A 115,343-nucleotide genomic window follows, 5' to 3' on the forward strand; every position below is an offset into this window, starting at 1 on the left:
TGGAATCCAATACTTCCCGATCGTAAACTTATGATAGCGCAACATATCAATTACCGGTACTCGACAAAGAACCGCTCCAAATAAGTCTGGGCGTTGCACCATACAAGCAGCAACTAGTAGACCACCATTAGAACCACCCATGATTGAGAGCTTCGGTGTAGACGTATACTTATTTGCAATTAACCATTCACCTGCTGCAATAAAGTCATCAAACACATTTTGTTTATTTTCTAACATACCGGCACGATGCCACTCTTCCCCGTATTCATTTCCACCACGAAGATTAGCAACTGCATAAACTCCGCCTTTTTCCAACCAACGAAGAACCGCTGGATTAAAGCTTGGTGTTAAACTCACATTAAACCCACCATAGCCGTATAACATGACTGGGTTCTCTCCATTTAACTCTAACCCTTTTTTATGTGTTAAAAACATCGGTATTTTCGTACCATCTTTAGAAGGGTAAAATACTTGAGTCGTTTCATAACCTTCTACGTCAAAAGCGATGTCTGATTGCGCCTCTAAACGTAATTCACCACTTACTACGTGATAATTGTATACAACAGTAGGGTGTAAAAATGAAGTGAACCCAAAATATAATTCCCTATCGTCCTTATTCACCGTTATGTCTGTTAATGAACCGATCACTGGGAGTTCTATTTCTTTATCAAAAGAACCGTCCCTGTTAAACAAATGGATAACGTGATGCGCATCTTTTAGGAATACAACAATGAATTGGTTGTTTAAAAATTTGATTCGTTCCACTACGAGCTCTTGCTCCGGTAAAACTTCTACCCAATTTTCCTTAGCTGGATTTTCTACATCGATAGAAATAATTCTTCCTTTCGGTGCGTCCAAATCGGTTTGAAAATAAAAGTGCGTTCCATCATTTGTAATATACGTGTACTCTGCATTTTGTTCATCTAGGAGGCGTACAAATGGTCCCTCACTATTCAGTTCTTTTAAATAAAATCTATTTTCGGACGCTGTTCCAAAATAAACGTGAAGCATTATATACTTTTTATCTTGAGATAAGGAAGCAGAGAACATTAAATCTTTGTCTTCTGGTTGCTCATGTACTAACGTATCTTCTGCTTGATTCGTGCCAAGCTTATGGAAGTACACTTTGTTATGCGTACCCTCTTCCACAACCGCACTTGGCTCTGGGAATCGGCTATAGAAAAACCCACTATCATCTGGTGACCAAGCGATATTCGTGAACTTTACATGCTGAATAAGATCCACTAAATCCTCGCCAGTTTCCGTGTTTCGCACCTTAATTTCTTGCCAATCACTACCATTTCGCGACGTCGCATACGCAACAAGAGTCCCATCACTATTGAACACATAATTCGTCATCGCAACTGTTCCGTCATCTGTTAACGTATTCGGGTCAATAACGATACGCTCTTCATTATTTTGTTTTACATAAAGAATCGCCTGATTTTGCAGCCCATCATTTTTTAAGTAAAAGAGTTTGTTATTAACCTTTTTCGGAACAAAAAATTTCGGGAAATTCCAAAGCTCGGTTAATCGCTCTCTATCTTTCTTACTACTGTCTGTTTCCATAAAATAAGCTGTAGATTCGGCTGCCATCTCTTCTTCCCACTGTTTTGTCTCTACTAAACTTGTATCCTCTAACCAACGGTACGGATCAGCGACCTTTGTACCATGAAAATCCTCTATTACACCACTTAATTTTTCAGTCGTCATCGTGAGTCAGTCCCCCTTCGTCTATGTACCCCTACTATTTCGGTACACGAAAAAGGATTCCTGCTTGAAATGATAAAAAGAAGGAAACTAACATTAATTTGATCTATCGATCGGAGGTTCCGTACTTGAAAGCCGTTGTCAAACAACTTGTCTAACCAAGCTTAAAATACCACTTATAAAACCGCCATAGCAACATTAACGTTGCACCAACGGTTGACCACGTAACATACCAATCCCAATAGATATAATGGACAAGATTTGTATTCTTTTCAAAAATGACTTCAAGGATAGTTAAAATGGTACAAAAGGAGACTAAATATAAAACCCTTATCCTCATCTGTTTTTTAAACGGATAATATATACAAAAAAAGCTCCCGATAATTGGATACATGACAAACTCGAACAAGAAGCTTGTCCCATTAACGCTAGCAAGCTCCCGAACAGGGTATTGTAACAACCCTAGTTGTACAGCAAGTAACCCAAGAAACCAAGCTACACATTGTTGAAAAGAAAAGGCTATGCTCGCTTCTCTCCATTTATCCCTTGGGATATATGCTAACGAAATAATAGTAATCGCATACAAACAATACAGAAGCATTAGATCAATATTCATATGTATCATATCCTTTTGGTGGTTGATTCATCACCCACAACACATAACGACGACATATCCATAATTCAATAAGAAAATTAAAAAAGCTGCGAACAAGATTATCCCATTTAATATCCATAATATTTGTAAACGTTCCTATTAGCGCCATAAAAGAAAGGATAATTCCTACCCACAATAAATAATGAACAAGTCGTCTAAAGTACCGAGCTTTATGCGGAAAAGATAATTGAAATAATACTGCCGCTGTTGGAAACACTAAATATTCCATCGTAAAATTTATTTTCGTCGCCTCTTTAAAAAATCGAACTGGTGCCTCTAGTAACCCCGCATAGGTCAAACCGATACTAAAAACCCATGTTAACATTTGAAAAAACAAAAGTGCTGCCAATGCTTCTCGTAAACGATGGCGAGGTATTACCTTCCATAATATAATCGGTAAAATAATCCACAACATAATTAGCACTAAATAATCAAAGTTCACAGGGCTTCACCACCATATTAAAGTGTAAACTGTGATGCTTTTTTTCACAAAACGACAACTTTCGACATAAGAGATAGCATGCGCGAAATAATTCAATACTATGCAAATATTTATTCGTTCACCTAATAAACAAAAAGAGAGTTTAGCTAGTGAAAATAGCTAAACTCTCTTTTTCCCTTTAATTTTCTTTATATACGTCTGCATACGAATGAAATCCATCAGCAATTATTGTTTCATCTATATTTTTTTGATCAACTGGGATTGGGCGAAGAAAGACGGACGGTACCTCTTCTTTCTCATTATTCATCACTTGGTCTGTTTCCATTTTTTCTCCTTTTGCCATCATAATTGCTATTTTCGCCGCTTCTTCTGTCAAAGCTTTAATCGGTTTGTACACTGTCATCGCTTGCTTTCCATCCACTATGTATTGAACGGCTGATAAATCAGCATCTTGGCCAGCAACTGGTATAGTCCCTGCAAGTCCATGTGCTGTTAGTGCCTCAATAATTCCTCCTGCCGTTGCATCATTTGCAGCGATAACCGCATCTATCTCATTTTGGTTAGCTTTTAAAGCTTCTTCCATATAGGCGCGTGCATTTTCTGGATCCCAATTTTCCGTCCACTGGTCGTAGACAACCTGGATATCTCCTCTTTCGATAAATGGCTGCAGTACTTTAAACACACCTTTTTTAAGTAAATGCGCGTTATTATCTGTACTCGCACCGCCGATATATACATATTTTCCCTTTGGAACTAGTTTTGTTATTTCTTCTGCTTGTAATTGTCCTACTAATTCATTGTCAAAAGATATATACAAATCAACCGACGAATTTTTAACTAGCCGATCGTATGAAATTACTTTAATACCGGCTAAATGAGCCTTTTTCACAATAGTTGCTACTGCTTCGGCATTATGAGGGACAATAACGAGAATATTGATTCCTTCACTAATTAAGGACTCTGCTTGTACGATTTGTAAAGCATCATCTCCCTTTGCTTCTCTCACAAGCACTTCTGCTCCTAAGGCTTCCGCTGCCTCTTTAAAAAGCTCTCGATCCTTTGGCCAACGCTCTTCTTCTAACGTATCCATCGAAAAACCTATTTTAATCTTTTCTTCCGTATCCAGCGCAATGGACTCTTCTTTTTCAACAGGTAGTACTATGTTATTTTCGCCTTCACAAGCAGCCATAAATAATAGAAGTATGAATACAATAAGTTTCTTGAGCCTACTTCCCATCTCCTCACCCCTATTAACCTTTCATACCGAGCAACGTTTTCCGGTATTCTCTAGGCGTTACGTGACACATTTTTTTAAACACTTTGCTAAAATAGTTTGGTTCATGATATCCAACTTCAATAGTAATTTCTTTTATACTTTTTTCAGGGTCTCCTAACATTTTCTTCGCCTTTTCAATTCGGCATTCTGTTAAAAATTCAATATAGTTAACCCCAAGCTTTTCCTTAAACATTTTACTAATATAAATCGGACTTAACCCTACTTTTCTACTTAACGTATCTAACGAAATATCGTGTTGGGAGTTTTCCATAATATATTGCTTTATTTGATGGATTGTATCTGCTTCAATGTTGCGGTAATGTTTCTCATAATTTTGCTTCATTTCTTGTATTAGAGATGAAGTTTCCGTTCGTAACTGGCGGAAATTTTGTGTTTGATACGAATAAATAGGGGCTAGCGTTTCAATACCGATATCACTCATAACGGACCAAATGGACCATAGCGCTTCCAAGACCAGTTGCTGTGAATGCTGGAGATCTAAACCCTCTACTTCGTAAGCTCGAATAAGATTTATTACATTCGTTTTCACTTGATCCCATTCGCCAAGTCGAACTTGCTCGGAAAATTCCTTTTTAAGAAGTTTCGCCTCGTATCGAATGTCATTTCCGATTGGTACATCTTGAAAAAAACGATATTTTACTGGGAGATTCTTATTCGCAGAAGCAATAGAAGCTTCCTGATAAGATTGGCGAATTTGCTCTAACGACTGACAAACATTACCTATCCCTATAAACCAACCAGCTAACTGTTCCGAGTTGGCAATCGAAAGAATGTCTCGTGCGAGTAATATCGCTTGGGATCGGAATGAAACTTCAGGATTTCGAAAAATAATAATCGGAAGTTGTCCGTCATATAAAGCCCCCATCCAGCCACTCTTACATTCTCTTACTTTTTCTTTTATTCGTGAGTACGTATACTCCGTTCCAACTGGTACAACGACGTTCATGACAAACATCTCATTTGTTGAAGGGATTTCTACCATTTCGACAAGCATATCTACATGTACTTCATGCACATGATCAAATAGTAATTGTGTTACAATATCTGTTTCCACGAGTGCTAATGTTTTTTCAAGCATTTCACTCTGTATCTTACTTTCCGTAAAAAATTCGCGTTCTTCTTCAATTTCCTTTAACACTTTTCCAACTGTCGCTCTAATTTCACTAACTTTACTTGGCTTTAAAATATAATCTTTTGCTCCTAATTTTAAAGCGGACTGCACATAGTTGAACGTATCAAATGCCGTCACCATCACAAATTTAATAGTCGGATATTCTGCATGTATCTGCTCAATCGCCTCTAGTCCATTCATGCCTGGCATTTGAATATCCATTAATACTAAATCTGGTTGAAACATTCTAGTAATTTCAATAGCTTGATAACCATTGTTTGCTTGTTCGATTTTCAGCTCAGGGAAGGCTCTGTTCAAAATGGCCATCATCCCTTCTCGCTCAATTTGTTCGTCATCCACAATTAAGAGTTTCATTTGTTATCGCCTCTTTATTTTTTGGAATTTTTAATACGACGTTCGTTCCTATCCCGACAGTACTTTTTATTTCCATAACGTCTTCTTTATTAAAGAAGAGACGCAATCGTTTCACGACATTGCTAAACCCTATACCCGTTGAATGCCCTTCTGCCTGCACAGGATTTTCTGTTAATAGTTGCTCCATCTTCTCTATTGACATCCCTACCCCGTCGTCTTCTATCTCAATAGACACATACTCTCCACTATCGATTACCCGAACAGTAATAGTCCCTCCATCCACTCTAGGTTCTACTGCATGAATGACGGCATTTTCAATAATCGGCTGTAACGTAAGCGCAGGTATGTTTACATGTAAGCAAGTTTCATCTATTTCTAAATGAAGATGGAGGCGGTCCGTAAACCTAGCTTTTTGAATATCCATATATTGCTTTAACACGATTAATTCGTCATGAAGTGTAACAGACCGATCTATTTGCTTTAAATTGTATCGAAGGAGATCCGCAACACTTACTAGTAAATCACTAATTTCTTCTGATCCCTCTAAATAAGCCTTTTTCGAAAGAGTATTTAATGTATTAAACAAAAAATGCGGGTTAATTTGACTTTGCAAACTACGAAAATGGCTCTCCTGCAATAGGATTTTATTTTGTTGGAGCTCATGTTCTAATTTTGCTTTTTCTTTTATTTGCTTTATTAAGTTATTAATATTGTTTCGCATATGGTCGAATGTTCGGGCGAGAAAAGCAATCTCATCCTTCGTTTTCACATTAATCGGTTGATTAAAGTGTCCTTTCGCCAGCTCACTAGCAGCTTTCGTCAACTGCTGTATCGGTCTCGTAATAGTTAATGAAAACCAATACGTAATGAGCAGGAGCAAGAAAGAAGTTAGTAAAATTAGTAAAAACCCTAGTTTCACTAGTTCAATAGACTGTTCCATAATTCCACGATAAAACGGTTCATGAGTTTTCAATTCCATATCGATTAACGTGAGAGTCATTTCCGAAATGTAATTAGAAATTCTAGTAGCTTCCGCTAAATCCTTTACAGCCGCCTCTGTATCTTTTTCTACTTTTAACAGCCTGTCCGTCGTTTCTACTAAACTATCTATTAAATGGATATAATTTGTTAGCGTAAAACTATTTTCTATATTTCTAACGGATAAAACATCATACTTCGCCGTTTCTATTTCCTTTTTACTTCCCTCTAACCGCTTTAAATTATCAAGCGAAGAATCTAGCATATAATTATTCAAATCGGTGATGACTTGATGACTAGATCGCGTTACTTCATTCAAGACTAAATAACGATTCAAAATATCGTTATATTTAACTTGTGTTTGATGATTGTAATATGTAAGCGTTATCCAAATTGCCGACATGATTAAAATCACAATGGTCGTAAGCAGTAATATTTTTCTTTGAATACTTATCATTGCTGTTGTTCGCCCTTCAATATATGAATATCAGTAAAATAACCGTTAATATCAAGAGGTACAGTATCGCCATTTAGCCAGTTAATAAGCTTTTTTACACTTATTTCGCCAATCATTTCGGGACTTTGCTCAATAACACCATCAATTTTTCCGTCTGATAATAGCGGAAGTGATTCTTGTCCATCATCGAACGAATAAATAAAGTAAGGCTCCACTTGAGAGCGTCTACTAATTTCTTGAACCATTGGACCAACGATTTTCGCGTTGACAGCAATAAACGCATCAACATTAGGCATTTCATTTAATACCTCTCTCGTTCTCGAAATAACTTGATCTCGCGTTTCCGATGTTTCTGCTTCCAACGTTTGAATACTAGGATAGCGTTTCAACACACTTTTTATTCCTTCAAGCCGCTGTCTTTGATAATATTCATGTTGATTGTCGTAAAGAAGGACAACATTCCCGCTCATCCCCATGTCTTCCACTAACTGTTTTGCGATTAGCCTACCAGCTTCTAATTGGTCAGAACCAACATACGTTCTTCTCAAACTCTCTGCCATCGGGACGTCATTCGCAACCGTAATAATAGGTATCCCGTAAAACGCTGCTTTCACTTTCGTTAGCTCTTTAAACTCGTCCGTATCAAGCCCTTGTACAATAATTCCATCCATTTTGGAATGAATCGCTAACTCTAATTTTTCAAGAAATTCTTCAGGATTGTTACTGTAGCTTCCCCATATTTCTAAACTAGCTCCATCCGCCTCCGCCTGTTTTTCCGCTCCAAGCCCGACTTTATTCCAAAATGTCGTTTCTATGTCTCTCGTTATTAAAACTAACCGGTATTGAGATTTTTCTTGCTTTATAGCTTCGGGTAATTCAGCATTAATCCGCAAGACAATGTTTGCCGAAACAAAAATGAGGTAACAAAGGGAGACAAATACAACGCCAAGTATTACGTAAGCATATTTACGCAACATTCTATCTCCTTTCTCTTGTGCTCGTAATCGTTTTGAAATTTCGTATATTATTAGTTTGATTCTATCAGCCTAGGTAAAAAAGCGCATTCTTTTTTTACTTTCAATAAATTACTACCAGACATTGTTAAAAGGCCTCCCCATTTTCCAGGTGAAAGCCTCCTCGTTGCAAACCTTTATTTTCCTTTTCTTCTCGTCATAACATCAAAAATAACTGCTAATGCAAGTACGCCACCTTTAATCATGTATTGATAGGAAATACCAACACCTAGCAAGTTCATTCCACTCGTTAACGATGCCATAACGACAGCACCGACGATCGCACCTGTCACTTTACCAACTCCACCTGCTGCTGATACACCACCAACGTAAGCTGCTGCAATCGCATCAAGCTCAAATAACGTACCTGCAGTTGTTGTTGCAGCTTGTAATCGAGAGGTAAATAAAATACCTGATAACGCAGATAGCAATCCCATCGAACCGAAAACGATGTACGTTATTTTTTTAACATTAATACCGCTTAAATGTGCTGCTTCTGGGTTACTACCAACTGCATAAATATGTCTACCTAACACTGTTTTCGTAGTGAAGAAGTGATACACTAAAACAACTAATAAAATGATGATTACAGTCCATGAGAAACCGTTGTATCCAGCTAAAACCCATGTGATTCCAGCAATAATTGCTGATACAAATATTAATTGTAAAATAAAGATCTGTTTAGAAACTACTTCAAAACTGTACTTCAATTTGTTACGACGGTTCGAAATCGCACTATAAATATAGAAGACTATTCCTAGTGCACCAATTAATAAAGAGAGTAAGTGTAATCCGCCAATTTGCATCATGGACGGGATATAGCCATTCCCGATCGCATTAAATGCATCATTTTGAACGATAATCGTACCTGATTTTTCTGTTACTTGTAAAATAGCTCCACGATAAATTAACCAACCAGCTAGTGTTGCTACGAAAGCTGGAATACCGACTTTTGCAACTAAAAATCCTGTGAACAATCCTGCAATAATACCTAATCCTAAAATAACTGGGATAACTACATACACGGGTAATCCATATTGCATTAGTAAAATAGCTGCAATTGCACCGAGGAATCCTGCTAAAAATCCGATCGATAAATCGATATGTCTAATGACGATAACGAGCATAACACCTACTGCAAGAACCGCAATATATCCTGCAGAATCTAGTAAGTTACTAATGTTACGAGAAGATATAAATAATCCGTCTGTAAGAATAGTAAAGATAAGAAAAATAACAAACAAAGCGATATACATTCCGTAGTCACGGATATTTTTACTGATCAACGTTTTAACGTCACTTATTAAATTCATTGGTTTAGCCTCCTATTGTGTTGCAAGTTGCATTATTTTTTCTTGGTCGGCTTCTTCTATTGGTAATTCGCCTTTTATTTCTCCTTCAGCCATGACATATACTCTGTCACTCATTCCCAATACTTCTCCAAGCTCGGAAGATATCATAATAATACTCATTCCTTCTTCAATCAGCTTGTTCATGACCGTATAAATTTCAAATTTCGCCCCTACGTCAATTCCCCGAGTAGGTTCATCTAATATGAGGAGTTTAGGGCCGACAAATAGCCACTTTCCTAACGAAACTTTTTGCTGGTTACCACCGCTTAATTTTCCAACGAGTTGTTCTAACGAGGCAGCTTTTATGTGCAACGATGACTTGTAATTGTCTGCTACTTTAATTTCCTCGTTGTCATTAATAACTCCGTTGCTCGCAATTCCATGTAAATTGGCGGCAGAAATATTGCTTTTAATGTCTTGCGCTAAAAACAACCCATCTCCCTTTCGATCTTCCGTAACGTACGCGATACCAGATTTAATTGCGTCACTAGGATGCTTTAACACTTTCGGAACTCCATCTAGCATTAAATCCCCTTGCAATTTATACCCTTTCGCATTACCGAAAATACTTAAGGCAAGTTCCGTTCGACCAGAGCCCATTAAGCCTGCCAAACCAATAATTTCACCTTTTCTAACGTTAAGGTTTGCATTTTTCACTACATGTCTGCTTAGCTTTTGATCATATGCAGACCAATTTTTTAACTCTAGTACGTTCTCTCCAAATACTTTCTTTTCTCGCTTCGGATAAATATCTTTGATTTCACGACCTACCATGTTTTTAATAATCGTATTTTCTGTTACTTCTCCTTTAGATGCATCTAACGTTCCAATTGTTTGTCCGTCACGAATAACCGTTGCATTGTCCGCTATCGAAATAACTTCTTTCAATTTATGAGAAATCATAATACAAGTAATTCCTTGTTTCCGAAGGCCATCTAATAGTTTTAATAAGTTCTCACTATCATCTTCATTTAATGCCGCAGTTGGTTCATCGAGGATGAGAAGTTTTACGTCTTTACTTAACGCTTTCGCAATTTCAATTAGCTGACGTTTCCCTACACCTAAATCTTTGACAAGCGTTTCTGGATTCACATCGAGATTCACTTTTTCTAGTAGCTTTTTCGCTTCTACAATCGTCTCATTCCAGTCAATGAATCCTCTCTGCTTCATTTCATTGCCGGCGAATATATTTTCATAAACTGTGAGATCTGGAAACAGAGCTAACTCCTGGTAAATGATGACGATGCCCGCTTGAACACTATCGCTAATTTTATTAAATTGTTGTATATTACCTTCGTAAACAATATCTCCTCCGTAAGTTCCATAAGGATAAACACCACTAAGTACTTTCATTAGTGTTGACTTTCCAGCCCCATTTTCACCAACTAAACAGTGAATCTCACCCTTTTTTACCTTAAAATTGACATTGTCGAGCGCCTTCACTCCCGTAAATTCCTTTGAAATCTGTTTCATCTCCAGTATATATTCGCTCATTTAATTTTCCTCCAAACAAAACAGCTATATTAATGGGGCTGTCCGTTAGCGCCTCGCTCTCCCATTTAGTAAATGGGGGTGCATGGCGCTTATGTTTTCGGACAGCTCCGTTTTTCTTCTATTAATTACAGTCCAGTAAACTCGCTTGCTTCATAATAACCAGAGTCGATTAACTCTTTTTTCACGTTCTCTTGGTCTACAACAATGACGTTCGTTTGTTTCGCTTTTACATCCACTTTACCGTTGTTGTATGAACCTGTAGTAGAAGGTGTCTTACCATCTAAAATATCGATTGCCATACCGATTGCATCTGCAACAAGTGTACGTACATCTTTAAATACTGTCATAGATTGCTTACCGTCAATGATGTACTGAATAGACGCTTTTTCTGCATCTTGTCCTGAGATGACATAGCTAGAAATATCAGAATCGGAACCGTAAACATCAGCGATAGAACGAGCTGTACCATCGTTTGGTGCTAAAATGGCAATATCACCTTTTAAGTTTGCTCCAGCTGCCGTTAAGTGAGTTTGCGCTTTATTAATAGCTTCACTAGGATCCCAGTTCGTTGTTACTTGCCCTAAAATTTTCCCTAACTCGTCACGAGTAAGTTCATTTTTATCTTTTAACGCTACTGCTTCACTAGAGTTTGCGATAACAAAAGTACCATCCGCAATTTTCGGTTGAAGCACTTCCCAAGCTCCTTGGAAGAATAAAAATGCGTTGTTGTCAGAAGAAGCACCTGCATATAAGTAAAGAGGTACGTTAGAACCTTCCACATTATCGATTAAATATTGACCTTGTGCTGCACCTACAGCAACAGAGTCAAAAGTTACATAGTAATCCACTGCATCTGTTTCAGTAATTAAACGATCATATGCGATTACTGTTACGCCTTCTTTTTTCGCTGCTTCTACTGCAGAACCAGCTGCTGCCCCATCATGAGGAGCAATGATCAATACGTCAATTCCTTTATTAAGTAACGTTTCTACGTTTTCTTTTTCTTTTGCTGAAGAACCTTGGCTAAATAAAATTTCTGTTGTGTACTCTGAATCAGCTAATGCATCTTTAAAGCGCTGTTCATCTTGCACCCATCTAGGCTCATCTTTCGTCGGTAAAACGATACCCACGCTCACACTGCTACTTCCGCCAGTTGCACCACTACAAGCTGCTAACATACCAATTAACAACGTCGCAACCATTAAAACGGAAAATAATCTCCACATCTTTTTCAATTGAAGTTCCCCCTTCAAATTTTTAATTATTTGCTACATTTCCATCTTATATCGATTCGCCCCTCATGAAAGCGCTAACATATAGTAATCTTTTAACATTATCTATACTTTTTTAGCATTAGGTGAAATATAAAAAAAGCAGGGTACAGTTCTAACCAACTGTACCCTGCTCAATCACTATTTTTTCTCTATATACATAAGCCCCTTCGCTTAACTCCTTATTCTTTCTATAGTAGGAGATATGGGAACCGGCTCGGTGCCAACAGGCATTTAGTTCACAATAATGGCGTGCTGACCCATTTGTTCATAAACACGAAAGAAAGCTTCCGCATCATACGTAACTTGACCAATTAACGGGTTCATAACATGCACTTTATCGTCTGTAAATCCATTCAGTACAACAACATGCAAATTCGTTTGTGCTTCATAATACTGTCCACTATCTTGCAAATACCAATGAGAATTCATTCTTGGCGGACTTAAATCTAACGTTGTCCATATAACGATAGGAAAACCCTCGTTAACGTAATAAATAATATCTTCTTTGCTACTACCAGTAATATCAATCGTACGCATCGTACTACCCTGTTCTTCTAAATACATGTTTCCCGCTTCGACAATGGGAGGAGCGAAACTATACCATCCACCATGTTGCGACCTCGGTTCACCTGCGTAGTATTCGTGTGGGTTCGTTCCAAATCGTTTACCATCCTTATAAGTAAAAGGTTTTTTCGGTAAATAGTGATCAGACATTACTGTCTTTGAAACATCATAACCGTAGTAGTTAAGAATGGTCGTTAATGAAGTGATTTCACAACCGTTCGGCAACTCAGGTGTTTGAATAAGTGTTGGAATCGGAATAAACGTTTCTTGCATCGTTCTTTTATTTTGTAAACTAACTATATAATCATCTGCTAGGTTGCTAGACTCGGTTATCACTAGTTTCTTATATGTTGCATAATCGATTGATCCCGTTGCATCCAGTGATAAGTTTGTTTGGAAATCCTCTACCGCTTCTTTCATTTGCAATCCAAACACTCCATTCTCTTCTATGGAGTAGCCGAATTTGTTTAATAACGTTTGAATTTCTTCAACCTCTTCTCCTTCATCCCATAGCTTTAACTCGATTTCTTCACGAAGAACAAACTTTTCTAAAAGCTCATCAGGTCGTTCCTTCACTGCAATTTCTTCCTGCCTCAAATGTTGATTCCCTATTTGCAGGCTCTCTTCATCGTATTCATTTACTGTCTTCGCCTCATCTTTTGGAGCATTCAAAAACAATAAGACTAAAACTAAACCAACTGAAGTTGTAACTATAATCCTTTTCTTCATCGCTTCCCCTTTTGGGAGACAGTTTCTCGTCCCACTAAATAGTGGAAATAATTAAACCTGTGCCTCCAGCCCTTATTTTTTTATAGGTAAATTATAACACAAACGGAAATTTTACTAGATGAAAATAAAACTTCTATCCTTTTATACTTCCATTGATTTATTGTTTCGACAATCGAAAATTTTCTGTTACATGTATTTTTGTAAATTTTATGACCATACACCTATTCTGAAAATTGCACATTCCGTTCATATTGCTCAATTTCTATTTTCTTAAAAGGGATATTATCCTAATCTACCGACACTCTTGTCAAAATTAATAGAATATTTTTAATAGTATACCATAATTCTAGTTGCTATAATTTCCCTTGTACAAAAATCTATGAAATGTTGGGGGAATGTAATAGTGAAAAGAAGGAACCTATTAGTTACAACAACTCTAGCAGGAGCGCTTGCATTTTCATCGTTAATGCCATCAGCTTTTGCTCATGATGCACTTGAAGGAATCGGGAATAAAGTAGGAGAGGCATTCACTCCTGAAGAAATTGAGGAAATGCAATTAGGATATACATCAGAAGGTAGTAAAAATGTTCGTTTCTTAAGTGAAGTAGCTTCCAAACAAATTGAGCCGATTAACGGGTCACAAAAAAACATGGCAGATGTATATGCACATAAAGGGTTTGCCTATACAGGAACGCATACAGCTGGTGGAGGTAATGGAGGGGTTCGTGTATTTGACTTAAGTAATCCATCTGATCCGCAAGAGGTTGCAGTATTTGCTAACGAGATTCCTCATACTTGGCAAGAAAAAGTGATCGTAAAATCCGTTAACACACCTCACTTCCGAGGAGACTTAGCAGTAGTAAGTGTACAACAAACTTCTCGAAATAATGCCAACAGACCTGACAGTGTTGGGGGAGTTTTACTATATGATGTGAGTGACCCATACAATCCAGAACGCCTTGGATTTTATCCACTAGATCGAAGAGTAACAGGAACTCATGAACTATATTTAACAACTCAAGGAAACCGTCCACTTCTATTAACATCGAATCCTTATGCAGATTATTATACACACGGTACGGAGAGAGACTTCCAAATTATCGATGTTTCGGATCCAACTAATCCAGAAAAAATATGGGAGTGGGATGCTAGAGATTTAGAAGAAGTTCCAGAAAATTGGAACGGGTACAACTGGACAGATCCGAACGACCGCCCGCGTGCAGTATTTAACCATAGTGTCATTACAGACAACAATGGCCATTATGCATATGTATCAATGTGGGATTTAGGTACCGTAATTTTTGATATTAGAAATCCTGAAGAGCCTGTTTACCTAGGTAGAACAAGCTATGAGCCTCACGTAAAAGGAGCGGCCCACTCCGCTGCATTAGCGAAAGGTGGCAATATTTTAATCGAAACTCGTGAAGTAGCGAATCCAGTCGGAGAAGGCTTTGAATCAGCATACGGCTATACGCGAATTTACGACATTAAAGACAAAACGAACCCTGTATTATTAAGTCAATTCACAACAGACCTAACATATGACGTTCCAAACCCACCTGTATCGACTTTCGCAAAAACAGTACATGATCCGAAAGTGCAAGGAAACACATTATACTTATCCTACTACTCTGGAGGCGTCATTTCCGTAGACATTACGGACCCAACTAACCCAGTTCAAATCGGACAATACACACCAGAACGCGGTAACACTTGGGGCGTATTCGTAGACCGCAACTACGTACTAGGATCAGACATGAACAGTGGCTTAAAAGTACTACTCAAAAACAACGCAGGTGGCAACGGCAACACACCAACACCATAAAAAATGTGGACAGAGGGACAGATCCGAAATCACTGAAAAAGTCCCTTTTTTTGAAACGGAAAAAAAATAAGGACAACTTTTACCTCTCAATAAGGAAAATGTTGTCCTATTTTGATGCTAACCAGCGTTTTTTACCCTGTTTTGGAGGATAGGATCTTTCCTATCCTCTTTATATTAACTGCTAATGCAGTTAATTTTGCTTGTGTAGACATGCTTTTGAGACCGTACCCCCTGGCACGATCTAGCCCGTGAAAGCATTTCATTTCGCCGTTTTTCCATTCTTGGCATGCTCTCTTTTTATACTTTTTTTTAAACTCTGGTTGTTTTTGTTGTTGGCTATATTCATAGAATTCTGGTGTGTTGATTCCAACTTCTAAGATTTTTCCAACATTTTTTCCTTTAATACAATCTGTCCTGATTGGACAGGCTTTACATTTTTCTCTATCAAAGTAATATTTGTACGATTGTCTGTTTTTGGTGTTCTTATAATATTTTTTTATAGTCGTATTTCCCTGTTCGCAACTCCATTGATCAGCGTCTTTGTTATAACTAAATAACTCTTCATTAATTCTATAAGCCATTTCACTTACAGGTATGTAGGCAGCTGCTTTTATTTCTTTTAATTTGTCCAAAATTACTTTTTTGAAATATGCCTTATCTCCATATAGTTCTTCAACCGAAATACCAGACTTTATAGTGAGTTGTAATAGCTCGTCAAAAAAACTACCGTCCACGTATGCCCCATTGCCTACCCTTACGGAAGTAATAATTCTATCTTCTGTTGTAATCATAAATTCTGTTTTATATCCAAAGAAGTTGGAAGTTTTACTTTTGTGCCCAACTCTTGCTTCTTGGTCAACAATAGAACGTACACCTTTTTGGGCTAAAAACTTTGGGTCGGATAGTATTTCTTTCGCATTTTCAATCACTGCTTTTGTCTTAGGTGTAGTTTCTACGTCTACGTTTTCTGTTACTGTGGTGATAGTTTCTTCAACATAGGCTTTCATTGTTTCTTTCGCAACTTTAGGGTCTTCAATTTCTTTATAATCCGGGATTTCTTGATTGATATCACTTGGAATTTTTTCTACTTCCTCTTTTAATGTTTTAAACATCTTACTAACTAATCTTTTCATCACCCGTTCGGGTGTAGCTTTGAACGTGTTAGCTTCTGTATGAGTGGTATCAATACTTACAGAACTACCTTTGATAATTCCTTTATCGACGCATTGTTTAACAAATAGGGCTATAATATCATCTAACGAGACATCCTGTAGTCTGTGTTTTCTAAACTTGGCTAACAGGCTGGGGTGTGGTAGTGTGTCTTCAGGATTAATATCTAGAAAGTACATATAAGCTAGATTAAGGGAAGCATCTTCTATTACTCTTTCGTCAGAAAGATTATAAAGGTATCCAAGAACGAGTAATTTAACCATCATTTCTGGTTCTTTGGCAGGCCTACCATAGTATTTACAATACGATTTTTCCAGTACTTTGTTAATATAAGAAAAATCAACTGCTTCTCTGACAAGTTTGAGTGTATGATTTTTGGGGATTTTATAGTATAATTCGGAGTAGATGCTTAACTGCATATCTTTTTCTTTAAGCATAGAAGAAAACCTTCCTTTTCGATTGATAATTAGATTCTTGGTCGTTTCTAATTATACCAAATTTTGATAAAGGAAGGTTTTCTTTTTTTATTTTTTTACATTTATTAGGAGGGGTTTTTCAGTGGTCTCGGACAGATCCCGTGGACGGAGGGACAGTTCCCTCGTCCACACATTTTCTGGAAATAAAACCTTTATAAGAAGAACGCCAAAACATTAAACCCAATAATAACGAATACACTTTGCGCTAAAGATACGAGTAAATCTTTTTTCCAACTGTTTCTTTCTGGATATCGAAAAGTGACCCTACGAGATATTAGTAGGATAACCCACCAAAAAAGCAAAGCGATTAAAACTTCTCGAAAACTGTCATAAAGCATGTTTCTCCCCTACTTTCATTTTTCAATCTCCATTATTTCTCATAAAAAAAGACTAAATTTCTAAATATATATGTAATAACTAATTTCTAGTTACGTTAATTAAACAATGACTAAAACAATATATTATATTATACTTTTCATATAGTTTCCTAATTTATCCAACAACTGAAAGGAGGTTTATCCATGTCAGCATCTAGAATCCTTAAATGGGTTACTGGTGGTTTGGAGGCATTTCTAGGGATACCAATAATAGGCGGTACTTTCGTTCTAAGCTTTTTATGGACTCCACTAGCTGTTATGTTAGCTTTACACATCACCACTCTAGTAATCGCAAACAAAGAAGGAAAAAGTTCGTCTGGAAGCGTCCTCGGAATTGTTACTTCCTGTATCGCTTGGATTCCTATCGTCGGAATGATCATGCACATTATTACTGCTATTATTCTTATGCTCGATGCTTCAAAAAATGAAACAGCATAACTGCCGAAAAGTTCCCTAAATATTTTAGAGAACTTTTTTGTTTTCCATCTGTTTTGTATATTTGCATTTAGGAAAGCTGCTGCAGCCATAAAAGGTTCCATACTTTCCTTTTCTCATTACCAATTGGCTGCCACATTTCGGGCATGAATTTTGTTGCAAATTCGCCTTCTCTTGTTGGTTTTTCTTTTTTACATTATGTTGGATAGACTTTACGTGTAGTTGTTTCAATTGTTTTTTTGATTTTTTATCATTAACTGCAAGTCTATCAAGATAACGATCGATTCTCTTTAATTCAACCTCATTAATTTTATGAACAGGCATTTCTTTTACCACTTGTTTTAACTGGTGGAAGTGAATAACTCTTGCCGACTTAATATTCTCAAGTTTTAGGGTAGCATTCCGTGAAAAAGCGATGATGGAGTGAATAACTTCCCCATTCTCCATATGTAAATATTTCTTCAAAGCTTGCACATGCCCATAATTTTGCCAAATTGGGTTGTAAAATCGTTCTTTTCGCTTAAAAATTACTTGCATCCAATATTTATTATGTTCCTTCCCTATTATCCAACCTTCATAGTTTTTAGTTTCAATAACAAAAACTCCATAAGGCGACGTAACAACATGATCTAGCTGTGATGTTCCTCCCTTTTCATTTGGTACATAAAGGTCGTGATAAACTTTATATTCTGGTCCCAACTCATTTAATATTCGATTAACCCTACTCTCCCCAATTGCACCTTTAATTTCTGGAAATTTCACTTTAAAAATAATGATGGCCGCAATTAAAAGAAGCGGTGTTATGAGCGGAATTAAAAAGGCTACAAGTGGTGATAAAATTAATAAAACTAGTATTAGAAAAATCCATCTCTTCATTATTCTCACCTTTATTACTGGAAATTTTTTCACTAGATTAATAGTATCACAACTGGTAACGAATTGGATAATCAATAAAGTTTTCACTCTAGCTAATTGGTGAAAATCACTACTTTATTCTGCAAAAATATCTACATCCAACTCTTTTAAAACGTTCACCGCCTCTAATACTGGTAACTTCGGTAGATTAAACTCATCCGCAATTACTGATCGTATTTCTTCTGGTGTTAATAATGTCGTTACAGTAGTTTCGCCGTTAGAGTATCGTATTGTGAACTTGTTATTTACTAACGAAACACTTCTTTGTTGATCCGTTTGGTAAAGATGGCACCTCAGGATCGACATAAAAGTTGCTCCTGGCTTATTAGATGTTTCGATAACTTGGAGGAAATCGTCCATAGTAATTTCTCGCCTTGAATGAAAGTTCCACGTTTTTCCACTTTGTTTCCCATTCATAAAACGCATATATTTATAATTGTTTTCACTATCTACAGGGAGTAGATATACTTCATCGTTACCAAAAGAAGATCTATTTTCATGACCCGACTCAAATCGAGCAGGCTTAAAAAAAGGAGCAGTTGCACCACAGTCCACATAAAAACGTTCGTCGCCAAGTGTCACAATAATTCCCATATGCTCCTTTCCAAGCATAATGTGATAGCAAGTAAAACCTAGCTTCTTTAATAAAATCATGAGGTTAGAGTTTAATGTGTAGCATGTTCCTCCATAGTGGTGATTTTCAAAAGCTCTAATGAACTTTTCAAATGATGGTACTTCAAATTTTCCATAGTTATGGTCACGAAAATAGAGTAGTTTACTTATATTTTCAAAAGGAAAAGTGTTAAGGTGGGCCTGACAGATCCGCTCTAAATAAGCGTAAGACGGAGCTTCTACTTCTAAATTTAAAAAACTAATATACTTCGCTACATCATTACCTCTTGCCGACATCTTCCCCCTCCATTCATCGATGCCCATCCTTCCGTGCTTGAATGTATCCATAGTAAGCACAAGTACCATTTTTCGTTATGTCTTTCACTTCGAATCCGCACTTTTCATAGAAAGGAAAGTTATTAGCGGAAGTGTGAGCGAACCAGTCACCGTGTGGAAGCTTTTGAACGCATAACTCTACTAATTTCTGTCCGATTCCTTTTCCACGGTATTCGTTTAACACGACTAAATCCATAATGTTGGCGGCCATAATTTTATCCGAAATAACCCGCACCATACCTATCATTCTTTGACCGTCCCAAGCGGTAAATGCCCAAGTAGAATTCTGAAAAATTAACGAAAACTTTTCCTTTTGCCAGTCTGGAGTATTTCGCGCCCAACCCGCATCTTCAAAAAGTGCTTCTACATACACCGCTGGAACCCCTTCTGTACCTTCTCGAATCACCAAACCGTTAAAATATTGATACATACTTTTATCCCCCTTTTCTATACTTATACTATTCTCATAGATGATTTCCTTTTTTAACGGTAAAAAACACAACGATCAATAATACTGTTGTGTTAATAACTAGACCTATTTTACTTTAAAAAAAGGACTGAGCAATCATGCTCAGCCCTTCGTGAGTTCAGACCCTTTTTACTTTATTGTAATCTTCGCTGAATTAAAGTTATTCCCATTTCCACTAGGGTTGTAGTTTTTCTCTACGTTTCCGGCTGGGTCAACGGAGAACCAGTTAATTGTTGTTGTTTCATTGATTAGTAGTTTTTCCGCAGGCTCTCTTGTACCAGAAAGGCCTAGTTTCGGTGATTCAAATGTTGGGCGACTACCATCTATCGTGTAATAGATTGTTGCAGGTTCGCTCGTTTCAAATGATACTTCTACTGGCCCTTTGTATGTTCCTTTACCTGGGTTAATAGTAGATCTCGGCGGTTGTTTATCTTTTCCGTGCTGGTATGCCACTTCAAATAAACCGATTAACCCATTTGCAAACTCCAACGCCTCTTCATGACCTTCTTCAAATGGAGGCTGGAAACCAACAGATACCCATCTATTCGTAGCTGGGTTCCATAGTGGCGCTCCTACTTCAAAGTTCCACGTATAGATCCCTTTTTCATACCATAAATAGTCCGCAGAGTTTCCTGCCGCTGAGTATAATACATCAGGGATAGGGCCCGTTCTTGTTGGCTGGATAACAGTTCCACGATGTTCTTGAATTCTGTTTAAAATATGCTCAGAAGCTCCCCAATAAAACGCTTCTTCCCCAGCAGATGGACGAGGAAGTGTTTCGCGGTTTGCATCATACGCTCCTGGAGACCACATGAAATATCCACCATGACTGTGAATGTTCATTCCGAAATTAATATTTTCATATTGGTCTGCCAACCACACAATATTTCTTGATTCTGGTTCACTCGTTGGCTCCGGACCAGCGTACGTATCACTCGTACAGCTTAACGATGCCCCGATAAATCCGTCATGAATACTTCCAACTGAATGGTTTCGGTTTAAATCTACTCCCCAAGCAGAACGCGCTCCAAAATCGTTTGCCCCATCCGGTCCACAATGGTTCGTCATGTTTCTACGCTGCATGTTGTAATCGTAAAAACTGTAATTTGCTCCATCAGGGTTTACCATCGGAATTAAGAAAATATCTAAAGAGTTTACTAGTTTTTTCGTCTCTGCATCATGTGCATAGTTGCGTAATAAGCGCTCAGCTGTTTCCATCACAACTAAAGGTGTTACCCACTCACGAGCATGCTCTTGTGCATAACCAAGTACACCCGGTTTAGAACCGTCTTTCTTTTTACCTATACGAATAGCTTTTACAGTAGCAGGTTCACGGGACACATATTCTGGTCCATTTAACCCATCCGTTAAAGTGGAAGACCAAACTTGTGCAATACCTCCACCTGTATTTCCACGATAAGTATTTGCAGAAACTAAATCCCCTGCTTGATTGTTTAACGCATTCACAACATCCCTTGCCGTACTTGTTAAAGCTCCGGCTACGTTCGTCGCTAAGCTAACTGTTATTTTATTTTCATCTACCGAAACAGTTAAAGGAGAATTAGCTCCTCCAGGGTTCACAAACTCGACTTCCATACCATTTCCGCCTTCATGCCCCCAGACTATAGAAGACACAACAACCGCTGTATTCGTAAAACCGCCCATCGTTGCTTGAGCATGACGTCGGTATCCGTTTGTTTTATAAGGCATTTGAATTACTTCCATTAAATCCGGAAACTCCGCAGCTAATTGGTCAATACGCTCATTAATTTGTGTAGGAGTCATATACGAATCAATAAAATCAGAAACGTAATGTGGATTTGGTTTACCAGGTTTCGGAACCCCTCCTAACCATTCTTCCACTGGACTTGTTGCCGTTGCTCCTTGATTGCTCGTAATCGTTACAGAAGTAGGAATCTCTTCTACCGGAAGCTCAAACCAATGATATAAATATTCACCGTAATCCGAACGGCGAGCTAGTGTTGCCGATTTTTCCACACCATTTTCTGTCCAAGTCGCTGTAAGTGCTGTACTACTTGACGCACCAACACTAGACTTTGCTTCTACATAAAGAAACGATGCCGATTGATTTGTATAATGATTAGCACGTAAAATTTGCAGTCTTTCTTCTGACAGGATAGCGCTTTCATTTCTCTCCAACACAGCATTCATTTCTGCAATTCTTTCATTCCACTGCTTTTCTGTCATTAAAACTTCATGCACTTCAATGCCATAAGTTTCTAACTGACGTAGCTCTGATGGTGTTGCAGTAACTTCTACCTCATACACACCATCATGCTCATGAATGCCGTGGTCAAACTCAATACCCATTTCCATAATTTTCATCGCAGCATCGGCATTCGGTACTTCCAACTGTACATGCAATAACTCCTCTTCTACTATTCGTTCAGCCGGCTCTGGCTCTGCGGACGTTGGTGATCCTAGTGAACCGAATAACACGGAAACAAATAGAACCGCGATTACGGATAGAATCCCAAACTTCCCTCCCCAATGTTTCTTTCTCTTCATCTACACTCCACCCCCAAATAATAGTTGTAAAACAACCACATTATAGCAATGGAGTAGTTACTAGCTTTGTCACTTTATCGTTCGGAATCCGAAGAGATTTTTTACGTTATTTTACATTCGTGAACATACGACAGGAAGTAGAAATTATAGGAGTATTTTAATTTTGATGTGAGAGAGACAATATGATGGTGTATGAAGACATTCGTTTTATGTTAGAAAAATAATATAACTACCATTTTCATTATTATTTTCATAGAAAATCATGTCATATATTCGCACATTTTATCAAAAATTAAGCAATATTAGACATTTATTTTAGGGAAAAATGTAGAGGGTATATTTTCCTATTTCCAACTAAAAGAAACTAGGATAATTCTCCTCGTTATTCTTATATAATAAGAAACAGAGAGGACGATTATCCTAGTTTCAACTTTACTTAGTAGAACTCGGTCCCTTTTTCGTGATGAAGGGTCCTTAGTTACAATAATAAATACCCAATTATAATACTAATTCCGCTCAACATAGCCGAAAATGCGAGGTTAGCTTTCGTTATTCTGTAAGGATTCACCTTTAAGTGATGTGCAGTTAAGGTTGCGATCAGTCCGTACGGAGAAGAAGCTGATATAGACAAGGCGGATACGATTAGCACAAGTCCAATGCTCAAAGGATTCCAAACCGCAAATAAAGGATTTAACACTTCAATTAATATCGCAAGTGTCGCGATTGGATGCACACCAATCATTGCCATCACAAAATAAAATACTGTTATTAATACTAAAACAAGTAGCGGTAGGCCTGTAACATAGTTTAACGAATGCTGAAGCATAATAGGTAAGCTAGTACTATTAAACCCTTCTGAGAAAAAGGCGAGTGTAATAAATAAAACAAAAAAGTTATGAATGCCATTGTTATGATTCGCCCAGCTTCTCCAACCACTTTTTAAAAACAGACTAGGCTCGCGCATCGCCACTGACCATAGAAACGCAAAAGGAAAAATAACAAGTGCCACAGTGAGCATAAAATTAAAGTCTACTAAACTATTAACGACAACAATAGTTGCTAGAAATAACACTAGCACGACGAGCAACTTGCTTATCTCTTTAAAGATGAATTTTTTGGAGAAAGAAATAGGCTCCTGCTCAATTAGTACACGATCATATTTCCGTCTACTAATTAAAATATCAAGCGTTACGGCAATAAAAGAAATAAGTAACAGCCAAGGTAAATAGGCAAAATAACTTACACCAGTTGCATCAACTGCGATACCTACAATCACTTCCATTGGACTCCACAAAATCGCTAATGCAAATGCACGTACTGTCGTTTGAATGACGAACGACTCTGCAATTTTTTGAGGGACTCCCTTTAGCTTTTCTTTTAAAATATTTTGCGAAACGTACATCGCTGACATATTAATGAAAATGAGAAGCGCATACGTCGTCATTAAGCTTTTGCCATAAATAGAGGATAGCTTGTTAGAATCTGTGTGCATCATTTCACTTAATCGCTCATCATAGCCCCCGATTCGAAACGCCATCGCCATCCATGGCAAAACGGATAAAAACAAAAGCATCGGTACTGTATTTGTAACCTGTAGCGGAATCTCGTACCAAGCAATACCACTAGATATACTCATACTAGCACCAGTAAGGAAGAACAGAGCTCCAATTATTTTAAATAAACGACTCGCGCGGTACCATGCTAACGGTACAATCATTACCGCAAATACACCGACAATATAAGTTAACACTACGGACTCTACAAATACATTAATTAAAAATAAAACAAATAATAGCCCATAAATCATATAAAAGTAATGGAAAATACTATTTCTCTTCATTTGCAGGATCCTTTCTTGGGACAGCGGGACAGATACCGTGGACGGAGGGACAGGTCCCTCGTCCCACCAAAAAATGGATGAACAAGGGAACTTTTCCTTGTTCACATCTACCCAAATAATAAAATGATGAGGCTTAGCCAGTTCGGCTAAACCCCATACCTAAATACTTTAAAGCAAATGTATCTCAAAAGGTCGATACCTCAATCAAACGTTTGTTTGAAACTAGTCTATCACTTTTTACACATTCAAAAACTTCACACAAACCGGTTCTGGCACTTTTACATCCGTTTGGATTTTTTGTAACTTCCCTGTAGTTGTATCTCTACTAAACAATGTCATCGTGTTTGACTTTTGGTTCGTAGCAACTAGGAACTCTCCAGTAGGGTCAAGTACAAAGTCACGCGGCCAATCGCCTTCCGTTGAAGTCCATTCAACAAAGGTTAACTGTCCAGAATCTTGGTCTACCTTGTATACAGCTATACTATTATGTCCGCGGTTCCCTGCATACACATATTGCCCGTCTGCAGAAATATGAACCGCACTTCCATCATTTGTTTCAGAGAAGTCTGCTGGTATAGTAGGAATGTATTGTTGCGCTGCAAAACTTCCATCACTATCATTGTAATGAAGTACAACCACTTCAGAGCTTAATTCCGTCATTACATAAGCAAACTTCCCATTCGGATGGAACGTAATATGTCTTGGACCACTACCAGGCTTTGTTGTAAACACACTTGCCTCTTTTAACTCTCCGTTATGGACACTGTAAGTAATAACACGATCACTTCCTAAGTCAATTGCTACAACGTACTTTTCGTCTGGAGTAAAACCGGCATAATGCATATGCGGCTTTTCCTGTCTTTCATGTGGACCAGAGCCTTCATGCTCAATAACAGATATAGCTGGTTGAAGAGATCCATCTTCGTTTGTCACATACGATACGATTTTCGTTGTATGGTAATTCGCAGTCACTACATTGCTGTTATCGTGATTAACACTAACGTGGCAAGGTGGTGAACCTGCAGATGCCTGACTATTTAATTTTGTTAACGCACCTGTTTCACCATTAATAGAAAACGCTGTTACTCCACCATTTCCCCCTTCTTTTGCTACTGCATATAAATATTTATTGTCTTTACTTACCGTAACATATGTAGGATTATCAAGCTCTGCAGCTAGCTTTACGTCTAAAAGCTCTCTTTTTTCCGTATCCAGTACGAACTGATAAACACCTTTACTGTCTTCCTTCGTATAAGTTCCAACATAGCCAATTAATTTTGTCATTTAATAACTCCTCTAAAATTATTTTGGTCGAAGGGCTAGTTCTTTGTTCTACTAAAACATAAACAGGCAAAGTGCCTTCCCCTGTTTCCACTTTATTCTACTATAACAAATTTCGTAACATTATCATAAGAATTAGGCTATAAAATACTGGAAAAAGCAACTCTCCTAACTCATGAAAAAAGGTGGTCAAGGTACTTCCCCCTTGACCACCATTATTTATCACTATTTCGACTCGCGTTTTCGCTCTGATTCTGTAACATAAACAGCACATGCTGCATCACCAGTAATATTAACTGCAGTTCTAGTCATATCAAGAAGTCTGTCTACTCCAATAATTAAAGCAATCCCTTCAACTGGTAAGTTAACAGAGTTTAGAACCATCGCAAGCATAATTAAACCTACACCCGGAACGCCGGCAGTACCAAGGCTAGCAAGTATCGCAGTTAAAACAACCATTAATAATTGACTTAAACTTAAATCTACTCCATATACTTGTGCAATAAATACCGTTGCCACACCTTGCATAATCGCTGTTCCATCCATATTGATGGTAGCTCCTAATGGTTGAATAAAGCTACTTATATGCTTCGGAACACCTAAGTTTTTCTGAGCAGTTTCCATCGATACAGGTAATGTTGCGTTACTACTTGATGTACTAAAAGAAACAGCCATCGCTGGTGCAAAACCTTTGAAAAACTTTACTGGATTCATTTTTCCAAGTAAAGAGGCAGTTCCACCATAAACAATAACCGTATGAAGGAATAAAGCAATTAAGACCGCAATGAAGTACATTCCCATTACTTTGAAAGCTTCCCAACCTTGTTTTCCTACAGCTGAAGCAATTAAGGCGAAAGCCCCAGCAGGAGCAAGTTTCATAATGAGATTAATTAAGTACATCATGATTTCGTTTCCTTGTTCAAACAGCCTCAGGATACCTTTTGTTTTATCACCTAAAACTGCAAGGGCAAGCCCGATAAAGATGGAGAATGTAATGATTTGTAACATATTCCCACCACTCATCGCATCAATTGGGTTAGTAGGAATAATTGCTAATAATGTATCCACAACGGATGGTGCTTCCTGTGGTTCATATGTCACGTTTTCTGTATCAAATTCTGCAGTTAAACCAGGTTGCATCAATGTTCCGGTTCCTATTGCAAAAGTAAGTGCAAAAAGACTTGTTATCATAAAGTATCCAACCGTTTTTGCCCCAATCCTTCCTAACTTAGCAGGGTCACCTAGTCCGGCAACTCCTACAACAATTGAGATAAAAACTAGCGGAACAACTAACATTTTTATTAAATTAAGGAAAAGAGTCCCTAACGGATGTAATATATACGGATCAACAATCTCAAACACACTTGGTGCAAAGATATTTAAAACAAAACCTAAAATCAATCCTAAAATAAGTGCAATAATGATCCTTTTTGTTAGATTTTTACTTCCTTCCATTGCAAAACCTCCATTTAATTGAAAATAAAAAACCACGACAAGAGAAACCTTATCGTGGTTAATAAACATATAATAACGGTCTCTAAATTTGCCTACGAGGTTAGCTGTCGGATTCGGATGTAGAGAAATCACCCTACCTGACTAGTAAAACTAGTTCAGGATTCACCCCCGTGGTCGTTACCATAAATTGGTTCCCCCGTTCCTATATGGGATTAAGCTTAAATATGATGTTTTTACTACGTCAGTAGGACGTCTTCTTTTGCACACTATCATATAATAATAAATCTCAGCGAATACGTCAATAATTAGATGTTTGGAATGGACCACCAGTATACCTTTCATAAGATTATTCCCACCACTTCCAACCTACTTATTCAAACAACTCTAAGTGATAACTTGTTCCTTTAAACACACTAGAGCGTTTTAAATTTAATTTCGATAACTGTCTTGAGGCATCCACTCTGCACGCACTACCAACCAAATTCCTAAATGCGCTATTCATAATATATTTATCCACTAATAAATAATAATCGTTCAACGTATATTTGTATACTTCTTTACTTTTAGACGCTCAAGAAGGGAACAACCAAAACCCATTTCTTTGCCTTTTCATTCCCACCTCAAAGCAATTCGGAAAATGAACTCCTTTTTTTCAATTCATTATAATTTACAGCAAATTTCTCATGAACGTTTGGGTTGTAAGGGGTATTCTTTTTTCGTATTGTCTTTGCCTCTTTTGGCCTAAGTTAATAAAAAAAGGATTCGGACCTACTGCCCAAACCCACTTTTCACTTCATATCCTTTTTCTCTTAAAACATCTATAATACTATTTTCTCCAACAAGGTGAAGTGTTCCAACGACTACAAAATAAGTATCATGTTCATTAGATTGCAAGAATCCCTCTATTTTTTTGGCCATTTCTTTATCCCGGTCGTCGCTTAACGCTTTTTTGTAACGAAGGTAGTCTTCACTATCGTACTCTTCCGCAGCACGCATCGATTCAAATGTCTGTTCGTCCCCTGTCACCCAAGCATTAACTAAAGTATCTAATTCTTGGCTGTAATTGTCTTTGTTCGCTAATATGTCTTCTAGCATTTTTATTTGCGTCTCTTCTTCTAATATAGTCATAATTTCTAACTGGGATTGCAAGCTTTCTAGTGCCTCCACTACCTTCTCATCTTCAGCCGCTCGATCTAGAAAATATTGATCAATGCCATATTCAGCGGAATAACCATTTTGCTCTGCATAATAATTAGTGATTAAATCAGTAACGAAGGCAGGTTTGTACATTGCAATCATGAATTCTTCCAAACCAACAGATGATCCTATTGAGACAACTTCTTCATACACTTCTGTGGTTAGGTGATCCTTTAATGACGTACCATCTTGATAAATGGCAATAGACGTCATCGCTTGGGCAAGCTCCATTTGATTAATATTATTTATATCCACTTCAACACCTAGCACACTCGCCTTACTATATGCTTCCTCCACTTTTGGATGCATTGGATACATCTCTTCATTGCCAATATGTACAGATCCAAACAAATAAACAGTATTGTCTCCTTCACTTACTTCATAAAAAACACCTAACGACCCATCCTCAGCCAAGGCCTCCTGATCCACTTTCTCGTCATTCGAGGAACACGCTACTAAACCAACAATTAAAAATACTAGCAAAAACATCGAAAGTAATTTCTTCATTTAAACCCCCATCTTGAGACAGATTCCATGCCCCACTTTAAATTAATGTAAACCTCTTTTTTTCCTTCTACCTTATACTTATTACGTATTTCCCCTCCTAAAAGTTTCATAAAATTGGAAACGGTGTGTATCAAAAACTAGCAAAATGTTAACTAACTATGCCTGTTTGTTAAATAAATTCGACTACTTGTTAAGTAAGTTTGAGAACCTGTTAAGTAAATCGCAAAACCTGTTAAGTAAATTGATATATCAATACTAATATAACTATAACGTTAAGGAAATCGTTCAAAAAGTTAGATGTAACGACTACAAAGCATAGTAAATCGGCATTCTTCTCACTCTATCAACCTTGTATTTACTGCCTCAACGGTATATTGTTATTTATGATAATTTACGCCCATACGGAGGTGCTCATTTTGAACCTTAAAAAGTTTATAAAGAGATTTTTATTTTTCATTGTCTTATTAACATTATTCATATTCTTCAATAACAGTTCTATTTTCACAAAGGATCGCTCAGGTGACCCTATCCTTTTGGCACACCGTGGATTGGCACAAACTTTTCCATTGGAAGGGATTACCGGTGAAACATGTACTGCGGAGATCATTTACGAGCCAGAGCATGCTTATTTAGAAAATACGGTTCCGTCTATGGAAGCTGCATTTGCACATGGTGCAGACATTGTCGAGTTGGATGTTCACCCTACGAAAGATGGTGAGTTTGCCGTTTTCCACGATTGGAATTTGGAGTGTAGAACGGATGGTGAAGGGGTAACACGAGAGCACACGATGGCAGAACTAAAACAACTCGATGTTGGCTACGGTTATACTGCCGATAACGGTGAAACATACCCGTTTCGCGGAAAAGGAGTTGGCCTAATGCCGACACTCGGTGAGGTGTTAAAAACATTTCCTGACAAACAACTTTTAATCCACATTAAAAGTAACGACGCGAACGAAGGAGTACAACTAGCAAACTATCTTGCAAAATATCCAAAATTAGAAAACGTTGCAGTCTACGGTGGCGATTTACCGATTGAGAGGTTAAAAGAAGAAATGCCGCAAATGCGCGTTATGTCGAAAGAAACGTTAAAAAGCTGTCTTATTCCTTATTTAGCAGTCGGGTGGACAGGCTATATGCCAGATGCTTGTAAAAATACGCAACTTCACATACCGGAAACATACGCACGCATCTTATGGGGTTACCCACAGAAATTTTTAAATAGAATGGACGCTGTCGACACAAGGGTGATTCTCGTTGCTGGTAATGGTAATTGGTCCGAAGGTTTTGATCAAGTATCAGATTTAGAACGACTACCTAAAAATTATAACGGTGGCATTTGGACTAATCGGGTAGACGTGATTAGCCAAGTGCCCGGTATTTTTACTGAATAACCTACAACATTACAATAGGGACAGGATCTTCCAATAAAAAGACCTGTCCCTATGTTTATTTTATTCAAATACTGCCTCTAAGACTACATCCCCCGATAATTCCATCTCGAGTGTCTCGCTATTTCCATCAGCCGCTCCCTTCCAACCTACAAATGTATAGCCTTGTTTCGGTATAGCGGTAATCACAACTGGAACGCCTTGGAAGTATTGCCCTGTCCAAAGGTCTGAATTCATAACTCCAGGTGTTTCTTCATCTAGTTTAATAGAGTTGATTTGAACAGTACCTTTTGTGGAGTCCGATTTTATCTGTACGGAGACTGTCTCTCCTAAATTAAAGTGGTTCGCTAAATGTTCACGAACAAACATCGGTCTTTGTTCCGCAAAATTAATCATTTTTTCAACATTACTGTTCCATCCATCCATACTTACTGGGGCTCCCCAACGTTTAATATGGTTTTCCATTTCAGGTTCAATTCCTGTTTTCATCTTTTGAATCGTTTGAATAACCCGGTCAGGATGAAAAGTAGTATTTAAATGGTCCGCAAACTCATTTATGAATGTATGTTTAAACTGCTCATTGTTTAATAGAGAGCGAAAAAGAACGTTTGGCCACTCGTGATTATGTCTTTCATTTGTTAGACTCGTAGCCCATTCCACCGTGTTATGACTTGGTGGTACAAAGCCGAGAGTTCTATCCATATCAAACGCCATCCAGCGCCATCTGCCATCAAGACCTGGTAAACTATTAGCACCTTCACTTTTTTCGTAACGCCAGTAGCTAATATTGTTTTGTGGCCAATCCGTATTAGCATTATAAATTTGCGTAATATAATAGTTTCTGTAATTGTCGATATCCATAAGTGACTGAATGTGTTCAAAGTGATGCTGCTCAGCAAGGTTATTATTTTTTACGTATTCTATCATCAACGCATAATCTTCTTGACCTTTTTCTGACCCTTCCGAAAGTCTACCTTCACGCTCTAGTATCGTAAAGTCACCACGGTCCCCACCATAATGGGTTTCCAAATAATGCTGATCAAGGCGATCGCGAACATTATGGATGCCCCAATACTCTCCATTAATAAAAACAATCGTCGGCTTGTAATATTGAGTATCTAAATTTAAATGGTGTACAAGGCTTTGTAAGGCAGCGTCACGAAACATCGTCATACCCCAATCATTCCCTGAATTTCTTAACAAGATTCGATTGAAGTCATTTATCGGTTTTTCATCAAAAAATTGATAGGAAAAACGACTCGTGCCGTAATCACTTCTTGTATACAATCGAAGCGACTTTTGTGGAAAACGCCTCGTAAAGTTTCCATGAATTCGAACCCCCGCATCTTGAGCAAAAGCTAAATCCCCATTTGATTCGTAGTATTCAATATGAATTGGTCGTTCCCACTCATCTCCTCGTTGATAGTAATTTCCAGTAGCATCACGATTTTCACTACTAGATTCATAATGAACTCCAGGTACATATATACCTGTTTCCTCATCAAATAAATGGTCTGCATCTGTTACGAGAGAAATAACTGGAAGTGTGTATTGTGGTTGAATGAAGTAGGATCGAGTGATAATTCCACTCGTCATTTCTTCAGTTTCAAAGTATGCACGAATTACCATTCCACTTTTTGAAGGCTGTGGTTCCTTCCAATCTCGAGCTTCTACGATGAAGTTTGTTGGAATAGCTGATAAAGGATTATCCGTTCTTTCTTCAATAGTTATCGGTCCTTCGTATGTATATGTGCTCTCTACATTATTAATAGGATCCGGTTCTGAACCGTCCAACGTGTAGTATATGACTGCTTCTTCTATCGGACTTGTAATTTCTAAATGAAACGAAGACTCATAAAACCCTCCTGCATGGGAAAAAATCGGTTGCAGAAGGGATGCATCTGAATAATTATTTGGATTAACATCAGTCTGTAAGATTTCATCAAAGTAAGGCAAAACTGGAGAAAAGTCCGTAATCGGATTCCCTTCTAAATAAAGACGATCGCGCAAGTTTTCTAAGTTTGATAGTGGCTCGATATTAGTAATCAAGTTGTTCCTTGCATTTAAATCTCGGAGTTGCGCTAGATTTTTTAATACATCGATATCTTGAATATTATTGTCACGAATATTTAATTGTCGTAAGCTTGTTAGCTCGGCTAACGCATCAATGTTGCTTATTTTATTACCACGTAAGTTCAACTCATGCAAGTTCGTTAAGCTGCTAAGCTGTGAAATATCTTGAATATTATTATCACGCAAATCAAGGGAAACTAGAGAAGTAAGGTGCTCAATGCCATCTAAGCTTTCAATCTCGCTATCACGTAAAATAAGCTCTTGAATTCCTGCTAGTTGGTCCGCACGTATTTCTCCTTTTTCGTAGTTAATAGCAATTCGAATTGCTGCTTCCAAATTTTTATCCGCAATAATCGGTCCAGATGCAAGCGCATACGAAACAATCCACGCAATCAGGCAAATTGGAAATAAAAGTAGTAGTAAGTACTTTGATTTTTTCATTATCTATCCTCCGAAGGCTCTATTCCTTTTATCCAACATTTACAATCTCTTAAAAAAACTATATAATTAGTGGCAAAATGTAACATTATTAACAATAATAATACAATTTTTACGAAAAATTAACAATCTATTATGTTAGAAATTAAAAAATTCCGAGGGTGATGCAATTGGCAGGTGAAATTTTTAGCCGGTATGAACTGAAATATTTAATTCCGTTTCATCTATATGAAGAGCTCTCACAGATTTTACAAACACGGATGGTTTACGACAAGTACGGGGACTCGGAAGGAAAATACAATATTATTAGTCTCTATTTCGATTCCGCTGATAAAAAAATATACTATGAAACTCGCAACAAAAGGAAATATCGACAAAAACTACGACTTCGTATTTACAACAAGGCTACTTTGGAAGATAACGCTTTTTTTGAAGTTAAAAAGAAGTATAAAAATCGTGTGAACAAGCGCCGGACGAGTATTAAGCTTGAGCATGCTTATCAATATATCGACAATTTGTTAGGAAAACACGACGATATCTCCGTTTCCAATCAGCAAATTTTTAGTGAAATTGATTCGTTCCGCAATCTATATAACTTAGTGCCTGAAAATATCGTAAGCTACGACCGACAGGCTTTCGTTGGGGTTGATGATCCAGATTTACGCGTGACGTTTGATTATAATTTACGCTGCCGGAAAGATGATTTGCATATTGAACACGGCCCACATGGAACCCACTTCGTAGACCCAAATATGGTTGTACTAGAGGTTAAGGTTGATTATAGTGTACCGCTATGGCTCTCCCGCCTTCTAAGTGAACTCGGTTGTCGGAAAGGTAGCGTGTCTAAATTTTGCACGAGTGTTGATTTGTTAGAGGAAGAAGATGTTGAAATAATGATGCACACATTAGAGAGATAAGGGGTATAAAGGATGGATAGTTTACTAGAAATATTACGTCAGCACGACACGACGACAAGAATGACCATCATTGATGGATTCCTAGCTGTTTTCTTAAGTTTTATTTTAGCGTTAATCATTACGAAAGTTTATAAGCTTACGTACAAAGGGCCGCGATATTCACAGTCGTTTGTCCATACGGTCATCATTATGGGTGTTGTCGTTTCGCTAATTATGATTGTTATCGGTAATAACGTTGCAGTAGCATTCGGGTTAGTTGGAGCATTTTCAATAATTCGTTTCCGTAGTGCAATGAGTGATCCGAAAGATATCGCCTTCATCTTTTTCGCGATGGCTGCCGGAATTGCTTGTGGTCTCGGTTTTTATTTATTAGCAATCATTTTTACGATTACGCTTAGCTTATTAATTTATGCTTTATACATATTTAATTACGGGAACCGCGAAGGAGCACCTCGTACGATGAAAATTACCGTACCAGAAAACTTACAATACGACGGACTCTTTGATGATGTTTTTGCAAAATACACAACATACCAGTCATTAACGCGCGTCCAAACGACAAACCTCGGTACGATGATTCAATTAGAATATGAAGTACTAATGAAAGACGGCGTCAAAGACAAAGACATCATCGACGCAGTCCGCGAACGCAACTCCAACCTCAACGTCATGATCAACTACACCGACGTCAACTACTAAAGTGGACAGAGGGACAGGTCCGAAATCACTGAAAAAGTCCCTTTTTTTGAAACGGAAAAAAAATAAGGACAACTTTTACCTCTCAATAAGGAAAATGTTGTCCTATTTTGATGCTAACCAGCGTTTTTTACCCTGTTTTGGAGGATAGGATCTTTCCTATCCTCTTTATATTAACTGCTAATGCAGTTAATTTTGCTTGTGTAGACATGCTTTTGAGACCGTACCCCCTGGCACGATCTAGCCCGTGAAAGCATTTCATTTCGCCGTTTTTCCATTCTTGGCATGCTCTCTTTTTATACTTTTTTTTAAACTCTGGTTGTTTTTGTTGTTGGCTATATTCATAGAATTCTGGTGTGTTGATTCCAACTTCTAAGATTTTTCCAACATTTTTTCCTTTAATACAATCTGTCCTGATTGGACAGGCTTTACATTTTTCTCTATCAAAGTAATATTTGTACGATTGTCTGTTTTTGGTGTTCTTATAATATTTTTTTATAGTCGTATTTCCCTGTTCGCAACTCCATTGATCAGCGTCTTTGTTATAACTAAATAACTCTTCATTAATTCTATAAGCCATTTCACTTACAGGTATGTAGGCAGCTGCTTTTATTTCTTTTAATTTGTCCAAAATTACTTTTTTGAAATATGCCTTATCTCCATATAGTTCTTCAACCGAAATACCAGACTTTATAGTGAGTTGTAATAGCTCGTCAAAAAAACTACCGTCCACGTATGCCCCATTGCCTACCCTTACGGAAGTAATAATTCTATCTTCTGTTGTAATCATAAATTCTGTTTTATATCCAAAGAAGTTGGAAGTTTTACTTTTGTGCCCAACTCTTGCTTCTTGGTCAACAATAGAACGTACACCTTTTTGGGCTAAAAACTTTGGGTCGGATAGTATTTCTTTCGCATTTTCAATCACTGCTTTTGTCTTAGGTGTAGTTTCTACGTCTACGTTTTCTGTTACTGTGGTGATAGTTTCTTCAACATAGGCTTTCATTGTTTCTTTCGCAACTTTAGGGTCTTCAATTTCTTTATAATCCGGGATTTCTTGATTGATATCACTTGGAATTTTTTCTACTTCCTCTTTTAATGTTTTAAACATCTTACTAACTAATCTTTTCATCACCCGTTCGGGTGTAGCTTTGAACGTGTTAGCTTCTGTATGAGTGGTATCAATACTTACAGAACTACCTTTGATAATTCCTTTATCGACGCATTGTTTAACAAATAGGGCTATAATATCATCTAACGAGACATCCTGTAGTCTGTGTTTTCTAAACTTGGCTAACAGGCTGGGGTGTGGTAGTGTGTCTTCAGGATTAATATCTAGAAAGTACATATAAGCTAGATTAAGGGAAGCATCTTCTATTACTCTTTCGTCAGAAAGATTATAAAGGTATCCAAGAACGAGTAATTTAACCATCATTTCTGGTTCTTTGGCAGGCCTACCATAGTATTTACAATACGATTTTTCCAGTACTTTGTTAATATAAGAAAAATCAACTGCTTCTCTGACAAGTTTGAGTGTATGATTTTTGGGGATTTTATAGTATAATTCGGAGTAGATGCTTAACTGCATATCTTTTTCTTTAAGCATAGAAGAAAACCTTCCTTTTCGATTGATAATTAGATTCTTGGTCGTTTCTAATTATACCAAATTTTGATAAAGGAAGGTTTTCTTTTTTTATTTTTTTACATTTATTAGGAGGGGTTTTTCAGTGGTCTCGGACAGGTCCCTCGTCCACACATTTTTTGGAAAAAATCATAAGCCTTGAGAGGATGTAAACGAATGGATAAATATGTTGAGCTTTTTCAGTTAAACAACTATAAAGTGTCAAAGCAGTCGACGAAATCAACTGAATTTGAACATAACGAAACTGGAGAAGTAATTTACTTATTACCAAACAAAGAATTAACGATTATCTTGGACCCTAAAAAGATAGAAGGTAACAGTATGCTAGAAGAAAAGACTAGCGGGCTGATTCATAATACTTCATTTAATGCTTTTCCTAAGAGAAAGCATACCGGGAAAGAGTTAATTCAATATGGGTACGGTTTTAAGTTTCAGTCTGAAGAGGAATTGCAGTCGTTTCTTGTTATATTAAATTAAAGAACTGATTCTTTAAAAAGGGGTACTATTCAGTCCCCTTTTAATATTAAAAAATGTCTCCCCCCCTTCCTACCCATACTTTAAATACATTAACCCTTATCATTTTAAAAAACTGAAACCTTCTTAGGAATCTCAACATATTATAGATTTAAATTTTGATTTTTTTGTCAACTCATGGTAGTATTATGTCGAATTTCATAAAGGAGGTATCTATTTATGGCTAAAGAAAATGCTAAAAAACCATTTTATAAGAAGTGGTGGGTATGGTTAATTACCCTTGTCGTTATCTTTATGATCGCTTCTAATAACGATGAAGATAATACTTCTAACAACGCTGTCGATAATGCTTCCGATGTGACAGAGACTGACGATCAAGTAGAAAATATTGAAGTAGAACTAACAGAAAAAGAGAAAATTGAACGAACAGTTGAACAAATAGTTGATGAGGATTTTAATGGTACAACTATCAGTCAGTTACTAGTAAATGAAAACCTTGGTCTTGGGGATGGAAGCTACATAGTTTTACCTCATTTAGTTTGGGATGTTAAGAATAGAGCAGGTACAACAAGAGAAATGTTAGAAATGTATAGCGATCATCTTGCAGCTAAACTTGCCGATTATAATGTTAGTGAGGTTACTGTTTTTTGGGAAGTACCATACCATTTAGAAGGCAACAACTCTGCAAAATTTAATTACGAAAGACAGGGAGACGGCATGGCCATCGGCGAGCGTTGGTACGCCCCGGTTTTAAGGGATTAAGCGTCTCACTAATAAATAAAATAACCACTACCTTGCCCATAACAAGTAGTGGTTATTTTTTTGAGTTTATTATATTAACTTACATTTTTGCTTCCTGTTTTACACAACAAACGTCTGAATCAAACAAGGCTCATCATCGATGTGGTCTTCTTTTTCTTCATACTGAATGTCGAGTTCACTATAAAGCTTTTTCCAGAACGAAACAGCAGGTTGGTTGTCGATTAGCTCCATAACAAAATATTTTCCAGGCTTCTCTTTAAAAAGCTGCTTTACTGCTTCTCTTCCCAAACCTTTTCCTTTATATTTGTTTAAAATAAAGATGTCATTAATGCCAAAGTCATTCAGTGCTTTTAAAAAAGGGCGCTCTAGTAGCAGAATAAAGCCTATAATTCTTTCTTCTAGTTTGATAAAATACGGAACGATTCCTTCCACTTCCCAAAATTTTTCAAAACCATCGAACTCAAAGTAGCCTTCTTCGCTGATTTCAAGTGTCGAAGTGAATTTTGATAGGTCATGAAGGTATAACGAATAAAAATTTCTTAAAACATCCTTTTCTGATTGTAAAACTTCGTGTAAAGTTATAGACATTTTTGCATATACCCCTTTCTTATTAGCAAAGTAAACGAATCCCTTGTATGTTCATTTAGAATCCTTTTCATTCCCATCCCTATTTTTCAAAAATTCTGTATCCTTATTTTCTATTATAATACAATTTTGCATTCGTTTTCTTAAAAATTCAGAAGAAAGTCTTTACCAAAAAAATAAAACCAGGCATCTGCCTGGTTCTTGTTTTTAATTATGTCGTTTATGCTCCAAAAATATATTTTTCTATTGCATAGGCAACTCCATCATCATCATTTGATGTTGAAACAAAATCTGCTGCCTCTTTCACTTCCTGTGGCGAATTACCCATAGCTACTGACAAATTTGCTACGTGAAACATCGCAATATCATTATAACTATTTCCCATCACAACAACCTCGCTTTGGGATATCTTTAACATACTCATTAACTGTTCTATAGCTAACCCTTTCGATACATTGCTATGCATAATATCTAAATAAATATCATCCGATCTAGTAATATACATAACTTTATTATATTTACCATGCAGTATCTCGAAGGCATCTTCAATTTTTTCAGCTGTATGAGAGTATATTATTTTATAAATATCCTTTTCTTCATCAATCGTATCTATTAATTTTGCATGAAGTTTCTCTAGGTCATAATGAACTTTTACCATCCTTTCATGAAAAGTATGAACCTCTTCATTAAGGTATAAGCTTATACAATATTCATTTTCCATTCCATATTCAATTATTTCTTTTGCAAAATTCGTAGGTAATACCGTTGAAGAATATACTTTTTTAGTAACTGGACATTTTACTAAAGATCCGTTAGTCGCAATGATAGGAGTATTGATCTCTAATTCTTTTGCATACGGATAGATGGATTCAAAAGGCCTTCCACTCGCTAACGCGACATTAATTCCTCTACTCTTTAATTTGTTAATTGCTTCCTTATTTTTATCAGAAACTTGATGGTTATCATCTAGTAAGGTGCCGTCCATGTCAAGTACTACTAATTTATACTGCATTTTATCACCCTTACTTTTTTAATTATTTACCTTTTGGCTTTTCTGACCGTAATAAGCATTTTTACCATGTTTTCTTAAAAAATGTTTATCTAGAAGATGATGATCCATCTGTTCAGCGTGAGGAGATAGGCTTTGCGTGTAAAATGCCAACTTAGCAATTTCCTCCATAATGACAGCATTTTCAACAGCCTTCATTGGATCTTTTCCCCAATTAAAAGGACCATGACTATGTACAACAACGCCCGGAATATCATTTGGATTTAAGTTTTTAAATGTTTCTACAATTACATCCCCAGTATTCTTTTCATATTCAGTTGCAATTTCCAATGGCGTTAATGGTCGAGTACAAGGTATATCTCCATAAAAATAGTCAGCATGGGTAGTACCAAAAGTAGGTATTGCTCTACAAGCTTGTGCCCACTTCGTACACCACGGTGAATGAGTATGGACGACTCCACCTATTTCTGGAAATGCCTTGTATAAAACTAAGTGTGTTGCCGTATCGGATGAAGGGTTCAGATCTCCCTCCACCTTATTACCGTTTAAATCAATGACTGGTAAATCACTAGGTTTTAATTTTTCATACGGGACTCCGCTCGGCTTTATTACAACAAGCCCTTGTTCACGATCAATAGCACTCACATTTCCCCATGTATAAATAACTAGGTTTCTTTTAGGTAGTTCTAAATTTGCTTGTAAGACTTTTTCTTTTAATTCCTCTAACATTTTAATCACTCCGTTTCTAAAACAAAGTAAATTACTTTCATTTCTCATTAACAATTTAATAGGCTTCCAAAAGAAAAGTAGGTTGGATTGTGTGAATCTTCCCCTACTTTTTTGATAGTTTACTAGTATTTATAAAGTTATTTATTTTCAATTGCTGTTACTGTTTTCATTATTTGTTGCGTGTTTTCATAAAGATTTATATATTGCTCATAATACTGGTCGTATTTCAGTTTATTTTCAACATTAGGTTGAATAACTTCATCAAATTCTAGCCAATCTTTTAAAACATTCGGGTCAGAAATAACTCCTGTTGCAATGCCAGCTAGCACAGCGTCCCCTAATGGAGCTTCTACGTCATTTTTAATAATTCGAACTGGGTACCCTGTAACATCTGCATATATTTGTGGCCAGTTCATCGATTTAGAGCCGCCACCAACAATAATTAGTTCTTTATCAAGCTTCGCCTCAGTCCCTAATACCATTTCCATGTTATGACGTAATGAATAAGCTACACCTTCCATAAAGGCTTTATATAAATGTCCCTTCGTATGGACTAAACTTAGCCCTAGAATTAATCCGCGGGCATTACTATCCCAAATCGGACTTCTTTCACCCATGAAGTATGGAAGAACTAACAATCCGTTTGAACCAGCAGGAATGTCTTTTGCTTTTAAATCTAGCAAAGTATAAGCATTAATATCTAATTTCTCTTCCACTTCTAATTCTTCTGTTCCAATTACATCTCTAAACCATCGTAATATAGCACCTGCTGTTGCAGCTCCTCCGAATGTATAGATAATATCGCTAGAATCTACACAGTGAGGCATGCTAACTAAATTTGGAGATAAATTTGGTTTTTCCGTAATAAAGCCCCAACACATAGAAGTTCCTAGCATCGCTACATGGTTACCTTCAGCAAGAGCACCAGCCCCCATTGTTGCTACTGGGGCGTCGACACCACCACAAATAACTGGTGTTCCTACTTTTAGGCCTGTTTTTTCAGATGCTTCTTCTGTAATTCCTCCAACAATATCCGTACACTCTACAAGCCTTTCCGGCATAAACTTAAAAGGAATACCTAAGTTTTCACACATTTCCTCAGACCATTTTCTTTCCTTAAGGTCAAACACACCGCCTACATTTCCTGCCGATGAATAATCTACCGCTACCTCACCAGTTAATGTATAGACGATATATGGAGCCGGTGGTAAGAAGTACTCTATTTGCTCCCATACTTTCGGTAAATTATTTTTAATCCATAACATTTTTGTAAAACCAAAATATGAGTTAACAGAATTACCCGTTACATGAAACAACTTATCAAGATCAATATTTTCTTTTACCCACTTTACTTCCTCTTCTGCACGTCTATCCATCCATATTAAGCAAGGAGCTAACGGCTTCATATTTTTATCTACAGGGATACCGGACCCTCCGTATAAACTACTAATCGCCACACCTTTAATCTGTTCAGGATCTACATTTGATTTTTCCACTACTGACCTTATCGTAAAATTAGTTGCCTCTTCCCAAGGTCCAGGCCATTGTTGAGCCCAAGAAGGTTTCGGTGTTTCTACATCATAACCTTTATAGCTATGTGCTAACACTTTTCCCTTCGGATCAATAAGGACCGCTTTCGTCCCTTGGGTACCGATATCAACACCAATTAAGTATTCCATTTAATCACCCTTCATTCGCAAGTTTGCTCTAGTTAAAATCCAATAAATTAGTATGATTTTTTGTGTTAGGGCTTAAGTAATACTTTAATAGCTTCTGGGTGATGAGCCATTTCCATCGCTTCAGCAAATTCTTCTACTTTAAAGCTGTGTGTTACAATACCTTCCGCTGTAAGTAATTTACGTTCGAATAAGTCAATTGCTACCGGATACGTATATGGCCCTAAGTGAGATCCTCTAATATCTAATTCTTTTCTATCCCCGATAACACTCCAATCAGTTGTTACCTCTGAACCGAATACACTAAACTCGATAAATCTACCTAGTCTTCTAATCATTTCTAACCCTTGTGTTACTCCACTTGGATGCCCTGATGCTTCAATGTAAACATCACAACCATAACCGTCTGTTAAATCTTTTACTATTTTGATTGCATCTTCTTTTGCTGGGTTAATAACAATATCCGCACCAAGCTTTTTCGCAACAGCTAATCTTTTCTCATTTAAATCTAAAACAACTAATTTTTTAGGCGTTTTTAGAGCAATTAATTGCACCATACATAAACCTAAAGTTCCCGCACCTGCTAACACGACAACGTCTTCGAATTCAATGGAAGCTCTTTGAACTGTATGCACAGCACATGCCATTGGCTCTACTAAAGCAGCTTCTTCTGCTGTTACACCGTCCGTAATTTTATATATTCTAGCTGTACTGCTAAATTTCATATACTCTGCCATTGCACCTTCTGCAACATCTTTTTGGAAACCGTAAATATTGTGAATATCACACATCCAATATTTACCCGTTGTACAAAACTTACATTTACCACAAGGGTTAATTTGGTCCGTTGTCACTCGATCTCCCACTTTTAATCCATGCTTTTCAGCAGCACCTTCCCCTAACTCTGCCACTACTCCATAAAATTCATGTCCTGGTACTACTGGTGCTTTCATCCAAGGATCTTCTCCGCCCCAATACATCGCTGAGCCATGATATGCTTTTAAATCACTTCCACAAATACCACAAGCTTCTACTTTAATTACGACCTCGTCTCTTCCAGCTCTTGGTGTAGGTACTTCCTCTACACGGTAATCTTCCGGACCATGTGCTACGACTGCTTTCATTGTTTCTGGTAATATTGACATAATGTACAGCTCCTCTTATGTTAGAATTTTCAATATTTTCAAGGCGTTATTTTATTGTCTTAAAATTCATTTCTATTTAATTAATCCTTTTGACGGAAACTAGTATAGTAGATTGCAGCTACGATGATGACACCCTTTAGAACCCTTTGAACGTATGGAGAAACACCCATCAAGTTCAGTCCATTACTTAAAACTCCTAATAATAAGGCACCTAGTAACGTTCCAAAAATATGCCCACGTCCACCTGCAATAGCAGTACCACCTAAAACTACTGCAGCAATCGCGTCTAGTTCGTAACCTTCACCAGCCATTGGTTGACCAGATGAAAGTCGTGATGTCATAATCAAGCCACTAATCGCAGCAGTCACTCCACTAACTAAATATACGAATGCTTTTACTCTTTTCACCTTTACACCAGATAAGCGAACTGCTTCTTCATTACCACCAATAGCGTAAATATATCTACCAATTGGTAAATGATTTAAAATAATATAAGCAGCTACAAACACTAAAACCATGATAACTGCTGGCATTGGAATAACACCGAATAAGTAACCTCTTCCAATGAATGCATATGATTCTGGAAGACCTGATAAAGGATAACCTCCCGTATATAAAAGGGCCGCTCCCCTAGCAACTTCCATCATCGCTAACGTGACGATAATTGCTGGAATTCGTGCACGAGATACGAATAATCCATTCACATAACCGATTACTGCCCCTAACAAAATACCAATTAATACAGCTACGATTGGCGGCATACCGTAATTGATCATCATACCTGCCATAATCGTTCCAGTTAAGGCCATTACAGCACCAACTGATAAATCGATTCCACCTGTTAAAATAACAAACGTCATCCCAACTGCTAGAATTCCATTAATGGAGACTTGCCTAACTATGTTGGTAATATTGTTTGTCGTTAAAAACTGTTCACTAGCAAAACTAAAAAATATACAAAGTACAAAAAATCCAATTAAAGTTAACATTTCAGGGTATTTAAATATTTCTTTTGCATTTAACCCTTTTCGCAAATCACTCATCCATCTACACCACCTGTTGCATAATACATTACATTTTCAGAGGTAGCCTCTTTGCCGTCTATTTCTGCTTTCATTTTTCCTTTATGCATGACGAGAACTCGGTCACTCATTCCTAAAATCTCTGGTAATTCAGAAGATATCATAATGATAGAAATTCCCTTATCAGCCAAGTTTCTCATTAGCTTATAGATTTCTTCCTTAGCACCAATGTCAATCCCACGTGTCGGTTCATCAAAAATTAATATTTTACAGTCTGTATTTAGCCACTTAGCTAGAACCACTTTCTGTTGATTTCCACCACTTAAATTCTTCACCAGTTGGTTACCACTTGGTGTTTTTATTAATAAATCTTTAATAGATTGATTGATAACCATGTTTTCTTTTTTCTTGTTAATAATCCCCAAAAAATTTCCTAAGTCTTTTAAAATCGGGATACTAATATTGTTTTTTATAGACATATTTAATACGAGACCTTGAGTCTTTCTACTCTCTGGGATTAAGGCAATCCCTAAATCTAGAGCATCAGTAGGACTCTTGATAGATACTTTTTTTCCATCTATGAAAACTTCTTTCTCTTTCGCTGGGTCAGCTCCTATTAACGCTCGCACAGTTTCCGTTCTACCAGATCCTACGAGCCCGGCAATTCCAACGATTTCACCTTTCCCTAAAGAAAATTGAATATCGTTCACACTTTTATTACTTAATTGTTTAACTTCTAAACGTAACTCTTCCTTACCAGTACGTTTCGTTTTTTCTGGAAAGGCATTTACAATTTCACGACCGACCATCATTTTTACAATATCTTGTTTTGTTAAGTCTTTTACGTCTTTCGTTGCTACGAACTCTCCATCACGCAAGCATGTCATACGGTCGCACATTTTCAAAATTTCTTCCAAATGATGTGATATATATATAATGGTTACCCCATCTGCTTTCAATCTCTCAATTAACTCAAATAGCTTTTCAATTTCTTTACCAGTTAAACTTGCTGTTGGCTCATCGAAGATTAATACTTTTGTATCTATAGCAATTGCTTTTGCTATTTCAATAAACTGTTGGTTTGCAACACTTAAATGTGCTACTGGCTTGTTTAAGTCAATATTCGCATCTAGTCTTTTTAAAACTTCTTCTGCTTCTTTCCTCATTACTCTTCTGTCTAGTATTCCATTTGCTTTCTTTTCACGACCTAGAAAAATATTATCTACACCACTTAAATATGGGATTAAACTAAATTCTTGATGAATAATACTTACACCTAATTGTTGTGCTTGTTTAGGGTCTGTAAAAGTAACTTCTTTACCATCTAAGCGAATTTTCCCTGTTGTAGGCTCATATACACCCGAAAGAATTTTCATTAACGTTGATTTCCCTGCACCATTTTCTCCAACTAAGGCATGCACTTCTCCTCGTCGAATATCAAAACTAACACCTTTTAGCGCCTTTACTCCTGGGAACTCTTTCGTGATATTCTGAATCTCTAATACATTATCCATCGGAATCACCTTCCTTTTTTTACACCTCTTCATTCAGTGGGCGCTTTCAATAATGCAAAGCGCCCTTCTGAAAAAAAGATTACCGATTACCAGCTGAAATCACTTGCATTATCAATTGTTTGAAGCTCAACATCAATAGGAACTTCTTCAGGTACAACTTCTGCCCCCCAAAGCTTCGCTAATGCCATTCCTAAACCAATTCGTACTTGGTCTCTTGGGAATTGTGCTGTTGTCGCTTTAAATGCTCCACCCTTTAAGATCGCTTCAATTGCTTCCGGATGTCCATCAACACTATATAACGCAACATCTTTTCCAGACGCTTCAATTGCTCCTAAAGAACCTAAAGCTCCTTCATCATTTACACTGAATAAAGCATCTAAATCCGGATTAGATTGAAGCATATTTTCTGTAACCTTCATTGCTTCTGCTCTATCTTGTTTACCATTTTGGATATCTACAATTTCAATTCCGGCATACTCAGATACAGCATCTCTAAAACCTTCCACACGTTGAAGGATAGGTACTACTGGAATTCCATCTAAAATAGCAACTTTACCGTTACCACCTAAATCTTCCGCCATTTGCTTACCAGCTAAATAACCTGCATCATAGTTTCTTGAACCAACAAATGAATCAAGAGGGCCTTTTGCTTGCGCATCAACCGCAACAACAATTACACCAGCATCTTTTGCAGCAATTACCGCTGCTTCTGCTCCTTCACTATCTGTAGGATTGATTAATAAAATATCAATTCCTTTTTGAATCATATCGTCAATGTCATTAATTTGCTTTGCTACATCATGCTGCGCATCTGCAATAATAACCTCTGCTCCAATTTGCTTTGCTGCCTCTTCAAGAGCTTCCTTCATGGAGATAAAATAAGGGTTATTCATTTCTTGGAACGACATACCAATCTTTATACTTTTTCCTTCAGCTGCAGCATCTCCTGATCCGCCACTTTGACTTGAACAGCCAGCAGCGATGAGTAGAATGGATGCTAATAAAACAACTAAAAATTTCTTTGATAGCTTTTTCATTTTTCTTCCCCCTGTTTTTTTAATATTTTGCTATATAAAGAAGAGCACATATAAAGCGTTTACATTTTATAGAAATGTATTTACACTCTTCTATTACAACTTAAGTAATGAAGTCTTTTTCAAGATCACCTCTTTCAAAAATATATTTGAATACGCTTGCAATCTTCAAAAACAAACAGAAAGGTGCCTTATATACGCACACCATTACGTCCATAAAAGGAACGCAATAATTTTACGTAAATAAGGCACCCATAGCCATTAAATTTTATACCAGCCGTAAGCATAAAATTTATTTTATTTAATTGATATTATTGAAGATTTAATTAGCTTTATTATATTTACCTAATAATTATTAGTCAAGTAGTTTTCTAAATATTTTTTATCATCCACTATTTAGAGTGAAATAGAGCATCCGCTTCTATCATTTCTTTCGCAACTACGACTAGTTTCTTATTTTTATCTCTACTTACCTTCTGCAAGTATTTCATTGCCTCTGGCTCTTTTAAATTCATTCTTTCCATGAGTATTCCTTTTGCTTTTTCAATATGTTTTCTAGCTTCTAACGCGTTTTTTGTTGTATTTAACTCTTCTTTTAAACTCTTAATTTCTTCATACTTTGCCAGACTGATATTAATGGCTATTTTTAATTCTTCAATATCGATTGGCTTTAACAAATAGTAAAGAACTCCCTCATCAGTAGCTCTCTTTATTAGCTTTTCATCATGATAACCACTAACAATGATACTTGGAATATAGTATGTATCATTTATTTGCCTAATAGCATCAATCCCGTCAAGTTTTGGCATATTAATATCCATAATTACAAGATCAGGCTTTTCTTTTAATGCTAATTCTACCGCCTTTTCTCCATCAGTAGCAGTCGCAATAACTTGATGCCCCAGTTTCTCCACATACGATTTAGTTCCCATTAACACTAAAAACTCATCTTCTGCAATTAGAATTCGCAATGACTTTGACATAGAACATTATCACCCCTTTGATTTCCTTTTCGGTGTAAGCGCTATCTTTTTATTGTGTAGAAAATTAATTCATGTCATTATACTCAGTATAGTACCTTCCCTCATGACAGTACTAATTAGTAAAGAGTATATAGCATTTTTTATCGTTTTGGAAGTCCACTAATTCATTTCCAATTAATGCAAAATAGCAAAAATAATAGTTTGTTATATTTTACTTGATTTAATATATTTATATAACAAGTAATCTATTCTTATGATAACTATTTGTATAGTAGTGGAGGTTTTACTTTGTCAAAATTCCTATTTGAATGTCGAAATGTAACAAATGATAGCCCTAACGGTTTTATAAATAATATTAGTTTACAGGTCGGTTATTCTGAAATTCATGCCTTGATTGTCAAAAATAGTTCAGAACAAAAAGTATTTATTGAATCTATTAAAAATTTACTAGAAGAGCAAACGATACCCGGAGAGATTTTAGTAGGAAACAAGCCGTTTCATCCTTCTCGGAAAAGTTACAGAATAGGTCTGTTACATCAAAAACCACTTTTAATAAGCAATTTTTCCGTTGCAGAAAATCTTAATTTAGTAAACATTCCAACAATTGGATTTCTACCTTTTATCAATTGGAGAAAAATAAAAAGAAGCTCAAAGGACATTTTAAATAAATTAGATTTTGAAATAGATCATAAAAAGAAAGTGTACAATTTGTCTGATGAAGAAAAGCGTATTGTCTATTTAGCAAGCGAATTTTTACAAAATCCAAAAATGATGATTATGCATGAGCCGATGGAAGGTTTGTCAGCAAAAAACTCCTCGAAATTATATACTATTATGAAACAATTTAAAGAAGACGGTGGCAGCATCCTTTATGTCACAAAGCAATGGGAAGAGGCGTTAAAGCTTGCAGACAGGATATCTATACTAACGAACGGTTCCATTACAGATGAGATGTTAGCAGACGAAGCTAAAAATGACCCACGGAGATTGATAGTAGACTCCGAGGAATATAATTTTAAAGACACCGAATTTTATAACGAAAACGACACAAAAAATGTACTGGATGCTGTCTTGAAAGCTGCTGAATTTTTAACATCTGAATACGAACTAAAAGATGTATTATTGCTGTTGGCAAAAGAAGTAACCCGTATTATGAACGCGGATGGATGCTCCATTAAATTAATTGACGAAAATACGTCAAGTATTATAGATGACTTTGAATACAATGAAAACAAAAGAATAAAAGCACAATTAACGAAAGAGTCCATTTTAAAAATTGCCAAAGAGAACGATATCTTTTATGTCAATAAAAAGAATAAAGAATTCGAGTCTATGTTTGAAAACATTGAAAATGTAAAAACAATAATATGTGTACCTGTTTTAATAAGATCCGAAGTTACCGGCATCATCCAGATTTCATATGAACGATATTATGTGTATTCAAAAGAAGAATCTAAATATTTAGCTGCATTGGCCCGTCATGCCGCAATCGCAATCGAAGATACTAGGTTACTCGGTAGGTCTACTTTATTGCAAGAAAGCCACCACCGAATTAAAAACAATCTCCAATCGATTGTCGGTCTAATTACATTACAAAAGATGTTCGTACAAAAGACCCCCGATTTAACGATTGATGACCTATTAGATAGTATTATTAGTCGGATCAAAAGTATCGCATCCGTTCATAACCTCTTATCTAAAGATAAACTTGGAAGAAGTATTATTAATGTAAAACTAATCATTAAGGAAATAATGGAGCTAATGAACAGTAATCCAGATATTCAAATTCATCTCGATTTAGATGATATTCTCATCCCTTATAACAAAGCAACTTCTATTGCTCTTATTATTAACGAACTCGTAATGAACTGTTATAAACATGCTTTTACTGATAAAGATTCTGGAATTATTGAAATTAGCTGTAAAAGAATGGATGACTATATTTTCCTATCTGTACAAGATAACGGACGAGGATTCCCCGAGAATTTTGATATTTCTAAAGCGGATAGTTTAGGTTTATCTATCTTAACCGGCATCGTGACAAGTGACTTTCAAGGGGAAATAAACTTCGGTGGAGAAGATGGAAGCAGAGTGGAAATTAAATTATCAACAGATCGGATATTTTTGCATAGTTAACAACTGTGCAAATAGGAAAGCTCGCAACATTTTGGTGCGAGCTTTTTTTATGTTAAACGAAAATATATTTACGTGTGTTCCCTGCTTCATTTTCACGATACTATTCTTTCTAGCGTTTTCCTCCTAATATCTCTTGAAAACAATCAACCTACCATTATGGAGGTAGGCAAAGAAATCTACATCTACGAGAAACATATTTCAAACTGGAAAAAACTGTGTGTACACGGGACCTGTCCACTAGCCTTGCGTGTTTGTTGGTAAATTGAATTTATGTAATTTTTTTCAAGTTGCTTTTATCCTGATAGAGAAAAAAGGGAAACGAGGTTGCATTCGACCTTGTTCCCTTTTTTTTACAATTGTGAATTAGTTATCTTCGTTTTCTTTTTTTAATTCCCTTTTTATCCATAGCTACATTACCAAGTTCCGGTGTCAACTTATTTTTTGATATCGGGACCTTTTGTCTTCCTTTGGACGTTCTTTTCTTTTTGATATTTAGAGCTTTTTCAAATGAGCTAACTGTTTTAAACAGATAGGTTTGTAGTAGTCTAAAGAATTCCCAAGGTGACTTTTTAGAATGTGTTTGGAGTTTAATGATTAACGATAATACGTACGCAATCAAGGCTAAGAACATTTGGTTCCAAATTCCTTGTGGCTTAGTGCTCCATATTTTTGTTAATCTTAAATGTTGTTTAATCCATTTAAAGAATAATTCTATCATCCACCGCGCTCGATATAATTCCATTATTTGTTGGTCTGTAAGGTCAAATCTATCCGTCAGAATCCTATATGTTCTCTTTTTTTCGTCGATGAATTCTACATAACGTACTGGTGGTTGAGAAACCGTATAGGATACTTTAGCGTCCCGAACTACAGATGGATGTGTAGGAGTAAATTCTTCTAACATCCCCAATCGAAGGGATTTGGATATCCGCACGACAAACGATACGCCTTTTTCTTGCCAGGATTGAAGATTCTCTCTGGAAGGATAGCCGCGGTCCATTATATAGATAGAATCTGATTTTTCTATCATTACATCTGAACTTTCAAAGTCACTTAACCTTCCGGAGGATGGTACAATTTTGTCTGGAAAAACAACGTCTGAAGAAGCAACCGTTAGTCGCGTATGCATTTTAACTCCCGTTTGTTTCTTCGAAATATTTGCCCAGTCACATAAATTTTGGGGTAACCTTATTTCGGTAGAATCAACGATTCGTAACCTCCCTAACCCATTCGGAAGACCCTGTAATCCTTTAGTAAGTTCAGAAAGGTTTTCAACAACTTTTATAAATAATTTTTGGACCAGCTCAGTTGGTAAATCATTAATCCTCCGGCTTAACTGTGAGCCACTGATTTCCTCTATCCCGATTTCTTCGCGTAGTTTTGGATAGGCTTGTAACTTTTCCTCCATGTGACTATAGGAACTCCACTGATCTAATTGAGCTGACACAAAAGTCCTTATCAGTGACTTTGTTGAAAGTTTATAATTCCTATAATCCATTAACCGACAATCAAAATCCTCTGTAGGAAGAAGCGATAAACATTGACAAATGAGCATCTCCCGACCTATACTTTTCTTATTCATTGTTAAAACTCCTTTGTAGATGACTTGTTTGTTTAGGGAACAAAACAAGGCCAACACATCTACAATAGGAGTTTTTTTATTGAATGTAAATACATATTATTGAATTTATGGAATTTTTTAAAAGTCACGCAACGCTAGTGGGACCTGTCCCTCCGTCCACAATTTTTTAGAGGAATTTTCAGAGTTTTGTAGTAGTATATATATTAACGGAATAAATAAGGAATTTTTCCTTTAATGAGGATGGGATGCTACTATGACAAAAACAACATTAAATAATGAAGCTTTAATAAAGGAAATTTTAGCGTTTAGAAGAGATTTACATTTAAACCCTGAGTTAAGTGGGGAGGAATTTGAGACTTCGAAGAAAATTCAACAAAAGTTAACGGAGCATGGAATTCCATTTAAAACTGGGTTTGCGAAAACTGGTGTACTTGGAATTATTAAAGGGGCAAAACCTGGTAAGACAGTTGCGTTACGTGCCGATATTGATGCGTTGCCGATTCAGGAGCAATCTGGTGTAGAATACTCTTCAACAGTTGATGGAAAAATGCATGCTTGCGGACATGATGCGCATACTGCCATGTTGTTAGGGGCTGGCATTTTACTTCATGAGCAAAAAGAAAATTTAGCTGGAACCGTGCTACTCGTATTCCAACCGGCGGAAGAAAATTCACCAGTTGGCGGTGCGCAACGAATGATGGATGATGGAGTGTTTGATGAATTCCCACCAGATGTTATTTTAGGACAGCACGTATGGCCAGATTTACCGGTAGGACAATTTGGTGTACGCCCTGGCCCTATTATGGGGAACTCCGATCGTTTTACTATTGTCGTGAAAGGTTCTGGCGGACACGCGTCAATGCCACATCAAACGAACGATGCTATTATTATCGCCAATCAAGTTATTACGACATTACAAACAATTGTTAGTAGAAACGTAGACCCGATAAACCCTGCTGTGCTTACGATTGGTAAAATTTCTGGGGGGTATCGATATAACGTTATTGCTGATCGTGTAACGTTAGAAGGATCGATTCGTACAACTTCCAATGAAACGAAAAACGTTGTGAGAGAGCGATTCTTCAAAATTTTGAACGGGCTTGCCGAAGCAATGAATGCAGAGATCGACATTGAATATTTAGACGGCTATCCAGCTACCGTTAATACACCAGAATGGAGTAATCGTATTAAGCAAACAGCGACGAGATTATACGGAAAAGAAAGTGCACCAGATGTACCACCAAGTATGGGTGGAGAAGATTTCTCTCGCTTTCTACAAAAATATCCTGGAGCGTATTATTGGTTAGGTGCTTCTATTGGAGAAGGACAAAAACCGTTACATGACCCCGAGTTCAAGCTAGACGAACGAGCAATACCGCTTGGAATCGAATTTATGACTGAAGTAACAATCGATACGTTAAACCAACTTCTAAAAAAGGAGACTGAATAGATGGATATTCATAATTTTATAGAGGAAATAACTCCGTATGTCATCGAAAAACGACGAGAGTTTCACGAACATCCAGAAGTCGCATGGACGGAGTATGTGACGTCGTACAAGATTATTAAAGAGTTAGAAAAATTAAACTGTACGATTCATTTCGGGAATGAAATTTTTGTTACAGAGGAACGAATCGGCTTACCTTCTCAAACAGACATTTCCGAAAATGAAGCACGTGCAATGGAGATGGGTGTTCCCTCCTCCTTTATTGAAAAAATGAAAAATGGTCATACAGGTGTTATTGCACAATTTGATACTGAAAAGCCTGGCAAACATACTGCCTTCCGCTTTGACATTGATGCACTACCGATTTTAGAAGCAGAGGAAGAAAACCATATTCCTTTTCAACAAAAATTTCATTCTAAACGCGCTGGAGTGATGCATTCTTGTGCCCATGATGGACACGCCGCAATCGGTCTTGGTATCGCTCAATTTTTATATCAATTTACAGACGAGCTTACAGGTAGATTTACCGTTATTTTTCAACCAGCTGAAGAAGGCGGACGAGGAGCAAAGCCAATTGTCGCAAAAGGCTGGCTCGATGATGCAGATTATTTTATAAGTGGGCATATCGGAATCCAATCTTATCCAGTCGGGACAATTGCAGCAACTGCCAACAACTTTTTAGCAAGTTCCAAAATAGACGTGACTTATCTCGGAAAATCTGCCCATGCCGGACTAGAGCCGAACAAAGGTAGAAACGCCCTACTCGCAGCAGCATCGGCAGCTCTCCATTTAAATGGAATTACTCGCCACGCGGACGGAGCAACGAGAATTAACATCGGAACACTCGAAGCTGGTAGTGGAAGAAATATTGTGGCCGACTTGGCGAAAATGCAACTAGAAACACGAGGCGCTACAACGGAATTGAACGAGGAGTATATGGTAAAGGAAGCGATTCGAATTATTAAAGCTTCCGCAAACCTTTTCGATGTCGAAGAAGAGATTACATTTGTTGGCTCTGCACCGAATGCAACGTGTGACGAAGAATGGATCCCACTTGTGAAGGAAAGCAGTGCCGATAGTTCACTCGTTACGAACGTAATTGATGAAATGTCGATGGGTGCTTCTGAAGACGCAACGTATATGATGAACCGCGTGAGAGAAAAAGGTGGTCTTGCAACATACATGGTATTTTGCTCTCCCCTACCTGCTGGTCATCATCATCCAAAATTCGATTTTGAGGAAAAAGTGCTACCAACTGCAATTGACGCCATTTCACGATTAGTGCTTCACATTAATAAATAAGGGGATTTAATTAAGGGAAAAGAAAGGGGTATTTTTGATGAAACAATGGCTTGACGCTACATTAAAACAGTTAAATTTAGTAGAAACGATGGAACAGCCAACTGGATTTACTAGATTAGGGTATACAGAGGAAGAAAACGAGTCTCTACAAGCTTTTATCACCATTGCGAAGGAGCTAGGTTTGTACATTATAGAAGATGCCGCTGGTAATGTGATTGCTCGTTGGGAAACGAATAACGGTGTCGAGGAAAAGGTGGCAATTGGATCCCATGTTGATACTGTTACTAACGGTGGTGGGTATGACGGAACAGCTGGTGTGCTAGTCTCGCTAGGGGCTATTAAGCTCTTAAAAGAGGAAGGGTTTACCCCTACTCACCCAATCGATGTTATCGTTTTTCGTTCGGAAGAATCTTCAAGATTTGGCATTTCTACAGTTGGGAGTAAAGCGATCTCCGGGATCCTTGATCCGTCTATCGGCAGTGTAACCGACGCAGATGGAATTTCGATAAAAGAAGCAGTGGAAGCACTCGGCTATCAATGGGAAGATTTTTCCCAAGCAAAAAGAACCGACATTAAAAGTTTCGTAGAGTTACACATCGAACAAGGGACCGTTATTGAGGATGCAGGAAAACAGTACGGGGTTGTTAGAGGGGTAGCTTGTCCAATCCGTTTAAAAGTAAAAGTGCAAGGAAAAGCAGGTCATACTGGAACAACTCCGATGAATAAACGACAAGATGCATTACTTGCAGCTTCTCACCTTATCCCGTTCGTATCAGAAACTGCGATCAAGCTTAATGCTACAAGCGAATTACCAGTCGTTGCTACAGTTAGTACGATTGAATGTAAACCGAATGCAATGAATGTAATACCTGGCGTAGTTGAATTAGGAATTGATATTCGAAGTGTGGACGATTCGCTAAAAAGTAAAGTGGCTGACGAAATTCGCAACAAATGTCTTACTATCGAGAAAGAATTGAATTGCTCGATCGAAATCGACGTTCTCGTTCACAACCCTTCTATTCTTTTAGACGAATCTATACAAAAGAAACTACTACAAGCCGGGGACCATTTAGGATATACTAATTTATTAATGGACAGTGGTGCTGGACACGATGTAATGAACATGCAGCAACTATGTCCATCAGGCTTAATTTTTATTCCTTGTCGAGACGGGTTAAGTCATCACCCAAAAGAGTATGCATCGATAGAAGACTTGTACATAGGGGTAGAAATAGTAGCCCAATTTTTAAGAATAGAAACGGGTGAACGAGATGAACATTCGCGTAGGAGTAGTAGGTCCTGAAGACTCCTTAATAGAAATGATGAAGGTGGGCCAGCATTTTCCTGATCTACACTTGATCCCTTTTGTTTATGAAAAAACGGAAGAAACAGAAGATATTATTGCAAAAAATAGTACCTCCGTTGATCAGTGGTTTTTCTCTGGTCAATCACCGTATTATTACGCTTTAAATAAAGGAATTATTACGGAAGAAAATGCTAGTTATATACCGTTACACGGATCTAGCTTTTTAACAACACTTTTAGAAGCATTTTTACAAGAAGGAAAAATACATTCCAACATTAGCTTAGACACGATTCAAGTAAATGAAATTGATCAATCAATGCCTTCGCTGTTAAATAACGGACTCACCATTCAATGTCATTCGTATGATGGGTACATCCCTTCTGACGATATTATTGAGTTCCATCAACGACTATATGAGCAAGGAAAAAGCGAAATTGCTTTTACATGCATCCGCTCCGTCTATAATGAGCTGAAAGCCTTACAAATACCAGTGTACCGTGTTATTCAGAGAGAGTACGCTACACATCAAGCGTTAGAACAAGTAAGAGAAAAAGGACAAGTGAGCCTTTATAAAAAGTCACAGCTCGTTATATTAGGTATCGAAGTAATGCACACAACTAGATTACAAGATAATTACTACTCTTTTAAATTAAAGCATCAAGAATTAGAGTTAAAAAGAGTGCTGCTTGATTTTACGGAAAATATTAACGGCTCTATCGTAAAAATTGGTGACGACCTTCACTTCATTTACACAACAAGAGGTGAATTAGAATACTTCCAAGCGAACCGTTCGTTGCATGAAGTAATGAAAGAGATTAACGTGAACAGCAATCTCCAAACGCGAATCGGAGTCGGGTACGGCATAACGGTACTTGAAGCTGAACAAAATGTTCGAATGGCGTTTGACCATGCAAGAACGTACGATGAAGCGGTTGTAATTGAAGTTACTGAAGAGAAAGAAGTACTTGTAAGTTTAAACCCAACAGATCAATTAAGTTTTCAAACTCAATCAGTTGGGGATATGTGGGAAAATCATATAAAAGACGCACATATTAGTTCCTCTGTCGTTTCCAAGATTATGTCATTAGCCAACCATTACAATAAAGAAACGTTAACCTCTCAAGATTTATCTCGTTGGTTAAAAAGCACCGAACGAAACGCACGGAGAATTTTATCCGAACTGGAAAAAGCTAATCTAGCGGTCGTCACAGGTGAAGAATCCGGACAACGCGGTCGCCCTAGAAAAATATATAAACTGATGTTTAACCTTTAGTAGATTGAGGAAATTTTCTCAATCTACTATGCAACTTTTAAACAATGTGAGATAATCTAACATAACTTTTTGAAAATTAAAAAGGTTTTTGACTAATTATGTAGAATACTTATAGCTAATAACGGAATATTAACGGAATAATTCCGTTAACATATATAAATTTTTAAGGGGAGCGTGATTAAATTGGCGCAGTTACAAACAAACGATACACCGAAAAAAAATGGTGCCATGACGAAGTTTTTAAATGGGATTGAGAAAATTGGGAACAAACTGCCTGATCCATTTTTCTTGTTTATTTATTTAGCATTATTTGTAATCGCTTTATCATGGCTAGTTAACAGCATGGGAGTAACAGTTGTACATCCTGGTTCAGGAGAAGAACTACCTATTAAAAGTTTAGTATCTGGAGAAGGATTGCAGTACATTTTAACGTCGATGCTAACAAACTTCACTGGCTTTGCTCCACTCGGATTAGTGTTAGCAATGATGCTAGGGATTGGACTAGCTGAGAAGGTTGGATTATTAGAAAGTGCAATCAAAAAATCGATTTTAAATGCACCAAAACCGTTAGTAACGTATGCAGTTATTTTCATCGGAATTTTAGGTAACATCGCGTCTGACGCAGCCTTCGTTCTAATTCCACCTCTAGCTGCAATGGTTTTCTTAACGGTTGGACGTCATCCATTAGCAGGATTAGCTGCAGGATTTGCAGGAGTAGGAGCAGGTTTTACGGCAAACTTCATTATCGCTGGTACTGATGCTTTATTAGCAGGTATCTCGACAGAAGCAGCAAAAGCAATTGATGAAAACTTCCTAGTGACACCGGTTGACAACTGGTATTTCATGTCAACTTCAGTAGTGGTACTTGCAATTATTGGCGGAATAATAACAGAAAGACTAATTGAACCGAGACTTGGTAAATATACAGGAGATAAGGCTAATCGTAAGCTAGAGGAAGTAAATGAAATAGAAAATAAAGGTTTACGTAATAGTTTATTGGCAGGTTTAGCGTATATCGGACTTATTAGTTTAGTATTATTTTGGCCAGAATCTCCGTTACGTAACGAAGAAGGCGGAATTATTCCTTCCCCATTCTTATCTGGAATCATTCCAATTGTGTTATTCTTCTTCCTAACAGTAGGTACTGCTTACGGTGTGACAGTAAAAAAGATTACGAGCACAAAGGACATTCCAAGATTCATGAGCGAAGCAATGAAAGATATGTCCGCTTACATCGTACTAATCTTTGCCGCTTCCCAATTTATCGCGTATTTTAACTGGAGTAACTTAGGTACGTGGATTGCCGTGAACGGAGCAGAGGTTTTAACATCTATGGAATTAACAGGTTTACCAGTCGTTATCGGATTCACCCTATTAACAGCTTTATTGAACTTAGTAATTTTTAGTGGATCTGCACAATGGGCTTTAGAAGCACCAATCTTCATCCCAATGTTTATGCTTCTTGACTATCACCCAGCATTCATCCAAGCAGCATACCGTATCGCAGATTCATCAACAAACATTATTACACCGTTAAATCCATATATTTTAATCGTCCTTGCATTCATGAAAGATTATGATAAAAAAGCTGGACTCGGTACATTAATCGCCTTAATGCTACCATACAGCATCATCTTCTTAACCGTATGGATCATCATGCTAATCGCATTCGCCCTACTAGGCATCCCATTCGGCCCAGGCGTGCATATGTACCTATAAAATCGTGGACAGAGGGACAGGTCCCTCGTCCACACATTTTTTGGAAAAACAGGACTCTTTGCATACATATAGAAGAGCAATGAACTTGTTATCTAAACTGTCTTGCAAAACCAATTTTCAATAAAACAAAAAACTACCTCACACTTTTTAGAGGTAGTTTTCTTTATGTTTCATTTATTCATTCGCACTTTATCTTCCCAAACAATCTCAACCGCCCTTTTATTAGCGTGCTTTTCTAACTCTTCTTCGTATTGAACATATAAAGAATCCGCTTCTTCATATAACGCTTCTATTTCAACTAAATCCCCATCTAATTAAATTTCGTCACTTTGTTCCCCTATTTTTCAATATAACAGAGGTCGAACAACAATCACTCCATCTTTCCTATTAACAACCTTCCCGAATTGGTCGTGATGTGAATGGTTGGACCTGAAGTTGGTGGATTATTAATTTCACCATTATTTTTCGTATCATCTCTCCACCTTGTTGCAATTCCTCCTTCAACTTCGGTTCTATTTTTGCGAATATTAGTGTTTAAGAAAAATGCAGCATCGCTCGCCACATTCAAAAGTATATCACCAGAAGTGTTAGAAATTGAAATTGGTTCCGTTATTTCTTGCATGTTCAAAAATACATCACCCGAAGTCATCTCAATATTACCTTTACCAGTAAAATCAAGTATTTCTATATCTCCAGAAGTAGCCTCAATTTGGAAGCTCTCAGCGTTAATTCCGCTCATAAAATGGTCCCCAGAGGTGGAATTTAATTGAAATAGCTTAGCATTTAACTTGCCAAGCTCCATCGGCTTGCTCGTTACCTCTACTTTTATTTGCTCATAGTATTTATCTGGAATTGTTATATGTAACTCTAGATCTTCCTCCACCCATTTTTTGCTTACAGGTGGATTTATTTTAGTTTGGAATACTTCGCCTATCAATTCTGTCTTCAATAGGTTTTCCTTTTCCTTATCTGTTCCACTAAATACTCCCTTTAACTCAACAGTTATTTTTTCAGCTTCGCTTGTTTCAACGAATAATTTTGTACTAGGAGCTGCAATAAAAATCGTATCTACTCGTTCTACACCTTCATCAAATTCATATAAAACGTTCATCTCTTCTCCCTCTGACGGTTGACAACTTGCTAGTAAGAACAAACAGATCAATAATGTAAAAAAGGTATATCGCTTCATAACTAACTTCTCCCTATCTCTTTATTGAATCGTCCATCCTCCATCTACAACTAAATTATGTCCAGTGATCATCTTTGATGCCGGTGACGTTAAAAATTCAACCGCGTCTGCCACATCATCCGGTATTGCATAGCGATTTAATGGAATTTTGACTAATTCTTCATCTATATACCTGTTACTGTTTAAAATATGACTATTTTTATCTGTTTTAACATACGTTGGCGAAACACAGTTTACTCGAATGTTATACGGCGCTAGCTCTAATCCTAGTACTTTCGTTAAATGAATAAGGCTCGCTTTGCTAATACAATATGGAACTCTTTCTTTATTCACGACAATACCATGTTGAGATGAGATGGTCGTAATGGTGCCTGCAATCGATTTTGCTACCATGCTTTCTGCAACAGCTTTTGTTAATAAAAAGGTTCCAATCCAATTTATGTCCACTACTTTGCGTAATTCTTCCACATTCCAGTCAAAAAAGTTTTTCAAAATATTTATTCCTGCAATGTTAACAAGCGCTGAGATTGTATACGTATCCTTCAAATACTCCGAGAACTGCAACACTTCTTCATCTTTCTCTAAGTCTAGCGAATAAAATTTTATCATTTGTTGGTCGTCTATCGACATACTTCGAATACAATCCTCTAATGTTTTTCGTTGAAACTCTACTTCGGTCGCTATTACTTGATAGCCATTCACCAAAAATCTCCTTAATATTGCTTGACCAATTTCGCTCGCTGCCCCAGTTATTAGTACTGTTTTTTCCATTCTCACAAACTCCCAACATATCGGTTGTTCACGTATTCAATTATAGAATTTCTTAATATAGATGAAACCTTACTTAAGTTTTCGTACTCCATTACATATGCAGGCATTAGCATTACACCCGACGAATATTTATTAGCATAAGGATAAACAAGAAGGCCACGTTCTTTTAAAAGGTTAGAGAATTGTAGCACTTTATTGAAATCGTTATCGATATCAACTTCCACACCTATCATTAAACCGTGGGCGCGAATACTCTTCACAAATGGAAGCTCCTCTTTTAATAATAAAAGCTGACGATAAAAAAAATCCCCTTTTGTCTCGATAATCTTGCAATAATCATCTCGTCCAAGAAGCTCTAATGTTTTCAAAGCAGCTGCACAACAAAGCGGATTTGCGTTTTGTGTAGAAAAATGATTGATAAAATCATGATCCTTAATCATTTTCGTTACGCTTTCTCCAATAAGTACTGCTCCTAATGGTAGTACACCATTATTTATCCCTTTCGATAAACATAAAATATCTGGAATGATTGGAGTTTCCTCGTAAGCAAACTTCGGTCCGGTTCGGTAAAAACCAGTACTAATTTCGTCGAATACGAGTAGCACATCGTACTGTTTGCTTAACTCTTTCATTCTTCTTAAATACGTATCCGGTAACTTTACTACTCCTGAAACGCCAAGAATTGGTTCCATTATAAAGCCACCAATTTTATCACCGTAAGCTTCGAAAAATTTTTCTAATGATTGAATAGCTTCATCCAATGTTCCTTTCTCTTCAAATGGGATAGGCAAGTACGCAAACCCTTGTAGCATCGGACCATACGGTTTATAAAACTCCCTATCTACTCCCGTCGCGGTCATCGAACCATAATGTGTACCATGATAGGATGTTTCAAAAACTCCGATATATTTTTTCTCATAGTGTCCTTTTGCTGACTGATGTCTTCTCACTAATTTAATCGCAAGTTCTACTGCTTCTGAACCAGTACAAGTGAACATCACTTTATCAAAATTATCATCTGTAAAAGAAATTAGCTTATCTGCTAATTCATATACAATATTAGTAGAGCTTGTCCACGGATTGACATAACTTACTTCGTTCATTTGCTGTAAAATCGCTTGATTTATTTCTTCATTTGAATGACCTAAAATACCATTCCATAAGCCACTAATACCATCTAAATAGCTTTTATTTTCATCGTAAATCGTAACACCTTTAGCTTTTCTAACATTAATCATGTTGTCGTATTCACTTCTCGGTAAAATAGGGTGTATTACTTTATGATTTCTCACTTTTAAAACTCCTCCTCTCATTTCACGACAATCCTACCTTTTGAGTAAATAAAGTTGCCTTCTCGTTAAATTGCTCGTATATTTCCAAGCTCCAATTGTGCTTGTCCTGTATGTACGCTTGTATCTCCTTCTCTGTTTCTCCTAACATTTTCCCTTCTAGATAAGTTGCTAGTAGGTTGTTAATTTTATAAAACTTCATAGTCCGTTTAATGTATAAATAAACATCCTCCTTCCAACTAAATAAAAAATATAGTTGGGAAGAGAGAGCTTTTTCTCGTGTCGATTCTTTATCGTAAAATAATTTCTTCACTTTCGTTGAAAAAGCAACAGTCTCTGATGGTGAAACGAAACGTTGTTGCCCATAAAAAAAGCTCTTTAAAATGTTTCGTATCGTAATAAATTCAGTTACGAACGGGAGCGTTTGCCGAATGGAACAATAGTGTTTCTTTTCCTCCGTTTGTGGGGCCATTTTAATACAACTCGGACAGTCAGGCAATGCACGACATGTATGACAGCCAGATAAAATAAATGCTTTTGAAAATTCCCTATCAAAAACAGAAGCAATCGGTTTATTCGTAAGCTCTTCTTTACCAATTGAGTAGCAGACGGGAGATTGTAACACATTAGGTTGCCCGACTGCTAATCGGGTCCCACTTCTTAATGAACAAACCGATTTATGGGACCACATACATTCATCTTTTATGTGAGGGAGTATGTGCATAATGCGAAGGGTACCAGTTAGCTCTGTATGCCTAACAGTAGCTGAAAAAGAAAGATAATCATCCACCGTATCTATCGTTAAGAATATTTCATTGTCCCCTTCCTTTACAGATGGGTTTTCCGTAAATGTATGAAAGGATAAGACAACAACTTCCTTCGTATGAATATTGGCCTTCTCTTTTATAACGACGTTGTAATGCTGATTCTCTTTTTCTTGGAGGCTTATTTGAGCTAGTCCAAACCAACTTTCTAACTCTTCAAGCGCTGTCGGAGCTTCCGGTAAAAGGAGTGAAGAATTAATATTACTTGAGTATAATAATCGGGTTTTTAAATCGTGGGATATTTCCGATTGATCCTTTACTAATAAATGTTTCATTTTTGTATGATGAAAATGTTGCGGATACATACCAGTAATAAACGTTTTTACTCCATTGAAAAACGTAACGTACGCTTCCTTGTTAGTATCTGCATCTTCCATACCTTCTAGAACAGTTATGTTACTAGTCACTTCATACTCGTTTAATAACTCGATAATCCGTTTGACTATTAATTCATTCGATTTCCTTTTCACAAATAGAATGGAATGAAATGGATGCTTTTTAATAAATGAAAGTAATTGTTTATATGTTTGTATAACAGGAATATCGTTTAATATACTTTCTGGGGCATTTCCTTGCACTTCCACTATTACATCTAATAAATTATTATTATTTTCGATAATGTCGACTACATAAGAATAAGTACTCATGAACTATTTTCTCCAATCTTCTTAGTTAAACTAAACCTTATGGAATATTTACATATGACAACTCGCAGTGATAAGATTAAGAGAATGAGAGTAACAATCTATTTTGTGTACAGATACGAATAAATGGTCTTCATTTTGCGTATACTGTAACAAGTTAGAATGCAACTGTTTCTGGAAGGGCAGTTATGTAATTCTCATTACGGGACTGACCAATGAACATGTGGGTGTTCATTGGCCAGTCTTTTTTTAATAACTGATCAAGTACAGCAAGAAGAGCAACAAGAGCTTGAGCCACAAGTAGAATATACGTTGTCGCCTGAGCTTCCACTAGATGCAGCTGTTTCTGGAAGGGCAGTTACATCATCAAGTTCGATTACTTCGAAATCTAATTCTAAGTTTAAGTTTTTTTCCATTTTAATTTCCTCCTTTTTTTGTTCATCCATTTACATTCTTCATTACGTACAGCAAGAAGAACAGCAAGAGCTTGAGCCACAAGTAGAATATACATTGTCGCCTGAGCTTCCACTAGATGCAGCTGTTTCTGGAAGAGCAGTTACATCATCAAGCTCGATCACTTCGAAATCTAATTCTAAGTTCAGATTCTTTTCCATTTATTTCACCTCCTTTCAAGTAATGGTTAACAAATTTCACAGTTCGGATTTCTTCTAATTTGTTTAAACAGTACCGTATTCTCTTGAAAATCAAATATATACTGCTTACTAGTGATTGATGAGAAATGCCTTGTATGTTGAAAATAATCATCTATTAGAAGATGAAAAATCTCCTCATCTACCATTTCGTAAAAGTCTCGCGGGTCTTTTTCTAACTGTAAATCGTGTTCAATTAATCTTTCCTCTGCTAGAGTTTCGCACTGTAAACAGCCATGACCAGGGAATTGGAGTCGAGGACCGAGTTTCATCACGCCGTTTTTTATATCTTGTAAGAAAAATAGAACGTAACAGTCACTCCCGACCGCTCTATACAGCTTTTCTTTTTCCGCAAAGCTTAACTCGTGATCACTTAAAACGATGATCCATTTTTCCGTACTTTCTTGAAAATTGTCTAGAAAAATAGTTCTACTAAATGGCTTCAGAATACTATCAACCTTTAAAGTTGAATCTGTTACAACAAATAAAAACGTATTCTGCGCCACCTTTGAAACGAGGTAGTGATATAAGTGATAGTGATCTCTTGGACTAATTCCATCCACATTAGCAAGATTATTAAACATCCATTCTCTTAAAGTGAACATTTCCTCTGTTATAAAAATGTTTTCTCTTAGCTTATAGATGATATGAACGAAGTAAGAACCTTCTTCTGACTCAACGAGCATTCTAATATCGTTTTCTACAATAAGCTTTTCGTTATACTTACTAATATAGCTTTCTATATTGTTCTCCCTTATATGTATTTGGTATTTAGGAGCGTTCGACATTTTATTCATTACAAGTAAATGGTTGTCTTTTACTTGTAAGTAGTAGTAAGGGTCTATTCTGGTGTAACGATATACATCTAATTGTTGAAGAATACCCATTCTGATCCTCCTGTTTAGCGAATCTTAGCCCAATGCCACCATATAAATACACCTTGTCATTTCATTCTCAAGTGATAAAAATGCTTCCACTTTATCATCGTAAAAGGCACACATTGGTAATGATTTCTTCCCAAGCATCGTACAGCTTAATTGTATATTTTGTCCGATATGGCCAGCCTCTAAAGCGGCAAGCCTTTCTGTTAACAGCCCATACTTTTCAAATGCACGATCATAATTAGCAACTAAAAAGGTTAAAATGTTCGTATTATTAAACGATTCGCCATATACGTTTTGGGGAATTGTTAGTGGAGATAAGGAATGTAAACAATCCAATTCCACTTTCTCTCTTTTTCGTTCCAGCACATGATGTTCACCTTTAAACTTGTATAGCCCGTCTGTTACTTCTTCGATATTGGTAATATATAAATAAATATCGACTGAAAACATGGAGCCCCCTGAAGGATACGTCCTTACTTTTAATTTTTTTTGTTGAATAGCACCTTTTTTGTCTACGTAAGGAATGTCTTTTTTACTTGAAACACCAAAAGATAAACTAATCCAAGTAAATAATTCCTCTTTAGACCAAGTACTATCGAATTCAGGTAAAGGATAAGACCGCCGGTTTAAAAAAAGCTGGGCACTTTCAGACATACTTTGCCCACTGAGCCTCGGAATTTCCATCGACTCACTGTTCTCAGAAAGAGACTCTGATGGAAAGTCAAAAAGGTTGGACGGTCGTTGCTCCTCCCATAAATCTCCTATTATTCTCGTTTCTTCCTTCATTTTTAGTAATGTTTTCGGATCAAAAAACGAATAGTTTATTTTTTCTTTATACTCGCGAAGCTTCTTCAATCGTAACTACCCCATTTTTGTGAATTTCTTCAAAAAAGGTACATAAATAATCTGAAATGTAATATTCAACGAACGGCGAAACTCCTAACCGATTGTTTGTCATATGAATATGAGATGCTACAATTCGATGAATGTATAACTCATCTTGAACGGTATCTCTCACTACATGTAGTTCATTTTTCATACGCAGCAATTGATCGGTAACGAAAGGATTATCCTTTAACATCGAATAAAACTTCCTAATACTTTTTTCATTCGCTTTGAACAACAAAACTAATTCATCTGTTTCATTCCCTGCAACGAACGACTCCCAATACTCTTTGTAGAAAGATGTAAATTGAATATTATCTTCCATATCATCAAATTCCAGTAACTGCTCCATTAGTAGTCTAGTTAATGTTAAACCAACAATAAAACGTTTAGCTGGATCTAGTCCAAGCTTTTCAAGGATAAAGCACACTAGCTTACTAGAGCTATGAAACATTGCTTCAGAGTTTTGTATAACATCTTTTCCACCATATCGCTCTATCTCTGGTACATACGGTATAGGTTGAATTCTGCGGTCACCATACCACGGCAATTTCTCAAACGGTAGTGCTTGTCCATCAAATTTATGGTCACGGTAATATTGTTCTTTCGTTAAAGACTCAATCGGTTCGGCGTCCTTCCAAAAAGCTTGTATTTTTTCACTTATTGTTTGGATAGTTTTTTTCTCGTTTACAGTTAGAAATCTTAGCCGTACATGGGGACCACCTTCCCAATACCGAATGTAGAACCACTTATTTACTTCGTTCTCGTTTTCTAAATCCGTCATAACTTGATTTAGTATAACGATTAATTCATCGTAATTTCTCATGTTGTGGTGAAAAATATGCAATGATATCCACTTTTCCATTCTTTTACCTCCTAAGGGAAAGGATGTGGAAACGGATTAATATTTTTTTCTTCTATCGGCTGCTGTAGACGGTTTGCTATAACAGGGCCATTCAAAATTCGATCCATATCCAATCGACGATGTTGATGCCCAAAAGTCATCGTTAACATTCCTGGCACGAGTACTTTTACACAGCTAAGGTCAAATGATTTTATGAAGTCTCCCGTTATGTCCACAACATATACATCATCATAATGCTCATACATTCTATGAAGGAGTGTTTCTAAATCTTCCGTTAAATCCCAGCTTTTAAATGCGTTTGTTTCATACCACTCAGGATGTAGCTCTTTTAACGTTTTCTTTTCCTTCGTATTTGTCAGAAAGTCTAACCTTTCTAGAGCATCTGGATGAGAGTAAAGTAGGACGTGATCTTGGAACTCCGTCGCTTTATCTCCATCTTCAAAAATGGTATTTTTCCGTTGGACTAAATGCTCTTCCCCGAATACTTTGTTATAGACAGGCACAGAAGATACTACTTCAATAAACGCACTCATTAATGCTTTTTCAGGGTTAAAATGGCACCCAGCTGCAGAGTAAGTTTTTACAACCGCATCGGCATTCGTATTAACCATCAGTGCCCAAACTGTCGGTACCCCTAATTCCATTGTCGTATCAAAGAACTTAACTTCGTATCCATCGGCTTTAATGACTTCATTTAATATTCGGAAGTCTTCTCCTAAATCGTCAATATCGATTTCTACTAATTGTAATCGGTTATACCAAGACACGAGGAAATTATCTCTTTCAATCACTTCAAATAATCCGTAAAGAACCGCTTCCTCAATAGTCGAGCCTAATGCACATCCGTTCGAAGTTTCATAGACAAATCTTCTAGATTTATCTCTCACCATCTCATCTTTGTAAAAGACCATTTGCTCTGGAATAAGAATCGGTTTTTTCTTTTTTAACGAATATCCCCACACCCAATGAAACTTCATATCTTCTGAATACTGATGAAGTCGAAAATGTTCGTTCATAAGCTTTTCATCGTGCAGAGTGAGCTCATGCGGATCAATAGCAAATTCCTTTACTTCATTATAGGAGGCAAAAATGGTACTATTCGATTTTCGGTTATAAACGTTCGAATAACGTTCCAACCCTTCTAAATACGCAGAAACTTCCGAGCTTTTAAAATCAAACGTACGACCGAATGCACCTTCGTTTTTATCGCTCTCGATATAGTTTTCTGTTCCAACCATCGGTACATATTTTGATTCCACTTCGAAATAGCTATGCTTCGTTTTCCCTGTTTTCAAATCAACCATTTTCTTTTTAAATGGTTCTGGATCTAAATCAGTTTTTAAACGATGAATAGTTCTTGAAGGTTTTTCTCGACGTACAAAATGAATTGTCGCTAGTTCCTCACTATCTTCCGGTAATTCACCACAAGACGGACAATATTCATGTTTATAAACAGGATGCTCATGAATACTTTTTTTGTCATCATTTATAACAATTACTTTATTTTCGATAAATGCTAACCTACCACTTACAGAAAGATTCACCCACGCTAGCACTTCCTGGCATACAAATTCAAGAAATTGATCTTTCCATAAAGAAGAACCTTTGCTCGTTTCTACATAGTTATAGTCTCGATACAAAACAATCGATTCTTCAGGTTGGTTTACAGAAACTCGCTCATAAAAACAGTCAATACAGCTACTCGTTTTACCCGAATAAAGCGGTCCAACAATTGCCGTTTCAAATAGAAGATTTGCCCGCATGTAGCTAATATTATATTCTCTACAATGGGAAACCACTTCTTTCTCATAAGAGGAATCAAAAAAGTCATATAGTCCGACGATTAGTGATCTCTCTGTTACCTCTTTATAGGAATCTACTACTTCTATTTGGATAGGTAAGCTTGTATGTAGCCTTTGCCATACGTTTTGTAATTGTGTCTGACGATTTAGTACAAAGACCTTCATTACTCTCCCCCCTTTTTCATGTAATCACTTACACTTCTTCCAGTTTTTCCAGTGCAATTTTGTAACAACTAGTTCCTGTATCAGCTAATAACGTATTATGTTCCCAATTCCAGATGCGAATAGACATACCTAACGTTCTTAACTGCTTGTCCACTTCTTCTTTTAACTCATTACTATGGGAAATATAAATTAGCTCACCTAACGAGGAAACTTCCTCTCCACTTCCTTTTTCAAATGGTTTTTCTATGTTAAAAGCTTGCTTATTTTGTATATAGATGGCATAAAATTGTTGAATCGAATCTTCTATTAAACGATCAAAATTTAGACCATATTGTTCTACTTGTATATTCCCATTCATCACGATAAAAATAGCATATAAGTTTGTACCTTTAATTTGTTCCACAACTAGTTCCACTTGCTCTAAAGCATTGTTACGGCTAATCTGTAGTAACTTATCCATTAAGGAAGATTGAATCGTTTGCTTCGATAACGGTGAACAAAACCGAGCAATATTATCACCTTCGTGATTTTTAATATATTCAAAAACTTTTGGTAACACAGATTTTCCATATAACTCATCGTAGGAAGAGCAGCATACCCAAGTAACATCGTTATTACTTTCTCGATCATTTAATAAGGAGGAAAGTCCATCTTTCAACACTTCGTATAACGCTTTTAATGGATGGTCATCACTTTTATGCACAGCTACCGGTTTGTCTTCGAGTTTATAAGTTAATGAAGCGATTTTAAACGGTATTTGCTTGAGATCTCCATATCCGAATTGCTCAAAAATATATGGTGTTTCGGTTACGAATTTTTTAAATATATTAATCGGTTCATGGTAATATTCTGGTTGCATGAAAGAAAGGTCGTGAACATCCAGCCGTTCACTCGTCGCTAGCAAGTTTAGCAACGGATGTACAGGTGTAAAACGTTCAATAGCATCTCGATTTAACATATATATTTTCAACCCAACGGTATGAATATCGGAAGCTAAACTATAATGGACTGATTGCTTCAACAGATGCTCATCTATGAAGTGTTCACCCGGTATATTATGTTGAATATCTATTTTATTGATAAAAAGAAAGTTTTCAATTTGGTCTGCGAATCCGATAAACAAATATGGAACGGTATTTACCGGCAAGGCGACTACTAGCTTTTCATCCTTGTAGCTTTCAATAAGGTCGATTAATTTCATGTTGTCTATCGTTTTATCCTCTAAAAAGGATATAAACGTATAAGGAGTTTTTCCAGTTTGCTCACTCGGTCGATTTGTAGCATATTTATTCAATAACGCATTTAATTTTGGAATATTTAACCGTCCAACTTCATCGGAAGAGACATGACCCGTTTTTAACGCCGGTATGAGCGTAAGTAAAGTTTGGACAGCATCGTCATCTTTTATTTGATATCTTTTAGTCGCGGTTTTAATGATGATTTTATTTTCTAAATACGATAACCAAACGTCTCCTTTAATAAGTTGTTGTATCATATTTTTCTTCTCCTAACTTCTATTCGTTCCTATTTTTTCATAAATATCATCACCGTCGTATGTGTCTCCTCTTAAAGCTTTCAAGTCTTTCCAAGAGAATTGAAAATAAGATTCCGATGCATCACTAATTATTTTACAAAGCTTGTTTTTTTGTAACGGTGAAATATTTAACAACGGAAAAACGCTATATAAAAAATTAACTAATAATCGATATTTTAAAAATCCGATTGATTTAGAAAATTGAGCAAAGCCGTCACCATCCACAAACTCGTTATGAAATTCACTCATTTTATTGGAACTTTGAACAAAGGATGAGATGTCATGATATTCTTCAAATTGGATTTGCTTGTTTTGCAATCCTTCCTTAAACAGCTCATCTAACCGACTTGTCACATTCTTCCACTCTACCAACAGAGCTTTATCGTTTTCGTAATATTGGATGAAACTATCATCAATTTGCTGAACAAAGCTTCCAAAATCGGCTAAAAATTGCTGCATCAAGTCCGATTGCTCATTTATTTTCTGTTCAATGAGTGTTCGTTTTGATGGGTCCATACGTAGTAATTGCATGTTAAATCCTTCATAATGCGATTTAAAAGACATATATCCATACTTAATCCCTTTCAATACTTCCTGATCGAACTCGATAAAATATTGTTTTGCGACGATTAACATCAATTTCGTACTAAGTAGCTCTTTTTCCTCTTCAGTCATTTTCTTTAATAACGGGTAATGCTCTAGGAAAAATTTCGTCTTTGCAACTTCTATCTCTCTATATAGCGACACATCATACACTGTTTTTATGTCTGATAGATTAAATAATGAAAAATCGATAGTCTTATTTTCTTTTAACGGAACAAGATCACCCGGATAACGTTCTGCACGAGCTAAACGTTGTGACAGCTGCTCATATTTTTCATAATCAGCGTTCGTAACAGAATTTTCAAAGGACGACAGCTTTTCCTGAATGCAAGATTCAAGCTTAGCAAGAACTTCCTTTTCATTCTTTTCTCCAAGGATTTTGAAATATAGTGCGATGTGAGGTCCTTTTACCCAATTTTTTTGAATCATGCAATCCGTTATTTCAACCACTTCTTTACGGACGATATGCAGCATGTCATAAAAGAACAACCTTAACTGTTTCGTATCATAAAGAAATACCTTTAATAGATGAAATTCGTTTTTGTTCATCACTTAACTCCTTTGGATGTAAACTCCATTAAATATTCATCCACATATTTTTTCTCCGATCCTTCGAAGTCAGGAAATATTTCTGTTAGCAAAAAGTAAGGGGTATTCTCGATTTCCTTTTTGAACAAATTCCATAAAAGCGGACTCGTGAAATCGATATATTGTGGTTTATCAAATACACCTTCTAGCTTTTCTGCATTTTCCTCTTCCGAAGCTTGTCCCTTTAAGCTTTGCAAAAATAGTCTGGTCGGGATTTTTTGTTCTTCTAAAAAACGATGAAAATGTATAAATGCATCTAATTCAACGTCGGAATATTCTGTAAATATTTTCGTTGACACAACCCAGCAACGTCTACTTAGCACGAGATTGTCATTTAGCATTATTCTCGGAAAGTGTTGGACGATAAAATCATCTTTCATATTTAGCAGAAAGTCATCCATTAGAATAGAGCCTATATCTCTAAACAACACTCCGTTAGCAGATAGTGCGTGTAGCATGGCACTTATCGACGGGATGAGACGGGTCATGAGTGAGCCTAAAAATAAAATATTTACTTGTTCTCCTTTTGCAAACACATCTACTTTCTTTGAATTCTCGTTATATTGAATCTCTAAATCTTCCCAGCTAATAATACGGTCGAAATGTTCCGAATCAGCAATGCGGCTATTAGGTACATTCACACTATTTCTAGTAATTGCCGGTCGGACATTTGCATTAAAGCCATAAGATTTATATATATCGACGACATTTCTAGAATGGATCGTCTCACTTATGTATTTCTCTAATTTTGGGTTTTCTAATACATCTTTCATGTTGTAGAAAAATCGTAAAAAATAGGCGAGGTAACCACCATACATATCGTTTAGTACGACTTTTCCATCTGGATTTGCTTGTACGAAAAAGCTATTCGACTGAACGTACCCGCTTAACATATGTGACAATGGTTGTAATAGTTCTTGAACATACTCAGTAGTTATAACAATATCTTCTCTATCTCTGGTCGTCGCTTTTTCTTTCAAAAACTGAATAAATTTATTTTTAGCCGCATCTAATTGTTTTATTTCTTCAACATCATCAGTTAACTCTGTTTCACTAAACTGACTTCCCCATAAGTGGCCGGCATTTTCCAAAATGGCATTTAGAATAACTTCAATAACATCCTCCTGCTCATTATCTTGGAACGAAACTTTCTTATTACCGTATTTATTTACTACAAATTTTCCTAAAATATATTGTAGGCGTAACACTGCATCAAATATAACGGATAAATGTTGGAAAGTTTGAAGAGATTGATCCACTTCTTGCCAATCACTTTGCTTTTCATAACGTTTTTCCATCGTTAAAAAGTCTTGGTAGATTAATAGCTTTTCGTCCAACTCTGGCAGTTCTAAATGTACGGAAATTTCGCGGAACAACCGGACAATTTTTTGATAACTAATAAAACTATCCTTCACGCTAAGGCGGTCAAACTTATCTAACTGTAATTGTATCTCTGTTAAATTTTGATAGACGCTTTTGATTACTTCATCCTCTTCGATGACTTCTAACTCTTCTAAATGGCTTAGAAAATTCGGGATTGTCTCGTTACTTTGCTCTCGTAACGCTCTCGTCGGCTGAATAAAATCATTCTTTATAAGCGAGATTGTGTACTGCAACGCTTTTGTCTTATCCAATCCAACTTGTAGAAAGACATGCTCTAATTTTTCATACGTGAATGGCTCTTCGTACTTCAACGTTTCATACAAACTTCCAAGTAGTTGATTATATTTAATTTTCATTAATGTATCGGCAGTACGGAATATTTTTTTCCGCTTTTGAGGCTGGTCTGCCAACGTTGTCCAATAAAATCGATCCTCTAAAATGGTAAGCGTTTCGTTAAAGCGGAATTTCATTTTTGTAATGACAGACGGACGAAGTAATACTTTTTCGAATGCTCGAAGGAGAAAAGCAACGTTAATGTTCGTAATTGTATATTGCTCCCCTTCTCTTAAAAGTGGTGCATCCTCTATTTCGTCCGTAAACTCGCCGACGCCTACTTTCGTTAACGTACTAAATGGACTCGTTTTATGAGTGGCTCTCGTTAACACTTTCAACAACGTATTATCTAATTTCCGCTGTTTTACTCCATGTTTTTCAATTGGTGTATTAAAATAACTTCTAGCCTTTTCCATAATCGTAGATTGGATAAACTTCAAAGCATTCATTAAGGAATCTTCTCTAACGAACGTATCATGAAGATGTGAACGTTCTTTTAAACGAGTATGTTCATAGATTTCTTCGAGCTCTTCTTTTAGTTTTCTTGAGTGCACGTAAACAGCTTTAACAGCCTTTGCATCGTCTAGTAAACGGTAACGAGCTAGTACTTCCTCACACTTATCAACGCTATTAACTAGCCTTGGGCGAAGATTAAAGATATCTCGTTTTAAATTAATTAGCTTTTTCCGCTCTTGGTCATCTTGAACTTCTTTAATCTTGCCTTCCATATTACGAATGAGTTCATCTATACTCTCCGAGCGTTCTTGAAGAACGATATGATAGTTACTAACTTTTTCATAAAGTTCCCCAGACCCGAATTCTAACGTATACGTAAATGGGATATTGTTTTTTCTAACTAAAAATAATGGTAGCTTGTTTTCCATCATAACAACTCCTATAGATTGGCGCCAACCCACCTTTATTCGATTTATTATTAGTCATATTTAAAAAATCGAATGGATAAAATACCTGTGATAATCGTTGTTCCAATAACATAAAGCAAATGGTACGACTCCCATATATCTCCGCCATTCCAGGAGATTTGTAGTACTTTAACCGCATGTGTTGTTGGAAGGATCGACGCGATATTTTGCATGAAAGAAGGCATCAATTCCGTCGGAAATGTTACGCCACCTAAAAAGATAATGACAAAATATACTGCCATTGATAGTGTCTGGGATGTTTTTGGATCGGTTGTTAAATTTCCGATAAATACGCCAATAAAGTAGCACATCATAAAGGAAAGAAATAAAATGGACCCGAATGTGAGGAAGCTTTTTCCTTCAAAACTTAAATTGTACCTAGTTGCTGCTACTACTACTAATAACACAATCGTAAAAATGGCACATAATAGTTGTACAAGGAAGTTTGCTGATATAAATTGAATACTTTTCACAGAGGCTAATCGTAATCTTCTAAAAAAGTAAATACTTCTCATATAAGAAAATCCAATTCCAACGTTACCAATCGCGAGGACGACGACACTGAGGAAAGCAAACATTGGAAACGTAAAATCAATTGGAGCTATTTCCATACCATATAATTCTAATGAGTTGTTACTAATCTCTGTTTGCATGACTAAGAAAAAAAGAGGAGCGACAATCCCAAATCCTAATATGATCCATGTTCTTAGCAGCTTTTTTACTTCTAACTCAAATAGAGCATTAACTGTATTCATGATTTCCTCCCCTTATTACACACACTCTACAAAATATTGTTGTAAGCTATTATATTTGGATCCTATTAAAGCTCTAGGGCTAGTTGTTTGTTCTACTTCTCCATCTTTCAAAACAACTACTTTATTACAAAGGTCCTCCACCTCGTCCATGTAATGACTAATCATAACTATTGTTTTCCCTTGCTCATTCAGTTGCTTTAAATATTTTCTCATTTCATGTCTGCTAATAGCATCTAATGACGTTGTAAGCTCATCCAATATTAAAAGTTCAGGGTCATTTAATAAACTTAATAGAATATTTAATTTTTGCTTTTGGCCACCTGACAGTGTTTTAATGTATTGTTTTCTAACACCAGTTAAATCAAACCGCTCTAATAATTGATCGACTTTTGTCGCGTCTACGTTATAAATCTTCCTCCAAAGTGTACACATATCATCCACTTTTAAACGATCATCAAAATCACCAGATTGAGTCTGAACCCCGATCTTAGAATAAATATCTTTTTCTTGAAAGCCATATTTCACTTTCCCACTATCTTGCTTGACGAGCTGACATATAATATTGGTCAGTGTAGTTTTTCCAACACCATTTTTCCCGATTATCGCTAAAAAGTCCCCTTTCTCTACTGTAAAAGAAACACCTTTTAGAACTTCTTTTTTTCCATAACTTTTCTTTATATCAACGATCTCCAACATCAAAACCTCTACACCTCACTTACTCTTTCTTCTGAATTTTATGGAATGATGTTTACTAGCAAGCCAATGTAGCGCGTTTTCTATAAAGGCTTGAAATTAATCTTCTGTTGGAATATTACCAAATGGTGGTCCGCCAAAAATTCCGACACTACCATTCTCATTATTTTCTAAATTAGGTGTAGCACCTACTGTTATTCCTGCTGATAGTACAAAAAGGCCCATTGTTAGAATAATTAGTAATTTTTTCATAGTTATTTCCCTCCAAATTTTGTTTAATCTAGTATAATAATAGTAAAGGTTATAAAAAAAGCGAAACCCATATAACTTTCCTATAGGCCAATATACGGTCATTATGGTAACATTTACTACTAATACATAATCTTTTTACAGAAAATAAGAAATTTTTCATATTTTCCGGAGGTGCTGTTGTGATTAGTAATGAAGAATTAGGAGCAATCGTGAAAAAGATTAGAAAAGAAAGGAATATTACGCAGAAAGAACTAGCAAACGGTATTTGTTGTCAAACGACGATTAGTTATTTAGAAAAAGGGAAGGTTTTCCCTAGCATCGACATTATGTATTACATTGCTGCTAGATTAGGAGTTACGATTGATTACTTTTTTCGCACATTAGAAGAAGAACAAAACATTTACACGAATAGTACAGTCGCGATGATTGAAAAATTAACGAAAGAGAAAAGGTATGAAGAGGTTTATGAGTTAACAGCAGCCGAAAGAAAAAATATGAAATATACTATTTTCCCCCATAAATATATTCAATATATTCATTGGCAATATTGGCGATCGGCCCAATACATAGGTGTAGTTTCATGGGAGAAGTGCGTCGAAGAACTTAACAACTTAACGAACCATCAGAAGAAAGAAATCCCTAAGTTGCAAGATTTGCGCATTAAAAATGTATTGGCGAACGTATTAGCAGAGAATAAACAGCATGAAAAGGCAAAGCAAATTTATCAAGAATTACTACAATATGATGTTGATACACAAGAATACAATAAGTTAAAATTAAAAGTTTTTTATAATTTAACAAGATTATATGTAGAAGATGAAGAATACCATTTGGCAGTTGAAACTGCTCAACAAGGAATTCATTACTCCAAAAAAGTAGAAGATATGTCCGCCGTCGGTAACCTCTTATTCCAAATTGCATTATGCTATTTTCAACTAAATGAAGATAAGGCACGTACGAAGCAATATTTTGAACAAGCAAAGTTTTTTTATGAATTTTTAGACCATTCGATACATGTAAAATATGTAGAAACATACTTAGCTCATTTAGAAAATTAACAACATGTCCATTTCTTCTTTGCGTAATGTTTATAGGTGAAATATACTATACTTTCGTATAGGTATATAGAAGTATAAAAAGGTAATAACTTCCTTACAGTTCGATAGAGTGGCCTGAGTGATTGTACCCTAGCGTAAAAACTATCTATACTCCAATCTTTCATTTCCATTTTTACATTACGTTAGTTCATCTAATTATTCTCCTATAAAACTAAAAAACTACCTCTCAACGACAACAGAGGTAGCTAATACAATTTATATCATTCATTCTCACTTATATCTTCCCAAACAATCTCAACCGCCCATTTATTAGCGAGCTTTTCTAACTCTTCTTCGTATTGAACATATAAAGAATCCGCTTCTTCATATAACGCTTCTATATCAGCTAAATCTCCATTTACCCAAGCTTTGTCTGCTTCAATTCGCTTACTTATGCTACTGTTATAAATATCGTGCACAGCTTTCAACTTGTTTTTCGATATCCCTTGCCCATACGTTTCTGCGTCAGTTAGCAATTCCTCCATTTTAGGAATCGAAACCTCTTGTGTAAAAACTAGTAATTCTTCTTCATCTTCTATTGCCCATTCTTGCTCGATAATCTCGTTGTAGCTGATTGCAAATTTGTCTGTCTCTTCTAGGTATGTCATCATCGCATCGGAATTTCCATTTATATGTGGTAGGAAAAAGTAACCTACAACTAACAACGGAATAATACCTAATAGAGCTTTTAATGGCTTTTTCATTCTATGTAGCTCCCTTTATTAAAAATTGTATTCCCAGGCAGTGATCTAAAATGGAGAAATACAATGCAAGACATTATACCTGCCTCGATTTTGTTTTCCATTTACATTTCGTCCGTTCCCGTAAATGGTGGGACAAACATCCTGTCCCCCGTCCAACTTCGTCCACACACCCTTCTACAAATTCATTATACGACGATTTTCGCTACTTGTGGATAATTTTTCAAAATAACTTTTATTTTTAAAAAATGACTGTGGATATTTCAAGTTATGCACGATTTTTGTTAATAACATTAGAGTAAATCACAGTTTTGTGTGGAAAAGACGAAGGCACTTCCTGTTTGAGATATTTTATATCTTTCGGGGATGTGGATATGTAGGAACAGTTTCTGTTTTATAAGTTAATTTGGGCCGGTGGAGATATTGGAACTCTACTCTACCGGCCCATTTATACATTTATCATATTTATTTTCCCATTAAATGGTGGGACAAGGGACCTGTCCCTCCGTCCACGGTGTGTGTCCCGGTGTCCACTTATTATGCTTCTACTGGGCGTGGTTTGTTGCTTTTTCTATCTTTATCTTTACGTTCGGATTCATCGTATTTCGTCATCGTTAATCCTGTTATTCCGTAGAACAAGGATACTAGTGGTGTAATGAGAGCTAAGAAACAGAACGGAAGATACGCGCCTGTTGCAACGCCTAATGTTGCGGCGGTGTACATTCCACTTCCCGTCCACGGAACGAGTGCTCCACCTTGTGTACCGGTGTCCTCTAAAATTCTTGAAAGATTTTCTGGCTTTAAATTGAGCTTTTCAAAGACTGGTCTCATTAACGTTCCACCCATAACGGTAGAGAAATAAATGGCACCTCCGATCGCTAACGTAAAGTAACTCACAAGAATCGTTACGAAAACTAACAAGCCTGTATGTTGAATTTTATATACAAACGAGGCAAGTAGCGCTTCTAAAGCTCCAGATTCCGCAAGCATTCCACCTAGTCCAAGCGCAAAAATAAATAGCGCAATCAGACCGAGCATACTTGCTAATCCACCACGAACAAGTAAACTATCAACTACTTCAATTCCTGTAGTTACACTATAGCCTTCATAAAAAATCGTTAGTGTTTCTGCAAAACCGAATCCTTGGTAAGCAACTGCTACGATGCCACCTACAGCAGAAGCAATAAATATAGAAGGAATCGGTGGTTTTTTCCATACTAATAATGTAATTAAAACAACTATTGGAATAAGCGAAACAATTCCTAAGTTAAATGTTTCGGACAAATAAGTGGTAAGAGCGCTTACGCTCGTTGCATCTACCGTACTAGCATTATATTGTAACCCCATCACTGTGAAAATAATGGCCGTAATAATATACGCTGGAACTGTCGTCCAAAGCATATGCTTAATGTGGGTAAATAGCTCTCCACCTGTAACAGCTGGTGCTAAGTTTGTTGAATCGGATAGAGGCGATATTTTATCTCCAAAATACGCACCACTAATAATAGCACCTGCCGTAATTGGAGCTGGAATACCTAGACTTGTTCCGACTCCCATCATCGCAATTCCTGCCGTACCGATCGTTCCCCATGATGTACCGGTCGACATGGACACTAATGAACAGAATACTAACGTAGTAACTAAAAAATATTGTGGGGACACTGCCTCAATACCGTAATAAATTAAAGTAGGTACGGTACCTGACGCAATCCATGCACCGATTAAAATCCCGACGGTTAATAAAATAAGTCCAGGCTGTAACGCCCTTGCCATCGATTTCATCATCGACTTCTCTACTTGCTTATAGGAAAAACCTAGTCTCATCATAAATGGAATCATCACAAGCATACTTATAAACATCAGAATTTGAATCGGAGCACCAAATACTAACAACCCTACAGAAATAATTGCTATCGCGGAAATTAACATCAATAGTGAATACTTAAACGACGGTTTAATAATCGTATCGGCTTCCAACTAACCACTCCTTTAAATTTTTCTAGCCTACAATCATTTAGGATATATTATAGTGAATTAAAGCTCATTATTGTGAATGTACACTGCATGATCCGTAAGACTTGCGTTTTTCTAAATGATTAAGAGGTATATATTAATGGTAACGGCAAAACTATTTTCTGTAAATTCAGTTAATCCTCCGTATAACGCGATATACTCGAACAGAACGGAATTAACCACCCTATATGATGTAAATCTCATACAATCCCTCTCATATAATCCAAAATAATCACCATTATGGACGGAGGGACAGGTCCCGCGTCCCACCAAAAACTGGATGTACGCGAAACAAGGAGAACAAAAAAAGGACCGCCATAGCAATCCTTTTTAATATAATTTATTAATTTTGGAACCAGTTGTATAGTGCTTCTGATTCAATAGACAGGTATGGTGATAATGTTGCCGGGAAGTTGACAACGCCCTCAACTGATAAATCAAGTCGGTCCACTCTAGATCTCCATGCTTGTGTTGGACTAGCATAATATTCATTTTCCGTTACGACTCTGAAATACATAATTCCGTTGTGCAATTCTTCTGTTACAGTTACTTTTCCGACTCTCGTTTCAAAGTCTCCATTTCCGTCTCCCATCAGAATTTCTACTACTCTCATTCCATTATCATTCGTGTAGAAAACAACTTCTTTATTTGTCGTCGTTCTAGTACTACCGTTATGTGTTGCTTTAAATTTCACTTCCCCAGTGTAGTAAGGAGGTCCTTCTGGTTCTGTCGGTTCTTCTTCAGGAGCAACTTGAGTTGCTACTACTTCAATTTTTACGTTGCCAGATTTACCTTGGAACGCGATATCATTATTGCCATGAGGCCAATCTACCATAACGCGATATTTTTCAACATCTCTTTCTGGTCTAAATGTCGCCGCATAATCCACTGTTACCCATTCATCATTCATTAAACGTTGTAATGTAAGGTTTAATGGAGATTCGTCATTTACTAACAGTTCACCAGTTGGGGTTAAACTCACACTATATTCTACTGGAACATTCGTCTCATTCTTATTTATATGAAAAGTATAAGCTTCTAGCGGCTCCATTCCAGGAAAAAGGTTTCCATCTAAATGAAACTCACCATCTTTTATTGTTTGTCCATCAGCATTTACAACATCAACATTAAACGTTGCTGCAGTTACCACATTGTTTGAGCTAGTGAAACTTTTACTAAAATAAGCAATAGTTCCAAAAACAGTAACAGCAACAATTAAAAATAACGCAGATAATCCTAATAATAACTTTTTGTTTGTTAACATATATTCATCTCCCCCAATACAATTCTTAATAAAGAACGTTCATTTCAAAAAAAATAAATCTCGTGCATTATTTTAAATCTGCCTGTTTGACTATAAGTTCAAAATCAATTTTCCCCGTTTTTCCTTGAAAGTTAATATCATTGCCGCTATGAAGCCAACTCACTAACACTCTATATGTTTCTACATCACTATTTGGCGTTATCGGCTTATTGTAATCTTGCTCAACCCATTTCTCCCCTACTAATTTCTCTAACGTAATTAGTATTGGTGAGCGGTGATTTTCTGGGAATAAACCTCCACTTTTTAAAAAGTTCACGATATACTCTACAGGTACTGACGAATCATTATTGCGCACTTGGAAGCTGTACACTTCTTTGTTAGTTATTCCCGGATAAAAATCTCCGGCTAAATCAAATTGTGCATCTCCTATCGAAATACCATTTGGTCCAACTGCATCTACTGAAAATGTTGCTGCAGATACAATATTATTCGCACTGGTGAAACTTTTAGAAAAATGTGCCACCGTGCTTACTACTACAATCGCAATGAAGCCCATTCCGAATAAACTTAACATCCATTTTTTCTTCATACTAATCATTCCCTTTATTAAGCTTGTCCTTCTATATACAACCACCCCCTCAAAATTCGTTCATCTCTCTTGCGCAATTCTTTTTCGAAAAATTACTCTAGCAAAGTTAGTAACGATTATAGCTACACCTATAGAAATTAAAACAGCAATAGTATACGGGTTTTTTATGACGTTTAAAATATATCCAGCTTTCGGTACAATAAACATCACTTTCCCAACCAATTGCTCTTCTGTTACTAATTCATCATCTATAACATTATTAGCATCACCTTTCGTTTCTAAGGCACTGTTATCAACAATTCTTTCTACCCTGTGTGTCACAAAGGTTTGACTATTGTTCATACGAAAGGTAACAACATCTTCTTCTAAAACTTTTTCAAAAGGGATTTTTTTGATTATTGTCAAGTCTCCAACACTAATTTGGGGCTCCATACTTCCAGTAAGCACAATAAGAAAACTAAATCCAAAAATAGACGGCGGCTTATCTTTTTCACGATCTGCCGTAACTACTGAAACTAAAACTAATAAACTAGTAATCATAATTAATATCAACATAATATTCCCTAACTTATGCAGGACCTTTTGCATAATTTTCACCTCTTAGTTCTTAATAAAGAACAACTTTATACCTAGTATACAGAAATGAATTTTCAAATACAACCCTTTTCGGATGAAGATATTTTAATCTAGACGGATATGACGGCGGGAGACATGTTTTGTTCTCTACATTTTTTGACAAAAAAAAGATGGACAAGGAAGTGTGTTCCTTCGTCCATCTACTTTAATGTGGACGGAGGGACAGGTTCCGCGTCCCACCAAAAACTGGATGAACAAAGGACCTGTCCCCCATCCATGTGTCCCACTTCATTAGAAGCCGATTCGACTCCAATTAAATAGAGTGCCCGGATCTGTTTTTCGCCCAGGTGCGTATTCGTCGTGACCAATTACATGTTTTCTACTTTTTGAAATCGTTGGATAGCGACTGTAAATATCGTTCAATAAATTGTTGAGTGATGCATATTGTGCGTCTGTATATCCTATATGAGCAGGATCAATTGAATCATATGGGAAATTCGGTATCATCGAAAGCATTTCTTGTTTCGTGCCAATTGCCAAAAGTTCAATTCCAATGGAATAATCATTCATTTTGTCCTTGTACGCTGGAAACCCTTTAAGATTCCCCTTTCCCGCATGAAACGCCACACGGTCTTCCGGAACAAATCTATATACAGCCCCATTTCGATCAATAACGTAATGAGCCGACACTCCGTAACTTGTAAAAAGAGAACGAATATCTTGAATATGAAACGGATCATTAGGCTTATTAAGACCGTTACTCATAAAATGAACCATAACGTGCGTAACATCTGTAGTTCTTTCTCTAGAATTAGCTGATGGAAGTAACGAGTCTGTCATGCTAATCCCCGCATTGTAGGAAGTTGGTGGTGTATTGGGTTTGGCAGCGACCGTTTTTACATCTTGTATAGGCTCATCTTTCTCTTTCTCTGCACTATGACTTTGACCGAACGTTTCTGTCTTAGTTTTCACGTCGTTTTGCTGTTTTTGTTGTGCTGCTTCCTTTTTTAACTTTTCTTCTAATTCACGTTGTTCTTTTTTTAACTTTTCCTCACGTTCACGCTGTTCTCGTTCCTCTTCCTCTTTCTGTTCGAGCAGATATGTATTTGTTAAAGTGTATAACTTATCAGTAGTAACTGAAGTATGTAGTTCATTTTTCTTCATTTCATATAAAAAGTTAACAAAGGCAGCACGAGTTACCACCTTATTTTTTTCAAAAGAACTTGCTAAGGCTTGATCTAAAACATCTTTCATATCATCGTTATACAACAATGCAAAAGTTTCATTAATGGCTTCTATATTTATAGGCTCTTCCATCTTTTCTTTGCTGCTGAATCCTTGTAACGGAAAGTTGTAATCGTCCACCTTCTCATACAAGTTATCGAGCATATGTTGGTCTAACGGTTCAACTGGAATTTCTTCTAAACCAAACGCATCAAAAAATGACAAAACAAATAAAAGGAATTGTCCTTCCGTCAACGGCTCGTCCGGTTTAAATGAACTATCCTCATATCCCTTTATTAAACCATCGTAGTTTAAAGACAAAATTGCTTCAACGGCCCAATGATTAAAAGCAACATCAACAAAAGGTGTCACTACCTCTACCTCTTCTGATAAAAGTAACTCTTCTTCATCGACCATCATTTCATCAGGTGCACCCGCATTGGACGCTTGGCAACCTGCTAAAAAAAATAAAAAAATTCCTATAAGGACAAACAATTGAAAATACCTATTCATTTTAACGCTCCTTCTAAGTTGACTAAAGTAGTAAAGACGAACTAATTAAAATGCACACGAATTCTATTTTATGTCAAACTAAACCACATTTCTACTACTTTTTACCTAAAATCAGGATGGAACATGTGGACAGCGGGACACATACCGTGGACGGAGGGACAGCGTATAATGGCAAATAAATCAATCGCTATTTTTTACTTAAAAAAGGCCGACTTTAAGTAAAACCCCTCTATTTCCATTTTTTTGAAGGTTCAACCATCACAAAACTTATATAGAACTTCTCTAGGGCGTGAAAGGATCTTGCTTTTTTCATCCTACATTGATACCGCCTAGTGAATATAAACTTAGCTTTCACGTATTATTCGTACTTATAGGACAAGATCCATAACGCTGTCCCGCGAGGTCTTATAGCCTCAGGTTCCTAATACAATGTGATCTAACGTCCTAGAGAAGTTCCATGTTCAAAAATCAATTATCCCGCAATAAAATACTTTCTCTACAAATAATTAACTAGCGCATTTAATGGGTGAGACATGTGTTTCAAAGAATTTTTTAACATTCGTTTTACGGATTTTCTTACTAATCTCTTCGAGAAGGACATAATTCTTATCCTCTGTTTGATAGAGAGTATGGTTACGAATCATAGCGAACGCAAGTCTAATCATTCTGTTACCTAAAGCTATATAAGCTTGACGCGAGTGTTTTCCTCTTTCCTTCAATTTCTGGTACCGTTGTTGCATCTCAGGGTTATTTACAGCTAAAGACCTTCCAACTTGATAAACAATATTTCTAAAAGGTCGCCTACCCTGTTTGGAAACCCCGTAATAAGATGGCCTGTTATCTCCTGACTGCTTAACGATAGGATTTGTACCAGCCAATTTAATCAGTTGTCCAGCCTCATCAAAATCAGAGAGGTCTCCGATTTCCGCCACTAATTCTGCCCCTGTTACTAATCCAATTCCTTGTACTGAAAGAACAACTGCACCATCCATAACTATAAATAATTCTTCTATCTTACGTTCTAAAACCTTTATTTGGTCGTCTAATAAATCTAGCCGATCTAATTTTTGACTAAGCAAGAAAATATCAGCATCTAGTTGTTCCTTAGGACGGGAGATGGAACCTTCGGCATATTCTAACAGGAGTTGGATAGACTTATCTCGGAGTTTTAAATTCTCACGTATTGATAAGTCTCTTAATCCTTCTTCCCCTAACTTTAAGATGTCAGAGGGATGAGGATAGTGCCTCATTAAATATCTAGACGCTTTACCAAACACGTCAGTCAGAGGCTTAGAAATCTTTCTTTTCCCATTAATCCATACAGTTTTTCCTTGGTACTCTCGGAAAATATGATCCATATGCATACGAATCAAATTCTTCGTTTTAGTTCGCTCTGAAGTTAGTTCCCGTCTAGCTCTAGTCAGCTTTCGAAGTTTCGCTATATTTCCTGTAGGTAACTCGTTAGAGGTACCCCTACCATGAATGACAGATTGTACAATGGCCATTAAGTCCAGGTTATCCGTCTTTGACCAATTCAATAATGCCTCTCTTTCTTTGGCGGTAGTAGCTGCATTTATTGTTCGTACATGATACCCCTCGAGATGACATTTAAAGACTAAATGTTCGTAGTAATGTCCAGTGGTTTCAATGCCGACCACCACTCGTGTATTAGCCTTTACTTTATGTCTTCCAATAAGAGTTTTTAGCTTGGTAAAACCAGACATAGATGCATCTATATCAAATGGTTTTTCTAATATTTCTCCATAAAACGTAGCAATCATTGCTTTGGGAGTATATTTAGCTGCATCAATCGCTACAATCAAAATATTCTCTACTCCAGTCTCTCTCACAAATTGCGCCCATCGACTTCCAATCTTACCTTGAATATGATTTAATGTTGAATATACCATCGTTTTCATCTCCTTTGGTAGGGAATGTAGTTTGGAAGTTCTGTGATAGGTACTTCTATTTTACAATGAAAACGGTGGTTTTTTATTGTAATTAACTATTTACTATACTAGGTTCCGCGTCCCACCAAAAAATGGATGGACAAAGGACCTGTCCCTCCGTCCCACTTGGGATAGAAATAGTAAAATAGCGCACGATAAATGTAGGATATTTTTTCACAAAATAATCATTATCGGAGGCTTTCTTTATGACACAAAAAAACGAGCTAATGGTACTTGAAGAGTCTGTTCAAGAAGCACAACAAGTTGTGAAAGACGCAACAGCTAGTGCAAACTTGGCTCAAATGGCACTAGCGCACGAAACGATTCAACAAGTACAAAACCAATTACAAACTATCGTACCTTCTACTCCGCAAGCACAACAAATGCTGGAACAAGCGCAGCAAGATGTTCAACAAGCATTTCAGCAATTGCAGATGGAGCAGCAACAATTATTACAGGCGCAGCAACTCGTTCAAACGAAACAACATGAGTTACTGCAAGCGCAACAACAAGTAAGACAAGAACAAGAAGATGTCGAATTAGCACAACAAATGCTACAACAAGCACAGGATAATGCAAGTTCTTTTAATGAGTAAGCATGTGGACAGAGGGACAGGTCCCGCGTCCCAACAAAAAATGGATAAGCGAGTGGATGGCATTGTCATTCATTCTTTCTATCAGGGGTAATCCAAGCCAATTTCTGTACCCTTTAAAAATTGGCTTTGATTCTTCGTGATATTTATTTTTGCTCACATCGTACGAAAAACTCCGATACCGTCCTTCCTTTTAAATTCGTAAAAACTGAAAACCTTTAAACCCTAACTTCGTCTCATGCAAAAAAACCTACAAACGATTGTAGGTTTTTTCTTAAAAATGGTTTACCTTTCTGGAATATTTCGGTGTTTTTTTAAAGAAAACCATCTTTCCAATATTTGAGCGGACAAGGAATGTCCCTATGTCCCACGTACACTGTCCTGTCCCTCTGTCCCATTTATTTTATCCGCTGTATTAAACTTTTCGATATTCCAGTAATTCTGGAAGCTTGTCTTACTGATACACCTTTTTGCTTTTTTAGCTTGCTGAGAATTTCATTTCTTTTAGCCTTTGCCATTTTTTGAAGACTCGAACTGCTTTCCACTCCTAAATTTTTTAAATACTCTCTTACCTCATCGTCTGTTGGCTTTACTATTACTTCGTATTCCAGACATTTATCGTTATTTTCCTCCATCATATATTTAAGAAATAAATCAACCGCAGCTTTCTTATTAGTAGCAAACTGACTTAACGCTAACTCCGTGTCCACTAGCTTTTCTTTCAAAGTATATTCTCTTAAACTAGTCCATTCGCTTTCAAATATACTTTTTACAATACCAGCTTTATGTGGGTTTTGGTGAATGTAACGGAGTGCGGTTAAGAAATACCTACCATCTTCTACTTTTTCACTTTTAAACCTTTCCTGAAACAAGTGTCCGCAACGATTGTATTTCTCGTTATACCAGTACACATAGCTCGAACTTATTCTTTTTATCGCTAGCGAAAGTGATTCCTCCGTTTCTCGTAGTAACAGATGCACATGGTTATCCATCAAGCAATAACCATAAAGCTCGTACTTACTGACTTCTTTAAATTTTTTTAACGTATATAAAAACTGAGTTTTATCTTCGTCATCTTCAAAGATCGTTTGTTGATTAATTCCTCGCATCATAATGTGGTAAATACCACTTCTACTTTTTTCTCTTCTAGTTCTAGGCATGATTCGTTCACCAACCTTGCACATGCTGGCGATCATTTAATGAATAAAGGTTAAAGTTAATTACGGAAAAGTTTTTACTCGAAAGGTATTGGAAAGGCAGATTCTTAACGGTATTTTTTGCAGAGGCTTTTAAAAATTGAAATAAAATAGACTTACTCACGGTAATGCATTACCCTCCTATTTTTTAGTAATGAAAATGAAAAGAGAAGTAATAGAAAACGGAGTTCGCAGTAGGGGAGAAACGAAGTTAGAACACTCGTTCTACACCGTAATAATATAAGATTCGTTTAGTTTAGTCAATACTTTTTATAGAAATATTTAGGAGGTTTTCTCCATTCTATCTGCGGACTGCCTCCCTTCAATAAACGCAAAAAAGCGATTGTCCTAAATAAACAATCGCACCCACAATACAATATTAATTTCTTATCAAACTCGCTTCAAACATATCGATAATTTCTAAAAATCGTTCAGCTTCTCTAAATGTATGGTCAGCCAAAAGGGGATGAATGTTACTTTTTATACGACACGCTTCAATTAACTCTCTAGCTGTTTTCTTAAAATCACGTAGTGAAGCAACAGACACTTTATTTTGATTTAAAAATTGGCTAAGGATTGGTTTTGTTTCTGATTGTGGGCGCATAGAATCTAAATCAACTGCTTGGAACATCAGCTGGTCAAAATCATGACTAAACTCTCTTGCCTGCTCTACCAATTTTCTTTCTGAAGGATCTAAAAGATGTCCAATGAACTTAGCATGATCAGCCATTATCTTTAGGAAGAATACGTTCTCTTCAATAATAGTATCCGGACTTGGAGCGAGTTTTCCTTCATTCAGTTCTTTTATTCTATTGGCAAAATATGCGGCTTCCCTACTAGTATGGTCAATTAATAAGGCGAAATTGTTAGAACGGATTTCACACCGTAAAGTTAATCCTAATACTTTTCTTTTATACCCCCAAATTGCTGCTGCAGCTTGATATACCTCATTATTAAATGCTTGAACTTGCCTTGGATCCGAATTCACTGAGAACTTTGATAACTTTTCTTCTATTCGTTCAAAAAGCGTAATAAATTGGTTTGCTTCGTCAATCAATTGCTTTTGTTCATAAGTAAATCCTAAGCTTAAAAACAACGCATGTTCTTTCATAATTCTAGACCAAAATCGGATTTCATCTAATGACCTAGCAACAATCGGATTAGCCATCTAGACACTCCCCTTATTTTTATCCCCATCCATATATATAAGTATGTAGTAGCAATATGTCCTAATTCTAACATTTTACATTTAGCTCAGAATTCGGTTGCCTGGTACTTGTTTATTAAGAATACGTTATTCCAAATGATTAAACTTAACATCAATAAGTGTATGTAGATCGGGATGTAAATGAGGAAATATGGTGGAGGGATGAACATTGCAGAACTTGAAAGTTTAATAAGTTGTGCCAGTTTTGTGTGCTAAAAAATGCACAAGTTTTTTCATATAATGTTGAATTTGCGAAGTCTATGTGTATTGGTTGGGACGGAACGCTTGTAGTCTGTCATCTTTTCTATCTAATTTATTTAAAAAACCTTGCAGCCTGTTCCGGATGCAAGGTTTCATTTTTCCAATATTTGTGTGGACGAGGGACCTAGTATAGTAAATAGTTAATTACAATAAAAAACCACCGTTTTCATTGTAAAATAGAAGTACCTATCACAGAACTTCCAAACTACATTCCCTACCAAAGGAGATGAAAACGATGGTATATTCAACATTAAATCATATTCAAGGTAAGATTGGAAGTCGATGGGCGCAATTTGTGAGAGAGACTGGAGTAGAGAATATTTTGATTGTAGCGATTGATGCAGCTAAATATACTCCCAAAGCAATGATTGCTACGTTTTATGGAGAAATATTAGAAAAACCATTTGATATAGATGCATCTATGTCTGGTTTTACCAAGCTAAAAACTCTTATTGGAAGACATAAAGTAAAGGCTAATACACGAGTGGTGGTCGGCATTGAAACCACTGGACATTACTACGAACATTTAGTCTTTAAATGTCATCTCGAGGGGTATCATGTACGAACAATAAATGCAGCTACTACCGCCAAAGAAAGAGAGGCATTATTGAATTGGTCAAAGACGGATAACCTGGACTTAATGGCCATTGTACAATCTGTCATTCATGGTAGGGGTACCTCTAACGAGTTACCTACAGGAAATATAGCGAAACTTCGAAAGCTGACTAGAGCTAGACGGGAACTAACTTCAGAGCGAACTAAAACGAAGAATTTGATTCGTATGCATATGGATCATATTTTCCGAGAGTACCAAGGAAAAACTGTATGGATTAATGGGAAAAGAAAGATTTCTAAGCCTCTGACTGACGTGTTTGGTAAAGCGTCTAGATATTTAATGAGGCACTATCCTCATCCCTCTGACATCTTAAAGTTAGGGGAAGAAGGATTAAGAGACTTATCAATACGTGAGAATTTAAAACTCCGAGATAAGTCTATCCAACTCCTGTTAGAATATGCCGAAGGTTCCATCTCCCGTCCTAAGGAACAACTAGATGCTGATATTTTCTTGCTTAGTCAAAAATTAGATCGGCTAGATTTATTAGACGACCAAATAAAGGTTTTAGAACGTAAGATAGAAGAATTATTTATAGTTATGGATGGTGCAGTTGTTCTTTCAGTACAAGGAATTGGATTAGTAACAGGGGCAGAATTAGTGGCGGAAATCGGAGACCTCTCTGATTTTGATGAGGCTGGACAACTGATTAAATTGGCTGGTACAAATCCTATCGTTAAGCAGTCAGGAGATAACAGGCCATCTTATTACGGGGTTTCCAAACAGGGTAGGCGACCTTTTAGAAATATTGTTTATCAAGTTGGAAGGTCTTTAGCTGTAAATAACCCTGAGATGCAACAACGGTACCAGAAATTGAAGGAAAGAGGAAAACACTCGCGTCAAGCTTATATAGCTTTAGGTAACAGAATGATTAGACTTGCGTTCGCTATGATTCGTAACCATACTCTCTATCAAACAGAGGATAAGAATTATGTCCTTCTCGAAGAGATTAGTAAGAAAATCCGTAAAACGAATGTTAAAAAATTCTTTGAAACACATGTCTCACCCATTAAATGCGCTAGTTAATTATTTGTAGAGAAAGTATTTTATTGCGGGATAATTGATTTTTGAACATGGAACTTCTCTAGGACGTTAGATCACATTGTATTAGGAACCTGAGGCTATAAGACCTCGCGGGACAGCGTTATGGATCTTGTCCTATAAGTACGAATAATACGTGAAAGCTAAGTTTATATTCACTAGGCGGTATCAATGTAGGATGAAAAAAGCAAGATCCTTTCACGCCCTAGAGAAGTTCTATATAAGTTTTGTGATGGTTGAACCTTCAAAAAAATGGAAATAGAGGGGTTTTACTTAAAGTCGGCCTTTTTTAAGTAAAAAATAGCGATTGATTTATTTGCCATTATACGCTGTCCCTCCGTCCACGGTATCTGTCCCTGTGTCCACACTTTATAACATTTCTTTTATGAACTGTGGTAGTGAAAAGCAGCTTTCCACGATTTGTTCGTTTACGTATTTTGTATTTTTGTCTCTTACTTTACTTGCGTTAGGCTTTATATGTTGTTTTGACCCGATGGTGAAGCTCCATAGCCCTCCAGGATACGTTGGGACTACTGCTGTGTACATTTTGACCTCCGGGAAAAGCCCCGAAATCCGTTTATAGGATTGCTTCATCACATCTGCATGAAAGATTGGTGATTGACTTTGGCACACCATCATTCCATCGTCTTTTAATGCCTCATGCAAGCTCTCATAAAAGCTTTGTTCAAACAATACTTTTGCCGGCCCAATTGGATCAGATGAATCAACGATAATGAGATCATATTCCTTTTTCTTACTAGCTGCGAATTTAACGCCATCATCGAAAATATAATGAACACGTGGGTCCGCTAGACGACCAGACACTTCAGGTAAATGCTCGATACAAGCTTTTACAACAAGCTCATCTATTTCAACCATATCAATATGTTCGACACCTTCATACTTGGCAACTTCCTTCGCAACACCACAATCCCCACCGCCAATGATTAGTACTTTTTGTGGATTTGGGTGAATCGACATTGGCACATGCGAAATCATTTCATTATAAATATGCCCGTCAACCGATGTCGTTTGAACAACACCATCTAACACTAGCATTCTTCTAAAATTATAGGAATCTAAAATCATAACATCCTGGCAAGATGATTTTTGATCATAAATGACATCTTTTATCCGGTAGCTCACTTTCAGATTATCGTATTCATCTTCAGTAAGCCATAGGTCTCCGTTTTTTCTTGATAAGTATGGTTTATTTAGGTCCATCATCATCCCCCATTCTAATCTACTATTTCTATATATATATAAGGATAGAAGAGGATAGGAGGCTTGTCCAGAGAAGTGATTTGTAAAGCACTCTAGTGTAATTTAGAACTTTTTCAAATACACTTTCTCCATTAGATGGTCCGGACCTTTTTTAAATACGATGTCCGCTCGTTGTCGTGTTGGCAAAATGTTTTCTCGTAAGTTTTTCGCATTAATGCTTTCCCAAATGCTCGTTGCTGTTTGAACGGCCTCTTCTTCCGATAATGAAATATATCGGTGAAAGTACGACATCGGATCCTGAAAAGCTGTTTTTTGTAACGTTAAAAATCTTTCAATGTACCATTTTTTTATATTCCGTACATCCGCATCTATATAAATGGAGAAATCAAAAAAATCACTAACAAAAACAGAATGTGATTTACTAACTTGCAAAACGTTGATTCCTTCTACAATTAATATATCTGGATTATTAATAATCTCTACTTTATCAGACAGTACGTCATACGTTAGATGTGAGTATAACGGCGCCTCGACTCTCGGTTTACCAGATTTCACATCCATCAAAAATTTTATTAATCTTTGAGTATCATAGCTTTCGGGAAACCCTTTACGACTCATCCATCCTTTGCTTTCTAACGTAGCATTCGGATACAAAAAACCATCCGTTGTCACTAAACCGACTTCTTTATGATTGTCCCAACGTGATAGTAGAGTTTGAATTACCCTCGCCCCGGTACTTTTTCCAACCGCAACACTGCCTGCGATTCCAATAATAAAAGGAATTTTTTTCGCTTTATAGTCTAAAAATGAATTAGTTGCTCCTTGCAATTGCTGAGACGCTTTTACTTTTAAATTAATTAAACGTGTCAACGGTAAATAAATTTCTTCCACTTCTTGAAGGGAGATTTCTTCATTTATCCCTCGTATACTCTCTAATTCTTCCTCTGATAGCAGCAATGGTGTTTTATTACGTAGTTCAGCCCATTTGTCTCTATTAAATTGGATATAGTTTGTAAAAGGTTTCATAGCAATTACCTCTAATTTGGATTTACGTTCATTGTTCATTTTAACAAATTGCTGCTAGTTTTAGAAAACAATTTTTAAAGCGCTCACATTTTAGGAGTTTTAAAGCTCTATCTAGGTTATCGTGTAGTCGCTTTTATGATATTATCTCCGGTCAGCTAGCGCGTCGGAATCGCGGAACATAGGCATTTATCTCGCTACTGTTTACTTATGTGCAAAAAAAAGACCCCGCAGCCGCGCTACAAGGTCTTTTTAGCATATATATTTGATGATGTTCGTCGGCATAATCGAGTACAGTACATGGTTTTTTTCCAATATTTGTGTGGACGTGGGATGTGGTGAACCCCAAAAGTTAGAGTCAAAATCTAACCTTTGGTGTGAGTCGGTTGACAAGGAAATATAGTGAAAATTTAAAGAAAATGGTTGTTAAGGAGTATCAAGAAGGTAAACTCGGAATCCGACCTCTGGCAAATAAGTATGGCATTAAATCAAAATCATTGATCCATAGGTGGATTAAGTCCTATGAAAAATTTGGTGAAAAAGGTTTAGTAAATAGAAAGAATACAGAAACATATACTGTTCAATTCAAGCTAGATGTATTAAGCTTTATGAAGAGAACAGGTTCTTCAGCTATGGAAACCGCCCTTCACTTTGGTATTACTAATTCAACTACCGTATCTAGGTGGATGAGAGCTGTCACTGTTGGAGGTGGATTGGAAGGCCTGAATAAACTAAAAGGACGGCCTCCCATGTCTAAAAATAAGAAAAAACAAGAAGAAATGACGAATGAACAAAGGTTAGAAAGAGAGAACGAACTACTACGTTTAGAGGTAGAATATCTAAAAAAGTTAAGAGCTTTTCAGATGGATCCGGAAGGCTATCTCGAAAAGCACAAGCAGCGTTATCATTCGAACTCAAAGAAACCTAATTAAAAGATGTTTTAGTAAGAGTGGGTATTCCAGAATCCACTTACCATTATCATATAAAAGCAATGGAAAAGGAAAATCCAAAGCAGGAACTAGAGGATTTGATTCTATCCATATTCAATGAGCATGGGGGTAATTTTGGGTACCGTCGTGTTCGATTAGAATTACGTAACAAAGGATATAAGGTTAATCATAAGGCTGTACAGCGTATCATGAACAAGTTAGGGATTAAGTGTATAAAGTTTAGTAGAAAGACTAGAAAGTACAACTCCTACAAGGGGAATGTTGGAAAGGTAGCTAAAAATCGTTTAAATCGACGATTTAAAACAAGTGTATGCCATCAAAAATTGGCTACTGATATTACGGAATTTAAATGTACGAATGGTGTTAAACTTTATCTTAGCCCTATCATGGACTTATTTAATGGGGAAATTCTCTCCTACGAGATAGGAGCTAGTCCAACATTAGACCTTACGTTGAAGCCTCTTTTGAAGGCAATAAACATAGTAAAAGATTCAAAGTATCGAACTACTATTCACTCTGATCAAGGATGTCAATATCAACACAAAAAGTGGGTTAAAACACTAAAAGAAAATAAGATATTTCAAAGTATGTCTCGAAAAGGGAATTGTTTGGATAATTCTCCAATGGAGAACTTCTTTGGCATACTAAAACAAGAAATGTATCACGGAGAGCCGTTGTGTTCGTTTGAAGAATTAAAAGAGAAGATTGATATATATATAGATTACTATAACAATAAACGCATTAAGCAAAAATTGGATGGCATGAGTCCGGTTCAATTCCGCATCCATACCAGCCAATTAGCTGCATAATAAAAACTCTAACTTTTGGGGGTCGCATCAGGACCTGTCCCTCCGTCCATGGTATGTGTCCCTCTGTCCACCCACTTGTTTTCCAGGGTGGTGTGGTGGTAGTTGATCGCCTTTGCCGAATAGGTTTTCTCTTAATGTGTCGCCTTCGTATTCTTTTCGGACTACTCCTCTTTCTTGTAGGATTGGGACAACTAGCTCTACGAAGTCCACGAAGGTGCCTGGAGTAATCGCGTAGGCGATGTTAAACCCATCTACTCCGGTTTCTTCCACCCAGTGCTCCAAGTCATCTGCTACCTGTTTTGGACTTCCAACTGTAACTGGTCCTAACCCTCCAATTCCGGTGTATTTTTTAATTTCATCTATCGTCCAATTAATATCTGAATCTATTTTCGTAAAGTTTTCCACCGTAGATTGTATGGCATCATTTTTTACATATTTAAGATTCTCATTGGGACCATACTCTGAAAAATCAATTCCGGTCCAGCCACCAAGAAGCGCCAGTGCACCTTCATCGCTTATATGATTTTTGTACTCTCTTAATTTTTCAAAAGCCTCTTCCTCCGTTCGGCCAACAATTGGAGTAATACAAGCAAGTATTTTTATTTCCTCAGGTGCTCTGCCGGAGCGAATTGCCTCTTCACGTAGTTTCTTTACAGACTGTTTAGCTGCGTTCTTTGTCGGTGAACCAATAAAGACTAACTCGGCATGTTTCCCAGCGAAAGCTCTTCCCTTAGTCGAAGTCCCTGCTTGGTAAAGCACCGGTGTTCTTTGTGGCGACGGTTCACATAAGTGTGCACCAGGAACTTTATAATACTTTCCTTCATGGTTAATATCGTGAACCTTACTTGGGTCAGCAAAAATCCGATTCACCTTATCTCGTAAAACTGCGTCGTCCTCCCAGCTAGCTTCCCATAATTTATAGCAAACTTGTAAATATTCCTCAGCGATATCGTATCGCTCATCATGATTAATTTGATCCTCTAATCCGATATTAACAGCCGCACTTTTTAAATAAGACGTTACAATATTCCAACCAACTCGACCTTTTGTAATATGATCTAGCGTCGACATTCTACGAGCAAATGTGTAAGGATGCTCATGGGTTACCGACGCAGTAACCCCGAACCCTAAATGCTTCGTTACCGCTGACATTAACGGGACAACAAGAGATGGGTCGTTAACAGGAGTTTGTGTACCTTGACGGATAGCAGCATCTCTAGAACCTTGATACACATCATACGTACCTAATACATCTGCTAGAAAAATAGCATCAAACCGACCCTTTTCTAAAATTTTCGCAAGTTCAATCCAATATTCGCTGTCCTTATAACGGTGAGATTGATCTTCCGGATGAGTCCATAAACCTGGTGACTGATGCCCTACACAGTTCATATCAAATGCGTTTAAATAAATTCTTTTCTTTGTCATAATAATTCGCTCCCTTTTCGAGTATTTTTGCTTTTAAATCTACCTGACTAAAACTACCTTAATCATCCTTTCTTTTCGCTGTCCGCCTCCTTTCCTCTATTCAAAAATTTCATAAAAAAAGACATCTTTATCCAAAACGTTATTTTTAAAACGCTTTGAAAATAAAGATGCCTTTAGTCGTCTAATCGGCAAACTATTTACTATTTTTATAGGTTCTCTCACTTTTACTAGGTGTCGTTTGTTGCAATGAAAAACGCTTCTTTTCCGTCGTATCGATTTGAGTAATTTGCCCATTATGGACGGTAACTTCAATCGTTCCAAATTCCAAGCTCTCCAAAGTTGATAAAATATGTTTCACTTTTGACTCTTCAAGTTTTGCCATATAATCTCCCCTTGTTTATTAATAGGTTGCTAATGAGTTCTCGGTTCATTTTGGCTAAAATAAAAACCCTCTTCTAAAAAAAGAAGAGGGCAAATGTAAATAGTTCAATACTCTCTTCTTATCTTTCAAGCATATAGCTTGCTGGAATTGGCACAGTACAATCTGTCTGTTGCCGAGGTATCGTCGGGCCAGTCCCTCCACCTCTCTGGATAAGAATAAAAATAGTTATTTAATTGTTATTAATTAATTATATTCGTTGGTGCAATTTGTATTCGTGAATATCCGAAGGAATCCGTATTGGAATAGTTGAATATTCTGAATAAAATTAATTTACATGAAGTTCTATTATTTGTCAACACTTTCTTTTTGAGTGCTTGGAGATGAGGATGCTTTCCCCTTCTGCCTCAACCAACTAACAACAAAATGTATAATAAGCAGAATCACCCCCAGCTCAATCGCATGGTCGGCTATATTCAGAACCCCGCCAGAACGAACAATAAAGTCTGTTACCGTTCCAAACAAAAATCGATCAATCGCATTTCCGATTGCCCCACCGACGAGAAATCCAAAACTCAAATCAATAAGCAGTCCCTTCATGTCTTCCGTTTTACGAAGGTATAAAACAAATATGACAAACAACACTGCTACAACTCCAAAAAGCCGCGCATTACCCGGAAACAACCCTCCTGCCATCCCACTATTTTCGATATGCGTAAACTGTATTCCCCAGATAGTAAATCTTTCATGGAGTTCTACGTAGGCCCGAACAAAATTTTTAGAAAGCTGGTCAAGCAAAATAACGAGGATCGCTGTTATGTAAAATAGCATTTTTACCCTACTTTCCGAAATTAGCACTCTACCTGTCAGTATAATGAAAAACTCGCTTTCAATACAAAGATGATGCTTCAAGGTGGACACAGGGAGGTGGACACAGGGACAGGTCCCTCGTCCACACTTTTTTTGGAAAATTCACTATTTCCTCCTCTCATCCTGACCATCAACTTTGTTAAAATATAGGGTGTATTATTATTATGGGCGCTTAAATACACGGATAGTAAACCTATCCACTGCCCACAATTAGGAGGCAATCATGAAAGGTTTTTTAGAAAGTGAAGGATTTAAGAAGTACATATATTTTATAGCTGGACTAATATTATTTGGCTTAGGCTTCTTTATCCTCGTTAACGGAGAAGAACGTTTTCTCTTTAAATTGGCGTTTGCCATCGTTTCTATTTGCGGAGGAATCCAAGTAGTGGCCACATTTCTAAAGGATTCATGGAAAAGTTCTGCTAAACTACTAAAAAACTCGTTCACCTATTGTGGTTTTATTATAATTGGAAGTATCGTTTTGGATCATTTAGTTTATGGGACATATACAGTTCCATTGTGGGGGCTAATCGTAAGTTACCTTTTTGTCGTTATTGTTCTTTTAATATGGATTATCCAACTAATAAATTTCGTGAAATGGAAAAAAGTTAAATCTTCAAGCTGCTAAAAGTAGCGTTCCTATTTAGAGAAAAAGTAGAAAAGTTTTCTCCACTCACAAAAAAGCAGTATTTAACATTTAAAACGTTAAATACTGCTTTTTTTATTTCTAATCCATTGAACGGACGGTTTATTTATGTTAAATTAGTATAGATAGACTCAAGGTTATTCACCTAAGCATAATTACCCTACTATAATTATACAATGTAATTTATTCTTTAGTCAACTCTTTTTTAAAACTTTTTTAAGGAGTGAGTGTGTAAGATGAATTTTCAGTTTTTGTAGAGTAGGAATGAATACAAACATTTACAGATAATATTAAGGAGAAGCTTTACTAAATCGCGCAATTCACCATATGAGGTTCGTTAATTACAGTAAGCAATAATACTTAAAAATTTTATTTTCATGGACGAAAGACTTGTTTCCTCGTCCGAAATTTCCAATATCTGTGTGGACGAGGAACCTGTCCCTCCGTCCACGTTTATTGAAGGAGTGTATGTGTATGATGAATTCAGAGTTTCAACTGGAGCAAGATCGATTGAGACGTGTGATAGAAATGATAAGAGAGCAAGTTGGTCGGTTGGAGGAAAGGACTTCTCAGCATCGGGACGAAGTGATTCATATTCGTAAACATTTTTGGGATGAGGTGAAAGTGAATACGGATTCGTTCGATGATTACTTGGAGACAATTATCGGTTTGCGCCAAGAGGCTCAAGCGCTCGCTGTTAGTCAAAGCACTCATCGGCATGCATCGAAGCGGCTCAACACTTTACGTCGTATGCAGAAATCTCCTTACTTCGGAAGGATTGATTTTAAAGAAGACGACTCGCCCGCTTCAGAGCAAGTATATATAGGTATTTCCACCCTTACAGATGAAACTGGCGATAATTTTCTCGTTTACGACTGGAGAGCGCCGATCGCGAGTGTGTATTATGATTGCCAACCCGGTCCCGCTCAGTACGTTACACCTGGTGGCGAGATTGAAGGCGTTTTAGAGAAAAAGTGGCAATACTTAATCAAAAACGGCACCCTTCAATCGATGTTTGATACGAGTCTTACGATTGGAGACGAAATCCTCCAGCAAGTGCTCGGAAAAGGTACTGACAAACATATGCACAGTATCGTAGCGACGATTCAACAGGAGCAAAACCGCATTATCCGTCATGATCGCGGAAGACTTCTCATCGTTCACGGTGCTGCAGGTAGTGGAAAAACTTCAGCTGCCCTTCAACGAATTGCGTATATACTTTACAAATATCGAGAAAATCTCAATGCCGACCAAATTATTTTATTTTCTCCAAATACGATGTTTAATAGTTACGTATCTAACGTACTACCGGAACTTGGCGAAGAAAATATGCAGCAGGTCACTTTTCAGGAATATTTAGACCATCGACTAAGCGACGAGTTTCATGTAGAAAATCCGTACGACCAATTGGAATATATATTAACAGCTGATGATACCCCTACTTATCGCACAAGGGTTGCCAGCATTCGATACAAAGCGTCCACTCAATTTTTTGAGGCTATCCAGTCCTACAGAAAGTCGCTTGAAGAAGCCGGGATGCAATTCAAGAGTATTATCTTTAGAGGGAAGCCAATTGTAACTGCTGAACAAATACAAGAAAGGTTTTATTCCACTGACACTTCTCTCAAATTCTTTAATAGGTTGGAAAAGTTAAAGGAATGGCTTTTGGTTCAATTAAAAGAGGTCGAAAGGATGGAACGGAGAAAACCGTGGGTCCAGGAGGAAATAGAGCTACTTAGTAATGAGGAGTATCATAAAGCACGGAATTTTTTAGCAAAAAAACGAGGCTACAAGAAAGAAGATATCGCTGATTACGAGGTGGAGCCAGTCGTGCTTGCCCAATTAATTGTCCATCAAAAATTGAAGGCAGTGCGAAAACGAATCCGAGCGTTTCAGTTTGTTGACATAAATGCTATTTACGAGCAGCTTTTTGCAGATCCCTTGAAGCTCGCTCAGTTAATTGGGGAAACACCAGCAAAGTGGACGGAGATGTGTGAAGCGACGGTGAAAATGCTTGGCGAAGAAAAACTGTTTTACGAAGATGCCACCCCGTTTTTACTTTTAAAAGAGCTAATTTTAGGCTTTCAAATGAATAATGCAATAAAGCACGTAGTTGTAGACGAGGCGCAAGATTACTCGCCGTTTCAATTTGAGTTTCTAAAACGTTTATTCCCGATGGCTAGAATGACAGTCCTTGGTGATTTTAACCAAGCAATATTTGCACACGCAAGTGAAATGAATGATTTTCGTATTCTCATGAATTTGTACGGAGAGGAAAAGACGGAAGTAATTAACATGACCCGCAGCTACCGCTCAACGAAACCGATTATCGAATTTACTCGGAGTCTCATTCCGAACGGCGAAAAGATTATCCCTTTCGAACGTGACGGAGAGCGTCCGGTGTTGACACAAGTGGCGGATCATAACGAACTACACCGGGCAATCACTTCCAAGGTCTCTGATTTTAGAGAACTCGGCTACCATAGCATTGCAATCATATGCAAATCAGCCGAGGAAAGTAAGCGCGCATACGAAGCACTGTCTGACATTGAGGATCTTAAGCTTTTGAGAAATAACTCAATAGAATACGAACAAGGAATTGTCGTCATCCCTTCCTATTTAGCAAAAGGTATTGAGTTCGATGCGGTCATCATTTATAACGCATCTGCGGAAGTTTACAGAGACGAGAGCCTCCTAAGAACATTCTACACCGCCTGCACAAGAGCAATGCACCACCTACAACTATACAGCGTAGGTAAACTAACCCCACTCGTGGACACAGGGACAGGTCCCTCGTCCACACATTTTTTGGAAATTGAATAGATTTTTGAGAGAGGGCTTCGAAATGAAGCTCTTTTTTGTGGTGAGGATGATGGATTTTACGTTACATCCATCCGGATTAAAGGAATTCTCGTCCATTAATAGAATATATCTATTAAAAGGAGGTTTTCGTTAAATGGGCTACGTTTATACTTTAGTGATTGTATCAGTTATCGGATTTGTTTGTTATAAAATGTTTAAAAGAAAATCAGCACCATCTAACCGATTTACCCCATTTGATGATATAACGATGGGAAACAAGAGTGATGTAAAGCGAGATGAACCTATTCAAGATACGAAACATCGGGTTGAATATGAGGAAAGAAAAGATAGTAAATGAGATGTTTTGGTCTGTTTGGCTTGCGCGGTCATCAATTCGGATGTAGGATATCAAAAAATAACTTTGTAACTTCTACTACAAGGGTATACCTCAATATCTAAATACACCATCACTTAACTTGCAATTTCTGTGTGGACGAGGGACCTAGTATAGTCCCTATGTCCAAGGTATCTGTCCCGCTGTTCACGCTTCGTCCGCTCTGCTGTTAGTCTCTTGGTGCTAGTTCGATGGCGGAGTTGATGGCTGCTTTCATGCTTCGGGAGTCGGCGATGTTTTTGCCGGCGATGTCGAATGCCGTTCCGTGGTCAACGGATGTGCGAACGATTCCACCTTTGAGACCGACTGTGATGTTAACGCCGTCTTCGATTCCCATTACTTTAATCGGTGCATGGCCTTGGTCATGGTAGCAAGCTACGACGATATCAAAGTCTCCTCTTGCTGCACGGAAAAATAATGTGTCTGCTGGGTGCGGACCAGAAGCGTCTATCCCTTCACTTTTCGCTCTTTCGATACCAGGAATTAGTTTTTCTTCTTCTTCCCCATTTCCGAATAACCCATTTTCACCTGCGTGTGGGTTAATACCACAAACAGCAACACTTGGATTTTCAATACCTGCACGTGTTAGCGTGTCGTGCGCAAGCTTAATTACTCGATACGTTCTCTCTGGATTAATCATCTCAATCGCTTTAATTAAACCAACATGAGTCGTTAAATGAATCACTTTCAAGTTAGGAGCCGTTAACATCATCGAGAAATCTTCCGTTTCCGTTAACGTTGCTAAAATTTCTGTATGACCCGGATACAAATGTCCACCCTTATGCATTGCTTCTTTATTTAGTGGAGCTGTACAAATCGCGTTAATTTTCTTCTCTTTTGCGAGTTCCACCGCTTTTGCCACATATTGATACGCTGCATTTCCTGCTTCACCAGAAACTTCTCCGAACGGCAAGTCACTTGGCAATAGATTTAAGTCGATACAATCAATGACGCCAACTTCATTTTTCGCTTGAGAAACTTCAGTAATAACGTTAATTTCAACATCAGCTTGTACAATCGGCTTTACTCTTTCTAACATTTTAGCGTCACCGATGACGATTGGCTGACATCTATCATAAATATCTTTATCTGTTAATGACTTCACGATTATTTCCGGACCGATACCTGCTGCGTCCCCCATAGTGATTCCGATTACTGGTTTCATTAGTTTAACACTCCTTTTAACTTATCAATCGCATGAACAAACACTGTCTCTTTTCCGAATCCACCAGCTTTTGTAATAACATACATATTATCATGGCCAATAAATTTAGAGATAGGTACGCCAATTTCTAATTCATCATAAAGGTAAAAACCTTTAACGCCCCATAGTTCACACACTTGCTTTGCCGTATCTCCACCTGTCATCACGATACCGCAGAAAAGATTTTCTTCCATTAATTGAGCTACCATCTCACCGAGCATTTTTACAATTTCATTACTCGTTTCGGTAAAATCAAAACCGTTCCTACTCCCAACTTCACGAGCTTGATTAACATCTTCTTGCTCTCCAGAAGAGTAAACAATCACGTCGAATCCTTTTTGCGCTGCTTCTTTTGCTTCTTTTATAACTCTTTCGATTTCAGCTGTTCTTATTGTTTCATCAGATACCGCTTTATATGAATCAGCTTTAATACTGAAAACACCGTCTTTTTGAAGTACTCTTTTTAGCTGTTTTCTAGAATTAATATTAACGCTACCGACAACAGTTAACACCGGTTTTTCTTGTTTAGAAATCGAAAAAGCCTGTTCTTTATTATCTAAATCAAAATACGCAGGTAAATAGTTTGCAATTCCAGCCGATCCTACCCAAGTAATGTTGTAAGTTAGTTGCTTCGTATAGGATAAAATAAGTTCTAAGTCTTCTTCCTTTTCTGAATCGACAACAATGTAAGCAATCTGTTGCTCTGCATATTGACGTAAAGCGTTTTGAATAGCTTCTAAACCACTTGTTAATATTTCTTTGTCGATTAAACCAATTTGCTTATTCGTTTGGTTTTGTAAAAGCGTAGGTATATGTGATTCAGTTACAGGTGTTTTTGGATCATTCGCGATTTCCGTTTCGTGTAAAAGCACATCATTTAAGTAGTGATATCCATTAACTACTTTCCTGCCGTTTTTAGGATACCCAGGTGCAATAAAAACAAAATCAGGTTGAACGGAATCATATATCGCTTCCACTTCCGCCCCAATATTGCCTCTCATTGTGGAATCGATTTTTTTGAAAATATTAGTAATTCCTTGACTTTTTAGTAATTGCGAAACTTCGAACGTTCTTTTATACGCATCTTCTTTATTTATAGAACGGCTATCTGTATCAAAAATGACTACCTCTGATTGTTGAACAGCTTCTTCGTCCTGACCAAATAAAACAGAAGTTTTTAAGCCGTATTTTGCTAGTTGGACGCCACTGTCATTTGCTCCTGTTAAATCATCTGCAATGATGGCTAATTTCATAGATGTCACTCCTAACGTAAATCGTAATAATAGAGAAAGCCATTCATAGGCATGAATGGACTTTCTTGTATTTTTTAGTAATCTTACTTAAAATCAGTTTTCAATGTTTTCCCTTGCTTTTCTAAACGTTTAACAAGGAAAGCAACGAAGATTGGTAAAAGAATAGCTGTTGTTACGACACTCGCTGCTACTTGAACTGTTGCTAATTCTGCATTCGCGGCAAAAGCTGGTGATGCTGCTGCAATTGCTGCCGGTGTAGCAACCGCATTTCCTGCCGTAGACCCTTCTGCTGCACCAACGATTGGATTCCAGTTGAACAGTTTGAATACGAAATATGCTGCCGAACCAGTAACGAGCACTGTCATAATACCGATTATAACTCCAGATAATCCACCGTTAATGATTGCTTGATAGTTAATTCCCATGCCTAATGCGAAAGCGAAGAAAGGAATTAACATGTCACTACCTTTACTTAAGAAATCTCTCATTTCACCATCTAAGTTACCAAGAACAAATCCAATTACGATTGGAAGTAAAACCGAGATGAAAGAAGTTAACGAGAACATTCCGTCAACGAATCCCATTGCTCCGAAAATAGATAATGCTACCATTGTTAAAAATGGTCCGTCGTTTAATGCAAGAACCGAATATGCTGCTTTGTCATCTGCTTTACCGTACTGTCCAACTAATGCCATATATAATCCGCCGTTACTGTTCGTCATTGCGGCAATAATAGCGATTGGTACTAATCCATAAAAAAGTCCGTCATTTCCTGCCATTGCGAATGCTAGTAAACCGATTGCGGCACCAACAAGCCATTTAACAAATAATAATGTTGCACCTTTCCCAACAGAAACACCGATGTTTCGAACGTTAATTTGAGCACCTGCACATAGTAAGAATAGAGCAATTAACGTGCTGGCACCGTTTACAAATAATGCCTCTGTAAAGTTTCCGATACGTAGTAAGTCTGGTGCAAATGTATTGATTGTTGCAGCTAATAGTAATGGAACAACCATCATACCACCAGGAATTCTATCTAATGTTTGTTTGATCTTCATGGTGAAACCCCCTTAAAGTATTTAAATTGAGGACAAATTGTGTCCGTGTGAAATTGTAAATAAATGAAAGCGTATAAAATATTAGGTAAAAAAATAAAAATGCGTTTAATAATGCAACAATTTGTTTTATATTCATTTTTTAATACGCTTACATTTACTGATTATAAACTCATTGTTTGAAAAAGCAATACATAATTACAAATAAAAAACAAAAAAATAAATAACGTTGCAAATTGCAACATTATTTAATCTTTCGCCATAATGTTGTTCGATTAATTCCTAATCTTTTAGCTGCTGCAGTTTGGTTCATGTTTTCTTCTTTTAACACTTGAAGAATAATGTCCTTTTCAATTTCTTCTAATGTTTTGGTGAAATCTATGCTAGTTGCTTTTCCTGTGCCTACTGGGAGAAATCTTTGTAAATGATAATCGATAAAGTCTCCTTCCGATGCATTTACCATTTTCTTCACGACTGCTTTTAACTCCGTAACGTTACCTGGCCAATCATACGAAAAGAACTGTTGTAAAAAGTCTTCCTTTATCCCAACAAGTTGTTTTCCATAGCGAGTATTGTATTGCATAATAAAGATTCTTATTAGCTCTTCTAAATCTTCCGTTCGTTCCCTTAACGGCGGTATGTTAAGGAAGTTAACGTCTTGAAAGTCATCTAATAGTTTTGTTTCCAGAGCGTGTCGGTCGAGGTCAAATCCAAAAATAAACCTTATTCCCCTGTTCACCTCTATTAGATTCCATACATTTTTTTGGACGGGATCGGAAAGCAATTCTAAACCTTTTATATATACCGTTCCTTTTTCAATCTGTTGAAGAGAAGAGCTTATTTCAGAAACCGTATGATCGGACTCTTCTACTATCGTTACATGTAAAAAAGAGTGAGGGCCTTTCTCTCTTTCTCGGTGGATAGTAGAGGCTAGAAATGTTTTTCCTACTCCTTTTTCTCCACTTATGATGATAGGCTCATTCGTTTGTGATAATGATTTTGCTTGGCCAATTAATAATTTCATCTGTTCACTATGAGTGACAAATTGAGCAAATGATGTATTAGGAGCCTGGTCGCTCGACACTTTCACACTACTTTCATCCGTTATTACTTTCGAAAGCTTTATATAGTAATAAGTAATTCCTAAATGTCCGAATTGGTCCGTTGTTAAATGGTAGCTCTCCCCTTGTATGACCAAGTCTCTATGAGATGGATGAAAATCAAAAGCATCAAGACCAAACTCCTTAGGTAATTGAAAAATAGAGGTACCAATTACCGGTCTTTTATCTGAATAAACTGCTTGTGAAAAAGCGCTATTGGCATACGTAATTTCTCCACTTTCCAGGAAAATAGCAATGCCATCATTTATGTCGTTTAGTAAAGCTTGATAAATCGAATGATTACGTTTTGTTTGCTCTACCGCCCAATGCAAGTGCTTCACTTGTTGAAAAGCCTCTAGAACAGCTTCCCTTCCAGAAGTCATAATCATCCCTTGCAAACCGAATGATTCCGCCGTATTTACAGTAATGGTGTCACCTAAAATTACTTGTGCACCATTTTCATACGCTTCCTTCACGGCATTTTTCACTTCCGCTTCCTGTTCTATCATCGTATATTCTAAATGAATGTTAAGTAAATTAGCGACAGACAAAATACCGTTGCACAGATTCGGGAAACCGATTAAATGCACTTTCATTTTGTAATCTTTAATAAGCGTTAACGTTCGTAACATATCGTAACCAGACAAATGAACTTCGACGACCGGAATGTCTGTATACTGCTTAATGATTTTCGCCGTACCACCACGACTAATAATGAACTGTATCCCTTGATCCTTATACGCATTCAGAACAGGGATAGCAGCACTCAAATCCGCTTCTTCTATTAAAAGCTCCAAATCCGACTGCTGCTTCCCTAAAACTGTTGCCAATTCCTTCAACCCACGATAAGGTGCGATAAAAAGCGTCCTAATTCCCATAAAAATTGCTCCTCTGTTGCATTTTGTTACACCCATTATACCACAATGGGACGCGGGGACAGGTCCCTCGTCCACTGTATGCGTCACGCTGTCCACACATTTTTTGGAAATTACACATTCTAATGCTTCGAATCCTTCCCATCCCCATCTAAATTTAGCGAATATAAAAAAGAGAAGTGCGACTACACTTCCCCTTAATTAATTTCCATTATTTGCGCGGACACGAGACCTGTCCACTAGCGTTGCATGACTTTCAAAAAAATCCATAATTTCAATAATTATGGATTTACATTTAATAAAAAAACTCCTATTGTAGAATGTGTGACCTTGTTTTGTTCCCTTAAACAAACAAGTCATCTACAAAGGAGCTTTAAAAATGAATAAAGATAGTATAGAACGTGAAATGCTTATTTGTCAATGTTTATCACTTCTTCCTACTGAGGATTTTGATTGTCCATTATTGGATTATAGTAACTATAAACTTTCAACTAAATCATTGGTTAAAACTTTTGTAGCTGCTCAACTGGATCATTGGAGTTCCTATAGCCATATGGAAGAAAAGCTTGGGGCTTATCCAGAGCTTCGTATGGAAATTGGGATAGAGGAAATTAGTAGATCACAGTTAAGCCGTAAAATTAACGAACTGCCAACTGAACTAGTACAAAAACTATGTATAAAAGTTGTAGAGAAACTCTCTCAACTTACTAAAGGGTTAAAGGGACTTCCAAATGGGTTAGGTAGGTTACGAATTATTGATTCTACTGAAATAAAGTTACCTCATAATTTATGTGACTGGGCAAAGATTTCGAAGAAGAAAACTGGCGTTAAAATGCATACAAGACTAATGGTTGCGTCACCCGATGTTGTATATGCAGACAAGATTGTACCATCTTCCGGAAGGTTAAGTGATTTTGAAAGTTCGGATGTAATGATAGAAGAATCAGACTATATCTATATAATGGACCGTGGCTACCCTTCAAGAGAGAATCTGCAATCCTGGCAAGCGAAGGAGATATCGTTTGTAGCACGGGTATCCAAGTCACTGCGATTGGGTATCTTGGAAGAATATACACCTACCCACTCATCCGTGGTTCAAGACGCAAAAGTATCCTATACTGTTTCTCAACCACCAGTTCGGTACGTAGAATTCATCGATGAAAAACAAAGAACGTATAGAATTCTAACGAATAGATTTGACCTCACAGATCAACAAATAATGGAATTATATCGAGCAAGATGGACGATAGAGTTGTTCTTTAAATGGATCAAACAGCACTTAAGATTTACAAAAATATGGAGTACAAAGCCGCAAGGAATATGGAATCAAATGTTTTTAGCCTTGATTGCATATGGGTTAACTTTAATCGTTAAACTCCAAACTAACTCTAAAAAGACACCTTGGGAATTCTTTAGACTACTACAAACCTATCTGTTTAAAACAGTTAACTCATTTGAAAAAGCTCTAAATATCAAAAAGAAAAGAACGTCCAAAGGAAGACAAAAGTTGACACCGGAACTTGGTAATGTAGCTATGGATAAAAAGGGAATTAAAAAAAGAAAACGAAGATAACTAATTCACAATTGTAAAAAAAGGGAACAAGGTCGAATGCAACCTCGTTTCCCTTTTTTCTCTATCAGGATAAAAGCAACTCAAAAAAAATTACATAAATTCAATTTACCAACAAACACGCAAGGCTAGTGGGACCTGCCCCTCCGTCCACGGTATGTGTCCCGATGTCCACAAAACGTGACAGTTCTAACAACCAATAGTAGAATAAGAGGAATGTTACAACTTAGAAGGAGATAATAGATATGACATATAAAATGATTGTGTTAGATTTGGATGATACGTTGCTTCGGGATGATCATACAATTTCGGTTCGTACGAAGGAAGCTTTAATGAAGGCGCAGGAGAATGGTGTTAAAGTTGTGTTGGCTTCTGGGCGACCGACGTATGGCATGCTACCAATTGCGGATGAACTTGATCTAGATAAATATGGCAGCTTCATCCTCTCCTTTAACGGCGGAAAAATTATTAATTATGAAACGAAAGAGGAAATGTTTAGTAGCACCCTTCCGTTACCAGCGATTAAAAAGCTGTATGATTTAAGCCAGCGTGAAGGTGTTGATATTCATACGTATGTGGGGGATGAGATTATTGCTGAATCTGATAACCCTTATACTAGAATAGAATCTGATCTAACTAGATTACCGATTCATTTCGTTAATAGTTTTGTAGAAGGTGTCCAAGAAGAAGTGGTGAAAGTGTTAATGGTTGGTGACCCTGACAAGATGAAGAGCATTACCGAAAGGCTTCAGATCGAATTAGCGGATGAGTTTAGTGTGATGCGTTCCAAACCTTTCTTCCTAGAATTCACGGAAAAAGGAGTAACAAAAGGGACAAGCTTAAACCAATTAATCCAACATTTAGGAATTAAAAGAGAAGAAGTTATTGCGATGGGCGATAGCTATAACGATCAAGAAATGATTGAATTCGTTGGACTTGGCGTTGCAATGGGGAATGCTCCTGACGATATAAAGAAAATCGCTGACCATGTAACGGACACGAATATGAATGACGGTGTAGCGAAAGTAGTGGAAGAGTTTGTGTTGAAGAATTTCGTTAACGTTTAATTGGAAAACTGCACGGATGGGTGAAGGAAGTTTGTGCGTGCAATAATTGTTATTAAGAGAAATAAACAAATGAAAAGACTCCGATTCGAGTCTTTTCATCCTTTATTTCCGTTATGCCGATACAACATCCGAAGGGTTTATTTTTGTAACAGAAACCATATTCAATGCATCCATTATTTGTTGAATACGTTCGATAGTCGCTCCATAATATTCGTTTCTTTCATCTCGAGAAACTTGAGATGCAGAAACACCTAATTTTTCAGCTAGTTCTTGTTGAGACATACCAATATATATTCTATATGCTATTAGCGTTCTACCTAATGTGCGTAAATTTATTACAGTATCAAATTCTCCACGTTTTGTCCTCTCGTAATACTCTACTTCTTCTTTTAGCTGTTCATGAAAAGAAACATAAGGTTGTATAGCCAGCTCAATATGTTCTTTATCTAGGCCCATTTCTACGAATTTCTTTTTTTCGAGCTCTATAAATTCTTTATCCTGATTTAACTTTTCTACTGCTTCTCTATAAGCACTTTCTGTTTTAATCATATGAACCCCTCACTTAAATTTTCTTTAGTCGTTCTATTATATTTTTTACACAGTTAATATTACTTAACAATTTTCACTATTCCTTTGGGCTGAAAAGTATCTCTTGTTTGTCTAAATGCAGATGGAAATAATAAGTTATTTCCATACTTATCAAGAATTCCTGTCCCGGGTCCAAAACCGTAATGGGGATATAGTTCTACACGATACTTATGCCACATAGGGAGTTGCTTTTTTGTATATCCCTTATAGGGCTTTCGTGATTTACTATCCCAAGTCCATATTTTATCTGGCTCTTGGATATTTAATTCCCGTACCAATGTTTGAAGGTCTTTAACATCACATTCAAAATAACCGTCAATATCATTAGGATGGGCTTTATTTTCTACAAATGAACCGTCTATAAATATATCATTTACACCTACACTCCAAAGCTGCTTAACCATTAGTTCTAACTGGTCTACTAAAAAAGCCCTCCATTCAGCGTCCCAAATAGTACCATCTTGAGGACCAATAACCAATAAAGAATTTTTTAATTGTTCAATAGTAAGTTTATAATCTCCTGGTGGCAATAAACCAAAATCATTAAACTCCACTCTTTTGCATCCCCTTAAAATGTAATTACACAGAAAAAACTTAACATATAAGTTAAGTTAACAATATCGTTAACTTTATTATAGCTATTAATAATTATTTTTTCAATCCTTCTTATTCTAGTATCTGTGTGGACTTTGACAATCGATAAAATGTTATTTTTTTGTTAAGAACATACTTAAAAGACCGAGTGCAACAACACTCCGCCAGCGCAGAAGCATGCCGCATGAAGAGCGGCTAGTCAAGTTATTATTTCTTTTTTCTATGTATGGCAATTATGATTATTGTACAATCACTGGTATTAACGATATGATCAACATACCAAAATGCAATATCATGCTCATCGCTTTATATGCTACCATTTTTGCCCCGGTCTCCTCTATAAGGGGTGATGTGTAGATGACTTACCTTAAAAAGCACTTAACTAGTCATGATTTAAAAGAAATCAGGTTATATTTTAGGTAAATCAATTACTTCACCTGGAGATTTACTAATAAGAATATCCGGAACGTTAGGGTTATTTTTTTTCAACTTATACTTTTGAATTTTTGATAATTCAGGGTCAAAGGAGATATTCTGTGTTTTAAATTCTAATTTTGTTATTTTATTATAAACTTTACTCAAAAAGTCTCATAGTTAAGCATCCTCCTATATTTCGGCTTTGCAGGTATACATCCTATACTTCTCGCTTCACTAAACTTACTAAAAAATCACCAAAGTCGTTAGCAATTATTTCATATGTTTGACCTTCTAAGTCAACTCCAGGCACAAAAGATACTACTTTTGGTTCCCCATTTTCATCATTTTGGTTATAGTCTAAACAAAATAGTTCGTCACTCCCAGTATCATATATAACTAGAAGGTTATTAGGTAGATTAATTTCTTTTCGTTCTGTTAATGTGTACCAAATAGCATCTGGAACTGATGAATTTTCAAAATCCGCATTTATAATTCCGTAAATCTCTTGTGCTCCAAAATTACCTGCTCCAAATGTCTTTAAATAATCTAAATATAAACCAGTAAATTTTAGTCCTAACTTTTCTTCAGCTAAACTTATCAAATCATCTGTATGACCACCCACAAAATCAGCAATTTCATCTTCATTCAGAATAATTTCCTTTGCTTTTTGATATGTTGCTAAACTCATTTTCAGCCTCCATTTTCACATAAAAAAACATAATCTCGAGCTTACAGTACTTCACTTATATTAACAACAAGCGGCTCATTCCTTACTAGGATGGTCTAATCTTTATTTAGAAAAAGCAACCGGGTCGTAGGTAAGGCAAAACACATAATTATATAGAAAGACTTCAATAGAACAATAGTTCTTGTCCTATTGGAGTCTTTTTGATTTTGAATGGGCTTTCTATGTACTATATCGTTTGTTTGTTGGTTAAATAGCGATAACTACAGTACCTACGTGAACACTTTCCTATACCCTCGTACATTACTGAACTGGTCCCATAAATTCAATAATAAGAAGAATATGCTCAAAATTGATTATACTATCCTCCTATATCATTACTTATTTTTTCCATTGATCTTTGATTAAAGGACTGTTTTTCAACATCAGAAAAGCCAACATCTCGCGGACTGTTAGGGTTGATTCATTTATTGAAAGAGAGCCGGCCCGATTGGATAAAGAAGACCAAAATGCCGCTGGAATGTCTTTTGTAGCCATGGAAAGAGAAGAAAAAAGCGCCTAATAAGAACATTGCTTGTTTTTATTATGCGCTTTTGATTTCGTATGGTTTTCTTTGAGAGAGATCAACAGTGAACGCCCTTTCGGGCTATTCCTAATTTCCAATAAACGTGTGCACATTTCCTGTCCCCTCGTCCCACTCTTGATTTCCTCACCTTAACTACAATTAGACATTATTCCAGTGTAGAGAGATATTTTTCTAAATGTTTTTTCCCTGAATTACTTTTAGGTATAATGCCAAGATGCTTATACTTCCAAATCGTTTTTCTTTCATGAGAGTCAATTTTTGAAAGATCATCGTAATTAAAATCTATGTTAAACTTTCCTTGCTTATCAAAAACCATAGTAAAATTTGTCCAAGTCTCTTGACCATTATCATTAAACGTATTCCACAATTCCTGAATACGCTCCACTAATCGATGCCATTTTTCTGTGTATTCAAGTTCACTAACTGTATATAGTTCAGTTATTTCATGACTGTAAATTACTTTATCACTTCGTTCCGGATAATAATAAAAGTAAGCAGTCTGAGATCCTTGAACAACCTCACCATATAAATATACCTTAGACCATTCTTCTGGAATAGTTTCTACAACAACCTCAGCAATCTGCTGATATAAGCTATCTAATTGTTCTTCATTCATCAAACTGTCACCCTCCCGGTACATTATCAAATCGTCTAATTTCCCATTCGTCATCACCAATTTTATACTTTATATTAAAACTTTCTGGGCGTTGGGAATTCCCCTTATCTTATCCTTCGTCTTTTGTACATTCGATAAAAACCGTTCCCACCAGTTGTTATTTGCAACCGAAATTGGTTTTTGTAGTCTTTCCATCCTAGATACATATTTCGCTAAATCCCTTTCAACTTGAGTATACCGTTCCATCGATTGTTGTGTGAAGTTTTTTATCTTGCGCATTTTTCTTTCTATATCGTCTATTTCTCGGATGACTTTATTCAGCCTACCGCCTATATTATGTCTACTTCGAATACGATGGTCCAATCTCGCCCGGACCCTTGTGAGATCATCTTGAATATTTGCTACAGAGGAAGTTGGTAATAGTTTGCTAGAATTCATGACAACATCAGGTTTTATCTGGATTCTCTGCATGGAACACCTCCTGTAGTTGATAATAATACTTTCCTACAGGAAGATAAATGGTAAAAAGGAAGTATTTGTTAATGAAACACTAGAAAAGCAGGTCTAACTTCCTATTTTTCCCTTGTGAATCCAAATAAATCCGTTCACTCTAAATGCTTCAACTCCCCCTCATCCTACTCAAACACATCTATCCCTGCATTCCTCCCGATATTCGTAACCGTATAAGACAACTGCATCACCTTATCTCCACTTTTAATATATTGGTATTTAAACTGTGGTTCATCAGCAAACGTTACCCACACCGAATAGGTTGGTAGTTTCCTAAAAGCTGTTTCCGTTTTACCGATCTCTTCATCCCCATAACCCCTTTGTTCCATTAAATAGACAACCACCTCTTTTTCAAGAGAGCTTAGTTTGCTACTTACAAAAATAAACGGAAGCAAAACAACAGAAATAATAATGACAATGAGAAGCACTTTAAACCTGAATCGTCGAAGCATCCACATCAATCCTTTAAAAAAGAGTCATTTTAATATATTCTCGAAAGAAGCTTCCATTCCTACAAGGGTCTGCAATTATCTCAAAACCTTAGGCGGGAACGCCCTCTCGGGCTAAAAAACCTCGCAGCACCGCTGCGAGGTTTAAAAGCATAGAGCACTAAAGCTAGATGCAAAATATAGAAGTTTAAGAAATTCATTAGTAAATTCCCAAAATATGTGTGGACGAGGAACCTGTCCCTCTGTCCCACCGCTCCTCATTCAGTTCTATAATTAACTAATTCCACTAGTACATTCTCGATACGAGCGTCGTATCTTACTGAGGTGGAGAATTTTGTTAGCGCATTTGGTTGAAGACCGCCTGAGCCGGCATAACTGGTGGATGAATCAATGATATTTCCATTTGCGTCTTTAAAGGTTGCTCTTAGTTCTATAGAGCGCAAAGTAAGATCACTAATGTTTTTTAATTCTCCCTCTACCCGCATTAAAACATTACTAGCACCGGCACCAAAATCTGTTATCTCAATTACTATTGGACTATCTCTATTTTCGGCTGCTTCTTTCTGTTCCTCTTGTGCAGCTGTTACAGTTTCTTTGTACGGTAATAGTTCCTTTATTTCTGACTGTAAACTTCTAATCTCTTTATCCTTCTCAACTAATTGTTGTTTCGTATCAAGTAGCTCTTGTTCTAATGTTTCGCTTGAGTTTTCTTCTAGTTCTATAATTTGATCATCTTTTTCATCTAAAAGGTTTTCTAAATCTTTAATTTGCTGTTTTAACTCTGTAATTTCGTTGCTTTTTTCATCTAATGCCGATTGGGATTGAGTAACCTCTGATTGTAATGACTCTACAGATGCTTTCAGGTCCGAGTTACAACCAGTCAAAATAAATACTATTGAAAATATCATTATTAATTTTTTCATATATAATCACCCACATTCTATACTAGTTTAGTTTTTCAACGTGGCTACCAATTACCACGATGACATTCGTATAACCACCAGACACATTATCAAACCCCGAGTGAATTGTCGGAACACCGATAAATTCGACATAATCCTCGTAGAAGATATCATCTAATGATCCTAAATATAGAACTTCGTAAACTTCATCGTAGTCGTTCGAAATATATAAATGTGTAAAATAGCTATCAAGTTCTGGAATAAATTCTTCGTATATATCAATAACATAACCAGAGTCATAATACATAGTCGTTGTATATCTATTTAATGTTTTAGATAGATTACGATATTCAATATCTTCATTTACCATATCTATTGCTTTAGAAAGGTTAGATGAACTTACCGGGAAAAGCTCTTCGTTTTCTAATAAAAACTCGTATGTATCATTAGGGATATCTTGTCCAGGAGAATTACCGTTTTCTTCGTCCAATAAAGGTATATACAAGGAGAAGAAGTTTGCGGCATTTATCTCCGTATCCACTTCTGAATTAGTTTCAGTTGTTTCATTTAGATATACAACATCTATTACTTCAGTGGCGTAAATTTTCCATTCCCCATCTTCCACTTTCATTGTATGAACCGCTTCTAATCTGTTGTCATCAAAAGGAACGTCCCCAATATTTAACGTAGTTTGGACAACTCTTACTTCTGCCTCTGTTCCCTTTATTTCAACTACCTCAATTTCATCCCACGTATACTTTACATCATATGTACTAAAAAATTCTTCCATCATATCAGATGTAGAAGCATATGCTGGTGCTTCTGTATGAAGAGTAGACATATACGCTTTAAGGTCCTTATTTTCCGCAGCGATTAAGTTTTGTTTAATTATCTCGTTTATTTCATCTTCATCTGAACGAGTAGCTTCTTGCTCTTTATTCTCCTCTATCACTTTCTCTTTCTCTTCATTAGCTGGTGATGTTGATTGAGAGTTGTTACACCCAACTAACATACCCACTGCCACTAAAACTATTACTAATAATCTCAACATTGCTCTCCTCATTTCTAGTACATTCCCCTTAAACTTCTAGGTAAAAACTATTATACTACCATTAAAATCCAATAACTAGGTCTAAAGTTGTTGTTTAAGAGAAAAACCAAAACTTTTTTACTAATTTTATAGATAACATTAGGGCCTCTCTGACAAAGTGCACAAACATTTGGACAAGATTATTACTAATTTCCAGAAAATGTGTGGACGAGGGACCTGTCCCTCCGTCCACACTTTACAATATTTCTCAGAAGGTGGCGAGGTCGACGTTTTATTTGTTTCTTTTTGTTTAGATAATATTGGAAAAAGGGTCTTTTTACTTAGATAGGGTGGTGACTTTTGGAGTAGGTTCATATTCTTGAAGGGTAGAATTTCTACATATTTTATTGTGAATTTGAAGACGGTAATGAAGGCGAATATGTTTTCATCTTCCCTCTTTGATATTTGCACTAATTATAAGAAAACATATTTCTTCTATTAATATTATCTAACTTAACTCCGTCTTCTTTTCTATAATTAATCATTTTTTAAGGGGGACTTGTTAGAATGGATATGATGGAAGAGTATCTTATTACTACCTCGACTATTGGTCTTTTTCCTAACTTCCATTCGTGGTTGCAAACAAAAACGTTGGATTGGGATGGGGAGTTTTACATCGAGGATAAGCCGTTGGATGCGATTAGTAACAGCTGTT

The 115,343-nt window shown here is 36.8% G+C and carries 96 protein-coding genes, 3 pseudogenes and 2 riboswitches (2 of these 101 running past the window's edge); of the genes and pseudogenes, 24 read left to right on the forward strand and 75 right to left on the reverse strand.

Going from position 1 to position 115,343, the window contains the following annotated elements; translation table 11 throughout:
* The 11 genes from BC6307_RS20425 to BC6307_RS20475 form a co-directional block, all read right to left on the reverse strand.
* Nucleotides 1-1,713, reverse strand: the 5' portion of a protein-coding gene (locus BC6307_RS20425; protein WP_066420586.1) for a prolyl oligopeptidase family serine peptidase. Its footprint begins 315 nt before the window's first position; 1,713 of the gene's 2,028 nt are visible here — the first part of the coding sequence; its start codon is at nucleotides 1,711-1,713; its stop codon lies off the left edge, out of view.
* Nucleotides 1,714-1,864: 151 nt separating this feature from the next.
* Complete coding sequence (locus BC6307_RS20430) at nucleotides 1,865-2,326, reverse strand: CBO0543 family protein (RefSeq protein ID WP_066420588.1); 462 nt, start codon at nucleotides 2,324-2,326, stop codon at nucleotides 1,865-1,867.
* On the reverse strand, nucleotides 2,316-2,807 hold the full coding sequence (locus BC6307_RS20435; RefSeq protein WP_066420590.1) for a CBO0543 family protein: 492 nt from the start codon (nucleotides 2,805-2,807) through the stop codon (nucleotides 2,316-2,318). Before BC6307_RS20435 ends, BC6307_RS20430 begins: the two co-directional genes overlap by 11 nt.
* A gap of 178 nt (nucleotides 2,808-2,985) precedes the next feature.
* Nucleotides 2,986-4,044, reverse strand: a complete 1,059-nt coding sequence (gene xylF / locus BC6307_RS20440; protein WP_066420591.1) for a D-xylose ABC transporter substrate-binding protein — start codon at nucleotides 4,042-4,044, stop codon at nucleotides 2,986-2,988.
* Between the two features lie 13 nt (nucleotides 4,045-4,057).
* Nucleotides 4,058-5,590, reverse strand: a complete 1,533-nt coding sequence (locus BC6307_RS20445) for a response regulator (RefSeq protein ID WP_066420592.1) — start codon at nucleotides 5,588-5,590, stop codon at nucleotides 4,058-4,060.
* On the reverse strand, nucleotides 5,568-7,025 hold the full coding sequence (locus BC6307_RS20450; protein WP_066420593.1) for a sensor histidine kinase: 1,458 nt from the start codon (nucleotides 7,023-7,025) through the stop codon (nucleotides 5,568-5,570). The genes BC6307_RS20445 and BC6307_RS20450 overlap by 23 nt, the downstream gene beginning before the upstream one ends.
* Entirely contained in the window at nucleotides 7,022-7,999 is a 978-nt protein-coding gene (locus BC6307_RS20455) for a sugar ABC transporter substrate-binding protein (protein ID WP_066420595.1), read from the reverse strand. Before BC6307_RS20455 ends, BC6307_RS20450 begins: the two co-directional genes overlap by 4 nt.
* Nucleotides 8,000-8,175: 176 nt before the next feature.
* Nucleotides 8,176-9,351, reverse strand: a complete 1,176-nt coding sequence (locus BC6307_RS20460; RefSeq protein ID WP_066420597.1) for a sugar ABC transporter permease — start codon at nucleotides 9,349-9,351, stop codon at nucleotides 8,176-8,178.
* 12 nt (nucleotides 9,352-9,363) lie between these two features.
* On the reverse strand, nucleotides 9,364-10,884 hold the full coding sequence (locus tag BC6307_RS20465) for a sugar ABC transporter ATP-binding protein (protein WP_066420598.1): 1,521 nt from the start codon (nucleotides 10,882-10,884) through the stop codon (nucleotides 9,364-9,366).
* Between the two features lie 125 nt (nucleotides 10,885-11,009).
* Entirely contained in the window at nucleotides 11,010-12,086 is a 1,077-nt protein-coding gene (locus BC6307_RS20470; RefSeq protein WP_425319503.1) for a sugar ABC transporter substrate-binding protein, read from the reverse strand.
* Between the two features lie 303 nt (nucleotides 12,087-12,389).
* On the reverse strand, nucleotides 12,390-13,451 hold the full coding sequence (locus BC6307_RS20475; RefSeq protein ID WP_066420600.1) for a C39 family peptidase: 1,062 nt from the start codon (nucleotides 13,449-13,451) through the stop codon (nucleotides 12,390-12,392).
* A 403-nt stretch (nucleotides 13,452-13,854) separates the two neighbouring features.
* Here BC6307_RS20475 and BC6307_RS20480 point away from each other — a divergent pair, with 403 nt between their 5' ends.
* Nucleotides 13,855-15,276, forward strand: coding sequence for an LVIVD repeat-containing protein (locus BC6307_RS20480; protein ID WP_235858290.1), 1,422 nt, complete (start codon nucleotides 13,855-13,857; stop codon nucleotides 15,274-15,276).
* Nucleotides 15,277-15,416: 140 nt separating this feature from the next.
* Here the strand turns inward: BC6307_RS20480 and BC6307_RS20485 are convergent.
* A pseudogene (locus tag BC6307_RS20485) lies at nucleotides 15,417-16,883 on the reverse strand (IS1182 family transposase); the annotation flags it as partial.
* Nucleotides 16,884-17,443: 560 nt separating this feature from the next.
* Here BC6307_RS20485 and BC6307_RS20495 point away from each other — a divergent pair.
* The gene (locus tag BC6307_RS20495; RefSeq protein ID WP_066420428.1) at nucleotides 17,444-17,737 is read left to right on the forward strand and encodes a hypothetical protein; all 294 of its coding nucleotides are present in this window, start codon (nucleotides 17,444-17,446) and stop codon (nucleotides 17,735-17,737) included.
* 24 nt (nucleotides 17,738-17,761) lie between these two features.
* Here BC6307_RS20495 and BC6307_RS25385 read toward each other — a convergent pair whose 3' ends face one another.
* The 8 genes from BC6307_RS25385 to BC6307_RS20535 form a co-directional block, all read right to left on the reverse strand.
* A complete protein-coding gene (locus BC6307_RS25385; protein ID WP_066420423.1) occupies nucleotides 17,762-18,610 on the reverse strand; it encodes an NERD domain-containing protein in 849 nt (282 codons plus the stop codon).
* Nucleotides 18,611-18,724: 114 nt separating this feature from the next.
* Nucleotides 18,725-19,558 carry an arylamine N-acetyltransferase gene (locus tag BC6307_RS20505; protein WP_066420421.1) on the reverse strand — a complete coding sequence of 278 codons (834 nt, stop codon included), beginning with the start codon at nucleotides 19,556-19,558 and terminating at the stop codon, nucleotides 18,725-18,727.
* A gap of 13 nt (nucleotides 19,559-19,571) precedes the next feature.
* Nucleotides 19,572-20,027, reverse strand: coding sequence for a GNAT family N-acetyltransferase (locus tag BC6307_RS20510; RefSeq protein ID WP_066420420.1), 456 nt, complete (start codon nucleotides 20,025-20,027; stop codon nucleotides 19,572-19,574).
* Nucleotides 20,028-20,195: 168 nt separating this feature from the next.
* Nucleotides 20,196-22,595, reverse strand: a complete 2,400-nt coding sequence (locus tag BC6307_RS20515) for a M14 family metallopeptidase (protein WP_066420417.1) — start codon at nucleotides 22,593-22,595, stop codon at nucleotides 20,196-20,198.
* Between the two features lie 478 nt (nucleotides 22,596-23,073).
* Nucleotides 23,074-24,435: a hypothetical protein gene (locus BC6307_RS20520; protein ID WP_066420415.1), complete on the reverse strand. Its 1,362-nt coding sequence runs from the start codon at nucleotides 24,433-24,435 to the stop codon at nucleotides 23,074-23,076.
* Between the two features lie 237 nt (nucleotides 24,436-24,672).
* On the reverse strand, nucleotides 24,673-25,719 hold the full coding sequence (locus BC6307_RS20525; protein ID WP_066420413.1) for a lactonase family protein: 1,047 nt from the start codon (nucleotides 25,717-25,719) through the stop codon (nucleotides 24,673-24,675).
* Nucleotides 25,720-25,941: 222 nt separating this feature from the next.
* Complete coding sequence (locus tag BC6307_RS20530) at nucleotides 25,942-27,171, reverse strand: dicarboxylate/amino acid:cation symporter (protein WP_066420412.1); 1,230 nt, start codon at nucleotides 27,169-27,171, stop codon at nucleotides 25,942-25,944.
* A gap of 73 nt (nucleotides 27,172-27,244) precedes the next feature.
* Nucleotides 27,245-27,400: riboswitch (cyclic di-AMP (ydaO/yuaA leader) on the reverse strand.
* Nucleotides 27,401-27,939: 539 nt separating this feature from the next.
* Entirely contained in the window at nucleotides 27,940-28,875 is a 936-nt protein-coding gene (locus BC6307_RS20535; RefSeq protein ID WP_066420410.1) for a TraB/GumN family protein, read from the reverse strand.
* A 413-nt stretch (nucleotides 28,876-29,288) separates the two neighbouring features.
* On the opposite strand from BC6307_RS20535, the gene BC6307_RS20540 reads away from it, so the two are divergent.
* Nucleotides 29,289-30,269: a glycerophosphodiester phosphodiesterase family protein gene (locus BC6307_RS20540; RefSeq protein WP_094366343.1), complete on the forward strand. Its 981-nt coding sequence runs from the start codon at nucleotides 29,289-29,291 to the stop codon at nucleotides 30,267-30,269.
* 60 nt (nucleotides 30,270-30,329) lie between these two features.
* Here BC6307_RS20540 and BC6307_RS20545 read toward each other — a convergent pair whose 3' ends face one another.
* Nucleotides 30,330-32,780: a CotH kinase family protein gene (locus BC6307_RS20545; RefSeq protein ID WP_066420406.1), complete on the reverse strand. Its 2,451-nt coding sequence runs from the start codon at nucleotides 32,778-32,780 to the stop codon at nucleotides 30,330-30,332.
* Nucleotides 32,781-32,947: 167 nt separating this feature from the next.
* On the opposite strand from BC6307_RS20545, the gene BC6307_RS20550 reads away from it, so the two are divergent.
* Together BC6307_RS20550 and BC6307_RS20555 are read left to right on the forward strand one after the other, a co-directional pair.
* Nucleotides 32,948-33,694: a polyphosphate polymerase domain-containing protein gene (locus tag BC6307_RS20550; protein ID WP_066420404.1), complete on the forward strand. Its 747-nt coding sequence runs from the start codon at nucleotides 32,948-32,950 to the stop codon at nucleotides 33,692-33,694.
* Nucleotides 33,695-33,706: 12 nt separating this feature from the next.
* Nucleotides 33,707-34,393 carry a DUF4956 domain-containing protein gene (locus tag BC6307_RS20555; protein WP_066420403.1) on the forward strand — a complete coding sequence of 229 codons (687 nt, stop codon included), beginning with the start codon at nucleotides 33,707-33,709 and terminating at the stop codon, nucleotides 34,391-34,393.
* 136 nt (nucleotides 34,394-34,529) lie between these two features.
* Here BC6307_RS20555 and BC6307_RS20560 read toward each other — a convergent pair.
* Nucleotides 34,530-35,996: pseudogene (locus BC6307_RS20560) on the reverse strand (IS1182 family transposase); the annotation flags it as partial.
* Between the two features lie 192 nt (nucleotides 35,997-36,188).
* On the opposite strand from BC6307_RS20560, the gene BC6307_RS20565 reads away from it, so the two are divergent.
* Nucleotides 36,189-36,509 (forward strand): hypothetical protein, encoded by a 321-nt coding sequence (locus tag BC6307_RS20565; protein ID WP_066420775.1) that lies wholly within the window; start codon nucleotides 36,189-36,191, stop codon nucleotides 36,507-36,509.
* A gap of 216 nt (nucleotides 36,510-36,725) precedes the next feature.
* Nucleotides 36,726-37,268: a hypothetical protein gene (locus BC6307_RS20570; RefSeq protein WP_066420776.1), complete on the forward strand. Its 543-nt coding sequence runs from the start codon at nucleotides 36,726-36,728 to the stop codon at nucleotides 37,266-37,268.
* A 99-nt stretch (nucleotides 37,269-37,367) separates the two neighbouring features.
* On the opposite strand, the gene BC6307_RS20575 is transcribed toward BC6307_RS20570, so the two are convergent.
* The 9 genes from BC6307_RS20575 to BC6307_RS20615 all read right to left on the reverse strand — a co-directional run bounded on the left by BC6307_RS20575 (nucleotide 37,368) and on the right by BC6307_RS20615 (nucleotide 46,965).
* Nucleotides 37,368-37,856, reverse strand: a complete 489-nt coding sequence (locus BC6307_RS20575; RefSeq protein ID WP_066420780.1) for a GNAT family N-acetyltransferase — start codon at nucleotides 37,854-37,856, stop codon at nucleotides 37,368-37,370.
* Nucleotides 37,857-38,073: 217 nt separating this feature from the next.
* Nucleotides 38,074-38,865: a Cof-type HAD-IIB family hydrolase gene (locus BC6307_RS20580; protein WP_066420781.1), complete on the reverse strand. Its 792-nt coding sequence runs from the start codon at nucleotides 38,863-38,865 to the stop codon at nucleotides 38,074-38,076.
* Between the two features lie 18 nt (nucleotides 38,866-38,883).
* A complete protein-coding gene (locus BC6307_RS20585; protein ID WP_066420793.1) occupies nucleotides 38,884-39,591 on the reverse strand; it encodes an L-ribulose-5-phosphate 4-epimerase in 708 nt (235 codons plus the stop codon).
* 137 nt (nucleotides 39,592-39,728) lie between these two features.
* On the reverse strand, nucleotides 39,729-41,270 hold the full coding sequence (locus BC6307_RS20590) for an FGGY-family carbohydrate kinase (RefSeq protein WP_066420782.1): 1,542 nt from the start codon (nucleotides 41,268-41,270) through the stop codon (nucleotides 39,729-39,731).
* Between the two features lie 65 nt (nucleotides 41,271-41,335).
* Nucleotides 41,336-42,412 carry an alcohol dehydrogenase catalytic domain-containing protein gene (locus BC6307_RS20595; RefSeq protein WP_066420783.1) on the reverse strand — a complete coding sequence of 359 codons (1,077 nt, stop codon included), beginning with the start codon at nucleotides 42,410-42,412 and terminating at the stop codon, nucleotides 41,336-41,338.
* Nucleotides 42,413-42,492: 80 nt separating this feature from the next.
* Nucleotides 42,493-43,455, reverse strand: coding sequence for an ABC transporter permease (locus tag BC6307_RS20600; protein WP_066420784.1), 963 nt, complete (start codon nucleotides 43,453-43,455; stop codon nucleotides 42,493-42,495).
* Nucleotides 43,452-44,948 (reverse strand): sugar ABC transporter ATP-binding protein, encoded by a 1,497-nt coding sequence (locus BC6307_RS20605; RefSeq protein ID WP_066420786.1) that lies wholly within the window; start codon nucleotides 44,946-44,948, stop codon nucleotides 43,452-43,454. Before BC6307_RS20605 ends, BC6307_RS20600 begins: the two co-directional genes overlap by 4 nt.
* A gap of 86 nt (nucleotides 44,949-45,034) precedes the next feature.
* Nucleotides 45,035-45,985 (reverse strand): ABC transporter substrate-binding protein, encoded by a 951-nt coding sequence (locus BC6307_RS20610; RefSeq protein ID WP_066420788.1) that lies wholly within the window; start codon nucleotides 45,983-45,985, stop codon nucleotides 45,035-45,037.
* Nucleotides 45,986-46,374: 389 nt separating this feature from the next.
* Nucleotides 46,375-46,965: an ANTAR domain-containing response regulator gene (locus tag BC6307_RS20615; protein ID WP_066420789.1), complete on the reverse strand. Its 591-nt coding sequence runs from the start codon at nucleotides 46,963-46,965 to the stop codon at nucleotides 46,375-46,377.
* Between the two features lie 288 nt (nucleotides 46,966-47,253).
* On the opposite strand from BC6307_RS20615, the gene BC6307_RS20620 reads away from it, so the two are divergent.
* A complete protein-coding gene (locus tag BC6307_RS20620; RefSeq protein WP_066420791.1) occupies nucleotides 47,254-49,101 on the forward strand; it encodes a histidine kinase dimerization/phosphoacceptor domain -containing protein in 1,848 nt (615 codons plus the stop codon).
* A 367-nt stretch (nucleotides 49,102-49,468) separates the two neighbouring features.
* On the opposite strand, the gene BC6307_RS20625 is transcribed toward BC6307_RS20620, so the two are convergent.
* A complete protein-coding gene (locus BC6307_RS20625; RefSeq protein WP_094366205.1) occupies nucleotides 49,469-50,683 on the reverse strand; it encodes an IS4 family transposase in 1,215 nt (404 codons plus the stop codon).
* 253 nt (nucleotides 50,684-50,936) lie between these two features.
* On the opposite strand from BC6307_RS20625, the gene BC6307_RS20630 reads away from it, so the two are divergent.
* The 5 genes from BC6307_RS20630 (at nucleotide 50,937) to BC6307_RS20650 (ending at nucleotide 57,730) form a co-directional block, all read left to right on the forward strand.
* Nucleotides 50,937-52,133: a M20 metallopeptidase family protein gene (locus BC6307_RS20630; RefSeq protein ID WP_066417973.1), complete on the forward strand. Its 1,197-nt coding sequence runs from the start codon at nucleotides 50,937-50,939 to the stop codon at nucleotides 52,131-52,133.
* Nucleotides 52,134-53,432: an amidohydrolase gene (locus BC6307_RS20635; protein WP_066417971.1), complete on the forward strand. Its 1,299-nt coding sequence runs from the start codon at nucleotides 52,134-52,136 to the stop codon at nucleotides 53,430-53,432.
* Between the two features lie 37 nt (nucleotides 53,433-53,469).
* The gene (locus tag BC6307_RS20640) at nucleotides 53,470-54,735 is read left to right on the forward strand and encodes a M20 family metallo-hydrolase (RefSeq protein ID WP_066417966.1); all 1,266 of its coding nucleotides are present in this window, start codon (nucleotides 53,470-53,472) and stop codon (nucleotides 54,733-54,735) included.
* Nucleotides 54,704-56,011, forward strand: coding sequence for a helix-turn-helix domain-containing protein (locus BC6307_RS20645; RefSeq protein WP_235858181.1), 1,308 nt, complete (start codon nucleotides 54,704-54,706; stop codon nucleotides 56,009-56,011). The genes BC6307_RS20640 and BC6307_RS20645 overlap by 32 nt, the downstream gene beginning before the upstream one ends.
* A gap of 228 nt (nucleotides 56,012-56,239) precedes the next feature.
* Nucleotides 56,240-57,730, forward strand: coding sequence for an AbgT family transporter (locus BC6307_RS20650; RefSeq protein ID WP_066417975.1), 1,491 nt, complete (start codon nucleotides 56,240-56,242; stop codon nucleotides 57,728-57,730).
* Between the two features lie 370 nt (nucleotides 57,731-58,100).
* Here BC6307_RS20650 and BC6307_RS20655 read toward each other — a convergent pair whose 3' ends face one another.
* The 16 genes from BC6307_RS20655 to BC6307_RS24915 form a co-directional block, all read right to left on the reverse strand.
* Nucleotides 58,101-58,919: a DUF4097 family beta strand repeat-containing protein gene (locus BC6307_RS20655; protein ID WP_084380522.1), complete on the reverse strand. Its 819-nt coding sequence runs from the start codon at nucleotides 58,917-58,919 to the stop codon at nucleotides 58,101-58,103.
* A gap of 21 nt (nucleotides 58,920-58,940) precedes the next feature.
* Nucleotides 58,941-59,690: an SDR family NAD(P)-dependent oxidoreductase gene (locus tag BC6307_RS20660; RefSeq protein ID WP_066417955.1), complete on the reverse strand. Its 750-nt coding sequence runs from the start codon at nucleotides 59,688-59,690 to the stop codon at nucleotides 58,941-58,943.
* A 2-nt stretch (nucleotides 59,691-59,692) separates the two neighbouring features.
* On the reverse strand, nucleotides 59,693-60,982 hold the full coding sequence (locus BC6307_RS20665; protein ID WP_157729295.1) for an aminotransferase family protein: 1,290 nt from the start codon (nucleotides 60,980-60,982) through the stop codon (nucleotides 59,693-59,695).
* A 22-nt stretch (nucleotides 60,983-61,004) separates the two neighbouring features.
* Nucleotides 61,005-62,450: a hypothetical protein gene (locus BC6307_RS20670; RefSeq protein ID WP_066417950.1), complete on the reverse strand. Its 1,446-nt coding sequence runs from the start codon at nucleotides 62,448-62,450 to the stop codon at nucleotides 61,005-61,007.
* 257 nt (nucleotides 62,451-62,707) lie between these two features.
* Entirely contained in the window at nucleotides 62,708-62,863 is a 156-nt protein-coding gene (locus tag BC6307_RS20675) for a thiazolylpeptide-type bacteriocin (RefSeq protein ID WP_084380520.1), read from the reverse strand.
* A gap of 42 nt (nucleotides 62,864-62,905) precedes the next feature.
* Nucleotides 62,906-63,061 carry a thiazolylpeptide-type bacteriocin gene (locus BC6307_RS20680; protein ID WP_084380520.1) on the reverse strand — a complete coding sequence of 52 codons (156 nt, stop codon included), beginning with the start codon at nucleotides 63,059-63,061 and terminating at the stop codon, nucleotides 62,906-62,908.
* Nucleotides 63,062-63,087: 26 nt separating this feature from the next.
* A complete protein-coding gene (locus BC6307_RS20685) occupies nucleotides 63,088-63,984 on the reverse strand; it encodes a hypothetical protein (RefSeq protein ID WP_066417946.1) in 897 nt (298 codons plus the stop codon).
* 24 nt (nucleotides 63,985-64,008) lie between these two features.
* On the reverse strand, nucleotides 64,009-64,836 hold the full coding sequence (locus tag BC6307_RS20690) for a SagB family peptide dehydrogenase (protein WP_066417943.1): 828 nt from the start codon (nucleotides 64,834-64,836) through the stop codon (nucleotides 64,009-64,011).
* The gene (locus tag BC6307_RS20695; RefSeq protein ID WP_066417941.1) at nucleotides 64,814-65,731 is read right to left on the reverse strand and encodes a thiopeptide-type bacteriocin biosynthesis protein; all 918 of its coding nucleotides are present in this window, start codon (nucleotides 65,729-65,731) and stop codon (nucleotides 64,814-64,816) included. The genes BC6307_RS20690 and BC6307_RS20695 overlap by 23 nt, the downstream gene beginning before the upstream one ends.
* Nucleotides 65,732-65,742: 11 nt before the next feature.
* The gene (locus BC6307_RS20700; RefSeq protein ID WP_066417939.1) at nucleotides 65,743-67,698 is read right to left on the reverse strand and encodes a TOMM precursor leader peptide-binding protein; all 1,956 of its coding nucleotides are present in this window, start codon (nucleotides 67,696-67,698) and stop codon (nucleotides 65,743-65,745) included.
* A 28-nt stretch (nucleotides 67,699-67,726) separates the two neighbouring features.
* Complete coding sequence (locus BC6307_RS20705; RefSeq protein ID WP_066417937.1) at nucleotides 67,727-69,193, reverse strand: hypothetical protein; 1,467 nt, start codon at nucleotides 69,191-69,193, stop codon at nucleotides 67,727-67,729.
* 12 nt (nucleotides 69,194-69,205) lie between these two features.
* On the reverse strand, nucleotides 69,206-70,384 hold the full coding sequence (locus tag BC6307_RS20710; protein WP_066417934.1) for a hypothetical protein: 1,179 nt from the start codon (nucleotides 70,382-70,384) through the stop codon (nucleotides 69,206-69,208).
* A complete protein-coding gene (locus BC6307_RS20715; protein ID WP_066417931.1) occupies nucleotides 70,384-73,023 on the reverse strand; it encodes a lantibiotic dehydratase in 2,640 nt (879 codons plus the stop codon). Before BC6307_RS20715 ends, BC6307_RS20710 begins: the two co-directional genes overlap by 1 nt.
* A 50-nt stretch (nucleotides 73,024-73,073) precedes the next feature.
* Nucleotides 73,074-73,817 (reverse strand): ABC transporter permease, encoded by a 744-nt coding sequence (locus BC6307_RS20720; RefSeq protein ID WP_066417927.1) that lies wholly within the window; start codon nucleotides 73,815-73,817, stop codon nucleotides 73,074-73,076.
* A 15-nt stretch (nucleotides 73,818-73,832) separates the two neighbouring features.
* Entirely contained in the window at nucleotides 73,833-74,513 is a 681-nt protein-coding gene (locus tag BC6307_RS20725; RefSeq protein ID WP_066417925.1) for an ABC transporter ATP-binding protein, read from the reverse strand.
* A gap of 96 nt (nucleotides 74,514-74,609) precedes the next feature.
* On the reverse strand, nucleotides 74,610-74,762 hold the full coding sequence (locus BC6307_RS24915; RefSeq protein ID WP_157076670.1) for a hypothetical protein: 153 nt from the start codon (nucleotides 74,760-74,762) through the stop codon (nucleotides 74,610-74,612).
* Nucleotides 74,763-74,941: 179 nt separating this feature from the next.
* Here BC6307_RS24915 and BC6307_RS20730 point away from each other — a divergent pair, with 179 nt between their 5' ends.
* Nucleotides 74,942-75,820 carry a helix-turn-helix domain-containing protein gene (locus BC6307_RS20730; protein WP_066417923.1) on the forward strand — a complete coding sequence of 293 codons (879 nt, stop codon included), beginning with the start codon at nucleotides 74,942-74,944 and terminating at the stop codon, nucleotides 75,818-75,820.
* Nucleotides 75,821-76,080: 260 nt separating this feature from the next.
* Here the strand turns inward: BC6307_RS20730 and BC6307_RS20735 are convergent, their stop codons facing one another.
* From BC6307_RS20735 to BC6307_RS20765, 7 genes are all read right to left on the reverse strand, one after another.
* Nucleotides 76,081-76,563, reverse strand: a complete 483-nt coding sequence (locus BC6307_RS20735; RefSeq protein WP_066417921.1) for a hypothetical protein — start codon at nucleotides 76,561-76,563, stop codon at nucleotides 76,081-76,083.
* 534 nt (nucleotides 76,564-77,097) lie between these two features.
* Nucleotides 77,098-78,537, reverse strand: a complete 1,440-nt coding sequence (gene nhaC, locus BC6307_RS20740; RefSeq protein ID WP_084380514.1) for a Na+/H+ antiporter NhaC — start codon at nucleotides 78,535-78,537, stop codon at nucleotides 77,098-77,100.
* 379 nt (nucleotides 78,538-78,916) lie between these two features.
* Entirely contained in the window at nucleotides 78,917-79,837 is a 921-nt protein-coding gene (locus tag BC6307_RS20745) for a hypothetical protein (RefSeq protein ID WP_066417918.1), read from the reverse strand.
* 67 nt (nucleotides 79,838-79,904) lie between these two features.
* Nucleotides 79,905-80,426, reverse strand: a complete 522-nt coding sequence (locus BC6307_RS20750) for a hypothetical protein (protein WP_066417916.1) — start codon at nucleotides 80,424-80,426, stop codon at nucleotides 79,905-79,907.
* 60 nt (nucleotides 80,427-80,486) lie between these two features.
* Nucleotides 80,487-81,014 (reverse strand): signal peptidase I, encoded by a 528-nt coding sequence (locus tag BC6307_RS20755; protein WP_066417913.1) that lies wholly within the window; start codon nucleotides 81,012-81,014, stop codon nucleotides 80,487-80,489.
* Between the two features lie 279 nt (nucleotides 81,015-81,293).
* A complete protein-coding gene (locus BC6307_RS20760) occupies nucleotides 81,294-82,739 on the reverse strand; it encodes an N-acetylmuramoyl-L-alanine amidase (protein WP_066417909.1) in 1,446 nt (481 codons plus the stop codon).
* 506 nt (nucleotides 82,740-83,245) lie between these two features.
* Nucleotides 83,246-84,649, reverse strand: coding sequence for an IS110 family RNA-guided transposase (locus tag BC6307_RS20765; RefSeq protein ID WP_094366207.1), 1,404 nt, complete (start codon nucleotides 84,647-84,649; stop codon nucleotides 83,246-83,248).
* A 245-nt stretch (nucleotides 84,650-84,894) separates the two neighbouring features.
* Here BC6307_RS20765 and BC6307_RS20770 point away from each other — a divergent pair, with 245 nt between their 5' ends.
* On the forward strand, nucleotides 84,895-85,284 hold the full coding sequence (locus BC6307_RS20770) for a hypothetical protein (RefSeq protein ID WP_066421980.1): 390 nt from the start codon (nucleotides 84,895-84,897) through the stop codon (nucleotides 85,282-85,284).
* 395 nt (nucleotides 85,285-85,679) lie between these two features.
* On the opposite strand, the gene BC6307_RS20775 is transcribed toward BC6307_RS20770, so the two are convergent.
* On the reverse strand, nucleotides 85,680-86,441 hold the full coding sequence (locus BC6307_RS20775) for a transposase (protein ID WP_066421978.1): 762 nt from the start codon (nucleotides 86,439-86,441) through the stop codon (nucleotides 85,680-85,682).
* Nucleotides 86,442-86,856: 415 nt separating this feature from the next.
* Nucleotides 86,857-87,645 carry a DUF2935 domain-containing protein gene (locus BC6307_RS20780; protein ID WP_066421975.1) on the reverse strand — a complete coding sequence of 263 codons (789 nt, stop codon included), beginning with the start codon at nucleotides 87,643-87,645 and terminating at the stop codon, nucleotides 86,857-86,859.
* Nucleotides 87,646-88,180: 535 nt separating this feature from the next.
* Between BC6307_RS20780 and BC6307_RS20785 the strand changes: the two genes are divergently transcribed.
* Nucleotides 88,181-89,584 carry an IS110 family RNA-guided transposase gene (locus BC6307_RS20785; RefSeq protein ID WP_094366207.1) on the forward strand — a complete coding sequence of 468 codons (1,404 nt, stop codon included), beginning with the start codon at nucleotides 88,181-88,183 and terminating at the stop codon, nucleotides 89,582-89,584.
* 384 nt (nucleotides 89,585-89,968) lie between these two features.
* Here the strand turns inward: BC6307_RS20785 and speE are convergent, their stop codons facing one another.
* On the reverse strand, nucleotides 89,969-90,823 hold the full coding sequence (gene speE, locus BC6307_RS20790) for a polyamine aminopropyltransferase (RefSeq protein ID WP_066421999.1): 855 nt from the start codon (nucleotides 90,821-90,823) through the stop codon (nucleotides 89,969-89,971).
* A gap of 102 nt (nucleotides 90,824-90,925) precedes the next feature.
* The gene (gene coaA / locus BC6307_RS20795) at nucleotides 90,926-91,849 is read right to left on the reverse strand and encodes a type I pantothenate kinase (protein WP_211290345.1); all 924 of its coding nucleotides are present in this window, start codon (nucleotides 91,847-91,849) and stop codon (nucleotides 90,926-90,928) included.
* A 383-nt stretch (nucleotides 91,850-92,232) separates the two neighbouring features.
* Here coaA and BC6307_RS20800 point away from each other — a divergent pair, with 383 nt between their 5' ends.
* Nucleotides 92,233-92,778 (forward strand): helix-turn-helix domain-containing protein, encoded by a 546-nt coding sequence (locus tag BC6307_RS20800; RefSeq protein WP_244905121.1) that lies wholly within the window; start codon nucleotides 92,233-92,235, stop codon nucleotides 92,776-92,778.
* A gap of 17 nt (nucleotides 92,779-92,795) precedes the next feature.
* Complete coding sequence (locus tag BC6307_RS20805; protein ID WP_094366209.1) at nucleotides 92,796-93,605, forward strand: IS3 family transposase; 810 nt, start codon at nucleotides 92,796-92,798, stop codon at nucleotides 93,603-93,605.
* A 27-nt stretch (nucleotides 93,606-93,632) separates the two neighbouring features.
* Here the strand turns inward: BC6307_RS20805 and BC6307_RS20810 are convergent, their stop codons facing one another.
* The 3 genes from BC6307_RS20810 to lspA form a co-directional block, all read right to left on the reverse strand.
* The gene (locus BC6307_RS20810) at nucleotides 93,633-95,033 is read right to left on the reverse strand and encodes an LLM class flavin-dependent oxidoreductase (RefSeq protein ID WP_066420896.1); all 1,401 of its coding nucleotides are present in this window, start codon (nucleotides 95,031-95,033) and stop codon (nucleotides 93,633-93,635) included.
* A 193-nt stretch (nucleotides 95,034-95,226) separates the two neighbouring features.
* Entirely contained in the window at nucleotides 95,227-95,415 is a 189-nt protein-coding gene (locus tag BC6307_RS20815) for a YezD family protein (RefSeq protein WP_066420894.1), read from the reverse strand.
* Between the two features lie 115 nt (nucleotides 95,416-95,530).
* A riboswitch (SAM riboswitch) is annotated at nucleotides 95,531-95,631 on the reverse strand.
* Between the two features lie 129 nt (nucleotides 95,632-95,760).
* Nucleotides 95,761-96,243 (reverse strand): signal peptidase II, encoded by a 483-nt coding sequence (gene lspA, locus BC6307_RS20820; RefSeq protein ID WP_066420892.1) that lies wholly within the window; start codon nucleotides 96,241-96,243, stop codon nucleotides 95,761-95,763.
* A gap of 262 nt (nucleotides 96,244-96,505) precedes the next feature.
* On the opposite strand from lspA, the gene BC6307_RS20825 reads away from it, so the two are divergent.
* From BC6307_RS20825 to BC6307_RS20835, 3 genes are all read left to right on the forward strand, one after another.
* Nucleotides 96,506-96,910, forward strand: coding sequence for a hypothetical protein (locus tag BC6307_RS20825; protein ID WP_066420890.1), 405 nt, complete (start codon nucleotides 96,506-96,508; stop codon nucleotides 96,908-96,910).
* Nucleotides 96,911-97,405: 495 nt separating this feature from the next.
* Nucleotides 97,406-99,751: an RNA polymerase recycling motor HelD gene (gene helD / locus BC6307_RS20830; RefSeq protein ID WP_066420897.1), complete on the forward strand. Its 2,346-nt coding sequence runs from the start codon at nucleotides 97,406-97,408 to the stop codon at nucleotides 99,749-99,751.
* 133 nt (nucleotides 99,752-99,884) lie between these two features.
* The gene (locus tag BC6307_RS20835; protein WP_066420889.1) at nucleotides 99,885-100,088 is read left to right on the forward strand and encodes a DUF3951 domain-containing protein; all 204 of its coding nucleotides are present in this window, start codon (nucleotides 99,885-99,887) and stop codon (nucleotides 100,086-100,088) included.
* Nucleotides 100,089-100,293: 205 nt separating this feature from the next.
* Here the strand turns inward: BC6307_RS20835 and pdxA are convergent, their stop codons facing one another.
* The 4 genes from pdxA to BC6307_RS20855 all read right to left on the reverse strand — a co-directional run bounded on the left by pdxA (nucleotide 100,294) and on the right by BC6307_RS20855 (nucleotide 105,617).
* The gene (pdxA, locus tag BC6307_RS20840) at nucleotides 100,294-101,289 is read right to left on the reverse strand and encodes a 4-hydroxythreonine-4-phosphate dehydrogenase PdxA (protein ID WP_066420888.1); all 996 of its coding nucleotides are present in this window, start codon (nucleotides 101,287-101,289) and stop codon (nucleotides 100,294-100,296) included.
* Complete coding sequence (locus tag BC6307_RS20845; protein WP_066420887.1) at nucleotides 101,289-102,581, reverse strand: four-carbon acid sugar kinase family protein; 1,293 nt, start codon at nucleotides 102,579-102,581, stop codon at nucleotides 101,289-101,291. Before BC6307_RS20845 ends, pdxA begins: the two co-directional genes overlap by 1 nt.
* A gap of 83 nt (nucleotides 102,582-102,664) precedes the next feature.
* Nucleotides 102,665-103,642: a 2-keto-3-deoxygluconate permease gene (locus BC6307_RS20850; RefSeq protein WP_066420886.1), complete on the reverse strand. Its 978-nt coding sequence runs from the start codon at nucleotides 103,640-103,642 to the stop codon at nucleotides 102,665-102,667.
* Between the two features lie 241 nt (nucleotides 103,643-103,883).
* On the reverse strand, nucleotides 103,884-105,617 hold the full coding sequence (locus BC6307_RS20855; RefSeq protein WP_066420882.1) for a sigma-54-dependent Fis family transcriptional regulator: 1,734 nt from the start codon (nucleotides 105,615-105,617) through the stop codon (nucleotides 103,884-103,886).
* A gap of 376 nt (nucleotides 105,618-105,993) precedes the next feature.
* Here BC6307_RS20855 and BC6307_RS20860 point away from each other — a divergent pair, with 376 nt between their 5' ends.
* Both BC6307_RS20860 and BC6307_RS20865 read left to right on the forward strand, forming a co-directional pair.
* The gene (locus BC6307_RS20860) at nucleotides 105,994-107,187 is read left to right on the forward strand and encodes an IS4 family transposase (RefSeq protein ID WP_094366211.1); all 1,194 of its coding nucleotides are present in this window, start codon (nucleotides 105,994-105,996) and stop codon (nucleotides 107,185-107,187) included.
* A 242-nt stretch (nucleotides 107,188-107,429) separates the two neighbouring features.
* Entirely contained in the window at nucleotides 107,430-108,251 is an 822-nt protein-coding gene (locus tag BC6307_RS20865; RefSeq protein ID WP_066421917.1) for a Cof-type HAD-IIB family hydrolase, read from the forward strand.
* Nucleotides 108,252-108,362: 111 nt separating this feature from the next.
* Here BC6307_RS20865 and BC6307_RS20870 read toward each other — a convergent pair whose 3' ends face one another.
* From BC6307_RS20870 to BC6307_RS20915, 9 genes and pseudogenes are all read right to left on the reverse strand, one after another.
* Nucleotides 108,363-108,800, reverse strand: a complete 438-nt coding sequence (locus BC6307_RS20870; RefSeq protein ID WP_066421919.1) for a helix-turn-helix domain-containing protein — start codon at nucleotides 108,798-108,800, stop codon at nucleotides 108,363-108,365.
* A gap of 59 nt (nucleotides 108,801-108,859) precedes the next feature.
* Nucleotides 108,860-109,393, reverse strand: a complete 534-nt coding sequence (locus BC6307_RS20875) for a DUF6932 family protein (protein ID WP_066421922.1) — start codon at nucleotides 109,391-109,393, stop codon at nucleotides 108,860-108,862.
* Nucleotides 109,394-109,841: 448 nt separating this feature from the next.
* A pseudogene (locus BC6307_RS25655) lies at nucleotides 109,842-110,018 on the reverse strand (DUF4274 domain-containing protein); the annotation flags it as partial.
* Nucleotides 110,019-110,067: 49 nt separating this feature from the next.
* A complete protein-coding gene (locus BC6307_RS20885) occupies nucleotides 110,068-110,538 on the reverse strand; it encodes an SMI1/KNR4 family protein (RefSeq protein ID WP_066421925.1) in 471 nt (156 codons plus the stop codon).
* Between the two features lie 728 nt (nucleotides 110,539-111,266).
* Complete coding sequence (locus BC6307_RS20890; protein WP_066421928.1) at nucleotides 111,267-111,737, reverse strand: antitoxin YezG family protein; 471 nt, start codon at nucleotides 111,735-111,737, stop codon at nucleotides 111,267-111,269.
* 69 nt (nucleotides 111,738-111,806) lie between these two features.
* Nucleotides 111,807-112,208 carry a hypothetical protein gene (locus BC6307_RS20900; RefSeq protein WP_094366213.1) on the reverse strand — a complete coding sequence of 134 codons (402 nt, stop codon included), beginning with the start codon at nucleotides 112,206-112,208 and terminating at the stop codon, nucleotides 111,807-111,809.
* 164 nt (nucleotides 112,209-112,372) lie between these two features.
* Nucleotides 112,373-112,699, reverse strand: a complete 327-nt coding sequence (locus tag BC6307_RS20905; protein ID WP_066415067.1) for a DUF3139 domain-containing protein — start codon at nucleotides 112,697-112,699, stop codon at nucleotides 112,373-112,375.
* Between the two features lie 254 nt (nucleotides 112,700-112,953).
* On the reverse strand, nucleotides 112,954-113,619 hold the full coding sequence (locus BC6307_RS20910; protein WP_066415069.1) for an FxLYD domain-containing protein: 666 nt from the start codon (nucleotides 113,617-113,619) through the stop codon (nucleotides 112,954-112,956).
* 22 nt (nucleotides 113,620-113,641) lie between these two features.
* The gene (locus BC6307_RS20915) at nucleotides 113,642-114,649 is read right to left on the reverse strand and encodes a hypothetical protein (RefSeq protein ID WP_157076628.1); all 1,008 of its coding nucleotides are present in this window, start codon (nucleotides 114,647-114,649) and stop codon (nucleotides 113,642-113,644) included.
* 546 nt (nucleotides 114,650-115,195) lie between these two features.
* Here BC6307_RS20915 and BC6307_RS20920 point away from each other — a divergent pair.
* A protein-coding gene (locus BC6307_RS20920; protein ID WP_066415072.1) for a competence protein ComK crosses the window boundary here: on the forward strand, nucleotides 115,196-115,343 show its 5' portion. Its footprint extends 371 nt past the window's final position; only the first 148 of its 519 coding nucleotides appear in the window; the start codon lies at nucleotides 115,196-115,198; its stop codon lies beyond the right edge, outside the window.

It is taken from the genome of Sutcliffiella cohnii (assembly GCF_002250055.1).
GTDB classification, from domain to species: domain Bacteria; phylum Bacillota; class Bacilli; order Bacillales; family Bacillaceae_I; genus Sutcliffiella; species Sutcliffiella cohnii.

Coding starts and splice junctions, on each gene's coding strand:
- BC6307_RS20430 (WP_066420588.1), bottom strand. CDS start 2,326: ATGAATATTGATCTAATGCTTCTGTATTGTTTGTATGCGATTACTATT.
- xylF (WP_066420591.1), bottom strand. CDS start 4,044: ATGGGAAGTAGGCTCAAGAAACTTATTGTATTCATACTTCTATTATTT.
- BC6307_RS20445 (WP_066420592.1), bottom strand. CDS start 5,590: ATGAAACTCTTAATTGTGGATGACGAACAAATTGAGCGAGAAGGGATG.
- BC6307_RS20450 (WP_066420593.1), bottom strand. CDS start 7,025: ATGATAAGTATTCAAAGAAAAATATTACTGCTTACGACCATTGTGATT.
- BC6307_RS20460 (WP_066420597.1), bottom strand. CDS start 9,351: ATGAATTTAATAAGTGACGTTAAAACGTTGATCAGTAAAAATATCCGT.
- BC6307_RS20465 (WP_066420598.1), bottom strand. CDS start 10,884: ATGAGCGAATATATACTGGAGATGAAACAGATTTCAAAGGAATTTACG.
- BC6307_RS20470 (WP_425319503.1), bottom strand. CDS start 12,086: ATGGTTGCGACGTTGTTAATTGGTATGTTAGCAGCTTGTAGTGGTGCA.
- BC6307_RS20475 (WP_066420600.1), bottom strand. CDS start 13,451: ATGAAGAAAAGGATTATAGTTACAACTTCAGTTGGTTTAGTTTTAGTC.
- BC6307_RS20495 (WP_066420428.1), top strand. CDS start 17,444: ATGTCAGCATCTAGAATCCTTAAATGGGTTACTGGTGGTTTGGAGGCA.
- BC6307_RS25385 (WP_066420423.1), bottom strand. CDS start 18,610: ATGAAGAGATGGATTTTTCTAATACTAGTTTTATTAATTTTATCACCA.
- BC6307_RS20505 (WP_066420421.1), bottom strand. CDS start 19,558: ATGTCGGCAAGAGGTAATGATGTAGCGAAGTATATTAGTTTTTTAAAT.
- BC6307_RS20510 (WP_066420420.1), bottom strand. CDS start 20,027: ATGTATCAATATTTTAACGGTTTGGTGATTCGAGAAGGTACAGAAGGG.
- BC6307_RS20515 (WP_066420417.1), bottom strand. CDS start 22,595: ATGAAGAGAAAGAAACATTGGGGAGGGAAGTTTGGGATTCTATCCGTA.
- BC6307_RS20520 (WP_066420415.1), bottom strand. CDS start 24,435: ATGAAGAGAAATAGTATTTTCCATTACTTTTATATGATTTATGGGCTA.
- BC6307_RS20525 (WP_066420413.1), bottom strand. CDS start 25,719: ATGACAAAATTAATTGGCTATGTTGGAACTTATACGAAGGAAGACAGT.
- BC6307_RS20530 (WP_066420412.1), bottom strand. CDS start 27,171: ATGGAAGGAAGTAAAAATCTAACAAAAAGGATCATTATTGCACTTATT.
- BC6307_RS20535 (WP_066420410.1), bottom strand. CDS start 28,875: ATGAAGAAATTACTTTCGATGTTTTTGCTAGTATTTTTAATTGTTGGT.
- BC6307_RS20545 (WP_066420406.1), bottom strand. CDS start 32,780: ATGAAAAAATCAAAGTACTTACTACTACTTTTATTTCCAATTTGCCTG.
- BC6307_RS20555 (WP_066420403.1), top strand. CDS start 33,707: ATGGATAGTTTACTAGAAATATTACGTCAGCACGACACGACGACAAGA.
- BC6307_RS20565 (WP_066420775.1), top strand. CDS start 36,189: ATGGATAAATATGTTGAGCTTTTTCAGTTAAACAACTATAAAGTGTCA.
- BC6307_RS20570 (WP_066420776.1), top strand. CDS start 36,726: ATGGCTAAAGAAAATGCTAAAAAACCATTTTATAAGAAGTGGTGGGTA.
- BC6307_RS20575 (WP_066420780.1), bottom strand. CDS start 37,856: ATGTCTATAACTTTACACGAAGTTTTACAATCAGAAAAGGATGTTTTA.
- BC6307_RS20580 (WP_066420781.1), bottom strand. CDS start 38,865: ATGCAGTATAAATTAGTAGTACTTGACATGGACGGCACCTTACTAGAT.
- BC6307_RS20585 (WP_066420793.1), bottom strand. CDS start 39,591: ATGTTAGAGGAATTAAAAGAAAAAGTCTTACAAGCAAATTTAGAACTA.
- BC6307_RS20590 (WP_066420782.1), bottom strand. CDS start 41,270: ATGGAATACTTAATTGGTGTTGATATCGGTACCCAAGGGACGAAAGCG.
- BC6307_RS20595 (WP_066420783.1), bottom strand. CDS start 42,412: ATGTCAATATTACCAGAAACAATGAAAGCAGTCGTAGCACATGGTCCG.
- BC6307_RS20600 (WP_066420784.1), bottom strand. CDS start 43,455: ATGAGTGATTTGCGAAAAGGGTTAAATGCAAAAGAAATATTTAAATAC.
- BC6307_RS20605 (WP_066420786.1), bottom strand. CDS start 44,948: ATGGATAATGTATTAGAGATTCAGAATATCACGAAAGAGTTCCCAGGA.
- BC6307_RS20610 (WP_066420788.1), bottom strand. CDS start 45,985: ATGAAAAAGCTATCAAAGAAATTTTTAGTTGTTTTATTAGCATCCATT.
- BC6307_RS20615 (WP_066420789.1), bottom strand. CDS start 46,965: ATGTCAAAGTCATTGCGAATTCTAATTGCAGAAGATGAGTTTTTAGTG.
- BC6307_RS20625 (WP_094366205.1), bottom strand. CDS start 50,683: ATGAATAAGAAAAGTATAGGTCGGGAGATGCTCATTTGTCAATGTTTA.
- BC6307_RS20630 (WP_066417973.1), top strand. CDS start 50,937: ATGACAAAAACAACATTAAATAATGAAGCTTTAATAAAGGAAATTTTA.
- BC6307_RS20635 (WP_066417971.1), top strand. CDS start 52,134: ATGGATATTCATAATTTTATAGAGGAAATAACTCCGTATGTCATCGAA.
- BC6307_RS20640 (WP_066417966.1), top strand. CDS start 53,470: ATGAAACAATGGCTTGACGCTACATTAAAACAGTTAAATTTAGTAGAA.
- BC6307_RS20645 (WP_235858181.1), top strand. CDS start 54,704: ATGAACATTCGCGTAGGAGTAGTAGGTCCTGAAGACTCCTTAATAGAA.
- BC6307_RS20650 (WP_066417975.1), top strand. CDS start 56,240: ATGACGAAGTTTTTAAATGGGATTGAGAAAATTGGGAACAAACTGCCT.
- BC6307_RS20655 (WP_084380522.1), bottom strand. CDS start 58,919: ATGAAGCGATATACCTTTTTTACATTATTGATCTGTTTGTTCTTACTA.
- BC6307_RS20660 (WP_066417955.1), bottom strand. CDS start 59,690: ATGGAAAAAACAGTACTAATAACTGGGGCAGCGAGCGAAATTGGTCAA.
- BC6307_RS20670 (WP_066417950.1), bottom strand. CDS start 62,450: ATGAGTACTTATTCTTATGTAGTCGACATTATCGAAAATAATAATAAT.
- BC6307_RS20675 (WP_084380520.1), bottom strand. CDS start 62,863: ATGGAAAAAAACTTAAACTTAGAATTAGATTTCGAAGTAATCGAACTT.
- BC6307_RS20680 (WP_084380520.1), bottom strand. CDS start 63,061: ATGGAAAAGAATCTGAACTTAGAATTAGATTTCGAAGTGATCGAGCTT.
- BC6307_RS20685 (WP_066417946.1), bottom strand. CDS start 63,984: ATGGGTATTCTTCAACAATTAGATGTATATCGTTACACCAGAATAGAC.
- BC6307_RS20695 (WP_066417941.1), bottom strand. CDS start 65,731: ATGGAAAAGTGGATATCATTGCATATTTTTCACCACAACATGAGAAAT.
- BC6307_RS20700 (WP_066417939.1), bottom strand. CDS start 67,698: ATGAAGGTCTTTGTACTAAATCGTCAGACACAATTACAAAACGTATGG.
- BC6307_RS20705 (WP_066417937.1), bottom strand. CDS start 69,193: ATGATACAACAACTTATTAAAGGAGACGTTTGGTTATCGTATTTAGAA.
- BC6307_RS20710 (WP_066417934.1), bottom strand. CDS start 70,384: ATGAACAAAAACGAATTTCATCTATTAAAGGTATTTCTTTATGATACG.
- BC6307_RS20715 (WP_066417931.1), bottom strand. CDS start 73,023: ATGGAAAACAAGCTACCATTATTTTTAGTTAGAAAAAACAATATCCCA.
- BC6307_RS20720 (WP_066417927.1), bottom strand. CDS start 73,817: ATGAATACAGTTAATGCTCTATTTGAGTTAGAAGTAAAAAAGCTGCTA.
- BC6307_RS20725 (WP_066417925.1), bottom strand. CDS start 74,513: ATGTTGGAGATCGTTGATATAAAGAAAAGTTATGGAAAAAAAGAAGTT.
- BC6307_RS24915 (WP_157076670.1), bottom strand. CDS start 74,762: ATGAAAAAATTACTAATTATTCTAACAATGGGCCTTTTTGTACTATCA.
- BC6307_RS20735 (WP_066417921.1), bottom strand. CDS start 76,563: ATGAAAAAGCCATTAAAAGCTCTATTAGGTATTATTCCGTTGTTAGTT.
- BC6307_RS20745 (WP_066417918.1), bottom strand. CDS start 79,837: ATGTTAACAAACAAAAAGTTATTATTAGGATTATCTGCGTTATTTTTA.
- BC6307_RS20750 (WP_066417916.1), bottom strand. CDS start 80,426: ATGAAGAAAAAATGGATGTTAAGTTTATTCGGAATGGGCTTCATTGCG.
- BC6307_RS20755 (WP_066417913.1), bottom strand. CDS start 81,014: ATGCAAAAGGTCCTGCATAAGTTAGGGAATATTATGTTGATATTAATT.
- BC6307_RS20760 (WP_066417909.1), bottom strand. CDS start 82,739: ATGAATAGGTATTTTCAATTGTTTGTCCTTATAGGAATTTTTTTATTT.
- BC6307_RS20765 (WP_094366207.1), bottom strand. CDS start 84,649: ATGGTATATTCAACATTAAATCATATTCAAGGTAAGATTGGAAGTCGA.
- BC6307_RS20770 (WP_066421980.1), top strand. CDS start 84,895: ATGACACAAAAAAACGAGCTAATGGTACTTGAAGAGTCTGTTCAAGAA.
- BC6307_RS20775 (WP_066421978.1), bottom strand. CDS start 86,441: ATGCCTAGAACTAGAAGAGAAAAAAGTAGAAGTGGTATTTACCACATT.
- BC6307_RS20780 (WP_066421975.1), bottom strand. CDS start 87,645: ATGGCTAATCCGATTGTTGCTAGGTCATTAGATGAAATCCGATTTTGG.
- BC6307_RS20785 (WP_094366207.1), top strand. CDS start 88,181: ATGGTATATTCAACATTAAATCATATTCAAGGTAAGATTGGAAGTCGA.
- speE (WP_066421999.1), bottom strand. CDS start 90,823: ATGGACCTAAATAAACCATACTTATCAAGAAAAAACGGAGACCTATGG.
- coaA (WP_211290345.1), bottom strand. CDS start 91,849: ATGAAACCTTTTACAAACTATATCCAATTTAATAGAGACAAATGGGCT.
- BC6307_RS20810 (WP_066420896.1), bottom strand. CDS start 95,033: ATGACAAAGAAAAGAATTTATTTAAACGCATTTGATATGAACTGTGTA.
- BC6307_RS20815 (WP_066420894.1), bottom strand. CDS start 95,415: ATGGCAAAACTTGAAGAGTCAAAAGTGAAACATATTTTATCAACTTTG.
- lspA (WP_066420892.1), bottom strand. CDS start 96,243: ATGCTATTTTACATAACAGCGATCCTCGTTATTTTGCTTGACCAGCTT.
- BC6307_RS20825 (WP_066420890.1), top strand. CDS start 96,506: ATGAAAGGTTTTTTAGAAAGTGAAGGATTTAAGAAGTACATATATTTT.
- helD (WP_066420897.1), top strand. CDS start 97,406: ATGAATTCAGAGTTTCAACTGGAGCAAGATCGATTGAGACGTGTGATA.
- BC6307_RS20835 (WP_066420889.1), top strand. CDS start 99,885: ATGGGCTACGTTTATACTTTAGTGATTGTATCAGTTATCGGATTTGTT.
- pdxA (WP_066420888.1), bottom strand. CDS start 101,289: ATGAAACCAGTAATCGGAATCACTATGGGGGACGCAGCAGGTATCGGT.
- BC6307_RS20845 (WP_066420887.1), bottom strand. CDS start 102,581: ATGAAATTAGCCATCATTGCAGATGATTTAACAGGAGCAAATGACAGT.
- BC6307_RS20850 (WP_066420886.1), bottom strand. CDS start 103,642: ATGAAGATCAAACAAACATTAGATAGAATTCCTGGTGGTATGATGGTT.
- BC6307_RS20855 (WP_066420882.1), bottom strand. CDS start 105,617: ATGGGAATTAGGACGCTTTTTATCGCACCTTATCGTGGGTTGAAGGAA.
- BC6307_RS20860 (WP_094366211.1), top strand. CDS start 105,994: ATGAATAAAGATAGTATAGAACGTGAAATGCTTATTTGTCAATGTTTA.
- BC6307_RS20865 (WP_066421917.1), top strand. CDS start 107,430: ATGACATATAAAATGATTGTGTTAGATTTGGATGATACGTTGCTTCGG.
- BC6307_RS20870 (WP_066421919.1), bottom strand. CDS start 108,800: ATGATTAAAACAGAAAGTGCTTATAGAGAAGCAGTAGAAAAGTTAAAT.
- BC6307_RS20885 (WP_066421925.1), bottom strand. CDS start 110,538: ATGAGTTTAGCAACATATCAAAAAGCAAAGGAAATTATTCTGAATGAA.
- BC6307_RS20890 (WP_066421928.1), bottom strand. CDS start 111,737: ATGAATGAAGAACAATTAGATAGCTTATATCAGCAGATTGCTGAGGTT.
- BC6307_RS20900 (WP_094366213.1), bottom strand. CDS start 112,208: ATGCAGAGAATCCAGATAAAACCTGATGTTGTCATGAATTCTAGCAAA.
- BC6307_RS20905 (WP_066415067.1), bottom strand. CDS start 112,699: ATGCTTCGACGATTCAGGTTTAAAGTGCTTCTCATTGTCATTATTATT.
- BC6307_RS20910 (WP_066415069.1), bottom strand. CDS start 113,619: ATGAAAAAATTAATAATGATATTTTCAATAGTATTTATTTTGACTGGT.
- BC6307_RS20915 (WP_157076628.1), bottom strand. CDS start 114,649: ATGTTGAGATTATTAGTAATAGTTTTAGTGGCAGTGGGTATGTTAGTT.